Genomic DNA, 113,256 nt, shown 5'->3' with positions numbered 1-113,256 from the left:
CCGAACTCCGCCGGCTCGCCCTGGCGGCCCAGCGGGATCGACGCGATCGCGGCGGCACGGGCCCGGTCGGGGTCGCCGGTGGCGGCGTCGAGCTCGACGAGGCGGTCGGTGGCCACCCGGCCGGGCAGCAGGCCGTTGACCCGCACCCCGCGCGGGCCGAGCTCGTCGGCCAGCGTCTTGGCCACCATGGCCAGCCCCGGTCGCAGCCCGTTGGAGACCGCCATGGAGGCCAGCGGCTGGCGCACGCTGCTGGAGAGCACCATGGCCAGGGCTCCCCCGGCCGGCAGGGCCACGCCGACCTCGCGCGCGAGTCGCACGGCGCCGAGGAAGACCGAGCCGAAGGCGGCGGTCCACTGGGCGTCGTCGATGTCGGTCACCGCGCCCTTCGGCGGCCCGCCGACACTGATGAGCGCGCCGTCGACGCGGCCCCAGGCTGTGCGGGCCGCGTCGAGCAGCCGCGCCGGGGTGTCGGCGTCGGCGTTGTCGGCCGCGACCCCCACCACACGGCCCTCGATGCTCGCGTCGGCGTCGCGCCAGGCGGCCAGGGCGGCGTCGAGGGAGTCCTGGCTGCGACCGGAGACCACGACCCGGGCGCCCTCGGCGAGCAGCACCTCCGCGGTGGCACGACCCAGGCCGCGGGAGCCGCCCGTGACGAGGTGGACGGTGTCGCGCAGACCGAGGTCCATGCTCAGACTCCTGCGGTGTCGGAGGTGGTGTCGTCGACGAACTGGGTGCGGTAGAGGTCGGCGTAGAGCCCGCCCTCCGCCAGCAGCTCGTCGTGGGTGCCGCGGGCGACGATACGACCCTCGTGCAGCACCAGGATGAGGTCGGCCTGACGGATCGTCGAGAGCCGGTGGGCGATGACCAGGGACGTGCGCCCCTCGAGCGCGGCGTCGAGCGCGCGGTGCACGGCCGCCTCCGACTCGCTGTCGAGGTGGGCGGTCGCCTCGTCGAGGACCACCACCGAGGGAGCCTTGAGCAGCAGCCGGGCGATCGCCAGGCGCTGCCGCTCCCCGCCGGAGAGACGGTAGCCGCGGTCGCCGACCACGGTGTCGAGGCCGTCGGGCAGCCGGCGCACGAGCCCGGCGATCTGCGCGGCCTCCAGCGAGGCCCAGATGGCGTCGTCGTCGGCGTCGGGCCGGGCGTAGACCATGTTGGCCCGGATCGTCTCGTGGAAGAGGTGGGCGTCCTGGGTGACGTAGCCGACGACGTCCTCCAGCGACTGGAGGGTCACGTCGCGCACGTCGTGGCCGTCGACGCGCACCGTGCCGGAGTCGACGTCGTAGAGGCGGGCGACGAGGTGGGTGACCGTGGTCTTGCCGGCGCCCGAGGGGCCGACGAGCGCGACCATCCGGCCGGGCTCGGCGGTGAAGCTGAGGTCGTGGAGCACCTGCACCGGGTCGTGCTCCTCGGTGCGGGAGACCGCCTCGAGGGAGCGCAGCGAGATGCGGTCGCCCCCGGGGTAGGTGAAGGAGACCCGGTCGAACTCGACCCGGGACGCCGAGGGCGGCAGCGCGACCGCCCCGGGCCGCTCCTCGATCAGCGACGGCAGGTCGAGCACCTCGAAGACCCGCTCGAAGCTCACCAGCGCGGTCATGACGTCGATGCGCACGTTGGAGAGACCCTGGAGCGGCCCGAGCAGGCGCAGGAGCAGCGTGGCGAGGGCCAGGAGCGTGCCGACGGTGAGCTGGCTGCTGATGGCCAGCTGGCCGCCCACGCCGTAGACCAGGGCGGTGGCGAGCGCGGGCACGAGCATCATCGCCGCCCCGAAGATGCGGGTGATCAGCGAGATCCGCACCCCCAGGTCGCGCACGACGGCGGCCTTCTCGCCGAAGAGCTCGTCCTCCTCGCCGCGGCGCCCGAAGAGCTTGAGCAGCATCGCGCCGCTGACGTTGAAGCGCTCGGTCATCACGTTGCCGAGGCTGGCGTTGCCGTCCATCTGGCGTCGGGTCAGGCCGGCCAGCCGGCTGCTCACCCACCGCGACGCGGCGAAGAGCAGGGGGAACATGGCCAGGCACAGCAGCGTGACCTGCCAGCTGAGGGCGAGCATGGTGATGCCCACGACGACCACGGCGATGGAGTTGGACACCGTGCTCGACAGCGTGGAGGTGAAGGCGCGCTGGGCGCCGATCACGTCGTTGTTGAGCCGCGACACCAGGGCCCCGGTCTGGGTGCGGGTGAAGAAGGCCATCGACTGGCGCTGCACGTGGGCGAAGACCTGGGTGCGCAGGTCGTAGATGAGGCCCTCGCCGATGCGCGAGGAGAGCCAGGCGCTGAGCACGCTCAGCACCGCGCTGAAGACGGCGAAGCCGGCCATGGCCAGCGCCAGCACCGTCACCACCGAGCGGTCGTCGGCGAGGATGCCGTCGTCGACGATGCGCTGCACCAGCAGCGGGGTCACCACGACGGTGGCGGCGTCGATGACGGTGAAGAGCAGGAAGACGCCGATCAGGCGCCGGTGGGGGCGCGCGAAGCCGAGCACGCGGCGCACCGTGCGTCCCTCGATGCGGTTGTCCATCACGCTGCGGTCAGCGCGCAGGTTGCGCCACGAGGCGCCTGCTCCCATCATCCCCGACACGCTCGCCTTCTCTCGTCTCCGTCAGGCCCCTGGGGCCCGGGTCAGGCCCCCGCCAGCGCCGCGAGCTCGCGGAACCGGCGGCCCTGCGCCTCGCGCTCCAGACGACGCTGCTCCTCGAGCGAGGTGCTCGACGCCGAGAGCAGCAGGGCCTTGGTCTCGCGGACCGCCCCGCTCATCGGGGCGACCAGGGCGGCGACGAGGTGTGCGACCGTGTCGTCGAGCTGGTCGGTCGGCACGGCCGCCAGCGCGAGACCGATGCTGACGGCCTCCTCGGCCGGCACCACCCGGGCGGTCGCACAGATCTCCAGCGCCCTCGCGTAGCCAACCGCCTCGACCAGGGGTTTTGTTCCCGTGAGGTCCGGCACCAGGCCCAGGGCGGCCTCCTTCATGCACAGCTGGGCGTCGTCGCCGAGCACGCGCAGGTCGCAGGAGAGGGCGAGCTGGAAGCCGGCACCGATGGCGTGGCCCTGCACCGCCGCGACCGAGACCCAGCGCGGGTCGCGCAGCCAGGTGAAGCCGCGCTGGTAGTCGTCGATGGTCGCCGACATGCCCGCGTCGTCCATGGCCAGCAGGTCGACCACCGACTCCACGCCCGGCGCCGACCGCGTGGGGTCGAGCATCGAGCGGTCGAGGCCGGCGGAGAAGCTCGCGCCCGCACCGCGCAGCACCACGACGCGCACGTCGTCGTCGAGGGAGGCCCCGACCGCGGCCAGCGCCCGCCACGTCGTGGGCGTCTGCGCGTTGCGCGCCTCCGGCCGGTCGAGGGTCACCGTCACGACCGGTCCGGTGCGGTCAACCCGCAGGTGGGCCGCGGCGAGCAGGTCGGGGTCGAGCGGGACTGCGGGGGCGGTGGTCATGACCGGAGTCTAGGAACCCCCGCCGACACCGCGTCGCCGGCCCGGAGGTCAGGCCAGCGACACCAGGTCGGCGTAGCCGTCGTTCCAGAGGTCCTCGTCGCCGTCGGGCAGCAGCAGCACGCGGTCGGGCTCCAGTGCGCGCACCGCGCCCTCGTCGTGGGTGACCAGGATGATCGCGCCCTCGTAGGTGCGGATCGCGGCCAGCACCTCCTCGCGGGAGGCCGGGTCGAGGTTGTTGGTGGGCTCGTCGAGCAGCAGCACGTTGGCGCTGGAGACCACGAGGCTCGCCAGCGCGAGGCGGGTCTTCTCCCCTCCCGAGAGCACCGCTGCGGGCTTGTTGGCGTCGTCGCCCGAGAACAGGAACGAGCCCAGCACGCTGCGGGCCTCGGTGTCGGTGAGCTGCGGGGCCGCGCTCTGCATGTTCTCCAGGACCGTGCGGCTGGTGTCGAGGGTCTCGTGCTCCTGGGCGTAGTAGCCCAGCTTGAGCCCGTGGCCCGGCACGACCTCGCCGGTGTCGGAGCGGTCGACGCCGGCGAGGATCCGCAGCATCGTGGTCTTGCCGGCGCCGTTGAGGCCGAGGATGACCACGCGCGATCCCTTGTCGATGGCCAGGTCGACGCCGGTGAAGACCTCCAGCGACCCGTAGGCCTTGGAGAGGTCCTGACCCGTCAGGGGGGTCTTGCCGCAGGCGGCCGGGGCGGGGAACTGGATGCGGGCCACCTTGTCGGCGGCGCGCTCGCCCTCGATGCCGGCCATCATCTTCTCGGCGCGCTTGAGCATCGACTGCGCGGCCTGGGCCTTGCTGGCCTTGGCCCGCATCTTGTTGGCCTGGTCGGTGAGGGTCTTGGCCTTGTTCTCGGCGTTCATCCGCTCGCGGCGCCGACGCTTCTCGTCGGTCTCGCGCTGGGTGAGGTAGTGGCGCCACCCCATGTTGTAGACGTCGATGACGGCGCGGTTGGCGTCGAGGTGCATGACCTTGTTGACGGTCTCCTCGAGCAGGGCGTTGTCGTGGCTGATCACGATGAAGCCGCCCTTGTGGGCCTTGAGGAAGTCGCGCAGCCACACGATCGAGTCGGCGTCGAGGTGGTTCGTGGGCTCGTCGAGGATGAGCACCTCGGCGCCGGAGAAGAGGATGCGGGCCAGCTCGACGCGGCGGCGCTGACCGCCGGAGAGGGTCTTCAGCGGCTGGGTCATCAGCCGCTCCTCGATGCCGAGGCTCGCGGCGATGGTGGCGGCCTCCGACTCGGCGGCGTAGCCGCCACCGGCGTGCAGCTCGGCGTCGGCGCGGCTCCAGCGGCGCATCGCCTTGTCGGCCACGGCCGGGTCCTCGGAGGCCATCTGCTCCTCCGCGTCGCGCAGCCGCCGCACCACGTCGTCGAGCCCGCGGGCGCTGAGGATCCGGTCGCGCGCCATCACCTCGGGGTCGCCCGTGCGCGGGTCCTGGGGCAGGTAGCCGACGTCTCCGGAGCTGGTGACGCTGCCGGCGGCGGGGAGCGCCTCGCCGGCGAGGATCTTGGTGAGCGTGGTCTTGCCGGCGCCGTTGCGACCGACCAGGCCGACCTTGTCCCCGGCGGCGACGCGGAAGCTCACGTCCTCCATGAGGAGCCGGGCTCCGGCGCGGACCTCGAGCTGGTGGGCGGTGATCATAGGGTCACCAGTCTAGGTCCGCGCGCGGGCCGTCCCGACCACCAGCGCCTCCACCCGGGGTGCGATGCGACACAGGAGCCCCGCCATGCGCTTCAACCCCAAGGCCCGTCTCGATACCGGCCGCACGCGCGACCGCGGCCGCGGTCGTGCGTCCCGCTCCGGTGGACCGCTCGGCGGCGCGCTGGGCGGCGGGGGCGGCGGGGGCAGTGCGCTGCCGGGCGGTCTGGTCGGGGGCGGCGGCATCGGCGCCGTGGTGCTGGTGGTGCTCGTCGTGGTGCTGACCCAGTGCGTCGGCGGCGAGGGCTCCGACCCGGGCGGTGCGGGCTCCTCGGCGTACGACACGAGCCGGATGGACGCCGGCACCGACCGCTACGCCGGGTGCGAGACCGGGGAGGACGCCAACGCCTCCGCCGACTGCGCCCGCGTGGCGGTGGAGAACTCCCTCACCGACTTCTGGGCCGAGGAGCTCGGCTCGCGGTTCCGTGCCGAGCAGGCGCTGGTGACCTTCACCGGGTCGGTCGCGACCGACGGCTGCGGCGAGGCGACCTCGGCCGTGGGGCCGTTCTACTGCCCGCCCGACGAGACGATCTACCTCGACACCGCCTTCTTCGACCAGGTGCTCGAGGACCGGCTCGGCGGACCCGACGGCGGTTTCGTGGAGCCCTACGTGCTGGCCCACGAGTACGGCCACCACGTCCAGAACCTGCTGGGAACGATGGGACGGGTCCGCACCCAGGAGGGCCCGCGGTCGGACTCGGTGCGACTGGAGCTCCAGGCCGACTGCTACGCCGGCATGTGGGCGCACGCCGCCACGACGACCGAGGACTCCTCCGGGCAGGTGCTGGTCGCGGAGCTCACCGACGACGACATCCGCCAGGCCCTCGGCGCGGCCGCCGCGGTCGGCGACGACCGGATCCAGCAGCAGGCCCAGGGCACCGTCGACGAGGAGAGCTGGACCCACGGCTCGTCGGCCTCACGGCAACGCTGGTTCGGGGTCGGCTACGCCGGCGGGACGCTGGAGGACTGCGACACCTTCGCCACCGACGACCTCTGAGGGCCTCCGGCGGCTCCGTGGGCGGCGTCGTCAGTGCTGGAGGAGCGCCTCGACCAGGGGGAACTGGCGCTGGAGGGCGCGCAGGTGGGGTGCGACGGCGGGGTGGCGGTACTTGCCGGCCAGGGCGCCCTCTCCCCCGGCCACGCGCGCCAGCGCCCACTCGGCGCGGCTGAGCGCGGTGAAGACCGCGGTCACCCGAGCACCGAGCGCCGCCTGGTCGCGGGTCGCGACCCCCGCGGGGAGCCCGAGCAGGTAGGCGTCGAGCAGGGGCTCGAACTCCTCGCGCGCCGAGAGCGCGTAGTAGCCGAGGTCGGCGCCGACCGCCCCGCGGCCGAGGCTGCCCCAGTCGATGGCGACCACCTCGTCGCCGGCTCGGCCCGGCAGGTTGGCCGGTGTCGGGTCGCCGTGCTGGGCGACCTGCGGCAGCGCGTCGACGGCGTCGAGGAAGACCACCCGCCGCCGCCACAGGTGGTCGGCCACGTCGGCGACGGTCGTGCGGGCCAGCGTCGGCCAGCCGCCGCGGCGCTCGGTGCGGCGCAGCCGGTCGCGCAGCTGGTCGCGGGCCAGCCACGGCAGGTCGGGGAGGTCGGCCCCGGCGAAGCGGCCCATGGCGTGCGCGGCGAAGAGCCCGTTGACGGCGGCGTCCTCGACCCACTCCCGCACCAGGGTGATGCCGTCGGGGTCCTCCTCCACGTCGCAGACCGCGGGGGGTCGCAGGCCCGGAGCACGGTCCACCACGAGCGCGCCGGCCACGTCGGCGTCGCGGCGCCAGTACGCGAAGTGGTGGGGGTCCGACAGCTCCGGCGGGTCGTCGTCGACGGGTGCGGCGAGCCGCTTCACCACCACCGGCTGGTCGCCGCGGACCGCGCGCCACGCCCCCACGGTGGAGGCGCCGGAGCCTCCGGGGAGCGGGTGCCAGCCGGGCTCGGGCTGCCACATGCTGGGGAGACTAGGGCCTGCGGGGCCAGGAGGACGGCAGATCAGGCGCGGCGCGCGGGTGCACGCGGGGACCGACCCGACGGCACCCGTGGTGGCAGCCGGTGCAGCACGACGTCGTGGACCTCGCCCGCGGCGACGGTGGCGGTCACGTAGGTGCAGTGCGGCTGGCGGCGCCGGTCGGTGGGCGACCCGGGGTTGAGCAACCGCATGCCACCCTCGGTGACGCTGTCCCACGGCACGTGGCTGTGGCCGAAGACCAGCAGGTCGGTGTCGGGGTGGGCCAGGTCGCAGCGCCGCTCCCGGCCGCGCGCGTCTCCGGTCTCGTGCACCACCTCGAGGCGCAGGCCCTCGACCTCGACCCGCGCCACCTCGGGCAGCCGGGCCCGCAGGGCGGGGCCGTCGTTGTTGCCCCAGACGCCCACCAGTCGGGTGCTCCGCTCCTCCAGCTCGTCGAGCAGGCCGACCTCCACCCAGTCGCCGGCGTGCACGACCAGGTCGGCCCGCGCGACCGCGTCCCACAGCTCCTCGGGCAGCGCCCTGGCCCGCTTCGGCAGGTGGGTGTCGGCGAGCAGCAGCAGCCGGGTGCTCATGTCGCCTCCCCCGGCTCGGCGGCCGCGTTGACCACCGTGACCCGCACGGCCGCCGCGTCGCGCGCCGCCTGCTCGAGCACGGCCCGCCGGGGGTCGGGCACCGGCAGCCACGGCTCGACCGGCACGAGTCGACGCAGGCGGGGGTCGGCGAGCACCTCCTCGACCGCCGTGCGGTCGCCGCCACCGACGAGCGGACCGCGCAGGTCGCCGAGCAGCCGGGCCGCGTGGTCGGCGGCGGCCTCGTAGGCCTGACGGGCCTGGTTGTCACGGCGGCGTGCGAAGCGCTGCTGGCTCTGTCCGCCGGCCTTGGTGCGGCCCTGCACGTGCCGCTGACCGACCTTGGAGGCCACCGTGGCCCCGCCGCTCAGCCGGGCCACCGCGAAGCCGCCCTTGCGCACCAGCAGCAGGCCCCAGTCGTCGGGCGTCGTGGCCCCGGCCGCGAAGGCGACCGGGTCGGGCAGGCCGGCGTACGCCGCGTCGAAGGGCAGTCGGGCCGTGAAGGTGGAGGAGTCCTCCGCCGCCCCGCTGAGCGCGCCTCCTGCCACCGCGAGGGCCATCGCGCCGTGGCGGGCGCGGAAGTTGACCACCCAGCGCTCGAGCCGGGAGGGCGGCACCAGGACCGTCTCCGCCCCGGTGCCGCGCGCCGCGGCGCCGCCCGGGCCGCTCACCGGCCGCCGGGGCCGTCGGGCTCGGCCCAGACCACCCGCAGCCGCTCGAGCACCACCGGCATGGAGGGGTCGAAGCCGCGCCCGGGGCCCGCCGTCTCGGCGAAGAAGCGCTCGTGCACCTCGCGCCAGTGGGCGAGGCTGCGGTCGCCCTCGCCCTCGAGGCGGGCGTGCTCGGCGTCGACGCGGTCGAAGGCGACGACCTCCACCGCGGTGGTCTCCACCAGCGCCCGCGGACGAGCGCGACCGTCGAGGAGGATGCCGAGCTGACCCGGTCGGGGCAGCGGCTCCTCGCCGTACTCCTCGGCCGCGCTGGCCGTGGCCGTCTTGGTGCCGTCGAGCACCAGGGCCAGCAGGGCGTCGGCCTGCTCCGGGGTGGACCCGAAGGACCAGGCCGGCGGCGGCACCACCTCCAGGGTGGTGGGGCCGAAGTAGGTCGGCGCGACGTTGAGGCGGGCGTGCACCCGGGCCCGCTCCCAGAAGGCGCGCACCTCGGGGTGGTCGGGCACGAACCCCTCGGCGCTCGGCGGCGGGGCCTCGGGGTCGTCGGTGCCGGTCATGTCCGGAGCCTACGCAGGCGGCCCGTCGGGCACGCGGCCGCGCCGACCGCCGACCGCCGACCGCCGGCAATTGCGCCACTTCAGCAGCCCACGAGCCCCGCACCCACCCCGAACCACGCAAACCCCGCCACCCGACCCCACCGGACCTCAGCAATTGCGCCACTTCAGCAGCCCACGAGCCCCGCACCCGTCCCGGACAGCGCAAACCCCGCCACCCGACCGCAGCGGCCCTCGATGAGGGCGCGGGGTCGAGGGCGGGGCCCCGGTGCTCGGCTCAGACGTTGAAGCCGAGGGCGCGCAGCTGCTCGCGGCCGTCGGGGGTGATCTTGTCGGGGCCCCACGGCGGCATCCAGACCCAGTTGATGGCGACGTCGTTGACCAGGCCCTCGAGGGCGGAGTCGGTCTGGTCGGAGATGACGTCGGTCAGCGGGCAGGCCGCCGAGGTCAGCGTCATGTCGATGACCAGGTTGCTGCGCTCGTCGAGGTGCAGGTCGTAGACCAGGCCGAGGTCGACGACGTTGATGCCGAGCTCGGGGTCGACGACGTCCTTCATCGCCTCGTAGACGTCGTCCTTGCTGACCGTCGAGGTGCCGACGCCGCCGGCGGCGGCCTCCGGCACGTCGGGCAGGTCGGCGTGGTCGGGGGTGGGCGAGGTCTCGGTCATGGGGTCTCCTCCAGGGAACGGGTCGTGGCGTCCTTCCAGGCCATCCACGACAGCAGGGCGCACTTCACGCGCGCGGGGAACTTGGCGACACCGGCGAAGGCGATGCCGTCCTCGAGGACCTCCTCGTCGGGCTCCACGGTGCCCTTGCCCTGCATCAGGGCGAGGAACTCCTCGTGGACCGCCATCGCCTCGGCGACCGGCTTGCCGATGACGAGGTCGGTCATCACCGAGGCCGAGGCCTGCGAGATCGAGCAGCCCACCGAGTCGTAGGAGACGTCGGCGACGACCCCGTCGGCGACGTGCACGCGCAGGGTCACCTCGTCGCCGCAGGTCGGGTTGACGTGGTGGACCTCGGCCTCGTAGGGGTCGCGCAGTCCCTTGTGGTGCGGGTTCTTGTAGTGGTCCAGGATGATCTCCTGGTACAGCGAGTCGAGCTCGGCACTCATCGGGCCGCCTCCCTCCGGGGTCGGTGTGGGGTGATCGGGTCGGGGTCGTGCGGGTGGTGCGGGCTCAGAGCTTGAAGTAGCTGCGCGTGTAGTGCAGCGCCTCCACGAGCGCGTCGATCTCCGTCGGCGTCGTGTAGAGGTACGACGACATGCGCGTGGAGCTCTGCACGCCGAAGCGGGCGTGCGCGGGTCGCGCACAGTGGTGGCCGGCCCGCACGGCGATGCCGCGCACGTCGAGCACCTGCGCGACGTCGTGGGGGTGGACCCCGTCGATCTCGAAGGAGATCGCGCCGCCGCGCTCGCGGGCGTCGAGCGGGCCCAGCACCCGCAGACCGGGCACCGTGGCCAGGCCCTCGAGGGCGTAGCCGGTTAGCGCCTGCTCGTGGGCGTGCACCGCGTCGAGACCTACGGCCGAGAGGTAGTCGACGGCCGCGCCCAGGCCCACGGCCTCGACGATCGGCGGGGTGCCGGCCTCGAACTTGTGCGGGATCCCGGCGTAGGTCGAGGACTCCATGCGCACGGTCTCGATCATCTCGCCACCGCCGAGGAACGGCGGGAGCGCCTCGAGCACCGCGCGGGCACCCCAGAGCACGCCGATCCCGGTGGGCCCGACGACCTTGTGGCCGGTGAAGGCCAGGAAGTCGGGCCGCTCGTCCTCGGGCATGGCGGCGAGGTCGATCGGCAGCTGCGGGGCGGCTTGGGAGGCGTCGACCACGACGAGGGCGCCGACCTCGTGGGCGCGCTTGGTGATCGCCGCGACCGGGTTGACGGTGCCGAGCATGTTCGACACCCAGGTGAGCGAGACGACCTTGGTGCGCTCGGTGATGAGGTCGTCCACGGCCGAGAGGTCGAGGTGGCCCTCGTCGGTCAGCCCGAACCAGCGCAGCGTCGCGCCCGTGCGCTGGGTGAGCAGCTGCCACGGCACGATGTTGGAGTGGTGCTCCATCTCGGTGATGACGATCTCGTCGCCCTCGCCCACCTCGAGCGGGCCACGGGCCCACGCGAGGGTGTTGGCCACCAGGTTGAGCGCCTCGGAGGCGTTCTTGGTGAAGAGCACCTCGTCACGGCTGGGAGCGCCGATGAAGGCCGCCACCTTGTCGCGGGCCGCCTCGAAGGCCTCCGAGGACTCCGCGCCCAGCTGGTGCATGGCGCGGGCGACGTTGGCGTTGTGCCGCTCGAGGTGGTCGACCATCGCGTCGATCACGCACTGCGGCTTCTGCGAGGTGTTGGCGCTGTCGAGGTAGACCAGCGGCTGGCCGTCGGCCAGGGTCCGCGACAGGATCGGGAAGTCGGCGCGGATCACCTCCAGCTCGGGCAGGAGGCCGTCGAGGCGCGCCGTGGTCTGGCTCGACATGGTCAGACCGCCGCCTTGACGTACTTGTCGTAGCCCTCGGCCTCGAGCTGGTCGGCCAGCTCCGGGCCGCCCTGGTCGGCGACCTTGCCGTCGACGAAGACGTGCACGTAGTCGGGGGTGATGTAGCGCAGGATGCGGGTGTAGTGCGTGATCAGCAGCACGCCCTTGCCCTCCTGCTCACGGAAGCGGTTGACGCCCTCCGAGACGATCTTGAGCGCGTCGATGTCGAGGCCGGAGTCGGTCTCGTCGAGCACGGCGACCTTGGGGGCCAGCAGCTCGAGCTGGGCGATCTCGTGGCGCTTCTTCTCGCCGCCGGAGAAGCCCTCGTTGACCGAGCGGGTGCCGAAGGACGGGTCGAGGTTGAGCCGCTCGAGGGCGCCGTTGACGTCCTTCACCCAGGTGCGCAGCTTGGGGGCCTCGCCGTCGATGGCGGTCTTGGCGGTGCGCAGGAAGTTCGACACCGAGACGCCGGGCACCTCCACGGGGTACTGCATGGCCAGGAAGAGTCCGGCGCGGGCGCGCTCGTCGACGCTCATGGCCAGGACGTCCTCGCCGTCGAGGGTCACGGTGCCGCCGGTGACGGTGTACTTGGGGTGCCCGGCGATCGAGTAGGCCAGGGTCGACTTGCCCGAGCCGTTGGGGCCCATGATCGCGTGGGTCTCGTTGTCGCCGATGGTCAGCGTGACGCCCTTGAGGATCTCCTTGGGCCCGTCCTCGGTGTCGACCGAGACGTGCAGGTCCTTGATCTCCAGCGTGCTCATGTGTGGTCCTTCTCCTGGTGGGGTGGCTCGGAGGAGCCGGGTCGGAAGTGGTGGGGTGCCGGCTCAGGCCGGCTTGACGCCGTTCAGCGTCGTCGTGACGTCGACGTGCACCTCACCGTCGCGGACCTCCACGGGGAAGGTCGCGACGGGCTCGGTGGCCGGGAAGCCGGTGGGCTTGCCGGTGCGCAGGTCGAAGCGGGAGCCGTGCAGCCAGCACTCGATCTGGCACTGCCCGCCGGCGCCCGGGGCGACCTCGCCCTCGCTCAGCGCGACGGCGGCGTGGGAGCAGAGGTCCTGCAAGGCGAAGACCTCCTCGCCCTCGCGGGCCAGCGCCACGTCGACACCGTCGACGGTGGCGGCGAAGCCCTCGTCGGTCGGGATCTCGTCGAGCGCGCAGGCGCGGGTGAAGCCCATCAGGACAGCTCCTGCAGGACGTTCTTCGACAGCTCCTCCTCGACGGTGGCGAGGAGCTTCTCCTCCACCGAGGGCACGCCGACCTTGCGGACGAGGTCGTTGAAGAAGCCGTGCACCACCAGGCGGCGCGCCTCCGGCTCGGAGATGCCGCGCGAGCGCAGGTAGAACAGCTGCTCGTCGTCGAAGCGGCCGACGGCCGAGGCGTGGCCCGCGCCCTCGATCTCGCCGGTCTCGATCTCGAGGTTCGGCACGGAGTCGGCCTGGCAGCCGTCGGTGAGCACCAGGTTGCGGTTCTCCTCGTAGGTCTCGATGCCCTCGGCGACCTTGCGGATGAGGACGTTGCCGATCCACACCGCGTGCGCGCCCTCGCCCTGCAGGGCGCCCTTGTAGACCACGTTGCTCTTGGTCTTCGGGGCGTTGTGGTCGGCGAACAGGCGGTGCTCGAGGTGCTGGCCGGCGTCGGCGAAGTAGAGACCGAGCAGCTCGGCGTCGCCGCCGGGGCCGTCGTACTCGACGTTGGCGTGCAGGCGCACCAGGTCGCCGCCGAAGGAGACCGCGGTGTGGCGCACGGTGGCGTCACGACCGACGCGGATGGCGTCGCGGCCGAGGTGGACCGCGTCGTCGTCCCAGTCCTGGAGGGTCAGCACGTTGACCTGGGCGCCCTCGCCCACGAGCACCGACGTGGTGGCGGAGTAGCGCGCGGAGCCGGTGTGGGTGAGCACGACCGTGGCCTTGGCGTAGGCGCCGACGCGGATCACCAGGTGGCCCCAGACCAGCTGGTCGGCCGACTCGCCGTGCAGGTCGATCAGCACGGGTCCGTCGGTCTCCAGCTCGGCCGGCACGTCGACGAGCGTGGCCCCGCCGGCGAGCTCCACGGCCAGCGCCGAGGGCCGGTCGTTGGGCGCCAGCTCACCGAGCGCGCGCGCCTCGGCGGTGCTGATCGTGCTCACGGTGACGCCGTCGGGCAGCGTGGTGTCCCACGTCAGGCGGTCGTCGGAGGGCGTGCCCTCGAGCACCCCGCGCAGCCGCTTGAGCGGCGTGAAGCGCCAGATCTCCTCGCGCCCGGTGGGCACCGGGTGGTCGGCGAGGTCGTAGGACGCGGGCGGGTTGAGGTGGCTGACCACCTGGTCGGCCTCGAGGGCGGATGCCACGCTCTCGCGGGCAGCATCGGTCACAGTCACGAAAAGTGTCTTCCTGGTGCTGGTGGGTACGTCGGTCGCTGCGGCTGCGCAGGGGGCGGGTGGGGCCGGCTCAGCCGACCGCGCCCTCCATCTGCAGCTCGATGAGGCGGTTGAGCTCGAGGGCGTACTCCATCGGCAGCTCCTTGGCGATCGGCTCGACGAAGCCGCGCACGATCATCGCCATGGCCTCGTCCTGCTCCATGCCGCGGCTCATCAGGTAGAAGAGCTGGTCGTCGGAGACCTTGGAGACGCTGGCCTCGTGGCCCATCGAGACGTCGTCCTCGCGGATGTCGACGTAGGGGTAGGTGTCGGAGCGGCTGATCTGGTCGACCAGCAGCGCGTCGCACAGCACGTTGGACTTCGAGCCGTGGGCGCCCTCGTTGACCTGGATCAGGCCGCGGTAGGAGGTGCGGCCGCCGCCGCGGGCCACCGACTTCGACAGGATCGAGGAGGAGGTGTGGGGGGCGGCGTGCACCATCTTGGCGCCGGCGTCCTGGTGCTGGCCCTCGCCGGCGAAGGCGATGGACAGCGTCTCGCCCTTGGCGTGCTCGCCCATGAGGTAGATGGCGGGGTACTTCATCGTCACCTTGGAGCCGATGTTGCCGTCGACCCACTCCATGGTCGCGCCGGCCTCGCAGGTGGCGCGCTTGGTGACGAGGTTGTAGACGTTGTTCGACCAGTTCTGGATGGTCGTGTAGCGGCAGCGGCCGCCCTTCTTGACGATGATCTCCACGACCGCGGAGTGCAGCGAGTCGGAGGAGTAGATCGGCGCGGTGCAGCCCTCGACGTAGTGCACGTAGGCGTCCTCGTCGACGATGATCAGCGTGCGCTCGAACTGGCCCATGTTCTCGGTGTTGATGCGGAAGTAGGCCTGGAGCGGGATGTCCACGTGGACGCCCTTGGGCACGTAGATGAACGAGCCGCCCGACCACACCGAGGTGTTGAGCGCGGCGAACTTGTTGTCACCGACCGGGATCACGGTGCCGAAGTACTCCTGGAAGAGCTCCGGGTGCTCCTTGAGCGCGGTGTCGGTGTCGAGGAAGAGCACGCCCTGCTCCTCGAGGTCCTCGCGGATCGAGTGGTAGACGACCTCCGACTCGTACTGCGCGGCTACGCCGGAGACCAGGCGCTGCTTCTCCGCCTCCGGGATGCCGAGCTTGTCGTAGGTGTTCTTGATGTCCTCGGGGAGGTCGTCCCAGGTCGCGGCCTGCTTCTCCGAGGAGCGCACGAAGTACTTGATGTTGTCGAAGTCGATGCCCGACAGGTCCGAGCCCCAGCTCGGCATCGGCTTGCGGCCGAAGAGCTTGAGGCCCTTGAGGCGCAGGTCAAGCATCCACTGCGGCTCGCTCTTCTTGGAGGAGATGTCGCGCACGACCTCCTCGGAGAGGCCGCGCTTGGCGGTGGCGCCGGCGACGTCGGAGTCGGCCCAGCCGAAGTCGTAGCGGCCGATGCCCTCGAGCTCGGGGTTGCGCTCGTCGATGGTCGTCATGAGCTGACCTGCTCCTTCTTGGTTGCGGACTGCTGGCTGGTGGTGCGCGCGAGGCCGGAGGCCTGCTGCTGGTCTGGGTCCTGCGGGTCGTGCTGCTGCGGGTCGTGCTGCTGCGGGAGGTCGGGGATGCAGGTGGTGCAGACCCCGTCGCCGTGGGCGATGGTGGCCAGGCGTTGCACGTGGCGGTCGAGCACGCGACCGATGGCCGCGGTCTCCGCCTCGCACAGCTGGGGGAACTCGTGGGCCACGTGGCTGACCGGGCAGTGCTGCTGGCACAACTGCTCCCCCACCGGCACGTCGCGCACGGCGGCGGCGTAGCCCTCCTCCGACAGCACCCGGGCGAGCACCTGGGCGGGGGTGAGCTCGGGGTGGGCGGCCTCGACGACGCCGAAGCGCTCCTCGATGAAGCCCACCCGGCGCTCGGCGAACTCGCGCACGGCGTCGTCGCCGCCGGTCTCGGAGAGGAAGCGCAGGGCCTGGACGGCGAGGTCGTCGTACTGCTGGTCGAAGCCCTCGCGGCCCCGCTCGGTCAGCACGAAGGCCCGGGCGGGTCGACCCCGGCCCCGGGTGGCGGTGCGGGCCTCGCGCGACTCCACCGCGCCCTCCTCGACCAGCTGGTCGAGGTGGCGGCGCACGGCGGCCGGCGTCAGGTCGAGCCGCTCCGCGAGCGCCACGGCGGTGGAGGCGCCGTTGACGAGGATCGACCGCGCGACGCGCTGCCGCGTCGTCTGGTCCCCGCCGCGCGGCTGGTCGCCGCTGCGCAGGGAGGTCTCGTCGAATTCCACAACGCCAGTGTGCCGTTAATGCCGGAGGCCGTTCAAGGAAGGCGACCCTTACCTGCCGGGGCGCTCCCCCGGGCGGGTGCGGCGCAGCCACCACAGCCCCACGAACGGCAGCACGAGGGGCAGGAAGCCGTAGCCCTGTCCGAAGTGCGACCAGACCGTCCGGTCGGGGAAGAGGTCGGTGGCGACCAGGCTCAGCGCCCCCACGGCGACGACCCCGGCCGCCTCGACCGAGCAGGCGACGACGGCCACCCGCCACGCGCGGGCGCCGCCCACGACCAGGCAGGTCGTGGCCAGCACGTAGAGCACCGCGGCGAGCAGCGAGAGCGAGTACGCCAGGGGCGCGCGGCCCGGCTCGGTGGCCAGCTGCAGCACCGAGCGCCCCGTGGCGGCGACGGCGAAGACGGCGTAGACCGCGACCAGCACGCGACCGGCGCCGGAGGACAGCGCGGGGTCGCGCACCTCAGGCCCCTGCCCAGATCGAGACCAGGCGGAGCTGGAGGGCGAGCACCGTGAGCACCGTCACCAGCACCACCGCCCCGCCCACGCGGGTCTTGTCGGCCAGGGCCCAGAAGGCCCCGATCGGCAGCGCGAGCAGGTTGGTGACCAGGTAGGCGACGAAGGTGACGCCCTCGACATCACGCTCCGTGCCGGCCAGGGCCACCGACCCGGTGACCAGCTGCACCAGCAGGGCCAGCTCCAGGAGCGCGATCAGGCCGAAGAGCAGGTCGCTGTGGCGCACGGCCACGTCGCGCACCACGAGCACGACGGCCAGGACGGCGACGGCGAGGCCGAGGACGACCACCGCACCGAGGACGAAGGGGTTCACGGACGGCAACGGTAGGGCACCGCCGCACGCACCCCGCCGCGGCGAGGCGACCTCGCCTCGTGGCCACCGGGTGCGGCTTCCTAGACTGGGGGCGTGCCCGCCGCCGATCCGCTCGACGCCCCCGCCGTCGAGGTCGACGGCCTGGTGATGCGCTACGGCGACAAGACCGCCGTCGACTCCCTCTCGCTGCGCGTGCCGCGGGGCTCCGTCAGCGCCGTGCTCGGCCCCAACGGCGCCGGGAAGACGACCACGCTGGAGACCTGCGAGGGCTACCGGCGGCCGCAGGCGGGCACCGTGCGGGTGCTGGGGCTCGACCCGGTGCGCGACCGACGCGAGCTGCTCCCCCGCATCGGGGTCATGCTCCAGGGCGGCGGCGCGTGGAGCGGGGTGCGGGCCATGGAGATGCTGCGCCACGTCGCGGCGCTGCACGCCCACCCGCTCGACCCCGCGCTCCTCTCGGAGCGTCTCGGCCTGGCCGAGTGCGGGCGCACCCCCTACCGCCGCCTCTCGGGCGGTCAGCAGCAGCGCCTCGGCCTCGCGCTGGCCCTCGTCGGTCGGCCCGAGCTGGTCTTCGTCGACGAGCCGACGGCCGGCATGGACCCCGCCGTGCGCCGCACCGTGTGGGAGCTGCTCCAGGAGCTGCGCGGCGACGGCGTGACCGTCGTCCTCACCACCCACTACATGGAGGAGGCCGAGCGGCTCGCCGACCTCGTCCACATCATCGACCACGGCCGCCTCGTCGTCTCCGGCTCCCCGCTGGAGCTCACGCGGGGCGGCACGGTCTCGACGATCCGGCTCGTGGTGACCCGCCCCTTCCCCCCGGGCGCCCCCGAGTCGCTCACCGCCGCACTCGGTCCCGGCACCGAGGTGCGGCTGCTCGACTCCCTCAGCCTCCAGGTGACCGGGCCGGCCGACGCCTCCACGCTGGCCCGGGTGTCACGCTGGTGCGAGGACAACGCGGTGCTGCCGGAGTCGCTGACCCTCGGCACCCGCACGCTCGAGGACGTCTTCCTCGACCTCACCGGACGGGAGCTGACCCCATGAGCGCCACCCAGCGGGCCGTGCCCGCCGCCACGGGCACCTTCGCGCCCCGGCCGGGCGCCGCTCCCCTGGGCCGGCAGGTGCTCGCCCAGGCGCGCATGGAGGCCCGGCTCACGCTGCGCAACGGCGAGCAGCTGCTGCTGGCCGTCGTCATCCCGGTCATCGTGCTGATCGGGGGCGTCCTGGCCGCCGACCGCGTCGGGCTGGACCTCGAGGCCACGCCCGTCGACGTGTTCACCCCCGGGGTGCTGGCGCTGGCCGTCATGTCGACGGCCTTCACCTCGCTGGCCATCGCCACCGGGTTCGAGCGGCGCTACGGCGTGATCAAGCGCCTCGGCACCTCGCCCCTGCCGCGCTCGGGCCTGCTGGCCGGCAAGGTGCTCGCCCTGCTCCTCGTCGAGGTGCTCCAGGTCGCGGTGATCGCCGCGGTCGCCCTGGCCCTCGGCTGGCGCCCCGTGCCCGGCGCCGACGGCTCCGCCCTCGGCGCCGTCACCGGCAGCGTGCTCGCCGTGGTGCTCGGCACCGCGGCCTTCGCCTCCCTCGGCCTCTTCGTGGCCGGGGTGCTGCGGGCGGAGGCGACCCTGGCCGCCGCCAACCTCGTCTACCTGCTCCTCATGGCCGGCGGCGCCGTCGTCCTGCCCGCCTCGGCGTACGGCGGGTTCGGCGAGGTCGTCGGCTGGCTGCCCTCCGGGGCCCTCGGCGGCGCCATGCGCGACGCCCTCATCGACGGCCAGGTCGCCTGGCCGGCCCTCCTGGTGCTCGCGGCGTGGACCGTCGTCGGCACCGTCGCGACCGCAAGGACGTTCACGTGGGAATGACCGAGTCCTCCGCCCGCCCCTCTGCCCGCCCCTCCGGCCTGGGCCGCTACGTGCGACCCCTGGGCTGGGCCTCGCTGGTGGCCAACGCCGTGCTGGTGGTCACCGGCGCGGCCGTGCGGCTGACGGCCTCGGGGCTGGGCTGCCCCACCTGGCCCGAGTGCTTCGAGGGGTCCTACACCCCCCACGGCGAGCTGACGCTGCACGCCGCGATCGAGTTCGGCAACCGGCTGCTGACCTTCGTGCTCGCCGCGATCGCCGTGGCGACCTTCGTGGCCGCCGTGCAGAGCGGCGACCGCCGGCTGCGCACCCTCGCGCTGCTCATGGGCCTGGGCATCCCGCTGCAGGCCGTGATCGGCGGCGTCACCGTGCTGACCGGGCTCAACCCGTGGGTCGTCTCGCTCCACCTGCTGCTGTCGCTGGCCATCGTGTGCCTCTCGGTCCGCTTCCTGCAGGTCGTCGACGGGGTCGGCCCCGCCGTCCGCGGGCCCGTGGTCGCGCTGGCCTGGTCGACCTTCGCCGCGGCCTGGGCCGTGCTCTACGTCGGCACGGTCGTCACCGGGTCCGGGCCCCACGCCGGCGACCTCGAGGCGAAGCGCAACGGCTTGGACCCCGAGTCAGTCAGCCAGCTCCACGCCGACAGCGTCTTCCTGCTCCTCGGCCTCACCATCGGCCTGCTCTTCGCCGTCCACGCCACCGGCGCGCCCCGACGCACCCGCCGTGCGGTGGCGCTGCTGCTCGTGATCGAGCTGGCGCAGGGGCTCATCGGCTTCGTGCAGTACTTCACCGACCTGCCCGTCGTGCTCGTGGCCTTCCACGTGCTCGGCTCGGCCCTCATCGCGGCCTCCGCCACCTGGGCCCTGCTGACCGTGCGCCACCCGCACCCCGTGTCCCTCGGCGCCGACCTCGGCTCCGACGACCTGCGCGAGCCGGTCGGGTCCGGCCGCTGATCCTCGCGCACGACGGCCCGTCCGCCCGCAGCGGCCGTGGCGGTCGACCTCGCCCGTGACGGGACGAGGCGTGGTGCGCGCGACCGGGTGGTGACCGGCGACGTCCGGCCCGCTCGCGGTGACCCCGTCGGCCGCGACCTCGACCTCGGCCCCGGGGGCCGCCCTCCTCCGGTGCGGGGGCGAGGACCTGTGGACAGGCCCCGCGGCGGCCTCCGCGTGCCCGGGGGCCCGCGTCGGCGGCCCCCCGGTCGGGGAGCGCTCAGAAGCTGAGCAGCGGGTCCAGCGCGACGGCCACGAAGAGCAGCGAGAGGTAGAGGTTCGAGGAGTGGAACAGCCGCATGGGCTGGATCACGCTCAGGTCCTCGGTGCCGCGCGTGCGACTCCACATGCGGTGGGCCTCGAGCAGGAAGACCGCGCCGAGCACAGCGGCCGCGGCGGGGTAAAACGGGCCCGTGCCGGCCACGGGCCACAGCAGCAGCGAGGTGGCGACCATGACCCAGCTGTAGAGCACGATCTGGCGGCCGACCTCACGGGCCGGCTTGACCACCGGCAGCATCGGGACGTCGACGTGGGCGTAGTCCTCGCGGTAGCGCAGGGCCAGCGCCCAGGTGTGGGGAGGGGTCCAGAAGAAGACGACCATGAAGAGCACGACCGGCGTCCACGACAGCGACCCGGTCACCGCGGTCCAGCCGATGAGGGTCGGGAAGCACCCCGCGATGCCGCCCCAGACGATGTTCTGGGTCGTGCGCCGCTTGAGCAGCATGGTGTAGCCGAAGACGTAGAACGCGATGGCGGTCACCGACAGCAGCGCCGAGAGCGCGTTGACCCCGAGGTAGAGGATCACGGTCGACAGCACGCCGAGCACGGTGCCGAACACCAGCGCCGAGCGCGGGGTCACGATGTGACGGGGCAGCGCGCGGCGGCGGGTGCGGCGCATCTGCTCGTCGATGTCGCGGTCGTAGACGCAGTTGAACACCGAGGCCGAGCCGGCCGAGAAGGTGCCGCCCAGGACCGTCCAGACGACCAGTCCCAGCTCCGGAACGCCGCGGGCGGCGTAGAACATCACCGGCACGGTGGTCAGCAGCAGCAGCTCGATCACCCGGGGCTTGGTGAGACCGACGTACGCCGCCACCACGTCCCGCCAGGTCGCGCGGCCGTCGGGGGCCGCGCCGCCGGCGGGGTCTGCGCCCTGCTGCCCTGCGGCAGAGGCCGACTGGCCGACATGCGTCACGGAGGTCCTCGGGGTGGGTGGGGGCGCTCGGGGCGGAGGGCCGACGGGCCACGGTCCACCAGCGCTGGTGCCGGTAGGAGTCTACCGCCGGGGGTGAGTAGGCTCGGAATCGCCTGCGCGACCTCGCTGTTGAGGCACGTGTCGACCCGCTCCTCGCGGTGTCGGCGCCCCCGAATCCCGCCGGAAGGACCCTTGTGAGCACTACCCCCGCCCTGGACTGGACCGAGCTGGACGCGAAGGCGGTCGACACCGCGCGCGTGCTGGCGATGGACTCCGTGCAGAAGGTCGGCAACGGCCACCCCGGCACCGCGATGAGCCTCGCGCCGGTGGCCTACCTGCTCTTCCAGAAGGTCATGCGCCACGACCCGGCCGACCCCGAGTGGATCGCCCGCGACCGCTTCGTGCTCTCGTGCGGCCACTCCTCCATCACGCTCTACACGCAGCTCTTCCTCGGCGGCTTCGGCCTGGAGGTCGAGGACCTGAAGGCCCTGCGCACCTGGGGCTCCAAGACCCCCGGCCACCCCGAGCTCGGCCACACCGCCGGCGTCGAGGTCACCACCGGGCCCCTGGGCCAGGGTGTCGCCAACGCCGTCGGCATGGCCATGTCGGCCCGGCGCGTGCACGGCCTGCTCGACGCCGACGCCGCCCCCGGCGAGGGCCTCTTCGACCACCACGTCTACGCGCTGTGCAGCGACGGCGACCTCCAGGAGGGCGTGAGCGGCGAGGCCTCCTCGATCGCCGGCACCCAGGAGCTCGGCAACCTCACGGTCATCTACGACCGCAACCGGATCTCGATCGAGGGCGACACCGACATCGCCTTCACCGAGGACGTCGCGAAGCGCTACGAGGCCTACGGCTGGCACGTGCAGAACGTCGACTGGACCCACGGCGGCGCGGAGTACGCCGAGGACGTGCCGGCCCTGCACGACGCGGTCGTCGCGGCCCGCGAGGTGACCGACAAGCCCTCGCTCATCGTGCTCGACACGATCATCGCCTGGCCGGCCCCGTCGGCCCAGGGCACCGAGAAGGCCCACGGCAGCGCCCTGGGCGACGAGGAGGTCGCGGCCACCAAGAAGGTGCTCGGCTGGGACCCCGAGCAGCGCTTCGAGGTGCCCGCCGACGTGCTCGAGCACACCCGTGGCCTGCGTCAGCGCGGCGCCGCGTGGGGCGAGGAGTGGGACGAGCGCTACCGCGCCTGGGCCGAGGCCCACCCCGAGCGCGCCACCCTGCTGCACCGCCTGAAGTCGCGCAGCCTGCCCGAGGGCCTCGCCGACGCGCTGCCGGTCTTCCCCGCCGACGCCAAGGGTGTCGCCACCCGCTCGGCCTCCGGCAAGGTCATCAACGCCGTCGCGGCGCGCATGCCCGAGCTGTGGGGCGGCTCGGCCGACCTGGCCGGCTCCAACAACACCACCATCGAGGACGCCCCGTCCTTCCTGCCCGTGAGCCGCGACACCGAGGACTGGAAGGCCGACCCCCACCAGGGCCGCGTGCTCCACTTCGGCATCCGCGAGCACGGCATGGGCGCGATCATGAACGGCATCGCCGCCGACAAGCTGACCCGCGTCTTCGGCGGCACGTTCCTCACCTTCTCCGACTACATGCGCGGGGCGGTGCGCGTGGCGGCGCTGAGCAAGCTGCCCGTCACCTACGTGTGGACCCACGACTCCATCGGTCTCGGCGAGGACGGCCCCACCCACCAGCCGATCGAGCACCTGGCCGCGCTGCGGGCCATGCCGGGCCTCGACGTCGTCCGCCCGGCCGACGCCAACGAGACCGCCGCGGCGTGGCTGCACATCCTCGGCCGCACCGACACCCCCGCCGCGCTGGCGCTGACCCGGCAGAACGTGCCGGTCTTCCCCCGCGGGGAGGACGGCTTTGCCGGCGCCGAGGGCGTGACCCGCGGCGGCTACGTGCTGCTCGAGGCCGAGGGCGGCGTGCCCGACGTCGTGCTGATCGGCACCGGCTCGGAGGTCCAGGTCGCGGTCGCGGCGCGCGAGCTCCTCGCCGCCGACGGCATCAAGGCCCGCGTCGTCTCCATGCCCTGCGTGGAGTGGTTCGAGGAGCAGGACGAGGCCTACCGCGAGACCGTCATCCCCACCACGGTCAAGGCCCGCGTCTCCGTCGAGGCCGGCGTGAGGCAGGGCTGGCGCGAGTACGTCGGCGACCACGGTCGCATCGTCTCCATCGACCAGTACGGCGCCTCGGCCGACTACCAGCGCATCTACGACGAGTACGGCATCACCGGCGAGGCCGTGGCCAACGCCGCGCGCGACAGCTTCCGCACCGTCACGGGCTCCTGAGCGCGCGAGCGCCCACCCCGCACCCGACCACCCGGCAGCAGCCGGCCCCACCCGGCGCCACCCGGCACCGCCCAGCACAGGGAGAAACCCATGAGTGATCGTCTGAAGGCCCTCGCCGACGCGGGGGTGTCCATCTGGCTCGACGACCTGTCGCGCGAGCGCATCGAGAGCGGCAACCTGGCCGAGCTCGTCAAGGACAGCTCGGTGGTCGGCGTGACCACCAACCCGACCATCTTCGCCGGCGCCATCGCCGACGGCGAGCGCTACGACGAGCAGGTCGGGCGCCTGGTCGCCGAGGGCCACGACGTCGACAAGGTGATCTTCGAGCTCACGACCGAGGACGTCCGCAACGCCTGCGACGTGCTGGCCCCCGTGGCCGACGGCTCCTCCTCCGACGGCCGGGTCTCGATCGAGGTCGAGCCCGACCTCGCCAACGACACCGCCGGCACCATCGCCTCGGCGCAGGCCCTCTGGGCCGCGGTCGACCGCCCCAACGCGCTCATCAAGATCCCCGCCACGAAGGAGGGCCTGCCGGCCATCACCGCGGCGATCGCCCAGGGCATCAGCGTCAACGTGACCCTGATCTTCGGCGAGCAGCGCTACCGCGAGGTCATGGACGCCTACCTCACCGGCCTCGAGCAGGCCCGCGACGCCGGGCTCGACCTCGCCTCGATCCAGTCGGTGGCGTCGTTCTTCGTCTCCCGCGTCGACTCCGAGGTCGACTCACGCCTGGAGGCGATCGGCTCCGAGGAGGCCCTCGCCCTGCGCGGCGAGGCCGCGGTCGCCAACGCCCGCCTGGCCTACGCCGCCTTCGAGGAGGTGCACGCCAGCGACCGGTGGAAGCAGCTCGCCGACGCCGGCGCCCACGCCCAGCGCCCGCTGTGGGCCTCGACCGGCGTGAAGAACCCGGACTACTCCGACACCCTCTACGTCACCGACCTGGTGGTCGCCGGCACCGTCAACACCATGCCGGAGAAGACCATGCAGGCCTTCGCCGACCACGGCGAGGTCGAGGGCGACAAGGTCAGCGGCCGCAAGGCCGAGGCCGAGCAGGTCTTCGCCTCGCTGGCCTCGGTCGGGATCGACTTCGAGGACGTGCTCGTCGTGCTCGAGCACGAGGGCGTCGACAAGTTCAAGAAGTCGTGGACCGAGCTGGTCGAGACCGTGAAGGGCCAGATGCAGCAGGCCGCGAAGTGACGGCCTGGAGCACCGCCGAGGGCCCCGGCTTCTCCCTGGTCCTCGGCTACCGCGACGAGCGGGCCTACGCCGACCTCGTGCAGCAGCTGGTGACCGACCGGGTCGCCTCCGGCATCGCCGGGCGCGACCGGACCCTGTGGGGCCCGGCCGCCGAGGACGAGGCCGACAAGCGGCTCGCCTGGGTCTCGCTGTCCACCGAGTCGCGGGGCCTGGTCGACGACATCGCCGCGCTCCAGGTCGAGCACCGCGAGGCCGGGCTCTCCCGGGTCGTGCTGTGCGGCATGGGCGGCTCCTCGCTGGCCCCCGAGGTCATCTGCGCCGAGGCGGGCGTCGAGCTGGTCGTCCTGGACTCCTCCGACCCCGACTTCGTGCGCGCCGCCCTCGAGGACCGGCTCGCCGAGACCGTGGTCGTCGTGTCGTCGAAGTCCGGCGGCACGGTGGAGACCGACAGCCAGCGGCGCGCCTTCGAGAAGGCCTTCGCCGACGCCGGGATCGACCCCGCCACGCGGATCGTGGTCGTGACCGACCCCGGCTCGCCCCTGGAGGAGTCGGCGCGCGACGCGGGCTACCGTGTGTTCCTGGCCGACCCCGAGGTCGGCGGGCGCTACTCCGCGCTCACGGCCTTCGGTCTCGTGCCCAGCGGCCTGGCCGGCGCCGACATCGCGCGGTTGCTCGACCAGGCCGAGGCGGTGCGCCCGGCGCTGGAGGCCGACGGGGTCGACAACCCCGGCCTGCGGCTCGGCGCGCTGCTCGGTGCGGCCAACCTCGCGGGGGCCGACAAGCTGGTGCTGGCCGACGCGGGGTCGACGTACCCCGGCTTCGGCGACTGGGCCGAGCAGCTCGTGGCCGAGTCGACGGGCAAGGACGGCAAGGGCATCCTCCCGGTCGTCGTGGGCTCCGTCGCCGCGCCGAACTTCTCCCCCTCGGGCGCCGACGGGGTGCTCGTGACCTTCGGTCCCGACGCCGCGGCGGCCGAGGCCGCCCGACCGGCCTCCGGCTGGGGCGCCCACGTCGACGCCGGTCTCGGCGCACAGATGCTGCTGTGGGAGTACGCCACCGCCGTCGCCGGACGCGTCATCGGCATCAACCCCTTCGACCAGCCCGACGTGGAGAGCGCCAAGGCCGCGGCCCGCGAGATGCTCGACGGCGGGGGGGCCTCCCCCACGCCGGTCTTCGTCGACGGGCCCGTGTCGGTCTACGCCAGCGAGGGCTGGCTGCCCGAGGGCACCACGACCGTGGCGGACGCCGTGGAGGCGCTGCTGGGCCACCTCGACGGCGAGCACGGGTACGTCGCGGTCCAGGCCTACCTCGACCGCCACCGCGACGCCGCCCTCGCCGACGTGCGCGACGCGCTGGCCGAGCGCACCGGCCGGCCGGTGACCTTCGGGTGGGGCCCGCGCTTCCTGCACTCGACCGGGCAGTACCACAAGGGCGGACCCGACACCGGCGTCTACGTCCAGGTCACCGGCGACCCCGTCGCCGACCTGGCGGTGCCGGACCGTCCCTTCACGTTCCACGAGTTCCTCACCGCCCAGGCCGTCGGCGACGGCAGCGTGCTGGCCGACAAGGGGCGCCCGGTGCTGCGCCTGCACGTGACGGGCCCCGGGGAGCTGGGCGCGGTCAGCGAGGCCCTGCGGTGAGCACCGAGCCGCGGGTCGAGGTGCACGACGACCCCCGGGTCCTCGCCACCGCCGTGGCCGGCGAGCTGCTGGGCCGTCTGGCCGACGCCCAGCGTGCCGGCCGGGTCCCGCAGGTCGTGCTGACCGGCGGCACCATCGCCGGGCACGTGCACGAGGCGGTGGCCCAGCTGGCGCCGGCGTCCGAGGTCGACTGGTCCCGGGTCGTGCTGTGGTGGGGCGACGAGCGCTTCGTGGCCCCCGACTCCGAGGAGCGCAACGCGGGAGCCGCACGGCGCGCCTTCGTCGACGCCGTGGGGGTGCCCGAGGAGCAGGTCCACGAGATGCCCTCGACGTCCGACGCCGACGACGTCGAGGCCGCCGCCGAGGCCTACGCCGCGACCTTCGCCGCGCACGGCGCCGACGAGCTCGAGGTGGTCATGCTCGGCATGGGCCCCGACGGGCACGTGGCCTCGCTCTTCCCGGGCCAGGCCGCGCTCGCGGTCGACGACCGCGACGTCGTGGCCGTCCCCGACTCCCCCAAGCCGCCGCCGCAGCGGGTCTCGCTCACCTTCCCGGCCCTGCGCCGCGCCCGCGCGGTGTGGTTCCTGGTGAGCGGCGAGGCCAAGGCCGACGCCGTGGCGCAGGCCCTCGGCGACGCAGCCGTGGAGCAGATCCCCGCCGTCGGGGTCTCCGGACGCGAGGAGACCACCTGGTTCCTCGACCGCGAGGCCGCCTCCGCCGTCTGAGCCGGCGCGTGCGACCGAGGCACGCGACACACGGAAGGCCGGCCGCTCCCCTCGGGAGCGGCCGGCCTCCTGCTCTGCGTGGGCCCGCGGCGCGGGCTCAGAAGATCAGGTCGCCCGACTTGCGACGGCGGCGCAGCAGCGAGAGCGCCTCGTCGAGGATGTCGGCGGCCTCCTGGTCGGAGCGCCGCTCCTTCACGTAGGCCAGGTGGGTCTTGTAGGGCTCGATCTTGGTCGCCGGCGGGGCGTTCTCGGAGTCGCGCCCGGCGGGCAGACCGCACTTGGGGCAGTCCCAGGAGTCGGGCACCGTCGCCTCGACCGAGAAGGTCACGACCGAACTGTGGGCGTGGGAGCAGAAGTACGTCACCGCCTGTCGCGGCGCCGCCTCACCCCGCTCGGCCTCGCCCATCGGGCCGGCGCCGACCCGGCTGCCACGAATAGCGTTCCCTGCTCCAGCCATGTGCGGTCTCCTCAGCTCTCGGGGTCAGGCCTGGTAGGCCAGCAGCAGGCCCAGGGCGATCACGGTGGCGAACCAGATGATGCCGATGCCGACCGTCAGCCGGTCGAGGTTGCGCTCGGCGACCGACGAGCCCCCCAGCGAGCTGGAGACGCCGCCGCCGAACATGTCGGACATGCCGCCTCCGCGGCCCTTGTGCAGCAGGACGAGCAGGATCATCAGCGCGCTCGTGATGACCAGGACGATGGTGAAGACTAGATCCACAGTCGGGAATCCTACGTCACGCGAGCCGGGTCACAGGACCGGCATGTCGGAGAAGCGGCAGATGCCGCTGAACTCGTCGACCTGCAGGCTCGCGCCGCCCACGAGGGCGCCGTCGACGTCGTCCTTGGCCATGATCCCCGCGACGTTGCCGGCCTTGACCGAGCCGCCGTAGAGCACCCGCAGACCGTCGGCCGCGGCGTCGCCGTGGACCTCGCGCACCCGGGCCCGGATCGCCCCGCAGACCTCCTGGGCGTCCTCGGGGGTGGCGACCTCGCCGGTGCCGATGGCCCAGACCGGCTCGTAGGCCACGACCAGCCCGGCGACCTGCTCGGCGGTGAAGCCCGCGAGCGAGCCGTCGACCTGGGCGAGGGTGTGCGCGACGTGCTCCCCGGCGCGACGCACCTCGAGGCCCTCGCCCACGCACACGATCGGGACCATGCCGGCGGCGTGCGCCTTGTGGGCCTTGGTGTTGACCACGGCGTCAGTCTCGCCGTGGTGCTCGCGGCGCTCGGAGTGCCCCACGACGACGTAGGAGCAGCCGAGCTTGGCCAGCATCGCGGCCGAGATCTCACCGGTGAAGGCGCCGGAGTCCTGGGTGGAGACGTCCTGGGCGCCGTAGCGCACGGAGAGGCGGTCGCCGTCGACCAGGGTCTGGACCGAGCGCAGGTCGGTGAAGGGCGGCACCACGACGACCTCGACCTCGCTGAAGTCGTGGCGCTTGTCCTGCAGCGTCCAGGCCAGCTTCTGGACCAGGACCACCGCTTCCTGGTGGTTGAGGTTCATCTTCCAGTTGCCCGCCATGAGCGGGGTGCGTGTCGTGGGCACGGTTCAGTCCTCCAGGACGTCGATGCCGGGGAGCGTCTTGCCCTCGAGGTACTCGAGGCTCGCGCCGCCGCCGGTGGAGATGTGGCCGAAGGCCGACTCGTCGAAGCCGAGCGTGCGCACCGCCGCGGCGGAGTCACCCCCGCCGACCACCGAGAGGCCCTCGACCTCGGTCAGTGCCTGGGCGACCGCGCGTGTGCCGTCGGAGAACTCCGCGACCTCGAAGACGCCCATCGGGCCGTTCCAGAACACGGTGCGCGCCCCGGAGAGCGCCGCCGCGAAGTCGGCCGCCGAGGCGGGGCCGATGTCGAGGCCCAGGCAGTCGGCCGGGATCGCCGTGGCGGCGACCACCCTGGGCTGCGGGGTGGCCTCGCCGGTCGGGAAGGTCGTGTCGACCACGATGTCACCGGGCAGGAGGATCTCCACGCCCGACTCCGCGGCCCGCGCGAGGTACTCCCGGCAGGTGTCGAGCTGGTCCTGCTCCAGCAGGCTCTTGCCGACCTCGTGGCCCTGGGCCGCGAGGAAGGTGAAGACCATGCCGCCGCCGATGAGGAGCTTGTCGGCCTTGCCCAGCAGGTTGTCGATCACCCCGAGCTTGTCGGAGACCTTGGAGCCGCCGAGCACCACGACGTAGGGGCGCTCCGGGGTGTCGGTGAGCCGGCGCAGCACGTCGATCTCGGTGGCGACCAGGTCACCCATGGCGTGGGGCAGCAGCTGGGCGACGTCGTAGACGCTGGCCTGCTTGCGGTGCACCACACCGAACCCGTCGGAGACGAAGGCGTCGGCGAGCCCGGCGAGCTGCTCGGCGAACTCCCGCCGCTCGGCGTCGTCCTTGCTGGTCTCGCCGGCGTTGAACCGCACGTTCTCCAGCAGGGCGACCTCGCCGTCCTCGAGCCCGGCCACGGTGGAGCGGGCGCTCTCACCGACGGTGTCGGTGGCGAAGGCGACCTCGGCGCCGAGCAGCTCGCCGAGCCGCTCGGCCACCGGGGCCAGCGAGTAGCGCTGCTCGGGGGCACCCTTCGGGCGGCCGAGGTGCGCGGTCACCACCACCCGCGCGCCGGCCTCGGCCAGCGAGCGGATGGTGGGGACGCTGGCGCGGATGCGGCCGTCGTCGGTGATGCGCTGCTGGTCGGCGTCGCCCTCGAGCGGGACGTTGAGGTCGGAGCGGACCAGGACCCGCTTGCCCCGCAGGTCACCGAGGGAGGAGAGGTCGCTCACGTCAGAGGGTCTCGCCGATGTAGCCGATGAGGTCGACGAGGCGGTTGGAGTAGCCCCACTCGTTGTCGTACCAGCCGACGACCTTCACCTGGTTGCCGATGACCTTGGTCAGCGGGGCGTCGAAGATGCACGACGCGGGGTCGGTGACGATGTCGCTGGAGACGATCGGGTCGGTGGAGTACTTCAGGAAGCGGCCGTCGGCGGCCTTCTCGATGATCGCGTTGACCTCCTCCACCGTGGTCTCGCGCGAGGCCTCGAAGGTCAGGTCGGTGGCCGAGCCGGTGGGCACGGGCACGCGCAGGGCGTAGCCGTCGAGCTTGCCCTTGAGCTCGGGCAGCACCAGGCCGATCGCCTTGGCCGCACCGGTCGAGGTCGGCACCACGTTGAGGGCCGCGGCGCGGGCGCGACGCAGGTCCTTGTGGATGTTGTCCTGGAGGTTCTGGTCGGCGGTGTAGGCGTGGATGGTCGTCATCAGACCCTTGACGATGCCGAGGTCGTCGTTGAGGGCCTTGGCCATCGGGCCCAGGCAGTTGGTGGTGCACGAGGCGTTGGAGATGACGTGGTGCTGCGCGGCGTCGTAGTCGGTGTGGTTGACGCCCATCACGACAGTGATGTCCTCGTTGGAGGCCGGCGCCGAGATGATGACCTTCTTGGCCCCGGCGTCGAGGTGGCCCTTGGCCTTGGTGGCGTCGGTGAAGAAGCCGGTCGACTCGACCACGACGTCGACGCCGATCTCGCCCCACTTGAGGTCGGCGGGGTTGCGCTCGGCGAAGGCGTGGATCTCGGTGCCTCCGACGACGATCGCGGAGTCGGTGCTGGAGACGTCGGCGTCGAGGCGGCCCAGGATCGAGTCGTACTTCAGCAGGTGGGCGAGCACCGCGTTGTCGGTGAGGTCGTTGACCCCCACGATCTCGATGTCGGCGCCCGAGGCGCGGACGGCGCGGAAGAAGTTGCGGCCGATGCGGCCGAAACCGTTGATGCCTACGCGAACGGTCACGGGTGGAGCTCCTGCTCTGGAGAGGACGGTGTACTCGGGTGGATCAGGGATGGTTCGGCGTGGTGGATCAGCTCTGCGGGCACGTCGGCCGGGACGGCGTGACGGCCGCCGTCGACCCTAGCGGGTGGCGACCCCGGCGGCGCCGAGCGTCCCGTCGTACGTGCCGGTAACCGTGGGGGCGCACGGACGGTGCTGCTCAGCCCTCGTCGGCGAGCATGTCGGGGGTCAGTGAGGCCTCGGTGTCGGGGATGCCGAGCTCCTCGGCCCGCTTGTCGGCCATCGCGAGCAGCCGCCGGATGCGCCCGGCGATGGCGTCCTTGGTGAGCACCGGCTCGTGGAGCTGCCCCAGCTCCTCCAGGGAGGCCTGCTTGTGCTCGAGGCGCAGGGTGCCGGCCATCTTGAGGTGGTCGGGCACCTCGTCGCCGAGGATCTCCATCGCACGGTCGACCCGGGCACCGGCGGCCACGGCCGCACGCGCCGAGCGGCGCAGGTTGGCGTCGTCGAAGTTGGCGAGGCGGTTGGCGGTGGCACGCACCTCCCGGCGCATGCGGCGCTCCTCCCAGGCCATGAGCGACTCGTGGGCGCCCAGGCGGGTCAGCAGCTGCCCGATGGCGTCACCGTCGCGGATCACCACGCGGTCGACGCCGCGCACCTCGCGGGCCTTGGCCTGGATGCCCAGGCGGCGGGCGACGCCGACGAGTGCGAGCGCCGCCTCGGGCCCCGGGCAGGTGACCTCCAGCGACGAGGACCGCCCGGGCTCGGTGAGCGAGCCGTGGGCCAGGAAGGCCCCGCGCCACGAGGCCACGGCGTCGCAGCCGCCACCGGCGACGACCGCCGGGGGCAGACCGCGCACGGGCCGTCCGCGCTGGTCGAGCAGGCCGGTCTGGCGGGCCAGCGACTCGCCGTCGCGCACCACCCGCACGATGTAGCGGCTGCCCTTGCGGATGCCGTTGCCCTGCACCATCACCACGTCGGAGGCGTGGCCGTAGACCTCCGCGATGTCCTTGCGCAGCCGGCGGGCCGCGGCGCCGGTGTCGAGCTCGGCCTCCACGACGATCCGCCCGCTCACGATGTGCAGGCCGCCCGCGAAGCGGAGCATCGAGGCGACCTCGGCCTTGCGGCAGCAGGTCTTGGTGATCTGGGTGCTGGCCAGCTCGGCCTTCACCTGTGCCGTCATCGCCATGGGCCGATCCTCGCACGCGAGTCAATCACCGCGGGCACCGGGACGAGGGCCCCCGACGACTCAGGAGTCGGCCATCACGGTCTCGAAGCAGGCCGCCAGGCGGTCGGGGTCGTGACGTGGGGAACCGTCCTCGTGGGCCACGTCGCCGACCACGAGACGGGCTCCGTGGGCGGCCACCTGCTGCTCGAGGAGCGCCCGCTCGCCGGGCTCGTCGCCCAGCTGGCGGGCGTCGGCCAGCACCGTGTGGATGCGCAGGTCGGGAGCGTGCTCGGCGAGCACCGCCAGGTGGTCCACCGGTCCGAAGCCGCCGGTCTCCCCCGGCTGCTCGGCGAGGTTGAGCACGACCACGACCCGCGCCTCGGTCTCGACGAGCGCCCGCCGCAGGTCGGGCACCATCAGGTGCGGGATGACGGAGGTGAACCACGAGCCGGGGCCAAGCACGACCCAGTCGGCGGCGCGCACGGCGGCGACCGCCTCCGGGCAGGCCTCGGGGGCCGGCGGGTCGAGGTCGACCGCCGTGATGGCACCGGCGGTCGTCGCGACCTCGACCTGGCCGCGCACCGTGGTGAGGGCGTCGGGCGCGCCCGGGTCGAGGCCGCGCACGCGCGCGGTGATGTCCATGGGCGTCAGCGCCATCGGCAGCACGCGCCCGGAGGCGCCGAGCAGCCGACCGACCCAGTCGAGGGCCTGCACGTGGTCGCCGAGCAGCTCCCAGAGGGTCACGATGAGCAGGTTGCCGGTGACGTGGCCGCGCATCTCGCCGTCGCCGGCGTAGCGGTGCTGCAGCACCCTCGACCAGGTCGCACCCCACTCGTCGTCACCGCACAGCGCGGCGAGGGCCATGCGCAGGTCGCCCGGGGGCAGCACGCCGAACTCGCCGCGCAGGCGGCCCGAGGAGCCTCCGTTGTCGGCGACCGTGACCACGGCGGTGAGGTCGTCGACGACCAGCTCCCCCACCAGGCGCCGCAGCGCCTGCAGGGAGGCGAAGAGCCCGTGGCCGCCGCCGAGGGCGACCACCGACTGGGCGCGGTCGTGATCGCGGCGCGACGGGGGCGTCACTCGCGCCCCAGGTCGCGGTGGGTCGCGGTGGCGTCGAGCCCGGCCTCGACCAGGCGCCGGGTGGCCTCCTCCGTCATCGCCACGCTGCGGTGCTTGCCGCCGGTGCACCCGATGGCCACGCGCATGAAGCGCTTGCCCTCGCGCAGGTAGCCCTCGGCCACCCCGGCGAGCAGGGGGACGTAGGCGTCGAGGAACTCCTCGGCCCCGTCGCGGGACAGCACGTAGCCCGCGACCTCGGGGTCGCGCCCCGTGCCCGGACGCAGCTCGGGGATCCAGTGGGGGTTGGGCAGGAAGCGCATGTCGGCGACGAAGTCGGCGTCGACGGGGATGCCGTACTTGAAGCCGAAGCTGATGACCCGGATGCGCAGCGCCGTGGAGTCGGGGGTGCCGAAGGCCTCCGAGATCCGGGCCGTGAGCTGGTGGACGTTGAGCGCGGAGGTGTCGATGAGCAGGTCGGCGTCGCCGCGCAGGTCGGCCAGCACCTCGCGCTCGCGCTGCAGCCCGTCGAGCAGGCGACCCGAGCCCTGCAGCGGGTGGGGGCGGCGCGCGGCCTCCTGACGTCGCACGAGCACCTCGTCGGTGGCCTCGAGGAAGACCAGGGTGGTGCGCCGGCCCACCGAGTCGTGGGCGAGGTTGGCCCGCAGCGAGGCGAAGAACGACCCCGAGCGCACGTCGACCACCACCGCGATCGGCTGGCTGAGGCCCTGGCTGTCGTCGACGAGGCGCACCACCTCGCGCACCAGGCTCGGCGGGAGGTTGTCGACGACGAAGTAGCCGAGGTCCTCCAGCTCCTTGGCCGCGGTGCTGCGGCCTGCCCCCGTCATGCCGGTGACGACCACCAGCTCGCCCCGCTCGGGACCGACCTGCTCCATCACGACTCCTCGATGATCTCGCCCGTGGCGGTGTTGACGCTGTAGGTCGGGCCGGCGCCGGGCGCGGCGGTGCCCCCGCCGCCCCCGTCGCCGACCTTGGTGCCGCCCTTGGCCGACGCCGCGGCCACGGCGTCCTTGATGGCCGCAGCCGTGCGCGGGCCGATGCCCGGCACGGTGGCGATCTCCTCCACCTCGGCCTCGCGCAGCTTCTTCAGCGACCCGAAGTGCTTCATCAGGGTCTTGCGCCGCACCTCCCCCAGCCCGGGCACGTCGTCGAGGGCGCTCTCGACCATGCTCTTGGAGCGTCGGGAGCGGTGGTGGTTGATGGCGAAGCGGTGGGCCTCGTCGCGGATCCGCTGGAGCAGGTAGAGACCCTCGGAGGAGCGGGCCAGGATGACCGGGTCCTCCTGGGCCGGCAGCCAGACCTCCTCCAGCCGCTTGGCCAGGCCGCAGACGGGGATGTCGTCGATCCCGAGCTCGTCGAGGGCCCGCTGGGCGGCCGCCACCTGGGGCGGCCCGCCGTCGACGACGACGAGGCCGGGGGCGTAGGCGAACTTGCGCGGACGGCCGGTCTCGGGGTCGACCAGCATCGGGCCGCTGGAGGGATCGCCCGCGTCGCCGGGACGCACCTCGGAGCGGGCCTGCTCGTCGAGCAGCCGGCGGAAGCGCCGGGTGATGACCTCGTGCATCGAGGCCACGTCGTTCTGGCCGTCGACGCCCTTGATGACGAAGCGGCGGTACTCGCCCTTGCGGCTGAGCCCGTCCTCGAAGACCACCATCGAGGCCACCACCTCGGTGCCCTGGAGGTTGGAGACGTCGTAGCACTCGATGCGCAGCGGCACGTCGTCGAGGTCGAGGGCGTCCTGGATCTCCTCCAGCGCACGGTTGCGGGTGGTGAGGTCGCTGGCGCGCTTGGTCTTGTGCAGCGCCAGCGACTGCCGGGCGTTGCTGGCCACGGTCTCCTGCAGCGTCTTCTTGTCGCCGCGCTGCGGCACCCGGATCTGCACCTTGCCGCCGCGCAGGTCGCCGAGCAGCTCCTCGAAGGTGGCCAGGTCGGGCGGGAGCGCCGGCACCAGGATCTCGCGCGGGATCGCGTCGCCCTGCGCGTCGCGGTCGGCGCCGGCGTAGAGCTGGAGCAGGAAGTCGTCGACCAGCTCGGCGGTGCCGCCCTCGTCGACGCGGTCGGCGACCCAGCCCCGCTGGCCGCGGATCCGGCCGCCGCGCACGTAGAAGACCTGCACCGCCACCTCGAGGGGGTCCTCGGCGAAGGCGATGACGTCGGCGTCGGCGCCGTCGCCCAGCACGACGGCCTGCTTCTCCAGCGCCCGCTGCATCGCCCCGAGGTCGTCGCGCAGCCGAGCCGCCTTCTCGAAGTCCATCGCGTCGGAGGCGGCGTACATCTCCTTCTCGATGCGACGCGTGAAGGGCCGGGTCTGCCCGCCCATGAAGTCGCAGAAGTCGTCGACGATCGCGCGGTGCTCGTCCGCGCTGACCTTGCCCACGCAGGGCGCGGAGCACTTGTCGATGTAGCCCAGCAGGCAGGGGCGCCCGATCTGGGCGGAGCGCTTGAAGACGCCGTTGCTGCACGAGCGCATCGGGAAGACCCGCAGCAGGATGTCGACGGTCTCGCGGATGGCCCAGGCGTGGCTGTAGGGGCCGAAGTACCGCGTGCCGCGTCGCTTGGCGCCGCGCCCGACCATCACCCGGGGGTACTCCTCGCCGACGGTGACGGCCAGCCAGGGGTAGGACTTGTCGTCGCGGTACTTCACGTTGAAGCGCGGGTCGTACTCCTTGATCCAGGAGTACTCCAACTGGAGCGCCTCGACCTCGGTGTTGACCACCGTCCACTCCACCCCGGCGGCGGTGGTGACCATCGTGGCCGTGCGCTGGTGGAGGTTGGCGATGTCCTGGAAGTACGAGGAGAGCCGCGCGCGGAGGTTCTTGGCCTTGCCGACGTAGATCACCCTGCCGGCCGCGTCGCGGAACCGGTAGACCCCCGGCTGGGTGGGGATCGACCCCGGCTCGGGACGGTAGGACAGCGGGCCGCGGGAGGGTCGGGCGGATCGTGACGGCACGCCTCAACCCTACGGTCGCCCACCGACGGTCCACGCCGGCGGGCGCCCCGCGAGGCGACGGGGAGCGCCCGTCAGGCCAGCGTGACCTCGTCGCCCGACACCGTCACCGCGACCGCCGCCAGCGCCTCGGTGGCGGGGCCGTCGGTGGGCTCGCCGGTGTCGAGGGCGAAGACGCTGCCGTGACAGGTGCAGACGATGCCGTCGGCCGAGACCTGGGAGACCAGGCAGCCCTGGTGGGTGCACACCGCGGAGAAGGCCTTGAACTCCCCCTCGGTCGGCTGGGTGACCACGACCTCCTCCTCGGAGAGGATCGCGCCGCCCCCGACCGGCACGTCGGCGGTGGGGGTCAGGCTCGCGCCGGCCGGGAGGTCGGCGGCGGGGTCGCTGGCCGCCTCCTCCTCGCCGCCGCAGGCGGCCAGCACCGGGAGGGCCACCCCGATCCCCGCGACGCCGCCGAGGGCGCGGCGCCGGGTCAGGCCACCGCGGCGGGTGGTCGTGGTGGGGTCGAGGGTGCTCCCGGTGTCGGCGGGGGCGGGCTCGGTGCTGGTCATGGTCGTCGTCCTCTCGTGACGGCGGGTGGTTGAGCGCGAGGGTAGCCAGGCGGTCTGTGGAGCGGCTGAGGACCGACCCAGGGACCGGCGACCGGTGGCCCCGGCCACCGCCGTGGCTCACGACCTCCGGGGCTCCCTACTTCTTGGCGGCCGTCCGCTTGGCGGCCGTCTTTTTGGCGGTCGTCCTCTTGGCGGTGGTCGCCTTGGCCGGCTTCGCGGCCCGGGCGGCGGCACGGTCGTTGGCGACCTGGGAGGCGGCCTGGCGGCGGGTGGCGCGCGCCGGGGCCGGGGCCTCCGACGCGGCGAGGCGACCACGTGGCTGTGTGGCCTCCTTGCCCTCGAGCAGCGGGCGGAGGTAGCGGCCGGTGTGGCTGGCCTCGACCGTCGCGACCTTCTCGGGCGTGCCCTCCGCGACGACCACGCCACCGCGGGACCCGCCCTCGGGGCCCATGTCGACGAGCCAGTCGGCGGTCTTGATGACGTCGAGGTTGTGCTCGATGACCAGGACGGTGTTGCCCTGGTCGACCAGGCGGCCCAGCACCAGCAGCAGCTTGCGGATGTCCTCGAAGTGCAGACCGGTGGTCGGCTCGTCGAGCACGTAGACGGTGCGGCCGGTGGAGCGCTTCTGCAGCTCCGCGGAGAGCTTGACGCGCTGCGCCTCGCCTCCCGAGAGGGTCGTCGCGGGCTGACCGAGGCGGACGTAGCCGAGCCCGACCTCCACGAGGGTCTTCATGTGGCGCGCGATGGCCGGCACGGCGGCGAAGAAGTCGACGGCCTCCTCGATCGGCATGTCGAGGACCTCGGCGATGGTCTTGCCCTTGTAGTGCACCTCGAGCGTCTCGCGGTTGTAGCGGGCCCCGTGGCAGACCTCGCACGGCACGTAGACGTCCGGCAGGAAGTTCATCTCGATCTTGATGGTGCCGTCACCGGAGCACGCCTCGCAGCGCCCGCCCTTGACGTTGAAGGAGAACCGGCCCTGGAGGTAGCCGCGCATCTTGGCCTCCGGGGTGGCGGCGAAGAGCTTGCGCACGTGGTCGAAGACGCCGGTGTAGGTGGCGGGGTTGGAGCGCGGCGTGCGGCCGATGGGCGACTGGTCGACGTGGATGACCTTGTCGACGTGCTCGAGGCCGGTGATCGCGCGGTGGCGGCCCGGGAGGGTGCGCGCGTTGTAGAGCTGCTTGGCCAGCGAGGTGTAGAGGATGTCGTTGACCAGGGTGGACTTGCCCGAGCCCGAGACGCCGGTGACGGCGACGAAGACGCCGAGCGGGAACGTCACGTCGACGTCGCGCAGGTTGTGCTCGCGGGCGCCGAGCACCTTGAGCTCGCGCCCGACCGTGCGCGGGCGACGACGGGCGGGCACCGGGATCTCACGACGACCGGAGAGGTACTGGCCGGTCATCGAGTCGGGGTGGGCGTACAGGTCCTCGACGGTGCCGCTGTGCACCACCTGGCCGCCGTGCTCGCCGGCCCCCGGACCGATGTCGACGACCCAGTCGGCGACCTTGATGGTGTCCTCGTCGTGTTCCACCACGATCAGGGTGTTGCCGAGGTCCTTGAGCCGCACGAGGGTCTCGATGAGGCGCTGGTTGTCGCGCTGGTGGAGCCCGATCGACGGCTCGTCGAGCACGTAGAGGACGCCGACGAGACCGGCGCCGATCTGGGTGGCCAGCCGGATCCGCTGCGCCTCGCCGCCCGAGAGCGACCCGGACGGTCGGTCGAGGGAGAGGTAGTCGAGCCCGACGTCGAGGAGGAACTGCAGGCGCTCCTGGATCTCCTTGAGCACCCGCTCGCCGATCTGGCGCTCGCGCGCGGAGAGCTCGAGGGAGCCGAGGAACTCCGAGGCCTCGTTGATGGGCAGGGCGCAGACGTCGGCGATGTTGCGGCCGCCGAGCAGCACGGCCATGGAGACCGGCTTGAGCCGGCTGCCGCGGCAGGTGGGGCACGGCACCTCGCGCATGAAGCCCTCGAAGCGGTCGCGACTGGTGTCGGACTCCGCCTCGCGGTGGCGGCGCTCGACGTAGCCCCGCACGCCCTCGAAGTCGGCGTAGTAGGCCCGCTCGCGCCCGTAGCGGTTGCGGGTCACGACGTGGACCTTCGTGGCGTGGCCGTCGAGCAGCGCCTTCTGCGAGCGCGCCGAGAGGTCCTCCCACGGGGTGTTGAGGTCGAAGCCGAGCTCGTCGCCCAGGGCGTCCATGAGGCGCAGGAAGTAGTCGGCGACGTGGGCGCCGGCCCAGGGCTGGATGGCGCCCTCGCCGAGGGTCGCCGAGGGGTTGGGCACGACGAGCTCGGCGTCGACCTCCAGCTTGGTGCCCAGGCCGCTGCAGGCCGGGCAGGCCCCGAAGGGCGAGTTGAACGAGAACGACCGCGGCTCGAGGTCGTCGGTGTCGATGGGGTGGTCGTTGGGGCACGCCATCTTCTCGCTGAACTTCATCTCGCGCCCGGGGTCCTTGGCGTCGAGGTCGACGAAGTCGAGCACGACCAGGCCGCCGGCCAGGCCGAGGGCGGTCTCCACGGAGTCGGTGAGGCGCCGCTTGGAGGACTCCTTCACCGCCAGCCGGTCGACGACGACCTCGATGGTGTGCTTCTTCTGCTTGTCGAGCTTCGGTCCGTCGGACAGGACGGTGTCGAGGGAGTGGGTCTCGCCGTCGATGCGGGCGCGCGAGAAGCCCTGGGTCTGCAGCTGGCGGAAGAGCTCGACGTACTCCCCCTTGCGGCCGCGCACGACCGGTGCGAGGACCTGGAAGCGCCGACCCTCCTCCAGGGACAGCACGCGGTCGACGATCTGCTGCGGGGTCTGCCGCTCGATGGGGGCGCCGCAGGTGGGGCAGTGGGGGCGCCCGGCGCGCGCGTAGAGCAGGCGGAGGTAGTCGTAGACCTCGGTGATCGTGCCGACCGTCGAGCGGGGGTTCTTCGAGGTCGACTTCTGGTCGATCGAGACCGCGGGCGAGAGGCCCTCGATGAAGTCGACGTCGGGCTTGTCCATCTGGCCCAGGAACTGGCGGGCGTAGGCCGAGAGCGACTCGACGTAGCGACGCTGGCCCTCGGCGAAGATCGTGTCGAAGGCGAGCGACGACTTGCCCGAGCCCGAGAGGCCGGTGAAGACGATCAGCGAGTCGCGGGGAAGGTCGAGCGACACGTCCTTCAGGTTGTGCTCGCGAGCACCCCGGATGATGAGCTGGTCCTGCACTGGAGTCCCGTCCTGGTGGCGTGAAGGAGTCGAACAGACGTTCGTCATGGTACGTCGGCGTCCGCCGCGGGGGCGGGTCGGCACGTCCGCTCACCATCTCACGCACCACCGACAGCGGGGCCACACCCCGATGGGCAGCGGACCCGCCCGCGCCGGGTGAGCCCGCTCACGGGTCGGACCACCCGCCGGCGCGGCAGGATGGGGACATGACCCCACCGAGCGACACCCCGGCCCCCTCGGACTACGACGGCGACGTCTCCCCCGGCGGCCCCGCCCAGACCCGCGAGCTGGCCCACCTCGTCATCACCAAGGTCGCCGTCGACCCCGAGATGTCCAACAACTGCTACCTGCTGCGCTGCCGCCACACCGGGGAGCAGGTGCTCGTCGACGCCGCCGCCGACGCCGCCACGCTGCTGGGCCTGGTCGGTGAGGCCGGCCTCGACACCGTCGTCACCACCCACCAGCACTGGGACCACCACCGCGCGCTGGCGGAGGTCGTCGCCGCCACCGGGGCCGAGGTCGTCGTCGGCACCCCCGACGCCGACGCCGTCACCGAGCAGACCGGCGTCACCGTGACCCGCCGGGTCTGGGCCGGCGACACCGTCGCGGTCGGCGACTGCACCCTGCAGGTCGTGCCGATCGCCGGCCACACCCCCGGGTCGGTCGCGCTGGTCTACGACGACCGCCCCTCCGGCGGCCGGCCCCACCTGTTCACCGGCGACTCGCTCTTCCCCGGCGGCGTGGGCAACACCTTCGGCGACGAGGCCGCCTTCGCCCAGCTCGTCGACGAGGTCGAGACCAAGCTGTTCGACGCCCTGCCCGACGACACGTGGTTCTACCCCGGCCACGGCGGCGACTCGACCCTCGGCGCCGAGCGCGCGTCGATCCCGGAGTGGCGCGCCCGGGGCTGGTGACCCGCTCGCGGCCCTCACCGCGTGGGTGGACGGTGGGTGGCGGCGTACGACGGGGCGGCAGTCGCCGGACCTGTCGTCTCCCGCGACCTCCGCCCGGTCAGCGGGCTCCAGCCACGCCCCGCACCGCAGTGCCTCCCGCCGCGGGGCCGCGCGCACGAGAAGTGGCGGCGTACGACAGGTCGGCGCCCCCTGGACCGGTCGTCTCCCGCCACTTCTGCCCGGTCGGCCGTCGGCCGGTCACCGGGCTCCAGCCACGCCCCGCGCGGCAGTGACTCCCGCCGCGGGGCGGCGCGCACGAGAAGGGGCGGCGTACGACCGGTCGGCAGCCGCCAGAGGTGTCGTCTCCCGCCGCTTCCCACGCCGATGCCCCGGGCAGCGGCCACAGACCACTCAGGAGGGCCTCCGACGCTGGCCGGCCTGCCCGAGAAGTGGCGGCGTACGACCGGTCGGCAGCCGCTGGACCTGTCGTATCCCGCCACTTCTGCCCGGTCGACCAGCGGGACGTTCACCGGGCTCCAGCCACGTCCGCCCGGCACTGCCTCCCGCCGCGGGGCGGCCCGCCCAGAAGTGGCGGCGTACGACCGGTCGCCAGCTGCCGGACCTGTCGTCTCCCGCCACTTCCGCCCGGTCGGCCACCGGGCGCGGTGAGGTCCCGTTCGGAACCGCGCTGGCCGGTCGCGGAGCAGCGACGCCACCCGGCGTGCCCGCGGCGGCGACCTGACCGCGTGGTGCCCGCCCCGCGGCGGAGCAATCGGGAGGTGCGCGGCCCGGGACCCCGGGCCGTCCGGCTCCCGGGGCGCGCCTAGGCTCGACCCCGTGATCGAGCTGCGCACGCCCACCCAGATCGAGCAGATGCGACCCGCGGGGCGCTTCGTGGCCGAGGTGCTGACCCGCCTGCGCGAGGTCGCCGACGTGGGGGTGAACCTGCTGGAGCTCGACCGGGTCGCGCACGACATGATCCGCGAGCGCGGGGCGGAGTCGTGCTACATCGACTACCACCCGTCGTTCGGCGCCTCGCCCTTCGGCAAGGTGCTCTGCACGTCGGTCAACGACGCCGTGCTCCACGGCCTGCCCCACGACTACACCCTGCGCGACGGTGACCTGCTCAGCGTCGACTTCGCCTGCGCCGTCGACGGCTGGGTCTCCGACTCCGCGCTCAGCGTCGTCGTCGGCACCCCGAGGCCGGAGGACCTGACGCTCATCGAGACCACCGAGCGGGCCCTGGCCGCGGGCATCGACGCCGCCCGCGTCGGCAACCGCGTCGGTGACATCTCGGCCGCGATCGCGGCCGTGGCCCACGAGGCCGGGCTGAGCGTCAACACCCAGTTCGGCGGTCACGGGGTGGGGCGCACCATGCACGGCGAGCCCCACATCGCCAACGACGGCCGCGCCGGTCGCGGTCTGCGGCTCAAGGCCGGTCTAGTCATCGCGATCGAGCCGTGGTTCCTCCACACGACCGACGAGATCGTCACCGACCCCGACGGCTGGACGCTGCGCAGCGCCGACGGGTCGCGCGGCGCGCACTCCGAGCACACCGTGGCCATCACCCCCGACGGGCCCCCGCTCGTGCTCACCGCGCGCGACTGACCCCCACGCCGTGCGCCGCGACCCTCCGGGCCGGCTCGGCAGCCGGGCCGGCGACGGCTCGGCGGCGGCGGCTCAGCGCCCGGGCACGTGGCCGCGCGGTGGGGCCCACTGGCCCTCGGCGCGCAGGTGCTCGTAGATCTCCAGCTCGGGGCGCAGGTGGTCCTCGAGGCGGCGCCGCAGGGCGCGGCTGAGGTCGGGCCGGCTCGTGGAGGTCGACCAGTTCTTCATGGTGACCTCGAGCGGCTCGCCGATCTTCTCGGCGATCCAGCCCTCCCACACGTCGGGGCGCTCGAGGGCGAAGAGGCGGTCGACGGCGATGTCGAGGTCGGCCGAGAGCGCGATGAAGCGGGCCTGGCGCCCCTTGAGCGCGCCCGGCGCGCCGTCGAGGTAGGCGCCCACGAAGGCGTCGAAGCTGACGTCGGCGGTGGAGTTGGCCGCGCGGGAGTTGTCGTCGTCCTGCAGCGCGGGGCGCTGGCGGTAGCGCCACCACGACTCCAGCCACGCCACCGGCTCGCGGAAGAGCGAGACCAGCTCGTAGTCGTCGCGCTGGTAGCCGCCCGTCTGGAGCACCGGCGCCATCCGGTTGGTGAAGGTGCGCGCGTTCATGTGCTTGAGGCGCGGGTTGATCCGCATCATCACCTCGGCGCGACCCATGAGGCTCGTGACGAGGGTGGTGGAGGCGCACTTGGGCATCGAGAGCATCACGAAGCCGTGGCCGGGCAGGGCGATCACGACGACGAACCTAGCCGACCCGGGCCCGCGTCAGCCCAGCCGGCGGTAGGCACCGCGGTGGAAGAGCAGCGGCGGGGCGTCCGCACCGCCGGGCCCCTCGGCGAGGGCCAGCACGCGCCCGACCACCACGTCGTGGTCACCGGCCTCGTGGACCGCGTCGATCGCGCAGTCGACGTGGGCGACCGCGCCGTCGAGTCGGGGCGCCCCGGTCGCGGGCGACGCGGTCCAGCCCACGCCCGCGAACTTGTCCACGCCGCGGCTGGCCATGCGGGTGGACAGCTCCTGCTGATGCTCGGCGAGGACGTTGACGCAGAAGCGGCCCGCCTCGCGGACGCGGGGCCACGCGCGGGAGGACCGGGCCAGCACCACCAGCACCAGCGGCGGGTCGAGGGAGACGCTGGCGAAGGACTGGCAGGTCACGCCCACGGGCCCTTCTGGGGTGGTCGCGGTGACCACGGTGAGCCCGGAGGCGAAGGAGCCGACCACGTCGCGGAAGCGACGGTCGGTGAGCGGGTAGGCCCGCCCATCGAGGTGGTACTCGGGATCGGCGTCGTCGGCGAGCCAGGCCGGGGCTCCCGGCTCCGGCTCCGTGCCTGTGCCGGGCCCGTCGTGGTCGGAGCCGGCGGAGGTCATGGCACCCACGCTAGCCAGCCCCGCGCCCGCCCCCGGCGGGTGGGTCGGGCGGCGGACCACGCGCGGCTATCCCGGCCGGCGGGCGAGCACGTAGAGCCGCTCGGTGGTCTCGCCGTGGTGGAGCAAGGGCCCGCGGTGGTACCACTCGACGTCGACCAGACCCGCGGCCCCGACCGCGGCGAGCACGCGCGCCGGCTCGTGCAGCACCAGGGCGAGGTCGACCTCGCGCTCGAGCCAGGAGTCGGTGCGGCGCACCACGGGACCCGCGGCGGAGGCCGCCTGGAGCGCCAGCACCAGGTGCCCTCCGGGCGCGAGGGGTCGCACCAGGGCGGCGACGGCGTCGTCGAGCTCGGAGGGCGCGAGGTGGATGAGGGAGTACCACGCCAGCACCGCGCCCCACCCGGGCGCCGTCGCGGGCCGCATGAGCCGCCGCAGGTCGCCGACCTCGTAGGCCCCGTCGGGGAAGCGGCGCCGGGCCTCGGCCACCATCGCCGGCGACAGGTCCACCCCCGAGGCGTCCGCGCCCAGCGAGCGCAGCAGGGCGGTGGTGTGGCCGGGCCCGCTGCCGACCTCGACGACCGGTCGGCCGTCGGCGAGCGCGACGACCCGACCCAGCAGCCACGTCTCCAGCCCGAGGGGGCCGTGGGCGCCCTCGGCGTACTCCTCGGCGAAGCGGGCGGCGTAGGGCTCGGCCAGCGCGTCGTAGGAGGCGCGGACCCGCTCGTCGCGAGCCTCGGGGCCGTCGGCGAGCACCGACTCCCGCTCGTCGGGGCCGACGGCGGCCGGCCCACCGCCCGACGTCGCGTCGGCCCCGCCCGGCCCCAGGAGGTGGGTCCACCGGCTGTCGAGCCGGCCGGAGCGCGGGGAGACCTGGCGCACCAGGGGGCGCTCCCGCGCGGCGAGGCGCAGCAGGCAGGCGTCGACGGCGTCGCGGTCGGCGAAGGGGTGGAGCCGCTCGGTGCGGGTGCGCAGCTCGCCGGGGGCCTGCACCCCCCGCAGCAGCAGCACGGTGAGCAGCGCGCGCTCGTCGGGCTCGAGGTCGAGCTCCTCCTCCAGCACCTGGTGGTACCTCAGCGTGCGACGACCGGAGTCGGACCAGACGATCCTCACCAGCCCGCGGTCCTTGAGGCCGCGCGCCACCTGCTCGACCTGCTGCTCGTCGTAGGCCACCACCGGGTCGCGGCTGGAGGTCTGGTTGCAGGCGGTGCGCAGCGCGTTGAGGGAGAGCGGGTACGACGCGGGCACCGTCACCTGCTTCTCCAGCAGCGCGCCGAGCACCCGCTGCTCCTCGGGCGAGAGCGGCTCGGGCATCGGCATGGGCCGACCCTAGCCGCGCACGACGGCCACGCCGGCCGCCCGACGCCGAGGTCGGCCCGAGCGCGGTGGGTACGGTCGGCACATGACCTGGGACGCCCTGCCTGCCGGAGTGCTCATCGACGACCCCGACGTCGTCGCGGGCTACGCCCACGACCAGTCGCGGCTCACCGAGCGCGCCACGCCGTCGGTGGTGCTCGCCCCGCGCAGCACCGCCGAGGTGCAGGCCTGCCTGCGCGCCGCCTCGGCGGCCGGCGTGGCCGTCGTGCCCCGGGGCGCCGGCAGCGGCCTGGTGGGCGGCGCCAACGCGCCGGCCGGGAGCGCCGTGCTGTCGCTGCACCGGATGGACCGCGTGCTGGAGGTCGACCCCGTCGAGCGGCTCGCGGTCGTGCAGCCGGGGGTCGTCACCGGGGACCTTCGCTCCGCCGCGGCCGGGGCCGGCCTCTTCTACCCGCCCGACCCGGGGTCGGTCGCCTTCTGCACGGTCGGCGGCAACGTCGCCACCGACGCCGGCGGCATGTGCTGCGTCAAGTACGGCGTCACCGGCGACTTCGTCGAGGCCCTGGAGGTCGTGCTCGCCGACGGCCGGGTCCTGCGCACCGGCACCCGCACGGTCAAGGGCGTGGCCGGCTACGACCTCACCAGCCTCTTCGTCGGCTCCGAGGGCACCCTGGGCGTGGTCACGGAGGTCACCGTGCGCCTGCTGCCGGCGCCCGCCGCACCGCAGACCCTCGTGGCCTCCTTCGACCGCCTCGCCTCGGCCGGCGACGCGGTGGCCCGGATCGCGGCCGCCGGGCTGACCCCCTCGCTGCTGGAGGTGCTCGACCGCACCACCGTGCGGGCCGTCGACGCCCACGCCGGCATGGGCCTCGGCGACGTCGCCGCCCTGCTGCTGGTGCAGTCCGACGACGCCGGGCCCGGGGCGGCGGCGCTGCTGGAGCAGGTGGAGGCGCACTGCACCGGCGCGGGAGCCGTCGACGTGGCGCGCAGCGACGACGCCGAGGAGGCGGCGATGCTGCTCGAGGCGCGACGCCTCGCCCTGCCCGCGCTCGAGCGCCTGGCCGCCGACCGCGGCGGCGACTGGCTGCTCGACGACGTCTGCGTGCCCCGGGCCCGGGTGGTCGACCTGATCGGCGCGGTCGAGGCCGTCGCCCACGACCTCGGCCTGACCATCGGCGTCTTCGGGCACGCCGGCGACGGCAACCTGCACCCCACGATCGTCTACGACCACACCGACCCCGACGGACGCGCGACCGCCATGCGCGCCTTCGACCGGATCACCGAGGCCGCGCTCGCGCTGGGGGGCACCATCACCGGCGAGCACGGCGTGGGCACGCTGAAGAAGCACTGGCTGACCCGCGAGCTCGACCCCGTCGCCCTCGACGTGCAGCGGGCCCTGCGGCGCGCCTTCGACCCCGCGGGCGTGCTGAGCCCCCACGCGGTGCTCTAGCCGCCCCGGGGCCCGGGCCGCCTGCCCCGGGGCCGACTGTGCGGCGCACCACCCGGGCCGCAGGAATCGTGCGCGCCGCCGACCGGTTGGGCCGGAGTCCCCTCCGGAAAGGCAGTCCCGTGAAGCACGCACTCTCGGCGGTCCGCAGAACCCCGTTCTGGGCCCAGATCGTCCTCGGCCTGGTGCTCGGCGTCGTCCTGGGCCTGGTGGCCCGCACCTGGGACGTGGCCTGGCTGGCCACGACCCTCGACACCATCGGCAGCACCTTCGTCGGCCTGCTCACCGCGGCCGTGCCGCCGCTGGTCTTCGCCGCCATCGTGGTCAGCGTGACCAACCTGCGCGAGGTCTCCAACGCCGCGCGGCTGGCCACGCAGACGCTGGTGTGGTTCGCCATCACGTCGCTGGTGGCCGTCACGATCGGCATCACGCTCGGCCTGCTCACCAACCCCGGCAGCAGCGCCGACGTCTCGGCCGCGGGCGCGACGTACGAGGGCACCAGCGGCTCGTGGCTGGACTTCCTCACCGGCCTGGTGCCGGCCAACGTGCTCGGCCTGGAGATCGAGGAGGGCGCCGCGTCCTTCAACGTGCTGCAGATCGTGGTGGTCGCCCTCGTCGTGGGCGCCGCCTCGCTGAAGGCCGGCGAGAAGGCCGAGCCGTTCCTGGGCTTCATGCGCTCGGCGCTGGCCGTCGTGCAGCAGGTCCTGTGGTGGATCATCAAGCTGGCCCCGCTCGGCACCCTCGGCCTGCTCGGCCGCGCGGTCGCCACCTACGGGTGGGACCTGGTGGCGCCGCTGGCGGTCTTCACCGTCGACGTCTACGTCGGCTGCCTGCTGGTGATGTTCGTGGTCTACCCCGTCATCCTGCGCCTGCACGGCCTGTCGCCGGTGAAGTTCTTCTCCGGCGCCTGGCCCGCGATCCAGCTCGCCTTCGTCTCGCGCTCCTCGGTGGGCACCATGCCGCTGACCCAGCAGGTGACGACGCGCAACCTCGGCGTGCCGCAGGAGTACTCCTCCTTCGCGGTGCCGCTCGGCGCGACCACCAAGATGGACGGCTGCGCGGCCATCTACCCCGCGCTGGCCGCGATCACGGTGGCGCAGATCTTCGGCATCACCCTGGGCGTGCAGGACTACCTGCTCATCGCCTTCGTCTCGGTGGTCGGCTCCGCCGCCACCGCGGGTCTCACCGGCGCCGTCGTGATGCTGACGCTGACCCTCACCACCCTGGGTCTGCCGCTTGAGGGCGTGGCGCTGCTGCTGGCCATCGACCCGATCCTCGACATGATGCGCACCGCCACCAACGTGGCCGGCCAGGCGCTCGTGCCGACCATCGTGGCCCGCCGCGAGGGCATCCTCGACGTCGACGCCTACCACGCGCCGCGTCGCGGAGCCCCCGTCGGCGACACCCCCGAGCCGGTCCGCGAGCCGGAGCCGGCCGGGGTCTGACCAGCACCCCCGGACGGCGGGTCCTCAGCGGGCGAGGTCGGTGACCTCCCCCGCGTCGGGGTCCCAGTGGCGCAGCGACGCCAGCCGCAGCTCGAGGGCCGCGTCGTGGTCGCCCAGGGCCTCCAGGGCCCGGGGCACGTCGGACCGGTCGAGGCCCCGGGCGAGGGTCAGGTGGGGCACCCAGCCGTGGTGGCGGCGCTCGGGCACGTGCACCCGCACCGCCAGCACCCGGCGCACCACGTCGTCGCTCAGCTGCACCGGGCGGGCCAGGGCCACGCGGCCGCCACCGCCGCCGAGGAGCAGGACGCCGCCGACCACGGCCGTCACCGGCAGCAGCGAGCCCAGGCGCGCCGTCGCCACGTCGAGGGCGTCGCTCGACAGCGCGGGGGCCTCCACCACGCTGACGTGGGCGGCGTTGGAGCTGCCGCGGTGGTCGAGCTGGGAGGGCAGGCCGGCGTCGCGCAGGGCCTGCCACTGCCGGCGTACGGCGACCTGGCCCGCCTCGTCGGGCAGCAGCTCGAGGGAGTGCAGCCTCGCCATCAGGCCAGCCACCTCCGGGCGCGCCGGGTGTGGGCGGCCTTGGTCGAGGAGTCCAGGCCGTCGTAGAGGGTGGCGATCATGCGCGAGCGGGGATTGCCGGCGAAGACGTCGTGGTGGTCGCGCACGAAGGTCCAGTAGAGCGCGTCCCAGTCCTCGCGCCACTCCCCCGCCGGCAGGTCCGACATCTTGCGCAGGTAGTTCGACCCCGACACGTAGGGCTTGGTGGTGATCGCCTCGCCCGCGGCGAACTGGCTCATGGCGTAGACGTTGGGCACCATCACCCAGTCGTAGGCGTCGACGAACATCTCCATGAACCACTCGTAGGCGGCGTCGGGCTCGGCGCGCAGCAGGCACATCGCGTTGCCGAGCACCATCAGGCGCTCGATGTGGTGGGCGTAGCCGTGGGCCAGCACCCGCTCCAGCACCAGGTCGACCGGAGCCAGCCCCGTACGCGCGGTCCACCAGCCCTCGGCCAGCGGCCGGGTGTGGGCCAGCCGGTTGCCGCTGCGCATGCGGCGCCCGTGGACGACGTAGGTGGCGCGCATGTACTCGCGCCAGCCGATGAGCTGGCGCACGAAGCCCTCGAGGGAGGCCAGCGGCACCTCCTCGGAGGACCCCACGTCGAGCGCCCGCTCCAGCACGTGGGCCGGGGTGACCAGCCCGATGTTCAGGCCCGGGGTCAGCAGGGCGTGGAACACCCACGGGTGCTCGCGGGAGATCGCGTCCTCGAAGGGCCCGAACTCGGTGAAGCGCTCGGCGAGGAACTCCTCCAGCATCGCCTCCGCCTCGTCGTGCGAGGTCGGCCAGGCGAAGGCCTCCGCGTCGCCGGGGGCGTCGGGGAACTCCTCGCCGACCCAGGCGATGGCGTCGGCCACGGCCGGGTGCCGCTCGGGCCCGCCGTCGGCGCCGGGCCGGGCGACCGCGGGCACGGGGTGCTGCTTGGGCAGCTTCTTGCGGTTGTCGGCGTCGAAGGACCACTGGCCCCCGACGGGCTGGTCGCCCTCGACCAGCACGTCGAGACGGCGGCGCTGCCAGGCGTAGAAGTGCTGCATGCGCGCCGTCCGACCGCCGCTGCCGACCTGCTCGGCGACGTCGGCGCGGGAGGTGAGGAAGCACGGCGTCTCCAGGACGTCCTCGGAGCGCAGCTCGTAGCCGTGGTCGGCCAGGGCGGCGGTGAGGTCGCGCGAGAGCCAGTCGTCGACCACGTCGTAGACGCTCACCCGGTCGGGGCGCAGCCGGTCGAGGCAGCCGACCAGCCGGTCGTGGCTCGTGGCGGAGGCGGAGGTCTCGACGTGCTCGACCTCGAAGCCGGCCTCGCGCAGCCGCTCGGCGAAGCGGACCATCGAGGCGCGGTGGAGCACGAGCTTCTGGGCGTGGAAGCGGTACTGGCGGAAGAGCAGGTCGTGCTCGAGGAGCACGAAGACCGTGCCGGCCGGAGCGTCGAGGTGCTCGGTGAACAGCTGGTGGGGCAGCACGAGGCGCACGTGGCGCGACGGGTCGGAGTCCGGCATGGGCCGACCCTAGGCAGCATCGCGCTGCCCGGGCTCCCCCCTCGGGCCGGACCCTGCGGCGCCGCGTGCCCGTGCCGCCCGGACCGGCGAGGGCCATACTGCCGGCCATGACCCTCCTCGACTCCTGGACCCTCGGCGAGCACGCCGCCGACGGCACGACCCACCCGACCTACCGCAAGGGCAGCGGCCCCGGGGTCGTGGTGATCCACGAGATCCCCGGGCTCACCCCGCAGGTCATCGCCTTCGGCGAGGAGGTGGTGGCCGCCGGCTTCACCGTCGTCATGCCCCACCTCTTCGGCACCCCCGAGGCCCCGGTCGGAGCCCGCTCGGTCGCCGGGGCCTTCCGCCAGGTGTGCGTGAGCCGGGAGTTCACGAAGCTCGCCACCGGGGAGACGACCCCGGTCGCCGGGTGGCTGCGCAGCCTGGCCCGCGACCTGCACGCGGAGCTGGGCGGGCCGGGCGTCGGCGCGCTGGGCATGTGCTTCACCGGGGGCTTCGCCCTGGCCATGATGGTCGACACCTCCGTCGCTGCGCCCGTGGTCTGCCAGCCCTCCGCGCCCTTCCCCGTCGGCCGCCGCCGCGCGGGCGACGTCAACCTCTCCCCCGCCGACCTCGCGGTGGTGCGCGAGCGCGTCGCGGGCGGCTGCCAGGTGCTCGGCGTGCAGTACGACGGTGACGTCGCCACCGGCACCCGATTCGAGACCCTCACCCGCGAGCTGGGCGAGGGCTTCGTGCGCATCGACCTGCCCGGACGCAAGCACGCGACCCTGACGCTGCACCGCGACCAGGGCGCGGTCGACCGCGTGCTGGGCTTCTTCGAGGAGAAGCTGCGGCCGGCCCCCTGACGAGACCCGCCCCGCGTGCGGTTACCGATCGTTAACATCGGGGCCATGCTCTTCCGGCTCCGCCAGCTCCTGACCGCGGCGCTCGTCGCCAACGCGCTGCGCCCGGTGCCGGGCTTCAGGACGGCCGTGCCGGTCTTCCTGGCCGGCTGGGGCACCAGCGAGCTCGCCCCGCACCTGCTCGCGGCCACGGTCGCCGACACCGCCCGTCACGCCCGTCGGCGCGGGCTGAGCCGCACCGGCGCGCTGCTGGCCCTCGCCAACGCCGCCGGCCTGGCCTGGATGCTGCGCACGAGCGCCCAGGCGCGTGGGGTGGCCGACCGCGCCCTGGTCGACGCCCTCGGCGTCGACTACCTCGACGAGATCGACACCGAGGTGCCCCGCGACGTGCGCGTGCCGTGGCGGCGGCTGCTCAACCCCTTCCGCGTGCGCGAGCCCGGGGTGCACGTGGAGCGCGACATCGCCTACGACGACACCCTGGGCCGGCGCGGCCTGCTCGACGTCTACACCGCCGTCGAGCGCCCCGCCGGCCTGCCCGAGGGCGGCGCACCCGTGCTGGTGCAGGTCCACGGCGGCGGCTGGACGCTGGGCGCCAAGGACACCCAGGGCATCCCGCTGATGCAGCACCTCGCCGCCCGCGGCTGGGTCTGCGTCGCCCCCAACTACCGGCTGGCCCCGCAGCACCCGTTCCCGGCGCAGATCGTCGACGTGAAGAAGGTGCTGGCGTGGGTCCACGAGCACGTCGCGGCTTACGGCGGCGACCCGTCGTACGTCGCGATCACGGGGGGCTCGGCCGGCGGCCACCTCGCCGCGCTCGCGGCCCTGACGCCCGGCGACCCCGCCTGGCAGCCCGGCTTCGAGGACGCCGACACCTCCGTGCAGGTCGCGGTGCCGCACTACGGCGTCTACGACCTGGCCGGGGCCACCGGCCTGCGCAGCGCCGTGCAGATGCGCGACCGCTTCCTCGGGCCCCGGATCCTGCGCCGGCGCTGGCGCGAGGACCCCGAGCCCTTCGAGGCCGGGTCCCCGCTGCTGCGGATCGGGCCCGAGGCCCCCGACTTCTTCGTCGTGCACGGACGCCTCGACAGCCTGGTGCAGGTCGACCAGGCCCGGCTCTTCGTCGAGGCGCTGCGCCGGACCTCGCGCCGCTCGGTCGTCTACGCCGAGCTGCCGGGGGCCCAGCACGCCTTCGACGTCCTGCCCTCGGTGCGCTCGGTGGCCGTCGTGCGCGCGGTGGACCGCTTCCTGCACTGGCACTGGGCCCGCCACCGCAGGGCGCTGGCACCGGCCGTGGCGGCGGGCGGGGAGGGCTCCCGACCCGCGTGACCCGTGACACGTCACCGATCGACGGGCACCCGTCTGACCAGGCGTCTTCACGACCTCTTCACGGGTGGCTCGACACTTCGACGTGACGAGTCAGGCGACCGGTGTCATGCTCGTGGCAGGGGGGCGGTCTTCCGCCGTGAAACGTCTGGACGAGGGAGGGCCGGCATGGCCAAGGTGTTGGTGGTCGAGGACGAGAGCGACGTGCGCGAGCTGCTGTCGACGGTGCTCGAGATGAACGGCCACGAGGTCGAGAGCGTGCCGGAGTCGTGGAACGCCATGGTCGAGGTCAGCGCCGGCTCCTTCGACCTGGTCGTGATGGACGTCAGCATGCCCGGCATGAACGGACTGGAGCTGGCCCGGCTGCTCAAGGCGCAGCCCTCGGCGGGCTCGCCGCAGATCCTCATGGTCTCGGCCCGCTCCTCGCGCGACGACATCGCCGCCGGCCTCGCCGCCGGCGCGGACGCCTACGTCACCAAGCCCTTCAGCATCGGCGACCTCAGCCGCCGCGTCGAGGACATGCTCGCCGCGGTGTGAGCCCACCGGCTCCGCGGCCCCACCGGCGCGGCGCTAGCCTCCAGCGGTGCCCACCACCGCGCAGGACCCGACCGGAGCCGACTGGCAGCACCACGCCCGGGCGGCGAAGGGCTTCATGCCGCTCGACGAGGGGCTGCTGCTCCACCGTCGCGCCCTCGAGCGCCTGCCCCACGGGCCGGTGCTCGAGGTCGGCACCTACTGCGGCAAGTCGGCGATCCACCTCGCCGCCGCGGCCCGGGAGGTCGGTGGGCCGCAGGCGGTGGTCTTCACGGTGGACCACCACCGCGGCTCGGAGGAGAACCAGGCCGGCTGGGAGCACCACGACGCGAGCCTGGTCGACGCCGAGACCGGTCGCATGGACACGCTGCCGGTCTTCCGGCGCACCCTGGAGCGCTCCGAGCTCGAGGACCTCGTGGTCGCGGTGGTCGGGGCCAGCACCACGGTCGCGCGCCACTGGCGCACCCCGCTGTCGCTGGTCTTCATCGACGGCGGTCACGCCGAGGAGCACGCCCAGAACGACTACAGCGGCTGGGCGCCGTGGGTCGAGGCCGGCGGGCTCCTGGTGGTGCACGACGTCTTCCCCGACCCCGCCGACGGCGGCCAGGCGCCTTGGCACGTCGTCCAGCGGGCGCTGGCGGGCGGTGCCTTCAGCGAGGTGGAGACCGTCGGCTCGATGCGGGTGCTGCGGCGCGACTCAGGACGGGCGGGAGAGCCGGTCGGCTGAGTCGGGCGACGGGCACCCGCACTCCAGCGCGATCTCGGCGAAGTGCGGGGCCAGCGACGTGCCGCGCATGATCCCCGAGCCCGGGGTGGCGTGCCCGTAGGTCTCCCCCAGCGCATCGACGGCGAGCAGCACGGCGGCCGCGGTGTAGGTGGTCTGCTCACCGGGCCAGTGGACGTCGTCGCCGAACACCCAGCCGGTCCAGTAGCTGCCGTCCTCGTGACGCAGGTGCTGCACGTCGCCCAGCAGCCGCAGCGCGCCCCGGTGGTCGCCGACCGCGTCGAGGGCGAGCACGAGCTCGCACGTCTCGGCGCCCGTGACCCACGGGTTGGTGTCGACGCAGCGGATGCCCAGCCCGGGCACGACGAAGTCGTCCCAGCGCGAGGCGAGCAGCGCCGAGGCGGCCGGCCCGCGCACGGCACCGCCGAGGACGGGGTAGTACCAGTCCATGGAGAAGGTGGACTTGTCCAGGAACAGGTCGCGGTGGTGGCGCACGGCGTGACCGAGCCGGCCGCCGGCCAGCTCCCACTCCGGCTGCGGGTCGTCGAGCAGCTCGGCGAGCGCGACGCCGGCCCGCAGCGACTGGTAGACGCTCGACGACCCGGCCAGCAGCGCCCCCTGGTCGTCGGGGGTCCAGTTGAGCCCGCCGAAGGGCAGCTGCTGGGCCACCACCCAGTCGAGCCCCGCGCGCACGGCCGGCCACAGCGTCGCGACGTACGCCGCGTCGTGCCGCACGAGCCAGTGGTGCCACAGGCCCACCGCGAGGTAGGCGCTCATGTTGACCTCGCCACGGTCGTCCTCGACCTGCCCGGCGACGATCTTCATCGGCCAGGACCCGTCGGTGCGCTGCCAGCGCGGCACCCAGTCGTACGCCGCCTCGGCGGCCTCGACCTCGCCGCCGACGAGCAGCGCCATCGCGGCCTCCACGTGGTTCCACACGTCGACGTGCTCGCCGGTCGTCCACGGGATCGCCCCGTCGGGCTCCTGCATCCGCGCGATGCTGGCCGCGGTCTGCGCCACCTGGCCCGGGCTGAGCACGCCCTCGACGTGCGGCAGCCGCTCAGACATGCGCCGCCGACGGCTTGCGGAAGTAGAGCACCATGCTCTTGCCGATGAGCGGGTCGAGCACCCGGCCGGCCACGCGCAGCGCGCGCGGCTGCTTCATGATCTCCCACACCAGCAGCCGGTGGTAGGCCCTGGCGAGGGGGTGGTCGTCGTTGCGCACGCCCACGGCGCACTTGATCCACCAGTAGGGCGAGTGCAGGCCGTGGGCGTAGTCCTTGCCCTCGAAGGCCAGCCCGGCGTTGTCGAGCTTGCCGATCAGCTCCTTGTCGGAGTAGATGCGGATGTGGCCGCCCGGGACGTTGTGGTAGTCGTCGGAGAGCTTCCAGTTGACGATCTCGGGGAACCACCGCGGCACCGAGACCGCCAGGGTGCCGCCGGGCCGCAGCACGCGCACGAGCTCCTCGATGGCCTGGATGTCGGCCGGGATGTGCTCGAGCACCTCGGCCGCGACGACGCGGTCGAACTCCCCGTCGGCGAAGGGCAGCTGCAGGGCGTCGCCCTCCTTGACGTCGGCCTCGGCGCCCTCGGGCACCTCGCCGGCCTCGCGCATGGCCACGAAGAGCTCGCGCACCCCGGCCAGCTCGTCGGCGTCCTGGTCGAAGGCGACCACGTCGCCGCCGCGGCGGTACATCTCGAAGGCGTGGCGCCCGGCGCCGCAGCCCATGTCGAGCACGCGGTCGCCGGGGCGCAGGCCCAGGCGGTCGAAGTCAACGGTCAGCACGTGCGTTCCTCCTGCTGCGGCGGCCCTTGCGGCCGGTGGACGGCATGGGCCCCTCGGCCCTCCAGGCGGCGACGACCTCGTCGTAGGCCTCGGCCACCGTGGCCGCGACCGCCCGCCAGCTGAACATCTCCTCGACCCGTCGGCGCCCGGCGGCGCCCATCCTCGAGCGGCGCTCGGGGTCGTCGAGCAGCGCGGCCAGGGCGGCCTCGAGCTCCCCGACGTCGCCGGGGGCGACCAGGTCGGCGCACTCGCCGTCGGGTCCCACGACCTCGGGGATGGCGCCGGCCCGCGAGACGACCAGGGGCGTCGCGCACGCCATGAGCTCGGCGGTCGGCAGCGAGAAGCCCTCGTAGAGCGAGGGCACGCACGCGAGCTCGGCGGAGCCCATGAGCCGCACCAGCTCCTCGTCGGAGACGCCGTGGACGAAGGAGACCGCGTCACCGATCGCGAGCCGGTCGATGAGCTGCTCGGTGCGGCCCCCCGGCTGAGGACGCGTCACGAGCACCAGCTCGAGGTCGCGCTCGGTGCGGAGCTTGGCGAAGGCCTCCAGCAGCGTGGCGATGCCCTTCATCGGGGCGTCGGCGCTGGCCATGGCCAGGATCCGGCCCGGCACGCGCGGCTCGGTCGGCGGCACGAAGACGTCGTCGACGCCGAGCAGGATGGTCTGCATGCGGGCGGGGTCGACGCCGAAGTCGGTGGCGATGTCGCGCCGCGAGGTCTCCGAGGGCGTGAGGATCCGGCGGGCGCTGCGGGCCACACGACCCTGCATCCGCAGGAAGCCGTACCAGCGGCGCAGCGTCACCTTGCGCCACGGGTGCGTGGCGCCCTCGAGGTCGATGCGGCGGTCGAAGGTGATCGGGTGGTGCAGCGTGGTGATGAGCGGCATGACCTGCTCGACGTCGAGCATGCCGTAGCCCAGCACCTGGTTGTCGTGGGCGATGTCGAACTCGTCGGCTCGCTCGCGCAGCAGCCGCGCCACCCGCGTGCTGAAGGTCTTGGGCTCGGGGAAGCCCGCGGCGCACATCGTGGCGAACTCCTCCACGTCGACACGGTCGCGGAACTCGCGCAGGTGGGGCACGCGGAAGGGGTCGGGCTCGCGGTAGAGGTCGAGGCTCGGCACCTTCGTCAGCGCCACGCCCGGGTCGAGCTCGGGGTAGGGCTGGCCCGAGAAGACCTCGACGGTGTGCCCCAGGGCCACCAGCTCGCGCGAGAGGTGACGGACGTAGATGCCCTGGCCCCCGCAGTGCGGCTTGGAGCGGTAGGACAGCAAGGCCACCCGCATTCGTGTCCCGACCCTTCTCGACGACGACGCGCGGCCCGGCGGGCTACGCACCGGTAGCCTAGACGGACCCGCGGCCGCCCCTCAGCCGAGGGCGCTGGAGTGGCCGGGGAAGGTCGAGGCGGCCGGGTCGATCACCACCGCCGCGTTGTTGACCGCGGTCGCCGCCTCCCCGAAGCCGGTGGCGATCAGCCGGACCTTACCGGGGTGCTCGGCCACGTCGCCGGCGGCGAAGACACGCGGCAGCGACGTGCGCATGGCCGCGTCGACCACCACGTGGCGCCGCTCGACGTCCAGTCCCCAGCCCTGGAGCGGACCGAGGTCGGCGACGAAGCCGAGCGCCGCCACCACCGCCTGGCACGGCAGCGTCAGCACCTCGCGCGTCCCGGCCCGGGCCTCGCCGCGCGCGACGTCGACCTCGGCCAGCGGCCGGCCGGCCTCCCCCGCCACCGGTCGCAGCGCGACGACCTCGGCGTCGGTCAGCACGCGCGCCGAGGAGGCCCGCACCTGCGCCACGGTGCGCTGGTGGGCGCGGAACGCCGTACGCCGGTGCACGAGGGTGACCGACCGGGCCACGGGCTCCAGGTGCAGCACCCAGTCGAGCGCGCTGTCACCGCCGCCGACGACCACCACGTCGCGCCCGGCGTAGGGCTCGCTGGTCGGCACGAAGAACTCCAGCCCACGCCCCAGCCAGCCCTCACCCGCCGCGAGGGGGCGCGGGGCGAAGCGCCCGATCCCCGCCGTCACCAGCACGGCGCCGGCGTGCACCTGCGTGCCGTCGTCGAGCCCGACCACCACCTCGTCCTCGCCGTGCACCAGGGTCGAGGCCGTGCGCCCGAGCAGGTGCACGGCGTCGGCGCCGGCCGCCTGCTCGACCAGGGCGCTCACCAGGTCGCGTCCGCGCACGGCGGGGAAGCCCGCCACGTCGAGGATGAGCTTCTCGGGGTACATCGCGGTGACCTGGCCGCCGAGCTCGGGCAGGGAGTCGACGAGAGCCACCCGGAGCCCGCGGAAGCCTGCGTAGTAAGTGGCGAAGAGGCCCGTCGGGCCGGCCCCGACGACGACCAGGTCGCAGGTCACGACGGCCCCTGGGGTCGCGGCGGTCCCGTCGGTCGAGGTCACGGTCCGATGGTCCTCCCGTTCGTCGTGCCGCGCCAGCGACCTCGCGCCGGGCCGCACGGATCGGCCGGCTCCCCGGTCGGGCGGGCCTAGGATGACGCGCGTGGATGTCCCCGGGGTCTGGTCGTCGTTCGCCCACGACCCGCGCCTGCCCGAGCACGCGGCCCTGCGCGCCTCCGACCGCGACCGCTCGGTCGTGCAGGACGTGCTCGCGGAGGCCTACGCCGACGGGCGTCTCGACCCGGCCGACCTCGAGGAGCGCTCCGCGAGGGCCTCCGGGCTCCGCACGCTCGGTGAGGTGCCCCCGCTCCTCGCCGACCTCCTGCCGCAGCGGCCCGTCCTGGAGGTCGCGCGGCCGGGCGTCCCCGCCGGGCGCCCCGGCGCACTCACCCCGGCCCAGATCCACGCGCGGGCCGTGGCGGCCTACGACGCGGAGCGCCGCCAGGCGCTGCTGGGCTTCCTCGGCCCGACCCTGGTCTGCTGGGTGGTGTGGGCCTCGCTCGGTCTCGGCGGCCCGGGCTTCGACCCCGCCTTCCCGTGGCCGGCCATCGTGATGGCGGCGACGTTCGTCAACTACGCGCGGGTCCTGCTGACCCGCGAGGAGACGGTCGCCTCGGTGACCCGCAAGCTCGAGCGGAAGCAGGCCCACATCCCGTGAGCCGGGAGCGAGTGACACGGCCGGGCCCGGGCGGCGAGGTGGACCCCGACGACCGACACCGGCTCCGGCCCGTGCTCGGCGACCAGCCGTCGGGGGTGCTCCTCGGCGCCCAGCTCGTGGCGATCCTGGCCTACCCGTTCCTCGACGGCAGCGTCGTGGGACGCGCGCTCATCGGCGTGGTGCAGATCGCCGTCGTCGGCCTGGCGCTGTGGGCCGTGCGCCGCACCCCGGCGCTGAACTGGATCGCCCTGGTGGTGGGCGCCCCGGCGATGGTGTTCACGGTGCTCGAGGCGGCCACGCCCGACACCGCCTGGGTGGTGCTCGTCTCGGCCCTGCTGCACGCGCCGTTCTACTTCTACGTCTCCTACAGCATGATCCGCTACCTCTTCCACGACGACCGGGTGACCCGCGACGAGCTCTTCGCCACCGGCGCGGCCTTCACGGTCGTGGCGTGGGGCTTCGCCTACGTCTACGCGGCCCTCCAGGTGGTGTGGCCGGGGTCGTTCGTCGGCACGGGCCCGGCGCAGGACCGCGCGTGGTTCGAGCTGCTCTACCTGTCGTTCTCGACCCTCACCAGCGTCGGCCTCTCCGACGTCGTGCCCGTGCTGCCCCACGCGCGCTCGTTCGTGATGATCGAGATGCTGGCCGGCGTGCTCTACGTCGCGCTGGTGGTGGCGCGCCTGGTGGGGCTCACCGTCAACCGCGGCGCCCGTCAGGACGGGTCGTAGACGTAGCCCGAGCCGTCGACGGTGCGGATCCAGCTGCGCTTGCTGCCGGCGCGGCGCAGCTTGCGCCGCAGGTTGCCGACGTGGACGTCGACGAGGAAGTCGGACTCGATGAACTCGCCCTGCCACACGGTGCGCACGAGCTCACCACGCGTCCAGGTCTCCCCCGGCCGGCTCGCGAACGCCGCCATCAGGTCGACCTCCGCCGGGGTGAAGGGCAGGGGGGCGCCGTCGAGGGTGGCGGTGTGGGCGCTGGGCAGCAAGGTGAGGCCGCCGCCGGCGTCCATGCTGAGCGGGGGCGCCTCGACCGCCGAGCGCGCCCGACGCAGGAGCGCCGCCACCCGGGCCCGGACCTCCTGGGCCGAGAAGGGCTTGGCCATGTAGTCGTCGGCGCCGACCTCGAGCCCGATGAGCCGGTCGATCTCGTCGCTGCGACCGGTGATCATCATGATGAAGGCGTCGCTGAACTCCCGCAGCCGGCGACACACCTCGGTGCCGTCCATGTCGGGCAGGGTGAGGTCGAGGGTCACCAGGTCGGGCGACAGCTCGCGCACCAGCTCCACGGCCCGCTCGCCGCGGTCGGTGGCGTGGACCTCGAGCCCGGTGCGCTCGAGCACCATCACCAGCGTGGCGCTGATGTCGGGGTCGTCCTCGACGACCACGACGCGCTGACCCTTCGACACGCTCGACCCCCTCGACTCGACGTCGGTGCCACGCTATCGCGTCGCCCGGAGCCGCGTCGCCGCACCCGTGCACCGGGTCGGCGCCCGCGGCGCGAGGGGCGGCCCGGTGGCCGAACGGGGGATGCGGGAGCGGCCGACGACTTCCTAGGTTGTGACACGCGAGGCGCCTGTGACGTGACAGAGTTGGCGCATTCGGGACACAGCCCTGAAAGGGTTCGACACACATGGGGAGCACCACCGCGATGCCGCACGCGCTCGGCGCGGCCCAGGAGGACCGTCGGCAGCGGGCCGTGGAGTCGCTCGGGCTCCAGCTCGACCGCCCCGAGGAGCGCTTCGACCGCATCGCCCGACTGGCCCACCTGGTCTTCGACGTGCCGATGTCCAGCGTCACCGTGCTCGACGGCGACCGTGCCCTCTTCCCCGGCATGTACGGCCTGCCCGGCCGCGAGCTGCCCCGCGTCGACTGCCTGTGCGACGAGACCCACGCCGGCGGCGCGCTGCTGATCGTCGAGGACGCCTCCCTCGACGAGCGCTTCGCCCACCTCCCGGCGGTCACCGACCTCGGGATCCGGTTCTACGCCGCCCAGCCGATCCTCGACCCGGCCGGCAACGTCGTGGGCACGTTCGCCATCTACGACACCCGCCCGCGCCGCCTCGACGCGGAGCGGCTGACCGCCTTCGACGACATGGCCGCCTGGGCCCAGCAGGAGCTCGTGGCCTCCACCGAGATGACCCAGGCGACCTGGGTGCAGTCCTCGATGCTGCCCGCGCGCGCCCTCAGCTCCGACTCCTGGACCATCAACGGGATGTGCCTGCCCTCCCTGGCCGTCGGCGGCGACTTCTACGACTACGGCATCGCCCAGGGCGTGGCCCACCTCGGTCTGGGCGACGTCATGGGCAAGGGCACGGGAGCCGCGCTGGTGGGGGCCGGGGTCCGCTCCGCCCTGCGCGGCACCCACTCCGCCGTCGTCGCGGGCGTCGACCTCGGCGTCACCGTCACCCAGGTCGCGCGCAGCCTGATGGCCGACCTGGAGCGCACGGAGTCCTTCGTGACGCTCTTCGAGGCCGCCATCGACCTCGACGACGGCTACCTGCGCTACGTCGACGCCGGCAGCGGGCTGTGCCTGGTGGTGCGGCCCGACGGCGAGGTCGTGCGCCTCGGCGGCTCCGACGCGCCGATCGGCGTCCTGCCCGACGACCACTGGGGCGAGCTCGACGTGCAGCTCGAGCCCGGCGACCGCGTGCTGATGTTCAGCGACGGCCTGCTCGACCTCGTCGACGAGCAGGTGCGCTGGTGGGAGCCGATCGGCGCCCTCGTCGCCGCCCACGACGACGTCAACTCGCTGCTCGCCGGGATCGCCCTGCTGGCGCGCGAGCGCACCCCCCTCGACGACGTGACCGCGGTCGCCGTCTACTACGCCCCCTCCCCCGCCCCCCTCTCGCCCTCGCAGGAGGACAGCCCATGACCCGCCGGCTGCTGCTGATCCGGTCCATCGTCCTGGTGACGGCCATCCTCGGCCTGAACTACGTCGTGTGGCGGTGGCTGTTCTCGGTGAACTGGGACGCCTGGTGGCTGGCCGTGCCGCTCGTCGTCGCGGAGACCTACAGCCTGGTCGACTCGCTGCTGTTCGGGCTCGGCATGTGGCGGCTCAAGGAGCGCGGCGAGCCCCCGCTGCCCGAGGAGGGTCTGACGGTCGACGTCCTCATCACGACCTACAACGAGCCCATCGACCTCGTCATGGCCACCGCCCGGGCCGCGCTGGACATCCGCTACCCCCACGAGACCTGGATCCTCGACGACGGCAACCGCCCGGAGATGCGCGCGGCGGCCGAGGCCGCCGGCGTCGGCTGGATCACCCGCTCGCAGGACTGGGTCGACATGCCCCGGCACGCCAAGGCGGGCAACCTCAACAACGCCCTCGAGCAGACCGAGGGCGAGTTCCTCCTCATCCTCGACGCCGACCAGGTGCCGGAGCCGCAGGTCCTCGACCGCACCCTGGGCTACTTCCGCGACGAGAAGATGGGGCTGGTCCAGACCAACCAGTTCTTCGTCAACGTGCCCGACGACGACCCGCTCGGCAGCCAGGCGCCGCTGTTCTACGGCCCGATCCAGGCCGGCAAGGACGGCTGGAACGCCGCCTTCTTCTGCGGCTCCAACGCCGTGCTGCGCCGCGACGCCCTCATGCAGATCGGCGTCGTGCGCTACGCCGACGAGATGGCGCTCAAGGTGTGGCGCAACCTGTACTACGGCGAGTCGGTCATCAAGAAGGCACGCCGCCAGACCCCGCGCGAGGAGACCCTCGTGCGCGACGCCCTCGGCGAGGTCGAGCAGGCGGTCAAGGACGCCCGGGAGCGGCTGGGGCGCGGCGAGGCGATGTTCGACGTCACCTACGACTTCCAGCGCACGGTCGAGGAGGTCCGCCGTCGGCTCGTGGCCTCCGACCTCGAGGTGATGGCCGCAGACCTCGAGGCCATCGCCGCCCTGGAGGAGCAGTCCGGCGAGGGCGACGGCAGCCTCGTCGACCCGCAGAGCGTGCTCGAGCGCATGTCGCACCGCGACTGGTCCCCGCTGGGCGCGATCGACTCGGTGCAGGCCCTCGTCGACTCCGTCAACGTGGACCGTCACGGCGAGGCGCAGGCGGTGATGCCCATGGCGACGATCTCGGTCACCGAGGACATGGCCACCTGCATGCGGATGCACGGCCTGGGCTGGAAGTCGGCATACCACGACGAGAACCTCGCCTTCGGCCTCGCCCCGGAGGACCTCGAGACGATGCTGACCCAGCGGCTGCGCTGGGCCCAGGGCACCATGCAGGTGATGATGCGGGAGAACCCGCTCAGCCAGCGGCGCCTGACGTGGGGCCAGCGGCTCATGTACTTCTCCACCATGTGGAGCTACCTGTCGGGCTTCGCCGCGATCATCTACCTTGCGGCCCCGGTGATCTACCTCGTCTTCGGCGTGCTGCCGGTGCAGGCGCTGAGCTCGGACTTCTTCATCCGCCTCGTGCCGTTCCTGGTCGTCAACCAGCTGCTGTTCCTCGTCGTCGCCAACGGCCGCAAGACCTGGCGCGGGCAGCAGTACTCGCTCGCCCTCTTCCCGACCTGGATCCGCGCCTTCACCTCCGCCTTCGGCAACGTGGTGATGGGCCGCTCGCTCGACTTCGCCGTCACCCCCAAGGAGAAGCGCAGCCCGACCGGGCCCGCCTGGCACCTGGTGCGGCCGCAGCTGATCGCGATGGGCGCGCTCGTCGTGGCCAGCGTCGTCGGCGTCGCGCGGCTCGCCGCGGGCCAGGCCGGCGGTGTTGGCACGGTGCTCAACCTGCTGTGGGTCGCCTTCGACCTCGCGATCTTCTCCGTCATCATCAAGGCCGCGCGCTACCGCGGCTTCGAGCCCGTCGACGCGCCGCCGGCGCCCGCCGGCCCGACCGAGCCCACGACCAGCAGCACGCCCACGACCAGCCACACGCCTGACCGGGCCTCCGGGCAGAGCCACGCAGAGGGAGCAGCATGACCGAGTTCCACGTCGACACCACCGCCAGCGGGATCGGTGTCGTCCGCCCCGAGGGACGCCTCAACATGGTGGCCGCCCGCCAGCTCAAGAGCGTGCTGGCCGACCTGGTCGCCGGTGGCACGCACCGCATCGTGGTCGACCTCGCCGACACCAGCTTCATCGACTCCTCCGGCCTCGGCGCGCTGATCGGCGGGGTCAAGTCGACCCGCCAGCAGGGTGGCGACCTGCGCATCGCGCGCCCCACCGAGGCCGTCCTGACGGTGCTCGACCTGACCAACCTGACCAAGATCCTGCGTCCGCGCGACACCGTCGACGGGGCCTTCGATGACTGAGTCCTCGACGCTGCAGGCCCTCCCCGACCGGCTGGAGCTCTCGGCCCCCGCGAGCGAGGAGATGCTCGACCTCGTGCACGTGCTGCTCGAGCACCTGTGGCAGCAGCACGAGGAGGTGCCGGTCGCCGAGCGGATGCGTGTGGAGATGGCGGTGATCGAGATCCTCGCCAACGTCATCGAGCACGCCTTCGAGGTCGACTCGGGACGCCCCGCCGCCGACGAGCGCGGCGACGGCCGGCGGTTCACGATCACCCTGGGCGTGACCGACGCCGAGGTGCTCATCGACCTCGCCGACAACGGCGAGCCCGCGGCGATCGACCTCAGCCGCGTCACGATGCCCGACGAGGACGCCGAGTCGGGTCGTGGGCTGGCGCTCGCGCTGGCCTCGCTGACGGACCTGTCGTTCCACAGCGCCGACGGGCGCAACCACTGGAGCATGCGATGCGACCTGTCGTGACCGCGCTCGCGGGACGTCTCGCAGCGGGCGCCGCGGCCGTCCTGGCCGGCGGACTGCTCGCGACGTCGGTCGTGCCCGCCCACGCCGCCACCGAGCCGGAGCCGCGTGCGCCCTGGTTCGGACCCGACCTCGACTGGCGCACCGACACCGCCGAGGCCTACGTCGACCGGCTGGGCACCGACGTGTCGCTCTTCGGGCGCTCGTTCGTCTACCCCCTCAACGACAGCACCGACGAGGCCGTCTCCGACCTGTCCGACCAGGCCGCCGACGAGGGCGCCGTCGCGGTGGTGACGCTCCAGCCGACCTCCCTCACCGAGCCCGACGCCCAGGACGCCGAGCGCCTCGGTCGGCTGCTCGCCGACCTGGCCGAGGCCGACGGCAGCACGTTCCTGGTGCGCTTCGCGCCGGAGATGAACGGCTCCTGGACCGCTTGGGGCCAGCAGCCGCGCGACTACGTGCGCGCCTTCACCACCGTGGCCGACGGGGTCCACGCGGCCACCGACGAGGCCGCCATGGTGTGGGCGCCGGCCTACGGCGCCGGCTACCCCTTCGACCGCGCGGTCAACTCCACGACGACCTCGGCCGACGCCCCGGCGATCAGTCCCGCGGCGCGTCGGGTGCTCGACACCGACGGCGACGGGCGGGTCACCGAGGCCGACGACCCCTACGGCCCCTACTACCCCGGCGACGACGTCGTGGACTGGGTGGGCCTGACGATGCTGCGCTACGGCGTGACCCAGCAGTTCGGCGCCAACACGGTGCCGGCGCCCGACGAGCTCGACGAGCGCTTCAAGGAGCGCTTCGGCTACGGCGACGACCTGGGGCGCAAGACCTTCTACGTCCGCTTCGCCGGCACCCCCAACCAGCCCTTCCTTCTGACCACGTCGGCGCTGTGGAACCCCCGCGCCGACGGCCCCGACGCCTTGGCCATCCAGCGGCCGTGGTGGCGCCAGGTGCTCGCCGCGACCGAGGAGCGCCCGCGACTCGGCGGGGTGCTCTGGCTGGAGCAGGAGCGCGACGAGCCCGAGATCGGCAACGTGGTCGAGTGGGGCCTCACCGCCAACCCCGCCATCGCCCGGGCCTTCCGCACCGACCTCCTCGACAGCGGCTACGACCTCGGTCCCGTCGCGGGCACCACCAGCGACACCGACCCCGACCGCACCGACCGCGGCGACTCCGACGGGGACGACCGCTCACCCGCGGCCAGCCCCACGTCGGAGTCCGACGACGAGGCCGCCGGGCCCCAGGACAGCGGCGTCCCGCCCTTCGCCCTCGGGGTGTTCTCGGCCGTCGTCGTCCTGCTCGCCGCGGCCATGGTCGCCCTGTCGATCCGCCGACGCCGGATGCGGCCGCCCTGGTTGCGCTGACCTGATCGGACCCCCATGACCCCCCTCCCCCCGAGCGGGCGACGGCCCGCCGCCGCGCTCCGCGCCGTCCTCTCCGCCGTGGCGGTCTGCCTCCTCTCGTGCCTCCTGGCGGGTCTGCTCCTGCCCCGGGCCGCCGGAGCCAGCACGTCGGCCGGGCGCGACGACGACCCCGTGCCCGCCCCGGCTGCGGGAGCACCGTGGTTCGGTCCGACGCTGGACTGGGCCCAGGACCTCCCGGCCGACTACTCCCGCCGTCTCGGCGCGACGCCGTCGCTGTACTCCCAGCGGGTGTCCTACCCGCTGGGGGCCGAGGACACGACGTACCTGCGCCAGTTCGGGGAGCAGGCGGCGACGCAGGGCGCCGTGGCGGTGCTGACCCTGGAGCCCGACGAGGCCCTGGCCGACCTCGGCACCGACGACGCCGCCGACCTGGCCGACGCGCTGGTCGACCTCCACCGCGCCTACGACAGCTACGTGCTCGTGCGCTTCGCCCCGGAGATGAACGGCACCTGGACCCCCTGGGGCCAGCAGCCGACGGCGTACGTCGAGGCCTTCCGCACCGTCGCCGACGCCGTGCACGGGGCCACCGAGCACGCCGCGATGGTCTGGTCGCCCTCCTACGGAGCGGGCTACCCCTTCGGCGCGTCGGCCCGCGCGGTGGACCCCTCGGGGCAGGTCGAGGTCGACGTGCTCGACACCGACGGCGACGGGACCCTCGACGAGGCCGACGACCCCTACGCGCCCTACTACCCCGGCGACGACGCCGTCGACTGGGTCGGGCTGTCGCTGTTCTCCTTCGGCGGCACCGAGACCGAGCCCGCCGGCCCCGACGGGGTCAACGAGGTGCCGGCCGCCGGCTCCTTCGAGGCCCGTCTCGACGAGACGTGGGGCTACGCCGACGACACCTCCCGCGAGTCGTTCTACGACCGCTTCGCCGCGCCCGGCGACACCCCCGTGCTGCTCGACACCGCGGCGCTGTGGGTGCCCGAGGCCGGCGGCGCCGGGTCCCGCGAGGTCAAGCAGGACTGGTGGCGCCAGGTGCTCGCCGCCCTGCCCGAGCGCCCCCTCGTGGCGGCGCTCACCTGGCTGGAGGTCGAGCGCCCCGAGGACGAGGCGGGCGGGCGCACCGTCGACTGGCGCGCCACGGTCGACGGCCTGGGTCGCCCGCTGCGCGAGGACCTGAGCGCCGCCGGCGTCGACCTGGGGCCGGTCACCAACGTGCTCGACCTCGAGACCGCCAACACCGCCAGCGCCCAGGGTCGCGTGCTCGGCACCGACCTGGGCAACGAGCTGGACTGGATCGTGCTGTGCGCCGTGCTGCTGGCGGCGCTGTTCCTCTTCGCCGGGTTCGCCGGCCGCTTCCTCCCGTCGTGGCGCTACCCCGACGAGCACGACCCGCGCGACCGTCGGCTCGACCTGCTGCGCGGCATGATCATCATCACCGTGGTGGTCACCCACATCGAGCTCAGCAGCCCGTACTCGTTCGTGTCGCTCAAGGCCATCGGGGCGATCACCGGCGCCGAGATGTTCGTGCTGCTCTCCGGGGTCGTGCTGGGCATGATCTACGAGCCGACCGTGCGCAAGCTCGGCGAGCGCGCCACGGCGGTCGTCATGCTCAAGCGCGCCCGCAAGCAGTACGTCGTGGCCCTGGTGGTCGTCGTCCTCGTCTACCTGCTCGGCCGCCTCCCCCTGGTCGACGCCTCCGACATCACCACCTTCACCGACCGCGGCACGGGTGAGAACGGCGGCGCCGTCGCCGGGCAGGTCTACGACCTCTACGCGAACTTCCCGCGGCTCTTCGACTACCCGCCGCCCGGCTACGCGATCCGTCAGCTGCTGCTGCTCGAGATGGGGCCGTGGGTCTTCAACATCATGGGCCTCTTCGTCGTGCTCAGCCTGCTGCTGCCGGCGCTGATGTGGCTGATCCGGCGCCGGATGTGGTGGGTGGTCCTCGCGGTGTCGTGGGCGGGCTACGTCTACGCCACCATCGACGACCCGCACTGGCTGCCCTCGCAGTTCGAGGCGGTCTTCCCCCTGCTCATCTGGCAGGTCGCCTTCACCCACGGCCTGGTCGTGGGCTACTACCGGCGCCAGATCACCCGGGTGCTCACGACCCGGCCCGGGAAGCTCGCGACCGCGGCCTTCGTGGTGGGCTACGCCGCCGTGCTGGCCTGGGTCTGGTGGGGCAACGCCCACGGCGGCCTCGCCCCGGCCCCGCTGCCCGCCGACAGCTACGCCTGGCTGCTGGAGAACTTCTACATCCGCGTCTTCCTCCAGCCCGGGCGGCTCATCGACCTGGTGCTCGTGGTGGTCGTGGCCTTCGCGGTGCTCACCACCTGCTGGAAGCCCATCGACAAGGCCATCGGCTGGCTGTGGATCCCGATGGGGCAGGCCAGCCTCTACGTCTTCATCGTCCACGTCTTCTTCGCCCTGGCCGTGGCCAACGTGCCCGGCCTGGACCGCACGGGCTTCTGGCAGGGCACCCTGATCCACACCGTGGTGGTGCTGGCCATCTGGGCCATGGTCAAGCGCCAGGTGCTGTTCTCGGTGATCCCCCGCTGAGCGCCGCCCCCGGGCCCGGACGGCCGCGGTCGGCCCCGCGGGCCGCCGTGCTGGTGCTCGTGGTCACCGCGGCCGTCAGCCTCGGGCTCGGCGCGCTCGGGCTGCCCTCGCCGGTGCTCTTCGGGGCGCTGGTGGGCGGCATGGCGCACGCCCTGACCTCCCCGACCGAGCTGCGGGTGCCGCCGGCTGCCTTCCGCGTCGGGCAGGGCGTCATCGGCGTCACCATCGGGGCCATGGTGAGCGTGGCCGCGCTCCAGCAGGCGGGTCGCGACCTGCTGCCCATCGGCCTGGTCACCCTCGGCACCCTCGCCCTCAGTCTCGGCGCCGGGCGGCTGCTGACGCTGCGGCGCGACGTCTCCCCCGTCACCGGCGCCTTCGCCCTCATCGCCGGCGGCGCGTCGGGCATCGTCGCCGTGGCGCGCGACCTGGGCGCCGACGAGCGCGTGGTGACCGTCGTGCAGTACCTCCGGGTGCTCGTCGTGCTGCTGGCGATGCCGCTGGTCACCAGCGTCGTCTTCGCCCCCGCGGGCGGGGCGGGCGGGCCCGGCGACGCCGGCGTCACGGGTGCCGCGGGCAGCGACGGTGGTGCGCTGGCCACCGAGACCGGCTTCGTGCTGGTGTCGCTCGTGCTCGGGCTGGCCCTGGCCCGCGCGCTGCCCGTGCCGACGGGCGTGCTGCTCTGGCCGATGCTGGTCGCGGCGGTGCTCGCCGCCACCGGGTGGCTCGGCGCTGCCGGCGTACCGGTGGTGGTGCAGTGGGTGGGCTACCTGCTGATCGGCGTGCAGGTCGGGCTGCGCTTCACCCGCGAGAGCCTGCGCTCCATCGCCAGGATGCTGCCGGTCGTGCTGGTGCTCATCGCGGGTCTCGTGGTCTCGACCGCCGCGATGGGCGCGGTGCTGGCACGCGCCACGGAGGTCGACGGGCTCACCGCCTACCTCGCGACCACCCCGGGCGGGCTCTTCGCGGTGCTGGCCACAGCGGCCGACAGCGGCGCCGACGTCACCTACGTCCTGGCCGTGCAGGTGCTGCGGCTCGTGGTGATCCTGCTGCTCACGCCCCTGCTGGCGCGCTGGCTGCGCCCTGACGCCGGCCCGTCGTCGCGGTAGCAGCGCCCTCGCGCCGGGGGCACACGCTCAGTCGGGCGTGGGCACGTCGGCCTCCCAGCGGGCACGTCGCTCGGCGTCGCTCTGCTCCCACCACGGCTCGCCCCGCTCGCCGAGCGCGACCTTGGCGGCCTGGACGCCGGCGCGCGAGCGCTTCTCCTCCGCGGTGCCGCGGGTGCGCCTGACGTCGCGGCGCCACGCCATGAGCACCCGCTGGAGCTCGGCCCGTCGCTCCTCGGGCACCATCGGGTCGGTCGCACGCCAGCGGCGCCCGTCGATGACCACGTGGTGACCGTCGTCGGTCAGCGGCGCCCGCTCCTCGCTCACGGCAGCACCCCGGCCTGGAGGGCCTCGCGGTCGATGACGCGGCGGGCCCGGAGGCGGTAGCGGGTGATCTGCACCAGCCCGAGGCCCCACAGGAGGTACTGCAGCGCCATCGCCCACCGGAAGGCCTCCGGGGTGTAGGAGGTGCTCGCGCCCGGGGTGCGCCAGTCGAGCACCAGACCGATGGCCACGACCAGCAGCAGGCTGGCGAGGAAGCCGCCCACGTTGATGATGCCGGTGGAGCTGGCCAGCCGCTCGGCGGGGTTGGAGGTGCGCCCCACGTCGAAGCCGATCATCGAGGCCGGACCGCCCACCCCGCAGACCAGGGCCAGCACGACCAGCACGCCGAACGGCGCCTCCCCCGGCCAGGCCAGCACGACGGTCCAGGTGGCGGCGATCGCCGTGACTACCACGAGGGCCATGGTCGAGCGGTGCCAGGGGTGGTGACCCACGAGCCAGCCGAGCACCGGCCCGCCGGTGACCACGGCGACGACGAGCAGCGTCAGCAGGACGCCCGCCTCGGTGGGCGTGCGCCCCTCGCCGCGCACGAAGAACGGGTAGCCCCACAGCAGGCTCAGGGTGGTCGCGCTGAACTGGGTCGAGAAGTGGATCCAGAAGCCCAGGCGCGTGCCCGGGTGGGCCCACGAGGCGGCCAGGCTGCGGCGCACGGCGCTCGGCGACAGGGCGGCGCCGCGCAGGTTGCGGGCGTCGGGGGTGTCGCGCAGCACGACCAGGCCGACGAGGGCCAGGATGACGCCCAGCGAGGCCGTGAACAGGTAGGCCCGCGTCCAGCCCACCGTCGAGAGCGCCCAGGTCATGGGCACCGCCGCCCCGATGGCGCCGACCTGGCCGAGGGTGCCGGTCAGCTGGGTGATGAGCGGGATGCGTCGCGGGGCGAACCACATCGCGAGGGTGCGCAGCACGCAGATGAAGGTCATGGCGTCGCCGAGACCGACGAAGAAGCGCGCCAGCAGCGCCAGCGGGTAGGTCTCGGCCAGCGCGAAGCCGGCCTGGGCCGCGGAGAGCACGACGGCGCCGGTCAGCAGCACGCTGCGCGAGCCGAACCGGTCGACGAGCAGCCCGACCGGCACCTGCATCGCGGCGTAGACGAGCAGCTGCAGCATCGTGAAGGTGGCCAGCTGGGCCGCGGAGATGTCGAAGCGCTCGGTCGCGGCCAGGCCGGCGACCGCCAGGGAGGAGCGGTGGAACACCGCCAGCAGGTAGATCAGCAGGCCGACGGTCCACACCGGGAGGGCCGCGCGGAGCGTGGGCTCGACGGTCGGGTTCACTCCCCCATCCTGCTCCCGCGCGACGTCGGCGCCGCACCAGGGGTCGGGCGCCGGACGGACCGGTGCTGGGAAGGGTGGTCGGAGCGGTGGTCGGGGCAGGGGTCGGGGCAGGGGCCGGGCCTCAGTCGAGGCAGAACTCGTTGCCCTCGGGGTCGGCCATCACGATGATGCCCTCGTCGGCGCCGTCGGCCTCCACACGCCGCAGCCGGCTGCCGCCCAGGGCGACCAGGCGCTCGCACTCGGCCTCGAGCGCGGCCATGCGCGCCTCGCCGCTGAGACCCGGCGCGGCCCGCACGTCGAGGTGCACGCGGTTCTTCGTGGCCTTCGTCTCGGGCACCCGCTGGAAGAACAGCCGCGGGCCGCTGCCGGTGGGGTCGTGGACGGCCCAGGCCCGCCCCCGCTCCTCGGGCGGCACGCCCCAGGCCTCCAGGGCCGCCTCCCACGTGTCGAACCCAGCCGGGGGCTCGTCGTCGACGTAGCCCAGCACGGCGCGCCAGAAGCCGGCCAGCCCGCGCGGGTCGGCGGCGTCGAGGGTCACCTGCACCTCGCGCACGACCGCCGCCGCGTCGGGGCCCGCCAGGCTCACTTGGTGGCCTCCATCATCTGCCGCAGCTCCTTCTTGAGGTCGGAGATCTCGTCGCGCATGCGGGCCGCGACCTCGAACTGCAGCTCGGCCGCCGCCGTGCGCATCTGCTCGGTGAGGTCCTGGATGAGCTGGGCGAGGTCGGCGCTGGGCATGCCCGAGACGTCGGGGGCGTGGGTCCCGGCGGCCTTCTCCCCCAGCACCGGGGTGGGCTGACGGACCTTCACACCGCCGGCGCGTCCCTTGGCGGCCGTGCCGGCCCAGGTCTCGAGCAGCGCCTGGGTGTTCTCGTCCTCGCGGGCGAGCATCTCGGTGATGTCGGCGATCTTCTTGCGCAGCGGCATCGGGTCGACGCCGTGGGCCTTGTTGTAGGCGATCTGCTTGTCGCGGCGGCGGTTGGTCTCCTCGATCGCCATCTCCATCGAGGGGGTGATCTTGTCGGCGTACATGTGCACCTGGCCCGACACGTTGCGCGCTGCTCGGCCGATGGTCTGGATGAGCGACTTGTCGGAGCGCAGGAAGCCCTCCTTGTCGGCGTCGAGGATCGAGACGAGCGACACCTCGGGCAGGTCGAGGCCCTCGCGCAGCAGGTTGATGCCGACCAGCACGTCGTAGTCGCCCAGGCGCAGGTCGCGCAGCAGCTCGATGCGCTTGAGGGTGTCGATCTCGGAGTGGAGGTAGCGGGTGCGGATGCCGGCGTCGAGGAGGTAGTCGGTGAGGTCCTCCGACATCTTCTTGGTCAGCGTGGTGACCAGGACCCGCTCGTCCTTCTCCGCCCGCAGCCGGATCTCGTGGATGAGGTCGTCGATCTGGCCCTTCGTGGGCTTGACCACCACCTCGGGGTCGATGAGGCCGGTCGGGCGGATGATCTGCTCGACGGTGTCGCCGCCGACCTTGTCCAGCTCGTAGTCGCCCGGGGTCGCGGAGAGGTAGATCGTCTGACCGATCCGCTCCAGGAACTCCTCCCACCGCAGCGGTCGGTTGTCCATGGCGCTGGGGAGGCGGAAGCCGTGGTCGACGAGGTTGCGCTTGCGCGACATGTCGCCCTCGTACATGCCACCGATCTGCGGCACCGCCACGTGGGACTCGTCGACGACGAGGAGGTAGTCCTCGGGGAAGTAGTCGAGCAGGCAGTTGGGCGCCGAGCCGTGGGTGCGCCCGTCCATGTGCATCGAGTAGTTCTCGATGCCGGAGCAGGAGCCGACCTGGCGCATCATCTCGACGTCGTAGGTCGTGCGCATGCGCAGCCGCTGGGCCTCGAGCAGCTTGCCCTGCTTCTCGAAGGCGGCGAGCTGGTCCTCCAGCTCCAGCTCGATGCCCTTGATGGCCCGCTCCATGCGCTCGGGGCCGGCGACGTAGTGGGTCGCGGGGAAGACGTAGAGCTCGGTGTCCTCGGTGAGCACCTCGCCGGTGACGGCGTGCAGGCTCATGAGCCGCTCGATCTCGTCGCCGAAGAACTCGATGCGGATCGCGTGCTCCTCGTAGACCGGGAAGATCTCGAGGGTGTCGCCGCGCACCCGGAAGGTGCCCCGGGTGAAGGACATGTCGTTGCGGGTGTACTGGATCTCCACCAGCTGGCGCAGGATCGAGTCGCGGTCGCGCTCCTCGCCGACCTTGAGCCGCAGCATGCGGTCGACGTACTCCTGCGGGGTGCCGAGGCCGTAGATGCAGGACACCGTCGAGACCACGATGACGTCGCGTCGGGTCAGCAACGAGTTGGTGGCCGAGTGCCGCAGCCGCTCGACCTCCTCGTTGATCGAGGAGTCCTTCTCGATGTAGGTGTCGGTCTGCGGCACGTAGGCCTCGGGCTGGTAGTAGTCGTAGTAGCTCACGAAGTACTCGACCGCGTTGTCGGGGAAGAGCTGGCGCAGCTCGTTGGCGAACTGCGCGGCCAGCGTCTTGTTGGGCTGGAGCACCAGCATGGGGCGCTGCACCTGCTCGGCCACCCAGGCCACGGTGGCCGTCTTGCCCGTGCCGGTGGCACCGAGGAGGACGACGTCCTCGACCCCGTCGTTGATGCGGCGGGTGATCTCCTTGATGGCGGTCGGCTGGTCTCCGGAGGGCTCGTAGTCGGAGACGACCTTGAAGGGGGCCACGCGGCGCTCGAGATCGGTGACGGGTCGCATGCTGCGAGCCTACGACCGGCCACCGACAGTCCCCACCGTGACGCTAGGTTGTCCCCGTGAGACCGCGACCGCCGAGCGTCGCCGACCGTGTGGTCACCCTGCTGCGCCGGACCCTGCTGAGCGTCTTCGGCGTGCCCCTGGTCATCGCGGTCGCGATGTCGCTGGTCGACTCCTACCGCCGCCGCGGCAAGCACCCCAAGCCCTTCCCGACCACGCCGCCGCGCACGGTGGACATCGGCGACGGCGCGGTGACGACCTACACCTACGGCCAGGACCTCTACGAGGACATGCTCGCGGCCATCGAGGGCGCCGAGCGGCAGATCCTCTTCGAGACCTACATCTGGAAGGGCGACCAGACCGGCGAGCGGTTCAAGCACGCGCTCGTCGCGGCCGCCGACCGCGGCGTCGACGTCTACTGCATCTACGACGGGTTCGCCAACCTGGTCGTCTCCCCCGTCTTCAAGCGCTTCCCCCGCCAGGTCAAGGTGCTGCGCTACCCCGTCTACGCCGCCGGCTGGCGCTTCTTCGACGTCCGCCGCTACGGCCGCGACCACCGCAAGATCCTGGTCGTCGACAGCACGGTCGGCTTCGTGGGCGGCTACAACATCGGCGACGCCTACGAGACCGAGTGGCGCGACACCCACGTGCGGATCACCGGCCCCGGCGTGTGGGACCTGCAGCGCGCCTTCGCCGACTTCTGGAACCTCAACCGCCGTCGCCTCATCGGCGTGAGCGAGCGGCCGCTGCTGCTGGAGACCAGCTCGGTGTGGGAGCCCCGGATCCGGATCCAGCGCAACGTGCCGCGGCTGTGGATGTTCCCCATCCGGTCGATGTACCTTGAGGCCATCAACCGCGCCAGCCGCAACGTGTGGATGACGCAGGCCTACTTCATCCCCGACCAGGACTTCGTCGACGCCCTGCGGGCCGCCGCGCGCCGCGGGGTCGACGTGCGCCTGCTGGTGCCGCTGAAGTCCAACCACATCGTGGCCGACTGGATCTCGCGCGGCTACTTCTCCCAGCTGCTCGACGCCGGGGTGCGCATCTTCCGCTTCCGCGACGCGATGGTGCACGCCAAGACCGCCACCGTCGACGGCACGTGGACCACGGTCGGCACCGCCAACATCGACCGGCTGAGCCTCTCGGGCAACTACGAGGTCAACGTCGAGGTCATCGACGAGTCGCTGGCCAAGACGCTGGAGGAGATCTGGATGGTCGACGAGTCCAACAGCCTCGAGCTCACCCGTGGCGAGTGGGAGGCACGCGACCTGCACCGCAAGTTCACCGAGCTCGTGCTGCGCCCGCTGCGCCCCCTGCTCTGAGGCGCGCCGCTCCGCCGGCTCGACCGCTCGGGACCGGTGCTCCGGGCCGGGCTGCTCCGGACCGGGCTGCTCCGGACCGGGCTGGTCGGGCCTCAGCGCCGGGCGCGCTGCGGGGCGGCCCTCGGGAAGTCGATGGCCCCGGCGAGCTGCAGCGCCTTGGCCCGGTCGCCGCGGACCTTCAGCTGGCCGCGGAGCACTCCGGTCATGACGCTGAGCTGGCCCGTGGCCAGGCGCAGGAAGTCGTGGGCCTCGCACACGATGGTGGCGTCCCGACCGTCCCGACCGTCGTCGCCGGTCTCGGTGCGCTCCACGGTGGTGTGCCCGCGGTCGATGCGCACCAGGTAGCGGTCGGCCGGGAGGTCGCCGCTGGCCGCCAGGCGGAAGCCGACGGCGACGCGCAGCCGCGAGGAGCGGCGGGCGTCGACGAAGTCGGGCAGGCGGCGGAAGACCTCGTCGAGCACGACCGGTCGGAAGCCGCCGGCCATGACCGAGCGCAGGTGGTCGGTGCTCGCCTCCGCGACCGCCGTGGCGACCTCGACCGGGTCGAGGGCGGTGGGGTCGACGGCCACCTCGTCGTGGCCGGGCACCCGGAACAGGCCACCCACGCCCAGCGCCAGCATCGCGTCGCCCTCGACCTCGAGGTGGCCCGCGAGGTAGTCGAGGGCCGCGTTGCCCTGGCCGGTGACGAGCCGGGCGAAGCGCAGCAGGGTGCTGCGCAGGACGACGTCGGCCCCCGCGGGGTCCGCCCCGAGGGCGGACGCCTCCACGAGGGGCTCGATGACCCCGTCGGCGAAGGCCAGGCCCCGCGTCTCGACCCCGCCGTCGCTGGTGGCCAGCTCGAAGCGGACCGAGCCCTTGAGGTCGGCCAGCCGCGCGGGGTCGGCGTACTCGTCGAGGCGTCGCAGGATGCCGGTGACGGCGGCGGCGCGGACCTGGGGGCGCCCGAGGAGCTCGACGAGCCGGTCGTCGGGCGTCGCGGCGACCGCGGCGACCAGACCCTCGGCGGGGGCCGCGGCGAAGAAGGCGGCGGCGGACTCGCGGTCGGCGGTGCGCAGCAGGTCGAGGTCGGTGCTCATCGGTCCTCCGGCAGGTGTGACTCGGCTCACGTGAGTGTGACACGAAGTCGCAGCAACCGTCCTGGGACCCCGCGGACCGGCGCGTCGGGCCCCCGGGGCCAGGCGCCGGCGAGCGGGAGTGGCGTACCTCATCCGGCGTCCGCTCGCCTCGACCCCCCGTCGTGTCCGATCATGTGGTGACGTGCCCGACTCCCTGCCTCTCGGAGGATCCGTGACCCCGCTCGACCCCGGCCCCACCACACCGGACGACCTCGGCGCCGTCGCGGCCCTGCTTCCCCTGATGACCGAGGTCGTCGTGGAGCGCGGCGCCACGCTGTTCGCCCAGGGCGACCGGCACGAGACGATGTACCTCGTGCGCGAGGGCGCGCTGAAGGTCACCCGCGCCAACCGCGACGAGCGCCCGACCATCCTGGCGGTGGTGGGCCCCGGCGAGATGCTGGGCGAGATGGCCCTGCTCGACGGCCGCGAGCGCGGCGCCACGGTCACCGCCATCACCCGCGCACACCTGCTGGAGCTGGAGCGGGACGTCTTCGACCGCGAGCTCGAGCGCGACCCGGCGATCGCGGTGGCGCTGCTGCAGGACCTCGCCCGCCGGCTGCGCCGCTCCAACGACACCGTCTCCGACCTCGCCTTCGCCGACGTGCCGAGCCGCGTGGCTCGCACCGTGCGCCACCTGGCCTCGAAGTTCGGCACCACCACCGACGAGGGCCACCTCAGGGTCGAGCACCAGCTCACCCAGGAGGAGCTCGCCCAGCTCGTGGGCTCGGCGCGCGAGACGGTCAACAAGGCCCTGGCCTCGCTCTCGCGTCGCGGCGTCATCGAGGTGCGCCAGCGCACCATCACCGTCATCGACCGGGACGCGCTGGAGCGCCTGGCCGGCTGACCTCTCCGCCCGCCGCGGCGGCACACCCCACCGCTCAGGGGCGGGTGACGCGGGAGGGCAGGTGGGTGCGCGGCGCCATCTTCGCGCCGCGGCGCGGCCGGTGGAGGCCGGCCGCCCCCAGCAGCATCGGCACCCGCCCCCGGTGGGGACGCCACGGCTCGAGGTAGGCCGCCATCGCCTCGTCGTCGAACGGCTCGCCCGTCAGCGCCCACCCGACGTCCTTGGCCACGTGGTAGTCCCCGAAGGAGACGGCGTCGGGATCGCCGTGGGCGCGCTGGCGGACCTCCGCGCTCGTCCACACCCCGATGCCGGGCAAGGTCCGGAGCCGCCGGTCGGCCTCCTCGGGGGCGAGGGTGGCCGTGCGCTCGAGGGCGTCGGCCACGCGCGCGGCCGTGACCAGGGTGCGCGAGCGCTGGGGATCGACGTGCAGCTGGAGCCACTCCCACGAGGCGATGGTGCGCAGCCGCTCCGGTGGCGGCTGCACCCACAGCCGCAGCTGCTCCCCCGGACCCGGCGCGCGCTCACCGAAGCGGTGGACGAGCATCCGGAAGCCCGCGAACGCCTCCTGGCCGGTGACCTTCTGCTCCAGGATCGCCGGCACCAGCGCCTCCATGACCAGGCCGGTGCGGCCCAGGCGCAGGTCGGGGTGGAGGCGGCGGGCCTCGGCCACGACGGGGTGGCGGGGCTCGAAACCGGACCAGTCGTCGTCGGCGCCCAGCATCGCCGGCACCGACTCCAGGGCCCAGGACGCCCCGGGCCCCCACGCCTCGGCGTGCACCTCGCCCAGGCCCGGGCGGGGGTGCACCAGCAGGGTGGCGGGCCCCTCCGGGGTGCGGATGCCGCGCCAGTGCCGCTCACCGTCGATGCGGTAGGTCGGGTCGCCGCCGCCGCGCTTGTGCAGCCGCAGCACCCGCGCCGCCGGACAGGCCCACGCCGGGCGCCACACCCTGACCTGCCCGCCGCTGGTCGCCGACGACTCGCTCACGGGCACGACGCTACGCCAGGGCGCCGACGGTGCACCCCCGGACCGAGGGACGTCGACCCGCGGGCCCTCGTCGGGGTGAGGCGGTGTCGGTGGGGGTCGCCACAATGGGGGGATGCTGCTCGCCGACGTCGTCGCCACCTCCGAGGCGGTGGCCGCGACCCGCTCCCGCAAGGCGAAGGTCGAGGCCCTGGCCGCACTCCTGCGCCGGCTCGACCACGCCCGGCCCGACGAGGTCGACGTCGTGGTCACCTACCTCGCCGGCTCCCTGCGCCAGCGTCGCACCGGTCTCGGGTGGCGGTCGGTCGCCGACCTGCCGCCGCCCGCCGAGACGGCGGGGCTCGACGTGGTCGAGGTCGACCGGGCCTTCACGGCGCTGTCGGCGCTCGCGGGCCCGGGCTCGCAGTCGGCTCGCGCCGCCGCCGTGGCCGACCTCTTCGGGCGCGCCGACGCCGCCGAGCAGGCCTGGCTGCGCGGGGCCGTCACCGGCGAGGTGCGACAGGGCGCGCTCGACGCCGTCGTGCAGGAGGCCGTGGCCGCCGTGGCTCAGGTGCCGGTCGCCGACGTGCGCCGCGCGGCGATGCTGGCGGGCTCGACCGTGGCCGCCGGGGTGGCCGCCCTCACCGGGGGCGCCGACGCGTTGGCCGGATTCGGGCTCGAGGTGGGGCGGCCGGTGCTGCCCATGCTCGCCTCCTCGGCGCCGGACGTGGCGGCGGGCCTGGTCAAGGCCGGAGCCGTGGGTGGTGGCGTGGTCGTCGACACCAAGCTCGACGGCATCCGGGTGCAGGTGCACCGCCGCGGCGAGGAGGTCGTCATCGCGACCCGCTCCCTCGACGACATCACCCACCGGCTGCCCGAGGTCGTCGCCGTGACCCTCGCCCTCGACGCCGAGAGCGTGGTCCTCGACGGCGAGGCCCTCTCCCTCGACGAGCACGGTCGACCGCGCGCCTTCCAGGACACCGCCTCGCGCACGGCGCAGGGCGCCAGCGACGACGGGCTCCACGTCACCCCGTACTTCTTCGACATCCTCCACCTCGACGGCCGCGACCTGCTCGACGAGCCCCTCGAGACCCGCCTCGCCGCGCTCGACGCGCTCGTGCCCGCCGAGCACCGGGTGGCCCGTCTCGCGGGCCCGTCCGAGCGGCAGGCCCAGGACTTCGCCGCCGAGGTCGTCGCCGCCGGCCACGAGGGGGTGGTGGTGAAGTCGCTGTCGTCCTCCTACGACGCGGGCCGCCGCGGCGCGGGCTGGGTCAAGGTCAAGCCGGTGCACACCCTCGACCTCGTCGTGCTCGCCGCGGAGTGGGGCTCGGGTCGCCGCACGGGCCTGCTGTCGAACATCCACCTCGGCGCCGCCGACGGCGCCGGCGGTTTCGTGATGCTGGGCAAGACGTTCAAGGGCATGACCGACGAGACGCTGGCCTGGCAGACCGAGCGGTTCCTGGGCCTCGAGACCCACCGCGAGGGCCACGTGGTCCACGTGCGCCCCGAGCAGGTCGTCGAGATCGCGCTCGACGGCGTGCAGCGCTCGACCCGCTACCCCGGTGGGCTGGCGCTGCGCTTCGCCCGGGTCGTGCGCTACCGCGACGACAAGGGCCCCGAGCAGGCCGACACGATCGCCGCCGTGCGGGCGCACTTCCGAGAGGAGCGCACACCATGAGGATGCCGCCCATCGTGGTGGCGGCGGGCCTCGTCGGCGCCGTCGTCCTGAGCGGCGGGTGCACGGCGCCCGCCGGGGGCGGGGCGGACCGGGACCCGACCGAGGTCGAGGAGGTCACCACGACTGCCACGGTCGGGGCCGACGAGCTCCGCTCGGCGTCCGGCGGCGACGCGGGCCGCTACTCCTGGACCGACCTGAGGGTGACCAACGACCAGTCGCTCGGGTACTTCACGGGCTCGATCCGCGTCACGAACGACGGCGAGGACGCGGCCGACGTCCGCGTCGAGGTCACGGCCGTCGGTGGGCAGCAGAGGCTGGGCACGCTGACCGGCCTGTCCCTGGTGGAGTCCGGAGCGGCGACGACGATCGGCCTCACCTCGCTGGACGAGTTCGCGAGGGCCACGACCTTCGAGGTCGAGCTCTCCACCGCCCCCTGACCCGGCGACGCGCGAGGAAGTAGCCCCGACCCCCACCGAGCCCGGCACACCACCGTGTCGGCCTCCTCCGCTGACCACGAGGCGTCCACAGCCGCGGTCGTGGCGTCGATGCTCCCCAGGTGCACCCACCATTGGCCCCCGCGGACGGCGTGGACGGTTGGCTGTGGCCATGTCCATGACCGCCCTCACCTCGGCCGCGACGCGGCCACCCGAGACCCTCGCCGCGCGAGCACGGGCCGCCCTCGGCGCCCTGGCCGACGCGCCCTGGGACGTGCTCGGCGACGACGACCTACTGGCGAGCGCCCTCGACCTCGTCGCGGCCCGGTCGGCACTGCGGGCCGCCGAGGCGCGGGCCCTCGTGGAGATCGATCGTCGCGACCTCGCCCGCCGCAGCCTGGGCTGGGGCTCCACCGCCGACTGGCTGACCCACGTCGCCGGACTCCGGGTCTCCCAGGGTCGCCAGGCCGTCGCCCACGCCCACGAGCTGGTCGGCGACCGGGCGGCCACGCTGGCCGCCCTCGTCGCCGGCACCGTCAGCCCCGAGCAGGCCGCCCTCGTGATCGACGCGGTCGAGGAGCTGCCCGCCGAGACCGCCCTGCGCACGCGGGCCGAGACCTCGCTGCTGGAGAAGGCCGACCACCTCCACGCGACCGACCTCGCGCGGGCCGCCGTACGCGTGGTCGACGAGGTGGACCCCGGGCGCGCCGCGCGGGAGCGCGAGCGCCAGCGCGACCGTCTGGCCCGCGCGTCCCACCGCCGTCGGTTCCTGTCGATCAGCGACGACGGCGCGGGCGGGGTCAGGGTCCGCGGGCGCGGCAGCGCCGAGGACGCCGCGGTCCTGCGCCAGGCGCTGCTGCCGCTCACCGCCCCCGCCCCGTCGGTCGACCCGCAGACCGGTGAGCGGCTTAGCGACCCCCGGGACCACGGCGCCCGCACCTGGGACGCCCTGGTGCAGGTGGCGCAGCACGCGCTCGACACCGACGCGGTGCCCGGATCGCACGGCGAGCGCACCCGCGTGAGCGTCACGATCCCCTGGGAGCAACTGCGGGACGCCGTCGGCGCCACGCGCGGCGGGGAGACCGACGACGGCCTCACGCTGAGCGCCGGCACGGTGCGGCGGATGGCGTGCGACGCCACCGTCATCCCCGCCGTCCTCGGCGCGGAGTCCGCCGTGCTCGACCTGGGCCGCGAGGCGCGCGTGGTCTCAGCCTCGCTGTGGCGCGCCCTGGTGGCTCGCGACACCCACTGCACCTTCCCCGGCTGCGGACGTCCCCCGGTGATGTGCCACGCCCACCACGTCGAGCACTGGGCCGACGGCGGCCCCACCGCCCTGGGCAACCTGGCGCTGCTCTGCGGGCACCACCACCGCACCATCCACGACACACCGTGGCAGGTGCGGACGGGCTCGGACGGCCGACCGGAGTTCCTCCCACCGACAGGTCTGTCGGAGACCGGCTCGCGCGCATGCTCCACGCCCGGCGACGCGCTGGGCCCGCACGACGCCTCGGAGGACCGGTCCGACGCACACGCCACGCCCTCAGGCTGGGGCAGGACCCGCCGCCGTGCCACGGCTGCCCGACCAGATCCGGACCCACCGCACGACGAGAACTGACGGTCCCGTCACAGCCGTGCAACTGAGAGTTGCACCAGTCGTACGATACGGGGATGGTCACTGCCTCAGAGACGGACGGACGGCGATCCGCCGCGGCTGCGCGCCGGCGCGCCCGCGAGAAGGAGATCATCGCGGCGACGCGCGCGCTCTTCGACCAGCGCGGGGTGCGCGACGCCCAGATCGAGGACATCGCCAAGGCCGTCGGCATCAACCGAGCGATCGTCTACCGCCACTTCACCGGCAAGGAGGAGCTCTTCGCCCTCACGCTGGTGGGCTACCTCGAGGAGCTCCACGCCGCGCTCCAGGCCGCCGCTGCCTCGGCCGAGGAGCCGCGGGAGCGTCTGCAGCTGATCGTCGGCGCCTTCGTCGACTACGGGCTGGCCCACCCGGCCTTCGTCGACTGCGCCCAGGCCCTCATGCGGCGCTCCGGCCCCGAGCTCCTCGACGAGATCTCCGAGGGTGCCCTCTTCCGCCTCGGCCGGGGCATCTCGACGTGCCTGGCCGTGCTCTCCACGGTCCTGGAGGACGGCACCAGACGCGGGGCCTTCGGTGTCGGCGACCCGACCCTGCTGGCCAACACGCTGTACGCCAGCGGCCTCGGCGCCCTGCAGCTCGCGCGGGTCGGGATCCTTGTCAAGGAGGCGGCGCCGGGCATCCCCACCGTCGGTGAGATCTCACCGGAGCAGGTGCGTCAGTACCTCGTCGCCTCCGCGCTGGCCATGGCGTCGCTCGGCGTCTAGGTCGCGGGACCCCCACAGCACCAGGCCCGCCCGACGTTCGTCGGACGGGCCTGGTGGGTGTGCGGTGGAGACTCAGGGGCGCTCGAGGATCGCGGTGACGCCCTGACCGCCGGCAGCGCAGACCGAGATGACTCCCCGACCGCTGCCCTTCTCCGCGAGCAGCTTGGCGAGGACGTTGACGATCCGTCCGCCGGTGGCGGCGAACGGGTGCCCCGCGGCGAGCGAGGACCCGTTGACGTTGAGCTTGGAGCGGTCGATCGAGCCGAGCGGGGCGTCGAGACCCAGGCGCTCCTTGCAGAAGACCGGGTCCTCCCAGGCCTTGAGGGTCGAGAGCACCTGCGAGGCGAACGCCTCGTGGATCTCGTAGAAGTCGAAGTCCTGCAGGCTCAGGCCCTCGCGCTGCAGCATGCGCGCCATCGCGTAGGCGGGGGCCATCAACAGACCCTCGCCGCCGTGCACGTAGTCGACCGCGGCGGTCTCGTAGGCCGTGAGGTAGGCCAGCACGGGCAGGCCCCTCTCCTCGGCCCACTCCTCCGAGGCGAGCAGCACCACCGAGGCGCCGTCGGTGAGCGGGGTGGAGTTGCCCGCGGTCATCGTCGCGGCCTCGCCCTTGCCGAAGACCGGCTTGAGCTTGGCCAGCTTCTCCACCGAGGAGTCGGGGCGCAGGTTCTGGTCGCGCTCGAGCCCGCGGAAGGGGGTGATCTGGTCGTCGAGGAAGCCGGCCTCGTAGGCCTTGGCGAGGTTCTGGTGGGAGGTCGCGGCGAGGGCGTCCTGCTCCTCACGACCCACATGCCACTCCAGCGCGGTGAGCGCGGCGTGGTCACCCATGGCCAGCCCGGTGCGGGGTTCGCCGTTCTGGGGGATGCTCGGCACGAGGTCGCCGGGACGCACCTTGGCCAGGGCCGCGAGGCGACCCTTGAGGTCCTTGGCCCGGTTGGCCTCGAGGAGGATCTTGCGCAGTCCCTCCCCCACGGCGATCGGTGCGTCGGAGGTGGTGTCCGAGCCACCGGCGATACCGACCTCGATCTGGCCCAGGGCGATCTTGTTCGCGACCTGGATCGCCGCCTGGAGACCGGTGCCGCAGGCCTGCTGGATGTCGGTGGCGGGGGTCTCGGGTGAGAGCTTGGAGCCCAGCACCGCCTCGCGGGTGAGGTTGAAGTCACGGCTGTGCTTGAGCACCGCTCCGGCCACGACCTCGCCGAGGCGCTCGCCCTCGAGGCCGAAGCGGGTCACGAGGCCGTCGATGGCGGCGGTGAGCATGTCCTGGTTCGACGCGTCGGAGTAGACCGTGTTGGACCGGGCGAAGGGGATGCGGTTGCCGCCGATGACGGCGACGCGACGAGTGGTGGGTTGCATAGGGTCATCCTTGCGTCGACAGGCCTCGCAGTGAAGCCTGTGAGGGGCACGTCACGATGTGTGGACGCTGAGTTACACATCGGGTTACATGACCGTGCCCCACGATCTCCCACCACCACACGGAGGACCACCCGCATGAGCGACAAGTACCAGAGCTTCTCGCAGTCCCCGCTCGGAAAGCTGCTGGTCAAGAACCTCGGCCTCCCCGCCCCCATGAGCCTCGAGCGGTACGCCGAGGGCGCTCCGCTCGTCGACGGCATCGTCGCCGTCGGGGGACGCGGCCGCCTCGCCGAGTCGCTCGGCGGCATCCTCTCCCAGCTCGGCGTCGAGAGCACCGACGCCCCGGCCGAGGGATCCAGGCTCAAGGGCCTGGTCTTCGACGCCACCGGCCTCACGTCCTCCGACCAGCTCGTCGCCCTGCGCGACTTCTTCACCCCGCTCATGCGCAGCCTCGCGACCTGCCCGCGCGTCGTCGTGCTCGGCACCCCGCCGGAGCTCCTCGAGGGGGGCGAGCGCGTCGCGCAGCGCGCCCTGGAGGGCTTCACCCGCAGCCTGGGCAAGGAGATCGGTCGCGGCGGCACGGTGCAGTTGGTCTACGTCGCCGAGGGCGCCGAGGCGTCGGTCGCCAGCACGCTGGGCTTCCTGCTCTCCCCGAAGTCGGCCTACGTGTCGGGCCAGGTCGTGCGCATCGGCGCCACCGGCTCGACCGACGCGCCCGCGGTCACCGACTGGACCCGCCCGCTCGCCGGCAAGGTGGCCCTCGTGACCGGCGCCAGCCGCGGGATCGGCGAGCAGATCGCGCGGGTCCTGCACCGCGACGGCGCCACCGTCGTGGGCGTCGACGTGCCCCAGGCCGCCGACGGCCTGGTGAAGCTCATGAACGAGCTCGACGGTGACTGGCTGACCCTCGACATCACCGCGAAGGACGCCCCGCAGCGGATCGCCCAGCACCTCAAGGACAAGCACGGCGGCGTCGACGTGGTGGTCCACAACGCCGGCATCACCCGCGACAAGAAGCTCGCCAACATGTCGGAGGACCGCTGGGAGTCGGTCATCGCCGTCAACCTCACCGCCCCGGAGCGCATCAGCCGCGAGCTGCTCGACCAGGGCGTCGTCAACGCCCACGGCTCGATCGTCGGCGTGGCGAGCATCGCCGGCATCGCGGGCAACGTCGGCCAGACCAACTACGCCGCCTCCAAGGCCGGCGTCATCGGCCTCGTCGACTCCCTCAAGGGCGAGCTCACCGACGGCATCACCGTCAACGCCGTGGCGCCGGGCTTCATCATCACGCAGATGACCGCAGCGGTGCCGTTCGCGACCCGCGAGGTCGGTCAACGCCTCAACGCGATGTCGCAGGGCGGTCTGCCCGTCGACGTCGCCGAGACCGTGGCCTGGTACGCCGACCCCGCGTCGAGCGCCGTCAACGGCAACGTGGTCCGCGTGTGCGGCCAGATGATGCTGGGGGCCTGACGTGTCCGGCACCGGGGCGCCGCAGTCCCCCCGCCTGGTCACCCCCGGCTCCGGGGCCGTGCCCACGCTGCTCAAGGCCGCCCTCCCGTCGATCCCCGTCGTCGGCTCCCTGCCCGGTGTGAGGAAGGGGCCGGCGTCGTCCTTCTCCGGCCTCACCTTCACGCGGCCGCCGGTGACCGTCGAGCGCGCCCACGTCGAGGCCTACGCCGAGGTCTGCGGCTTCCCGAGCAAGGACACCGCGCCGCTGACCTACCCCCACATGCTCGCCTTCCCGCTGCACATGGCGATCATGACCGAGCCGTCGTTCCCCGCACCCGCCATCGGCACGGTGCACCTGGAGAACGCGGTGACCGGCCACCGGCCGGTCGCGGTGGGCGAGAGCCTGACCGTGACGACCAGCGTGGGAGCCCCCCGCCCCCATCCCAAGGGCACGGTCTACGAGTTCGTGGCCGAGGCACGGGTGGGCGAGGAGCTGGTCTGGGAGAGCACCTCGACCTACCTGCGCCGCGGACGCGGCGACGCCGACGCACCGAGCGGGTCCTCCTTCCCCGACACCTCGCCCAACGGCACCGTGTGGCGCCTGCCCGGCGACCTGGGCCGCCGCTACGCCGCCGTCTCGGGCGACCACAACCCGATCCACCTGTACCCGTGGACGGCCAAGGCCCTGGGCTTCCCGCGCCAGATCGCCCACGGCATGTGGAGCCTGGCGCGCTGCGTGGCCGCGATCGAGAACCGGCTGCCCGACGCGGTGCGCGTCGACGCGGCCTTCAAGAAGCCGATCCTGCTGCCGGGCTCGGTCGAGCTCGGCACCCGGGTGCTCGACGACGGCATCGCGTTCGCGCTGACCAACCCGCGGTCCGGCGCCCCGCACGTGGTGGGACGCAGCACCGCGCTCTGAGCCCGCCCGCCAGGTGACGACTTCCGGTCACCACGCCCGGTCACCAGGCCCGGTCACCACGCCCGGTCACCACGCCCGGTCGCGGCGTCCGATCGCGCCCTCCTCGCCCCGGCGAGGAGGGCGCGCTCACGTCCGGGGCCGCCCCAGGACGGCGATGGCGGCGGCACCGAGCACGGTGAGCGAGGCCGACACGACGACGGCGACGTTCCAGCCCGCCACCAGCGCGGCCGGTGCCGTGTTGCCCGACCCGGCGTGCGCCGCGAGGGTCACGGTGAGGGTGATGCCACAGGCGGCGCCGAGGTAGCGGGCGGTGTTGTTGGCACCCGAGCCCATGGCGGCGCGCTCCGGCGGCACGCTGGCGACCGCCTCGCGTCCGAGCAGTGCGTTGAGCACCCCGGTGCCCAGACCGGAGACCACCATGGCGAGCGCCACCCGGGTCACCGCGGATCCCTCGTCGAGCCCGAAGCCGATCATCTGCCCACCGGCCACGACGAGCAGCACCAACGCCACGGGCCTGCCGCCCTCGAGCGGGTGACGCACGAGGCGCACCAGCAGCGAGGCCACGACGCTCGCCGCGGCCCAGGCCACGACGAGCAGGCTGCCGACCCACAGGCTCTCCCCCAGCCCGGCCTGCGCCAGTGTCGGCACGTACGACGAGATGCCGATCATCCCGAGGCCGAGCACCAGCGATCCCCCGGTCGCCGCCCGGAACCGCGGGTGCGCCAGCAGCGCGGGCTCCACCAGCGGCTCGCGTACGCGGCGCTCGACGACGACCATGGCCGCCAGCGCGAGGACCCCACCCACGACGAGGCCGACCACCGGGCCATCGACGCCGTCACGCCCCTCCGTCAGCGCCGCGACCAGGCACGACATGCCGAGCACCAGCAGGGCGAGCCCGGGCAGGTCGACCCGCCGCGCCGCGGGCGTGGAGACGGGCAGCGCCCGCACCGAGGGCAGCAGCAGCAGCGCGGCCAGCGCTGCGGTGACGACGTAGGTCTCGCGCCATCCCGACCCGAGGTCGAGTGCGGCGGCGAGGAGGGCGCCGGTGGCGATGCCCAGCCCGACGCTGGCGCCCCACACCGACGTCGCATGGGCCCGCGCGGGCCCCGGGGCGTGGGTGTGGGCGAGCAGGGCCAGCCCGCAGGCCAGCACGGCGGCGCCGCCCACGCCCTGCACGACGCGGGCCCCGATCAGCAGGAGCGGCTCCTGGGCGATCGCGCACACGAGGGCACCGGCACCGACCGCCGCCAGGCCGGCGAGGTAGACGCGGCGTCGACCGAGGGCGTCGCCGAGCACGCCGGTGGCGAGGAGGGCTCCGGCGAGGCCGACGCTCATCGAGCTCAGCACCCACGCCTGCGCGGCGGGACCGGCACCCAGGTCGGCGGCCGCGGCGGGCAGCGTGGCCATCGGGGTGACGTAGGTGACCAGGACCAGGGCCGTGCCCAGCGCGACGACGGGCAGCGCCCGCGCCCCCGCCTCCCGGCCCGTGCTGACGCGACCGGAAGAGGGTTTGACATTCAAACTCACACCGCAGGACAGTACACAGGTGAGGACCTCCTGGACACCCCGTCGCACGCCTCGGCGCGCCCGGCCGGCCGTCGCCGAGGGCAGGGACCGGGACCGGTGAACGAGTCTCTGATCTCCGCACCGGTCCCCCCGTCGGCCGCGACCCTCGACGCGACCCCCGACTCGACCCCTGCAACGACCCACGTCGCGCTCGACTCGCTGCCGGGGCGCCCCTGCCCGGCCGCGGCGGCGCTCGAGGTGGTCGGCGAGCGGTGGTCGCTGCTGGTCGTGCGCGAGCTGGCGATGGGCAGCGGGCGCTTCACCGACATCGTGCGGGGCACCGGGGCGCCCCGCGACCGGGTGGCCGCGCGCCTGCGCTCGCTCGAGGCGGCCGGCGTCGTGCGACGCACCTCCGACACCGCGGGCGACGCAGCGGGCAACACGGCGGGCGCGCGGGGCGGCTACGCGCTCACCCCCGCGGGACGCGACCTGCTGCCGGTGCTGGACGCGCTCCTCGCGTGGGGGCGGACCCACGCCGTCGCCCCCGACGACCCCCGACGCAGGAGTGACTACCCCCGCCTCGCCGCCGACTGACAGTCCCGCCACCGACAGCACGCCGACCGACGGCACCCCGGCCGGCCCGACCCTGGTCCAGGCCCGGCCTGGCGCGCCGGGCCAGCCCTCAGCGCGCCCGGCCGAACCTCAGGTCCTGCACCGTGGCCCGAGCGGCCGTGGGCGAGGTCGCCCGACGCTCGGAGAAGGTCGCGGTGGCGGGGTCCCAGACGCCGACGTCGGTGCGCAGGTTGCCGTCCCAGTCGCCCACCACGGGCAGGTCGCCGGGCTCGCCGAAGACCACGTCGGCGGTCCAGGCCAGCCCGTCGTCGTCGACGCGGCGCAGCGTGAAGGTCGCGGTGGCCTGGTCGTAGACGCCGAGGTCGGTGGTGCCGTTGCCGTCCCAGTCGCCGGTGACCGGGACGTCGTCGGCGTCGCCCAGGACGGCGGTCGACACCGTGCCGTCGGCGGCCCGCATCCGGAACTGCGCGGTCTTGGCGCGCCACACGCCGACCTCCCACAGGCCGTCGCCGTCCCAGTCGCCGGCGACGGGCTCGTCGGTGGCGTTGCCGAGCACGACCGTGGTGAGCCCGGCCCCGGTCTTCAGCGTGAAGGTCTTGGTCGACGGCGTGCGCACGCCCGGGTTGGTGAGTCCGTCGCCGTCCCAGTCACCGACCACGGGGTCGTCGGTCGACGTGCCCAGCCGCACGACGCGGGGCTTGGCACGGGGGCGCTGGATCCGGAACTCCGAGGTGTCCGCGCGCCGGTAGACCGCCAGCTCCGCGGGTGCGTCGCCGGCGAAGTTGCCGGCCAACGGCACGTCCACGCAGTTCTGCGAGTCGACCGTGCTGCCGTAGACGAAGGGGGCGCCGTGGAACCACGCCTCGATCACCGAGCGGTCCTGGCGCTCCTCGAAGTGCAGGTGGGGGCCGGTGGAGTTGCCCGTCGAGCCCAGGGTGCCGATCTGAGCGCCCTGGTCGACGCTCTGACCGGTCACGACGACGACGTCGTTGAGGTGGGCGTAGAGGGTGCTCTCCCCGCCGCCGTGGTCGATGACCACGTAGTGGCCGTAGCCGGAGGTGCCGGTGGGCGCCGCCGTGGTGACGACGCCGGGCGCGGCGGCGACGACGGGGTCGTCGACGTCGTCGGTGCGGTTCCAGTCGATCGCCCGCGAGCTGGGGCTGTGGCTGGACCGTGTCGTGCCGGTCCAGGTCTGGCCGCACGGGAACGGCACCTCGTACGCCGTGTCCGGCGCCGCACCCGCCGGCGCGGCGAGCACGAGGGTGGGGCACACCAGGGCCAGTCCGGTGGCGCCCAGCACGACGCGGATGGACCAGGGGCGGCCACGGACGGCACGGGGCTCGGACGGGAGGGGGGACCAGGGGGGCATGGTGAGGACGTCCTCGAGGTGGGCGCGCGGAGGACGTCGCGACCACCGGACACGACGAGGCACGTCGCTGTGCCTCGCGCTCATCAGCCCCAGGAGTCGTCAACCGTCACACGAGTAGACACACGAAACCACGCTCTCGGCGTGTCTGTCACGAACTACAGCGATGTAATGGTAAGGCCCTCTGGACCAGCGCCGTGCGCGGGTCAGCCACAGGTCAGCCGCGGGGCGGCCGGATCAGGCCCTCCTGGGCCACCGTGGCGACCAGGAGGCCGTCCTGGGTGAAGACCCTGCCGATGGCCAGACCCCGCGCGCCGTGGGCCGACGGCGACCACTGGTCGTAGAGCCACCACTCGTCGGCCCGGAAGGGCCGGTGGAACCACACCGTGTGGTCGAGCGAGGCCATCTGCACCCCGGCCGGACGGTCGTGGGCGGCCAGCGTGGCGCCCAGCAGGCTCATATCGCTGGCCCAGGTGAAGGCGGCCAGGTGGAGGTGCGGGTCGTCGGGCAGCGCCGCCGCCATCCGGAACCACAGCTGGGCGCGAGCGGGGTGCAGCGGGTCGTCGGCCAGTCCGTGGCCGGAGGTGCCGATCGAGCGGGCCTCGACCGCACCCCACTCGCGGGCCAGCTTGGGTCCCTCGCCGTCGCCGCGCGAGGCCATCTGCGAGAGCAGGTCGACACCCTGCTCGGGCGCGGGGACCTCCGGCATCGCGTCCTGGTGGTCGAAGCCCTCCTCGGCGCGGTGGAAGTTGGCGGTGAGGTAGTAGATGGGGCGCCCGTGCTGGCGGGCGGCCACGCGGCGGGTCAGGAAGGAGCGGCCGTCGCGGATGCGCTCGACGTCGAAGACGATCGGCACGTGCGGGTCGCCCGGCAGCAGGAAGTAGGAGTGCAGCGAGTGCACCTCGAAGCCCTCGGGCACGGTGTGGATGCCCGCGATGAGCGCCTGCGCGGCGACCTGGCCGCCGAAGACCCGCGGGCGGCCGTAGTCGACGGTGGCGCCGCGGTAGCGGTCGTCGTCGAGCCGCTCCAGGTCGAGCAGGCCCAGCAGGTGGGCGACCGCGGCCTCCGGGTCGGGGACGAGCCCGCTGGTCATGTCGTCTCCTTCTCCACCGGGCGCAGCAGCGCCTCCTGGGCCACCGACGCCACGAGTGTGCCGTCGGGGGTGAACACCTGGGCGTTGACCAGTCCCCGTCCGCCCTGGGCGGCCGGCGAGACCTGGTCGTAGAGCCACCACTGGTCGGCGCGGAAGGGCCGGTGGAACCACACGGCGTGGTCGAGGGAGGCCACCAGCGTGCCGCGCGACCCCAGCCGCAGGCCGTGGGGGCTGAGCGCGGCGCCCATCAGGCTCATGTCGGAGAGGTAGGTGAAGGCCGCGACGTGCAGGAAAGGGTCCTCCGGCAGCTGCTCGCGCACCCGCAGCCACAGCCGCTGGCGGCCCGGGTGCTCGGGGTCGGGCGGCAGCAGGTCGTGGGAGCTGCCGACGTAGCGCAGGTCGGCCACCTCGAACTCCTCCCAGGAGCGGTCGCCCTCGCGCAGCATCGTGGTGGGGTCGAGGCACTCCTGCGGCGGCGGCGCGTCGGGCATCCGGGACTGGTGCTCGCGGCCGGGCTCGGGGCGGTGGAAGTCGGCGGTCAGCGCGAAGATCGGCCGGCCGTGCTGGCGCGCCAGCACGCGGCGGGTGGCGAAGGAGCGACCGTCGCGCAGCGGCTCGGCGTCGTAGATGATCGGCGTCGTGGTGTCGCCGGGCTGCAGGAAGTAGGCGTGCAGCGAGTGCACGGCGTAGGCCGGGTCGACGGTGCGCTGGGCGGCCACGAGGGCCTGCGCGGCGACCTGGCCCCCGAAGACCCGCGGCAGCCTCGACTCCTGGACCGCGCCGCGGAAGAGGTTGTCGTCGATGGTCTCGAGGTCGAGGAGCGCCACCAGCTCCCGGGCGTCGCGCGGCACGCTCAGTCCCGCCCGGTGGTGTCGGGCCCCGCCACGTCGGGGCCCTGGTCGTCGGGCTCCTCCAGACCGGCCAGGAACTGCTCGAACTGCTGTCCGATCTCCTCACCCGTCGGCAGCGGCTCGTCGGGGGCCAGCAGGTTGCCGCCCGACTCCTCGGCGCGCTCGAAGGCGTCGTACTGCCGCTCGAGGGCCTGCACGACGTCGTCGACCTCCGCGTTGTCGGCGAGGTAGGCGGTGATCTCCTCCTCGCGCTGCTCGGCCTCCGCGTGCAGCACCGACAGGTCGAGGGTGAGGCGCCCGGCCAGCTCGACCTGCTCGAGCAGGGCCGCCGAGGCACGGGGATAGTCGAGCTGGGCGAGGTAGTGCGGGATGTGGGCCACGAAGCCCTGCGCGGGGTGGCCCCACTCCCCCAGCCTGACCTCGAGCAGCGCCTGGGCGCTGCTCGGCACACGCAGCTCGCCGCGCCACGGGCTCGTGGCTCCCAGCAGCAGCTCGGGGTCGTTGGCGTGGTGGGTCAGCGCCACGGGTCGGGTGTGGGGCACGGCCATCGGCACCGAGCCCATCGAGACCACCCGGGTCACCCCGAAGCGCTCGACGACCTCGCGCACGGCACGGGCGAAGGCCTCCCACCGGTTGTCGGGCTCGGGTCCCTGGAGCAGCAGGTACGGCGTCCCGCCGCTGTCGCGCAGCAGCCGCACCACGAGGCGCGGGGCGTCGTACGAGGCGTAGTGGTCGCGCACGAAGGAGATCGCGGGGCGACGGGCGCGGTAGTCGTGCAGCTGGTCGACGTCGAAGGTCGCGACCACCCGGCTCGACGAGGGCACGGCCGGGGGGCCGAGGAGGCTGTCCTCCTCGAGGTCCACGAGGTGGCGCGCGGCGCGGGCGGCGGCGTTGCCGGCGTCGAGGAAGCCGTCGAGCACCAGCACCATGGTCAGGTGCTCGGGCGAGCCGTCGAGCTCGGGCACGTCGTCGACGATGTGCACCAGGCGGGGTTCGGCAGGCACGGCGTCCTCTCGGCACGGTCTGCGACGGGCGCAGAGGCGGAGGCCCGCCGGGCAGGCGGGCCGGGTGTCGGTGGCCCGAGCACCGTAGCGGACCACGGTATTCCCCCCGCCGACCGCTCGTCGCGACAGCCCGTGCGGCGGACCGCCCGCAGGTGACGCCACCCACAGCCCGCTCGTCCGGCGGCCCGGCTCAGCGCGACCCCAGCAGGGCGCGACCCGGAGGTCCGGCCCACAGCGCGGCGACGTGGGAGACGTCGGTGCCGCAGCAGCCGCCGAGCACCCGCAGCGCCGGGAGCCGCTGCCGGAGGTGCTCGGTGCGGTCCACGAGCAGGTCGAGGTCTCCCTCGTCGAGGCTCTCGGCGGCGTCGAGCTCGGCGTGGCTCAGCGTCGAGGCGTTCGGGCGGAGGCCGAGGATGCGGGAGCGCCAGCCGCTGTCGTCACCGCTGTCGTGGCCGCTGTCGTGGCCGCTGTCGTGGCCGTTGTCGCCGCCGCCGCCGTCGAGGGCCCGCGCCACGTGGTCGGGGTGGGCGCAGTTGACGAGGTAGCCGTCGGCGGGCGCCTCGCGCTCCAGGCGGCGGACCGCGTCGGCCAGGGCGGTGCCGTCGGGCAGGGTGCCGTCGGTCTCGACGGTGAAGGACACCGCCACCGGCACGCCGACCGAGCGCGCCGCGCGCACGACGCCGACCGCCTCGGCGGCCCCGGTCATGGTGTACGCCGTCACCGCGTCGACGCCGGCCCCCGCCAGGGCGGCCACCTGCGGTAGGTGACGGCTGGCCGCGTCGTCGGGATCGAGTCGCTCGCCGGCGACGTAGCCGTCGCCCAGCGGCCCGATCGTGCCGATGACCCGCACGACGAGCAGGTCGGTCAGTCGCCCACGCAGGGCGTGCACCAGGTCCACGGCCCGGTGGTTGAGGCCCGCCGCGGCGTGCACGTCGTGGCCGAGCGACGCGGCCCACTCCGCGCCGGCGCGCCACGTCGGGGTCTCGAGCAGCAGCCCCGCCCCGACCCGGCGGGCCACGTCGGCGTACCCGAGGTAGTAGTGCTCGAGGAGCCCGCGTCCGCGTTCGTCGTCGACCAGCGGGAAGGCGGCGAAGGCGGGCAGGTCGACGCCGTGGTGGAAGATCAGGTCCGTCTCGAGCCCACCGTCGGTGACCCACGCGGCCGCGTCGTCCCACGGTGGCGGTGTGCCGGCCACGGCTGGTCCTCCGTCCCGGGACGTCCGGGCGCCCCGGTGGACGTCCTACCCGCCGAGCCGGACCCGGGCCAGGGTCGGAGGTCCTCCCCTGGCTGCGGTCAGTCGCGCGCCGCGGCGCCGGCCTCGGCGCGGCCGAGCTTGGCGTGGCTGCGGCCGTAGACGAAGTAGAGGGCGAAGCCGAGCGCCATCCACACCAGGAAGCGCAGCCAGGTCTCCGCGCTCAGGTTGAGCATCAGGTAGAAGCAGATCAGCGCCGAGAGCACCGGCAGCACCGGCGAGAGCGGCACCCGGAAGGAGCGCTCGAGGTCGGGGCGGCTGCGCCGCAGCACCGGCACGGCCAGCGAGACCAGGAGGAAGGCGGTCAGCGTGCCGATGTTGACCATCTCCTCCAGCTTGCCGATCGGCGTGAGGGAGGCCACCAGGGCCACCACGACGACGATGCCGATGGTGATGGTGAGCGGCGTGCCGGTGCGGCGGTCGACACGGGCGAGCTTGACCGGCAGCAGGCCGTCGCGGGCCATCGCGAAGAAGACGCGCACGGCACCGATCATCAGCGTCATGACCACGGTGGTGAGACCAGCCACGGCGCCGGCCGAGATCAGCGTGCCGATGCCGTCCTGGCCGCGGTCGATGAAGGCCCGGGCGAGCGCGGCCTCGGGGTCGATGTCGCGGTAGTTGACCATGCCCACGATGACCAGGGCGACGGCGATGTAGAGCACCGTGCAGATCGCCAGCGAGCCCAGGATGCCGCGCGGCAGGTCGCGCTGCGGGTTGCGGGCCTCCTCGGCGGTGGTGGCGACGACGTCGAAGCCGATGTAGGCGAAGAAGACGACCGAGGCCGCCGACACGACGCCCAGGACGCCGTAGACCTGCGGCTCGATGCCGAAGAGCAGCTGCACGAGCGGGGCGGTCAGCCAGGTGCCACCGGTCTCGGCCGTGCCGGCGGCGTCGGGCACGAAGGGGGTGTAGTTGCTGCCGTCGATGTAGAACAGGCCGGCCACGATGACGAAGAGCACCACGAAGAGCTTGACCGCGACGAGCACCAGGTTGACGCGCAGGCTCTCCTTGATGCCGAAGGCGATGAGGGCGCCGAGCACGGCCACCAGCAGGAAGGCGGCGAGGTTGAACGTGGCGTCGGGGCCGAGTGAGGCGGGCCAGGTGACGCCCAGCTGGTCGAGCAGCGTGACGAAGTAGGTACTCCACCCCTGGGCCACCACGCTCGCTCCGAGCATCAACTCGAGGAGCAGGTCCCAGCCGATGATCCACGCCACCAGCTCGCCGAGCGTGGCGTAGGAGAACGTGTAGGCCGAGCCCGACATCGGCAGCGTCGAGGCGAACTCCGCGTAGCAGAGCGCGGCCAGCGCGCAGCAGATCGCGGCGATGCCGAAGGAGAACACCACCCCGGGCCCGGCGTAGTCGGCGGCGACCCGGCCGGTGAGGGTGAAGATCCCGGCGCCGATCACGACGCCGACGCCGAAGACCGTGAGGTCGAGGGCGGTGAGGTTCTTCTTCAGCGCGAACTCGGGGTCGTCCCCCGAGGCCAGCGACTGCTCGATCGACTTGGTGCGCAGGAGACCGGTGCGTGTGCGACTCACCCGGAGACCGTAGAGCACCACCCGCGCTCGTCGCGAGCGTCCCCCGGGCGGGTCGCGCGGTGGATCCGCGACCACCACCGCCGCCACCGGGCTGTCCCTACCCCCCGGAGAGGGTCGGACCGCTGCACGCCACCGCTACCGCGAGCCCTCGGCGCTGCGCTCGACGGGCTCGACGGGCTCGACGGGCTCGACGGGCTCGACGGGCTCCGCAGCGGACGCGGGGCCGTCGAGGGCGGAGATCCGCTCCACGATCCCCAGCGCCAGGGTCTGCGGGGTCAGGCCGATGCGCTCGAGGATCACCCCGCGCTTGGCGTGGTCGAGGAACTCCTGGGGCACGCCGTGCAGCTGCACGGGGGTGGTCACACCGGCCTCGTTGAGGGTCTGCAGCAGCACGGCGCCGCAGCCGCCCACCACGCCGTTGTCCTCGATGCTGACCACGAGGCGGTGCTCGCGGGCCAGGTCGACGATCGCGGGGTCGACGGGCTTGACCCAGCGGGGGTCGACGACGGTGACGCCGATGCCCTGGGCGGTGAGCCGCTCGGCCACCTGCACCGCGGTCGTCGCCATCGAGCCCACGCCGACGACGAGCACGTCGCGGGCACCGGAGCGCACGAGCACGTCGGCGCCCCCCGCCCGGTCGACGGCCTCGACGTCCTCGGGCGGCGGACCCTTGGGGAAGCGCACCACCGTGGGGGCGTCGTCGACCTCCACGGCCTCGTTGAGCAGCTCGCGCAGCCGGGTCGCGTCACGGGGCGCGGCCAGCCGCAGCCCCGGCACCAGCTGGAGCATCGACATGTCCCACATGCCGTTGTGGCTGGCGCCGTCGTCGCCGGTGACCCCGGAGCGGTCGAGCACGAAGGTGACGCCGCAGCGGTGCAGCGCGACGTCCATCAGCACCTGGTCGAAGGCGCGGTTGAGGAAGGTGGCGTAGACGGCGAAGACCGGGTGCAGCCCGCCCATCGCCAGGCCGGCGGCCGACGTGGCGGCGTGCTGCTCGGCGATGCCGACGTCGAAGGTGCGCTCGGGGAAGCGCGCCTGGAAGTGGTGGAGGCCCACGGGGTGCATCATCGCCGCGGTGATGCCGACGACGTCCTTGCGGCGCTGGCCGATGTGGACGATCTCGTCGGCGAAGACGTCGGTCCAGATGCGGCCCTTGGGGTTCTCCTCGCCGGTGTCGACGTCGAAGGGCCCCGGGGAGTGGAACTGGTCGGCCTCGTGGCGCTCCGCGGCGTCGTAGCCGAAGCCCTTGCGGGTGAGCGCGTGCACGATGACCGGGCCGCCGAAGCGCTTGGCCTGGGCCAGTGCGTGCTCCATGGCCGCGCGGTCGTGGCCGTCGACGGGGCCGACGTACTTCAGGCCGAGGTCCTCGAAGAGGCCCTGGGGCGCGAGGGCGTCCTTGAGGCCCTTCTTCACCGCGTGGAGGGCGTCGTAGGCCGCGCCGCCGACCGCCGGCACGGAGTTGAGCCGCTTCTTGACCTGGTCGAGCAGCTGCTCGTAGCGCGGGTTGGTGCGCAGCGACGTCAGCGCGGTGGCCAGGCCGCCGATCGTGGGGGTGTAGGAGCGGCCGTTGTCGTTGACCACGATGACCAGCCGGCTGTCCTGGGCGACGGCGATGTTGTTGAGCGCCTCCCAGGCCATGCCGCCGGTGAGCGCGCCGTCGCCGATGACCGCGACGACGTGGCGGTCCTCGCCCCGGATGGCGTAGGCCTTGGCCAGCCCGTCGGCGTAGGACAGCGCGGTGGAGGCGTGGGAGTTCTCGACGATGTCGTGGGGCGACTCGGCCTGGCTGGGGTAGCCCGAGAGGCGACCCTCCTGGCGCAGGCCGTCGAAGTCCCCGGCGCGACCGGTGAGCAGCTTGTGCACGTAGGACTGGTGGCCGGTGTCGAGCACGACGCGGTCGTGGGGGCTGTCGAAGACCCGGTGCACGGCCAGGGTCAGCTCCACCACGCCGAGGTTGGGGCCGAGGTGGCCCCCGGTGCGCGCACACGTCGCGACGAGCACGTCACGGATCTCGGAGGCCAGGGCGTCGAGCTCGTCGTCGGCCAGGTCGCGCAGGTCGCGGGGTCCGGTGATCTGCTCGAGGAGTCCCATGGGCCCGAGTTTACGACCTCACAGGTCGACCACCGCGATCGCCGACTCGTGCAGGCTCCCCAGCCACACCCGGCCCTCGTGCTCCCGCACGCCGGTCACCATGTGGTAGCCGCCCGCGTCGCCGTCGACGTCGTGCACGAGCCGGCCCGCGTCGTCGTAGGCCTGCACCCGCAGCGTGCGGGCTGGCTTGGGCTGCAGCGGGGCGGGCAGCCGGGTGGCGGCGCGCTGCAGCCAGGCGGGGCCCTGCTGGAGCCGGGTGACGACGGGGTCGGTGGGGCTGGCGATCGTGACCCAGACCAGCCCGTCGCTGCCGCGGGCGATGTTGTCGGGGTAGCCCGGCAGGTCGGTGGCCAGGTGGTCGCGGCTGCCGGCACGGGGGCCGGTGAGCCACAGCCGCACCACGGTGCGCGCGGCGGTCTCGGCGACCGCGACGTAGGACCCGTCGGCGGCGAGCGCCACGCCGTTGGCGAAGGCCAGCCCGTCGAGGGCCACGGTGACCGAGCCGTCGGGGTCGAGGCGCAGCAGCCGCCCCGTGCGGGTGTCCTGCACCAGGTCGTCCTTCCACCGCTCGATGCCGAAGCGGGTGGAGGAGTCGCTGAGCCAGACGGTGCCGTCGTCGCCGATCGCGGCGTTGTTGCAGAAGACCATGCGCCGTCCGCCGACCTCGGCCAGCAGCGGCTCGACGGTGCCGGTGGCGGGGTCGACCCGCAGCAGGCCGCGGTGGGCGTCGCAGACCAGCAGCCGGCCCTCGGGGTCGACCTCGAGGCCGAGGGGCCGTCCGCCGGTGCGGGCCACGCGCTCGAGGTGCGAGCCGTCGTGGGACACCCGCCACAGGGCACCGTCGGCGGTGCCGGTGTAGACCGAGCCCTCGTGCCGGCCGCCGGTCGCCACCACGACGTCCTCGGCTCCCGGCCCGGGCACGGCGTGCACCCGGGGCACGGGGGCGCCGGCGCCCCCGCCGCGGGCGGCGCTCACCACCACACCCCCGCGCCGAGCTCGCGGTAGAGCGCGGAGTCGAGCAGCTCGGGCACCGCGATGCTCGCGCTCCCCCCGAGGTCGAGGCGCCGGGCCTGCTCGGGCTCGACGAACACGATCCGGCGCCCCTCCCCCAGCACGACGTCGTCGTCGGTGAGGTCGGTGGCGGCCACGAAGACCGCGACGGGGTCGGTGGTGCCGTAGGCCGCGTGGTGCACCTGCAGCTCCCGCAGCAGGCGCAGCTCCTCGGGCGCCACCACGATGCCGGTCTCCTCGGCCAGCTCGCGCGCCGCGCCCTCGGCCCAGCCCTCACCGGGCTCGAGGTGCCCCCCGCACAGGCCCCACTTCTCGGGGTCGATGCGCGGGCGCTCGTCGCGCTCCTGGAGCAGCAGCCACCCCCGCCGGTCGACCAGCACCACGCACCCGAACCGCTTCGCGTCCTCGCTCACCCCGCCAACCTAGACCGCGCGGGGACCGGCTCGTGGGAGCCTGGGGCGGTGCACCGACCCGTCGCCCGCGCCACACCCGTCCTGACCGCGCTCCTCGCGCTCCTGCTCCCGCTGACCCTCGCGGCGCCGGCCCCCGCGGCGGAGCCCGCGGCCCCCACCGCGGACGACCCCGGCCTGGTGGTCACGGGGTACGCCGTGGGCAGCGCCTCGGACCGTCTCGTCGCACGCAACGCCGCGGGCCTGGACACGCTCACCGTGGCCGGTGTCGGCCTCCACGCCGACGGCGACGGGGTGGGGCGTCCGACCGCGGACATGACCCGGCTCCTGCGCACCGCCCACGCCGAGGGCCTGCGCGCGGAGCTGGTGCTCAGCAACTACAGCAACCGCCTCGGCGGCTTCGACACCCGCGCCGTGGGCCGGCTGCTCCTCGAGCCGGCGCACGTGCGCCACGTGGCGCGGGTCGTCGCGCGCGTGGTGACCGACCAGGGCTGGGACGGTGTCAACGTCGACCTCGAGTCGATGCGCCGTCGCCACGGCCGGGGGCTCGTCTCGCTGCTGGAGGCGTTGCGCGCCCGCCTGCCGCAGGCCGCGGCGCTGTCGGTCGACGTCTCCGCGCGCACGTCGCGGGAGGGCTACCTCGAGGGTGGCTACCGCCTCGGGGAGGTCGCCGACGTCGTCGACCTCGTGCAGCTGATGACCTACGACCAGCACGGACCCACCTGGTCGGGGCCGGGGCCGGTCGGCGGACTGGACTGGCAGCGCCGCAGCGTGACCGCGGCGCTCGAGCAGGTGCCCGCCGCGATGCTCGACCTGGGTGTCGCCGGCTACGGCTACACCTGGCCGCGGCGCGGCACCGGCCACACCGTGCTGGTGCGACGGGCGCGCCAGCTGGTCGAGGCCGACGGCGCCACGGCGCGCTGGCGGGCCGCGGAGGGCGAGTGGACCGCGCGGCTCTCCGACGGCACCCGGCTCTGGTGGTCCGACGCCCGGTCCTACGCCGTGCGTCGCGCCCTGGCCGCCGAGCTGGGCCTGCACGGCCTCGCCGTGTGGCGCGTCGGCTCCGCCGACACCCTGCCCGCGCCGGGCTGAGGCGACCCGGGGGCGCCGCGCCGGACGGTCAGTTCAGCGGGCGCATCGACGACGGCACGCCGCCGCCGCGGTGGACCTCCTCGACCAGCTCCTGGAGCGCGGTGAGGGCGACCCGCTGCGACATCGGGCCGTAGGACACGCGCGCGACGCCGAGCTCCTCCAGGCGCGCCAGGGAGGGGGTGCCGGGCAGGCCGATGGTGGTGAGGCGCTGCGGGCCGAAGGCCTCGACCAGGGTCGTCACCTGCCTCTCGGTGAGCGGGCCGGGCACGAAGACCAGCGGGGCGCCGGCGTCGAGGTAGGCCCGGCCGCGCTCGACGGCGTCGCGCAGGACCTCCTCGGGGTCGCGGTCGCCGCCGAGCACGAAGGCGTCGGTGCGGGCGTTGAGCACGAAGTCGGGCACGCCCTCGGCGCGGGCGGCCTCCATCACGGCGGCGACCTGCGCGGCCGCCTCGTCGAGGGGACGCAGCTGATCCTCGAGGTTGGCGCCCACCACGCCCACGCCGATCGCGCGGCGGACGGTGGCGGCGGCGTCGCCGTACCCTCCCTCGAGGTCGGCGGTGACGGGCAGGTCGGTGGTGGCGACGATGCGCCCGACCGCCTCCAGCATGAGGTCGAGCGGGATGTTCTCGCCGTCCTCGTAGCCCCACGAGGCCGCGATCGAGTGACTCGCGGTGGCGAGCGCCTGCGTGCCGGGGGTGTCGGCGACGACGCGGGCGCTGATGGCGTCCCACACGTTGACGACCGTGAGCAGCGCGGGGTCGCGGTGCAGCTGGAGGAGTCGGGTGGCCTGGTCAGGGGTGCTGGTCATGGTCTCGACGCTAGCCACGCCCCCCGCCGCGCGTCCTCACCCGTCGGTGGGCCGGCGGGAGCGCCGCCGCGGACCGACCGGGCGGCTCACTCCCAGAAGACGCGGTCCACCACCGAGCGCGAGATCCGGGTCTGGCGCAGGTGGTCGTTGAGCATCTCCTCCGAGCCGCTCGGCGGGTAGCCCAGGATGCTCGCCACGGCGGCGCGCTCGCGGGGGTCGCGCGGCAGCTGGTCGCTGGGGCCGCCACGCACCAGGGTGATGGCGTTGCGGATCCGGCTGACCCGGCGCCAGCCCTCGGTGAGCGCCTCGGCGTCGTCCTCGGAGACCAGCCCGGCGTCGCGCGCCGCGGCGAGCGCGGGCAGCGTGCGCGAGGTGCGCAGCCCGGGCACGGTGCCGGCCCAGCGCATCTGCAGCAGCTGGACGGTCCACTCGATGTCGGCCAGCCCGCCGCGACCGAGCTTGAGGTGGGTGGCGGGGTCGGCGCCGCGGGGCAGGCGCTCCTGGTCGACGCGGGCCTTGATCCGCCGCACCTCGACCACGTCGTCCTCGGAGAGACCGTCCGCGGGGTAGCGCAGCGGGTCGACGAGCTCCTCGAAGCGCCGGCGCACGCCCTCGTCGCCGACCACCGCGTCGGCGCGCAGCAGCGCCTGGAACTCCCACACCGCCGACCACTTGGCGTAGTAGGCGGCGTAGGAGTCGAGGGTCCGCACCAGCGGGCCCTGCTTGCCCTCCGGGCGCAGGTCGGCGTCGACGACCAGGGCGGGGTCGTGGCCGGGGGCCGCCAGCAGCCGGCGCACCTCGTTGGCCACGGCCTGGGCGTAGGTCGAGGCGACGTGGGGGTCGGCGCCGGGCTCGGGCTCGTGGACGAACATCACGTCGGCGTCGCTGCCGTAGGACAGCTCGAAGCCGCCGTAGCGCCCCATCGCCACGATCGCCAGCCGGGTGGGCGCCGCGTCGAGCCGGCGCTGGCGGCGTACGGCGGCGCCGGCGACCGCCAGCGTGGCCTCCAGGGTGGCGTCGGTGAGGCGGGAGAGCCCGGCCCCGACCTTGGTGACGTCGGTGAGGCCGAGCAGGTCGCCGGCGGCGATGCGGAAGAGCTCGCGGCGCCGGATGGCCCGCACGGCCCGCACGGCCTTGTCGGGGTCCTCGCGGCGCGCGGCTCCGGAGAGCATCTCCTCGCTGAGCGCCTCGGCGGCCAGGGGGGCCAGCGACTCCCCCAGCATCCGCACCCCCTGCGGCTCGCGCTCGAGCAGGGCGGTGGCGTAGCGCGACGTGGCGAGCACGTGGGCGAGCCGCTCGGCGACCTGGCCCTCGTCGCGCAGGGTCTGGAGGTACCACGGCGACCCGCCCAGGCTCTCGCTGATGCGACGGAAGCCGAAGAGCCCGGCGTCGGGGTCGGGGCCCTCGGCGAACCACTGCAGCATCACCGGGAGCAGCGTGCGCTGGATGTTGGCGGCGCGCGAGACCCCGCCCGTGAGCGCCTCGAGGTGGCGCAGCGCGGCCTCGGGGTCGAGGTAGCCCAGGGCGGCGAGGCGGGCGCGGGCGGCCTCGGGCGAGAGCCGGGCCTCCTCGCCCGGCAGCAGGGCCACGGCGCCGAGCAGCGGGCGGTAGAACAGCTTCTGGTGCAGCCGGCGCACCTCACGGCGGTGGTGCTGCCACTCCTTGTCGAGAGCGGTGGCGGAGTCGCGCAGGTAGCCCATGCTGCGCCCGAGCCGGCGCATCGAGGCCTCGTCGGCCGGCACGACGTGCAGCCGGCGCAGCTGGTGCAGCTGCATCCGGTGCTCCAGGGTGCGCAGGAAGGCGTAGGCCTCGTGCAGCGCCTCGCCGTCCTCGCGGCCGATGTAGCCGCCGCGGGTCAGACGTGCCAGCGCGCTCAGGGTCGTGGGCGGTCGGATCGAGGGGTCGGCACGACCGTGCACCATCTGCAGCAGCTGCACCGCGAACTCCACGTCGCGCAGGCCCCCCGAGCCGAGCTTGAGCTGGCGCTCGGCCTCGCGGCTGGGGATGTGGTCGACGACGCGGCGGCGCATCGCCTGGGTCTCCTCCACGAAGCCCTCCCGCTCGACCGCGGTCCACACCAGCGGGCCCATGGTGTCGACGTAGGCGCGCCCGAGCGCGCGGTCGCCGGCCACCGGGCGGGCCTTGAGCAGCGCCTGGAACTCCCAGGTCTTGGCCCAGCGCTGGTAGTAGCCCTCGTGGCTGGCCAGGGTGCGCACCAGCGGGCCCGACTTGCCCTCGGGGCGCAGGTTGGCGTCGACGGGCCAGATCTCACCCTCGCCGGTGGGGTCGGAGCAGATGCGCATCAGGTGGGCGGCCAGCTGGGTCGCGGCGCGGTTGGCGGCGTTGTCGGAGGCGCCCTCGACGGCCTCGTAGACGAAGACCACGTCGACGTCGGAGACGTAGTTGAGCTCGTGGCCCCCGCACTTGCCCATCGCGATGACGGCGAGCCGGGCCAGGCCCGCGCCCTCCCCCACGCGCTGGCGGGCGACGGCGAGGGCGGCCTCCAGGGTGGCGGCGGCGAGGTCGGAGAGCTCGGCGGCGACGTCGTCGACGCCGAGGTGGTGGGAGAGGTCGCGCGCGGCCAGGCGCAGCAGGACCCGGCGGTACTCCACGCGCAGCGCGTCGACGGCCACCGGGTCGACCACGGTGGCGGTCGGCGTGGGGTCCGCGGGGTCAGCGCCCACCACGCGCAGCATGTCCTCGCGCAGGGCGTACGCCGCGGGACGCGTGCACCCGATCGCGGGGTCGGTCAGCTCGGTCCAGTGCTCCGGGTGGCGCGCGAGGTGCTCGGCCAGGGCGGTGCTGGCGCCGAGCACGCTGAGCAGGCGCATCGCGGTGCCCTCGTCGTCGGCGATCTCGCGCAGCATCGCAGCAGGGTCGTCGAGGCCCTCGACGAGGCGCACCAGCCCGGCGAGGGCCTGGTCGGGGTCGGCCGTGCCGGCCACGATGGCCAGCAGCGGCTCGGCGGCCTCCCCCAGCGCGGTGAGCCCCTCGCGGGCGGCCTGCGGGTCGAGGAAGCCCAGCCGGGAGAGGTTCTGCGGGGCGGGTGCCGCCGGCGGGCCGCTCACCGCTGTCGCGCCGCCTCGCGGTCGCCCGCCGCGACGTCGGCGAATGCCTGCGCGAGCGGGCGCCAGGCCGCGTCGAGCTCGGCCCGCGCGGCGTCGACCTCGGCGATCACCGCGGCCTGGTCGACCCCGCGGGCGGCGTGGCGCTCGGCGTCGCCGACGGCCCACGCGCGCACCACCGCGGCGTCGACCTCGGGGTGCAGCTGCACCCCCCACGCCCCGGGGGCGTGGCGCACGACCTGCGCCTCCCCCGCCGGCGTCTCGGCGAGCACGACCGCGCCGGGCGGCAGCTCGACCACGAGGTCGTCGTTCCAGTGCACCCCGCGGCGGGCGCCGGGGGCGACCGGGCCGACCAGGGCGTCGTCGGCCGCGGCGGCGGTCCAGCCGGTCTCCAGCAGGCCGACCTGCTGGCCGCGGGGGTTGCGGTCCACGCGGCCGCCGAGCGCCCGGCCCACCAGCTGGTGGCCCAGGCACACCCCGAGCACGGGCGTCTCGGCGCGGGTCGCCGTACGGACCAGCTGCTTGGTGGGGGCCAGCCACGGGTGGTCGGCGTCGTCGTCGGCCCCCATCGACCCCCCGAGCACCAGCAGCGCGTCGTGCGCGGCGACGTCGGCGGGCAGCGCGTCGCCGCGGTAGGGGTGGCGCACGTCGAGCTCGGCGCCGGCCTCCTCCAGCCAGCGACCGACCAGGGCCGGCGGGCAGTCCTCCTGGTGCTGCACCACGAGCACCCGGGGCCGCCGGCGCGCGCCGGGGGGCGCGGTGTCAGGAGCGGTGTCAGGAGCGGTGCCAGGAGCGGGATCGGTCGCGCGGGACATCGGGAGTCCTCTCCGTCGGTCGGGCGGTGCGGGTGGAGCCGGCGGTCGGGTCGGGCTCAGATGACCGGCAGCATCCGGTCGCGCTCGAAGGCCGAGACCTGGCCGCGGTACTCGTCCCACTCGGCGCGCTTGTTGCGCAGGAAGAAGTCGAAGACGCTCTCGCCGAGGGTGTCGGCCAGCAGCTCGGAGTCCTCGGCGATCGAGATCGCGTCGTTGAGGTTCTTCGGCAGCGGCGCGATCCCCAGGCTGGTGCGCTCGCGCTCGGTGAGCGACCAGACGTCGTCCTCGGCCTCGCGGGGCAGCTCGTAGTCGTGCTCGATGCCCTTCATGCCGGCGGCCAGCACCACGGCGTAGGCGAGGTAGGGGTTGCAGGCGGCGTCGATGGTGCGCAGCTCGATGCGGGTCGACTGGCCCTTGTTGGGCTTGTACATCGGCACCCGGATCATCGCCGAGCGGTTGTTGTGGCCCCAGCAGATGTAGGAGGGGGCCTCGCCGCCGAACATCATCCGCTTGTAGGAGTTGACCCACTGGTTGGTGATCACGGAGATCTCGGGGGCGTGGCGCAGGATGCCGGCGATGAACTGACGTCCGGTGCGCGAGAGGGAGTACTGCGAGCCGGCCTCGTAGAAGGCGTTCTCGTCGCCCTCGAAGAGCGAGACGTGGGTGTGCATGCCCGAGCCGGGGTGGGTCGTGTAGGGCTTGGGCATGAAGCTGGCCCAGATGCCCTGGCTCAGCGCCACCTCCCGGATCACGGTGCGGAAGGTCATGATGTTGTCGGCGGTGGAGAGCGCGTCGGCGTAGCGGAGGTCGATCTCCTGCTGGCCGGGGCCGGCCTCGTGGTGGCTGAACTCCACCGAGATGCCCATCGACTCCAGCATCGTGATCGCCTCGCGGCGGAAGTCGGCGCCCTCGGACTGCGCGGTGTGGTCGAAGTAGCCGCTGCGGTCCACCGGCACCGGCTCCTCGCCGCGACCGGGCATGTCCTTGAAGAGGTAGAACTCGATCTCGGGGTGGGTGTAGAAGGTGAACCCCTTCTCGGCCGCCTTCGACAGGGTCCGCTTGAGCACGAAGCGCGGGTCGGCGTACGACGGGGAGTCGTCGGGCATGAGGATGTCGCAGAACATCCGCGCCGTGGCCGGCCCGTCGCCGCTGCGCCACGGCAGGATCTGGAAGGTCGACGGGTCGGGCTTGGCCAGCATGTCGGCCTCGTAGACGCGCGCGAAGCCCTCGATGGCCGAGCCGTCGAAGCCGATGCCCTCGCTGAAGGCGCCCTCGAGCTCGGCCGGCGCGACCGCCACGGACTTCAGCGAGCCCAGCACGTCGGTGAACCACAGCCGCACGAAGCGGACGTCGCGCTCCTCGAGCGCCCGGAGTACGAAGTCCTCTTGCTTGCCCATGCGGCGCAGCCTAGTGCCGCCGCGGGGCTCCGAGCAGGTGGGGCTCGGCAGGCGGTGCTCAGCCCGCGTCGGCCTGCGACGGCAGGGTCTTGCGCTCGATCTCGGCCACCGTCGGCACACCGGCGTTGCAGAAGACCTCGACCTCGATCGAGCGGGCGCCGCTGGTGAAGATCGCGTCGACGTCGTCGTCCGGACCGGTCTCGTAGCTCACGGTCGTCCACCCCCGGGCCGGGCGGGGCTCGACGCCGATGGCGGTGAAGCCCTGGCACTCCACGACGAAGCCGCCGAACTCGTCGCGCACGACCGTGCGGATGCTCTCGCCCTGCGGGTCGTAGGGGGCGTCGTCGTCCTGCTCGGCGTTGCGGATCAGCTCGTTGCTGCCCAGCGGCCCGCGGCCGCGGATGCTGTCGCCCAGCGAGGTCACCGCGAGCACGCCGATGGTCACGGCGAGCGCGGCGGCCAGGCCCCAGGCGAGGGCGTAGCCCACCACCCGGCGCCAGTCGCCCGTGCGCACCCCTGTGTCCACGCCTCCATGGTCGCGGATCCGGGCGCCGCCTGTCCCCAGGGGCACCCCAAGCGAGGGTTAAGGCCAGGCTAAGGCGCGCCGCGACCACGGTCCGGCGGGGTGAGCGCCGCCCGGGGCCCGATGGCCTAGGTTCGGCGGTGTGGCGCAGGTGCTGATCATCGAGGACGACGCGCGCATCCGCCCGCTGCTGATGCGCTCGCTGGGCGAGCGCGGCTACGCCGTCTCCTCCGCGCCCACCGGCATGCAGGGCCTCAGCATGGCCGTGGAGACCCGCCCCGACCTGGTGATCCTCGACCTCGGGCTGCCCGACGTCGACGGCACGCAGGTGCTCTCGATGCTGCGCTCGGTCAGCGACGTGCCCGTGATCGTGGCCAGCGCCCGCGACGACGACCCCACGCTGGTGAGCTGCCTCGACGCCGGTGCCGACGACTACGTCGTCAAGCCCTACACGACCGCCCAGCTCGAGGCCCGCATCCGCGCGGTCATGCGACGCGTCGGCTTCGGCGCGCGCGCACCACGCACCTCGCTGGTGGTGGGTGGGCTGGAGATCGACGTCGCCGCCCGTCGCACCACCCTCGACGGCGCCCCGGTCGACCTGAGCCCGCGCGAGTTCGACCTGCTGCGCCACCTCGCCGAGCGCGAGGGCGAGGTGGTCACCAAGAAGGAGCTCCTCACCGACGTGTGGAACCAGGCCTGGGGCGGCTCCGACAAGACCGTCGACGTGCACCTGTCCTGGCTGCGCCGCAAGCTCGGCGAGTCGGCCTCGCAGCCGCGCTACCTCCACACCGTGCGCGGGGTCGGGGTGCGCCTCGCCGCCCCCGAGGACACACCCCGGGCCGTGACCGGCACCGACACCGGCACCGACACCGGCGACGTCTGAGCCGATGCGCCGGAGCCTGACCCTCACCGTCGCCGCCGCGGTGTCGATGGTGCTGCTCGCCATGCTCGTGCCGATGGGACTGCTGCTGCGCAGCTACGCCCTCGAGGACCGGCTCTCCCGCGCCGCGCTGGAGGTGCAGGCCACCGAGACGGTGGTCGCGGGGCAGGACCCGGGCGCCGTGAGCGTCTACCTCGGCCTGGTCAACCGCGGCACCGGCACCACCACGACCGTGTTCTACCCACCCGACGCCGACCACCCCGAGGGCTACTCGGTGCCCGAGTCGGGCGCGGCCACGCGACGCGTCGTGGCCACCCGCAACACCGGCCTGGCCCGCGTCGACGACGTCGCGGGCGGCGCGGAGTTCCTGGTGCCGGTCTCGCTCAGCGGCAACACCGCCGCTCCCGGCAACACCCCGGTCATCCGGGTCCGCGTGGAGGCCCCCGGCCTGGAGTCGGGCATCCTGCGCATCTACCTCGCGCTGGTGGCCCTCGGGCTGGTCCTGCTGCTGGCCGCGCTCGCCCTGGCCGACCGGATCGGACGCGGCTTCGTGCAGCCCGTCCGCGCGCTCGCGGCGTACGCCGGGCAGCTGGGCGACCGCCGGCGGCCCGACCCGGTGACCCCGAGCGGGCCACTCGAGGTGCGCGAGCTCGCAGGCGCGATGAACCGGCTGGTCGGTCGCATCGAGGTGCTGCTCGCCCGCGAGCGCGACTCGGTCGCCGACGTGTCGCACCGGCTGCGGACGCCCATGACGGCGCTGCGCCTGCGTGTCGACTCCCTGGCCGACCCCGGCGACCGCGAGCGGCTCGGCGCCGACCTCGACGAGCTCGACGCCACGGTCGACCACGTGGTGCGCGAGGCCCGCCGCTCGCAGCGCGAGGGCCTGGTGCCCGAGGCCGACGCGGTCGCGGTGGTCACCGACCGCACGGACTTCTGGGAGGCGCTGGCCGAGGACCAGGGCCGCGCCCTCGCACTGGTCGTCCACCCCGACCTCGGTCCCGGTGGCGCCGTGCCGGCGCGGGTGCGAGCGGCCGAGGAGGACCTGCAGGCGCTCGTGGACGTGCTGCTCGACAACGTCTTCTCCCACACCCCCGACGGCGCCGACCTGCGCGTCGAGCTGGCCCCGCGTCCCGGCGGTGGGGTCCTGCTCCTCGTCGACGACGCCGGGAGCGGCTTCCCCGACGGCGTCGACGTCACCGCCCGCGGCACCTCGGGCGCGGGGTCCACGGGCCTGGGGCTGGCCATCGCCGTGCGCACCGCGGAGGAGTCGGGCGGCTCGCTGGCCCTGGAGCGCTCCCCCGCCGGCGGCGGTCGGGTGCGGGTCGAGCTCGGTCCGCCGACCTAGGGACGCTCGGAGGGCACGAGCGGCGCGGGCAGCACGACGACGGGGCCGCTCCCGGAGGAGCGGCCCCGTCGGGTGGTGCCGTGCGCGGTGCCACGCGCGGGGTGCCGTCAGGTCAGAGGGTGACCTTGGTGGAGCAGGTGGGGCTGCCGCCGACGCGGGTGGCGATGAAGCGGAAGGTGTCCTTGCCGGCGGTGTTGGGACGGGTGCGCTCGACGTCGATGTCGCCCTCGTTGTCGGCGCGGCGGGTGTCCTTGAAGATGACCTTGCCGTCCTGCTTGAGCACGAGCTTCCAGCGGGAGCCGGCCTTGACGTTGTCGAGGTCGCCCTGGATCTCGTACTGGCCGTCGTCGGTCTCGACGTCGAGGGAGAAGCGGCCGTCGCCGCAGACCCCGCCGCGCTCGACGGCGTGGGCGGGAGCCGCCACGAGGGTGGTGGCCGGGACGGCGACGAGGGCGGTCGTGGCGAGCAGGGCGGCGGTGCGCTTGATCATGGTGGGTCCTCCTGGGACGGGTGGTGCGGGGATGGGTGGATGGGTCCAGCGGGTGGAGCGGTTCGAGCCGGGTGGAGCGGGTCGAGCCGGGTGGAGCGGCTCGAGCGGGTGGAGCGGTGTGGAGCCGTGGTGGCGGCAGAGCCGTGGCCTCAGTCGAGGTCGACGGTGCAGGCCCCGCCGCCCTGGGGCGTGGCGACGACGCTGAAGACGGCGTCGGCGTCCTCGTCGCCGAGCACGTCGACGTCGAGCTCGGCGTCCTCGTCGGTGGTGCGCTCGCCGGAGAACAGCGCGGTGCCGTCCTGCTCGACGACGACCTCCCAGGCCTCGCCGGCGCTGGCCGACTGGAGCTCGAAGTTCACCTCGAGGTTGTCGTCGTCGTCCTCGGCGCTGAGCTCGTAGGTCGCGTTGCCGCAGGTGCCTCGGGTCTGCAGGTCGGTGCCGCCGCCGAGCATCGCCCAGGCGCCGCCTCCGACGAGCACGACCACGACGACCGCCGCGACGACCAGCAGGGCCTTCTTCATGTCTGTGTCTCCTCGTCTCGTGCTGACGAGGAAGAGACTGTCGCGACCAGCGCTAACCGCGAACCATGGATCCGCTAAGGCCGGGCTAAGGTCGCAGCGCCGGCGCCCGGCGCTGCTGACGGGCCGCTCAGCGGGGGACGTGCGCCTCGATCTCGGCCAGCCACGCGGCGGCCGAGGCGTCGGAGGGCATGCGCCAGTCGCCGCGCGGCGACATCGTGCCGCCGGCACTGACCTTGGGCCCGTTGGGCAGCGCGGAGCGCTTGAACTGGCTGGCGAAGAAGCGGGTCACGAAGACCTCCAGCCAGTGCCGCACGGCGGGCAGGTCGTACGCCGCCCGCCGCTCGACCGGGTGCCCGGCGGGCCACTGGCCGGCGTCGGCGTCGCGCCAGGCGTGCCACGCGAGGAACGCCACCCGGCTGGGACGCATGCCCAGGCGCAGCACGTGGTGGAGGGTGAAGTCCTGGAGCGGGTAGGGCCCCACGGTGTCCTCGGTGGCCTGCGGGCGCTCGCCCTCGGTGGTCGGCACGAGCTCGGGGGTGATCTCCTGCAGCACGATCTCGCGCAGCAGGGCGTTGGTCTCCTCGTCGAACTGGTCGCTGTCGGCGACCCAGCGGATGAGGTGCTGCACGAGGGTCTTGGGCACCCCGGCGTTGACGTTGTAGTGCGACATCTGGTCGCCCACGCCGTAGGTGCACCAGCCCAGCGCGAGCTCGGAGAGGTCGCCGGTGCCGACGACGATGCCGCGGCGGTGGTTGGCCAGGCGGAAGAGGTAGTCGTAGCGCAGCCCGGCCTGGACGTTCTCGAAGGTCACGTCGTAGGCGGGCGCGCCGTCGCTGAAGGGGTGGTCGAGGTCGCGCAGCATCTGCTCGGCGGCCGGGCGGATGTCGAGCTCCTCGAAGGTGACGCCGAGGGAGGCGGCCAGCCGGGTGGCGTAGGACTTCGTGACGTCGCCGGTGGCGAAGCCCGGCATGGTGAAGGCGTGGATGTCGCTGCGCGGTCGCCCGAGGCGGTCCATGGCGCGCGCGGCCACGATGAGGGCGTGGGTGGAGTCGAGGCCGCCGCTGACGCCGATGACGGCCTTGGGCTGGCCGATCGCGGTGAGGCGCTGCTCGAGGCCGAAGACCTGGATGGCGTAGGCCTCGTAGCAGTCCTGCGCGAGGCGCGCCGGGTCGTTGGGCACGAAGGGGAAGCGGTCGACGGCGCGGCGCAGCCCGACGTCGCCGGTGGGCGGGTCGAGGGTGAAGGAGACGGTGCGGAAGGCCTCGACCCGCTCGGCGTGGGTGCGGCGGTTGTCGTCGAAGGTGCCCTGGCGCAGCCGCTCCTGGCGCAGCCGGTGGAGGTCGACGTCGGCCACGGTGCGCACGGGGCCCCGGGCGAAGCGCTCGCCCTCGGCCAGCAGGTCGCCGCACTCGTGCACGAGGGTCTGGCCGTCCCAGGACAGGTCGGTGCTCGACTCGCCCTGGCCGGCGGCGGCGTAGACGTAGGCCGCGGAGCAGCGCGCGCTGGCGCTGCGCACCAGCAAGTGGCGGTCCTCGGCACGGGCGACCGTGATCGGGCTGCCGGAGAGGTTGGCCAGGACCGTGGCACCGGCGAGGGCGGCCTCCGCGCTGGGCGGCACGGGCACCCACATGTCCTCGCAGACCTCGACGTGGAGGGTCAGCCCGCGCACGTCCTCGGCCGTGAAGAGCAGGTCGGGACCCAGCGGCACGTCGTGGCCGCCGAGGCGGAGGGTGGCTCCGCGCCGGTCGTCGCCGGGGGCGAAGTGGCGTCGCTCGTAGAACTCCCGGTAGGTCGGCAGGTGCGACTTGGGTGCCACGCCCAGCACCCGGCCGCGGTGGATCACCACGGCGCAGTTGAGCACGCGCGTGCCGTGCACCAGCGGGGCCCCGACCACGAGCACCGGCAGCAGGTCGACCGACCCGGCGCGCACGGTCTCGATCGCGTCCTCGACGGCCTCGAGGAGCACGTCCTGCAGCAGGAGGTCCTCGATGGAGTAGCCCGAGAGGCACAGCTCGGGGAAGACGGCCACGGCCACGGCGTCGTCGTGGCAGGCCCGGGCCTGCTCGAGCACCCGCGCGGCGTTGGTCGCCGGGTCGGCGATCGCGACGGGCACCGTGCAGGCCGCGACCCGAGCGAAGCCCTGGGCGTAGGCCGAGTAGAAGTCCACGGCGCCCATCCTAGGGATGCCCGCGCCGGGGACCTCCCCGGCCGGACCGCTCAGCGCCGGGTGCCGTCGGGGAAGCCGTGCGGGTTGCGCGACTGCCAGTACCAGGTGTCGGCGCACATCTCGTCGACGGTGCGGGTGGCCTCCCAGCCCAGCTCCTCGCGGGCCCGGGTGGCGTCGGCCCACATGCGGGGCAGGTCGCCGGGGCGCCGGCCGACCACCTCGTAGGGCAGCTCGCGGCCCACGGCCCGCTCGAAGGCGTGGAAGAGCTCCATCACGCTGGTGCCGTGCCCGGTGCCGAGGTTGAAGGCGCGCGCGGGCTCGGCCATGTCGTCGAGGTGCTCCAGGGCGGCGACGTGGCCGGCGGCGAGGTCCATGACGTGGATGTAGTCGCGCTCGCAGGTGCCGTCGTCGGTGGGGTAGTCGTCGCCGAAGACCGAGAGCCGCTCGCGCCGGCCCACCGCGACCTGGGCGATGAACGGCATGAGGTTGTTCGGGATGCCCTGCGGGTCCTCGCCGAGGTCGCCCGAGGGATGGGCGCCCACGGGGTTGAAGTAGCGCAGCAGCGCCGTGCGCTGGCCCGGGGTCGCGGCCGCGACGTCGGAGAGCACGTGCTCGATCATCACCTTGGAGCGGCCGTAGGGGCTCAGGGCGCTGAGGTCGGCGTAGTCCTCGTGGAAGGGCAGGGGGGCCTTGTCGCCGTAGACGGTGGCCGAGGAGGAGAAGACGAGGCGGTGCACGTCGTGGCGGCGCATGGCCTCGACGAGGGAGAAGGTGGAATCGAGGTTGTTGCGGTAGTACTCCAGCGGCTTCGCGACGCTCTCCCCCACGGCCTTGAAGCCGGCGAAGTGGATCACCGCGTCGATCTCCTCCACCGCGAAGAGGTGGGAGGTCTTGTCGACGTCGGTGAGGTCGATGGCGTGCAGCGGCACGTGGCGCCCGGAGAGCGCCTCGAGGCGGGCCACGACCGTGGGCTTGCTGTTGGAGAAGTCGTCGACCACCACGACGTCGTGGCCGGCCTCGATGAGGGCGAGGACGGTGTGGGACCCGATGTAGCCGGCACCGCCGGAGACCAAGACGCGCATGGGGAGGAACCTACCGAGGCCGGCGCCGATGACTTCCCCGCCCCGCCGTGGTCTGCCCCCGCATGAGCCTCAGCACAGGAGACAGGCCCGCCGGCAGCATCACCCCCTGCCTGTGGTTCGACCACGAGCTGGAGGAGGCGGCGTCCTTCTACACCGCGATCTTCCCCCGGTCCTCGGTCGGCCACCTGTCGCGGTACGGCGAGGGCGCCCCGATGCCCGCGGGCACGGTGATGGCCGGGGAGTTCACCCTCGACGGCCTCACCTTCCGCGCGATCAACGGCGGACCGCTCCACGCCGGCTTCACGCCGACGGTCTCCTTCAGCATCGCCTGCCGCGACCAGGCCGAGGTCGACCACTACTGGCGGCGCCTCGGCGACGGCGGGGAGGAGTCGCGGTGCGGGTGGCTGACCGACCGCTTCGGACTGTCCTGGCAGGTGGTGCCCGACCGGCTCGGCGAGCTGCTCTCCGACCCCGACCCCGCACGGGCCGGAGCCGCGATGCAGGCCATGCTCGGCATGCGGCGCATCGTCGTGGCCGAGCTCGAGGCCGCGGCCGACGCGGCCGGCCGGCCCGTCACCTGACGTCGGGCGGCGTCGGTGTGAGCACCACCACCCGCTCGCGCACCTGCCGCCCGGCCACCTCGCGCCCCTAGCCTGGGAGCAGTCCGTGGACTCCATCCGGGAGCCGCGAGATCGCAGCCGAAGGAGCTCGTCATGAGCACGCCCAGCCCCGGTTCGCCCGGGTCGCCCGACCCGTCCGTGCCGTCGTCCGCCGCACCCGAGGAGCCCGCGCCCTACGGCACCGGCCCGGCCGCCCCCACCGCGCCCACCGCAGCCGCCGCACCCGCCCCGGCACGACGCGTGCGCACCCACCACCTGCGCGAGATGAAGCAGCGCGGGGAGCGGATCACGATGCTCACCGCCTACGACCAGTACTCCGCGCAGACCTTCGACGAGGCCGGCATCGACGTCCTGCTCATCGGCGACTCCGCCTCCAACAACGTGCTCGGCAACGAGACCTCGCTGCCGGTCACCGTCGACGAGCTGCTGCCGCTCACCCGCGCCGTGGCCCGCTCGGCGCGGCGCGCGATGGTGCTCGGCGACCT

105 protein-coding genes (2 of these 105 only partly in view) are annotated in these 113,256 nt (G+C 73.7%); 39 read left to right on the top strand and 66 right to left on the bottom strand.

Annotated features, from left to right (window positions below):
- The 4 genes in view from ASF50_RS08140 to ASF50_RS08125 are tightly spaced (at most 50 nt apart) and all read right to left on the bottom strand, a layout consistent with a single transcriptional unit that may run on beyond the window.
- Window positions 1–686 carry the 5' portion of an SDR family oxidoreductase gene (locus ASF50_RS08140; protein ID WP_056904008.1) on the bottom strand. It extends 91 nt beyond the left edge of the window, so 686 of the gene's 777 nt are visible here — the first part of the coding sequence; its start codon is at window positions 684–686; the stop codon falls past the left edge of the window.
- A gap of 2 nt (window positions 687–688) precedes the next feature.
- Entirely contained in the window at window positions 689–2,569 is a 1,881-nt protein-coding gene (locus ASF50_RS08135) for an ABC transporter ATP-binding protein (RefSeq protein WP_056904007.1), read from the bottom strand.
- A 50-nt stretch (window positions 2,570–2,619) separates the two neighbouring features.
- Window positions 2,620–3,435 carry an enoyl-CoA hydratase/isomerase family protein gene (locus ASF50_RS08130; protein WP_056904006.1) on the bottom strand — a complete coding sequence of 272 codons (816 nt, stop codon included), beginning with the start codon at window positions 3,433–3,435 and terminating at the stop codon, window positions 2,620–2,622.
- 48 nt (window positions 3,436–3,483) lie between these two features.
- Window positions 3,484–5,082 (bottom strand): ABC-F family ATP-binding cassette domain-containing protein, encoded by a 1,599-nt coding sequence (locus ASF50_RS08125; RefSeq protein WP_056904005.1) that lies wholly within the window; start codon window positions 5,080–5,082, stop codon window positions 3,484–3,486.
- Window positions 5,083–5,167: 85 nt separating this feature from the next.
- Between ASF50_RS08125 and ASF50_RS08120 the strand changes: the two genes are divergently transcribed.
- Window positions 5,168–6,136 carry a neutral zinc metallopeptidase gene (locus ASF50_RS08120; protein WP_056904004.1) on the top strand — a complete coding sequence of 323 codons (969 nt, stop codon included), beginning with the start codon at window positions 5,168–5,170 and terminating at the stop codon, window positions 6,134–6,136.
- Window positions 6,137–6,166: 30 nt separating this feature from the next.
- Here the strand turns inward: ASF50_RS08120 and ASF50_RS08115 are convergent, their stop codons facing one another.
- The 14 genes from ASF50_RS08115 to ASF50_RS08050 form a co-directional block, all read right to left on the bottom strand.
- Complete coding sequence (locus ASF50_RS08115; RefSeq protein WP_056904003.1) at window positions 6,167–7,075, bottom strand: hypothetical protein; 909 nt, start codon at window positions 7,073–7,075, stop codon at window positions 6,167–6,169.
- A gap of 41 nt (window positions 7,076–7,116) precedes the next feature.
- Window positions 7,117–7,665, bottom strand: a complete 549-nt coding sequence (locus ASF50_RS08110; RefSeq protein WP_056904002.1) for a metallophosphoesterase family protein — start codon at window positions 7,663–7,665, stop codon at window positions 7,117–7,119.
- The gene (locus ASF50_RS08105) at window positions 7,662–8,279 is read right to left on the bottom strand and encodes an acVLRF1 family peptidyl-tRNA hydrolase (protein WP_235557590.1); all 618 of its coding nucleotides are present in this window, start codon (window positions 8,277–8,279) and stop codon (window positions 7,662–7,664) included. The genes ASF50_RS08110 and ASF50_RS08105 overlap by 4 nt, the downstream gene beginning before the upstream one ends.
- Window positions 8,280–8,329: 50 nt before the next feature.
- Window positions 8,330–8,890, bottom strand: a complete 561-nt coding sequence (locus ASF50_RS08100) for an ASCH domain-containing protein (protein WP_082502877.1) — start codon at window positions 8,888–8,890, stop codon at window positions 8,330–8,332.
- A 274-nt stretch (window positions 8,891–9,164) separates the two neighbouring features.
- On the bottom strand, window positions 9,165–9,554 hold the full coding sequence (locus ASF50_RS08095) for a metal-sulfur cluster assembly factor (protein WP_056864354.1): 390 nt from the start codon (window positions 9,552–9,554) through the stop codon (window positions 9,165–9,167).
- Entirely contained in the window at window positions 9,551–10,000 is a 450-nt protein-coding gene (sufU, locus tag ASF50_RS08090; RefSeq protein WP_056864353.1) for a Fe-S cluster assembly sulfur transfer protein SufU, read from the bottom strand. The genes ASF50_RS08095 and sufU overlap by 4 nt, the downstream gene beginning before the upstream one ends.
- 64 nt (window positions 10,001–10,064) lie before the next feature.
- Complete coding sequence (locus tag ASF50_RS08085; protein ID WP_056864352.1) at window positions 10,065–11,354, bottom strand: cysteine desulfurase; 1,290 nt, start codon at window positions 11,352–11,354, stop codon at window positions 10,065–10,067.
- Window positions 11,355–11,356: 2 nt separating this feature from the next.
- Window positions 11,357–12,115: a Fe-S cluster assembly ATPase SufC gene (sufC, locus tag ASF50_RS08080; protein WP_056864351.1), complete on the bottom strand. Its 759-nt coding sequence runs from the start codon at window positions 12,113–12,115 to the stop codon at window positions 11,357–11,359.
- Window positions 12,116–12,178: 63 nt separating this feature from the next.
- Window positions 12,179–12,529, bottom strand: coding sequence for a non-heme iron oxygenase ferredoxin subunit (locus tag ASF50_RS08075; protein WP_056864350.1), 351 nt, complete (start codon window positions 12,527–12,529; stop codon window positions 12,179–12,181).
- Window positions 12,529–13,710, bottom strand: a complete 1,182-nt coding sequence (gene sufD, locus ASF50_RS08070) for a Fe-S cluster assembly protein SufD (protein WP_056864349.1) — start codon at window positions 13,708–13,710, stop codon at window positions 12,529–12,531. The genes ASF50_RS08075 and sufD overlap by 1 nt, the downstream gene beginning before the upstream one ends.
- A 70-nt stretch (window positions 13,711–13,780) precedes the next feature.
- The gene (gene sufB / locus ASF50_RS08065; RefSeq protein ID WP_056864348.1) at window positions 13,781–15,199 is read right to left on the bottom strand and encodes a Fe-S cluster assembly protein SufB; all 1,419 of its coding nucleotides are present in this window, start codon (window positions 15,197–15,199) and stop codon (window positions 13,781–13,783) included.
- The gene (locus tag ASF50_RS08060) at window positions 15,196–15,984 is read right to left on the bottom strand and encodes a helix-turn-helix transcriptional regulator (RefSeq protein ID WP_056904000.1); all 789 of its coding nucleotides are present in this window, start codon (window positions 15,982–15,984) and stop codon (window positions 15,196–15,198) included. Before ASF50_RS08060 ends, sufB begins: the two co-directional genes overlap by 4 nt.
- A 48-nt stretch (window positions 15,985–16,032) precedes the next feature.
- Entirely contained in the window at window positions 16,033–16,443 is a 411-nt protein-coding gene (locus ASF50_RS08055) for a hypothetical protein (protein WP_056903999.1), read from the bottom strand.
- Window position 16,444: 1 nt separating this feature from the next.
- On the bottom strand, window positions 16,445–16,810 hold the full coding sequence (locus ASF50_RS08050) for a hypothetical protein (RefSeq protein ID WP_056864345.1): 366 nt from the start codon (window positions 16,808–16,810) through the stop codon (window positions 16,445–16,447).
- Between the two features lie 147 nt (window positions 16,811–16,957).
- On the opposite strand from ASF50_RS08050, the gene ASF50_RS08045 reads away from it, so the two are divergent.
- Genes ASF50_RS08045 through ASF50_RS08035 form a run of 3 tightly spaced genes read left to right on the top strand, consistent with a single transcriptional unit; the run spans window position 16,958 to window position 19,616 of the window.
- Window positions 16,958–17,854, top strand: a complete 897-nt coding sequence (locus ASF50_RS08045) for an ABC transporter ATP-binding protein (protein ID WP_056904297.1) — start codon at window positions 16,958–16,960, stop codon at window positions 17,852–17,854.
- Window positions 17,851–18,669: an ABC transporter permease gene (locus tag ASF50_RS08040; RefSeq protein ID WP_056864344.1), complete on the top strand. Its 819-nt coding sequence runs from the start codon at window positions 17,851–17,853 to the stop codon at window positions 18,667–18,669. Before ASF50_RS08045 ends, ASF50_RS08040 begins: the two co-directional genes overlap by 4 nt.
- On the top strand, window positions 18,666–19,616 hold the full coding sequence (locus tag ASF50_RS08035) for a COX15/CtaA family protein (protein ID WP_156718148.1): 951 nt from the start codon (window positions 18,666–18,668) through the stop codon (window positions 19,614–19,616). The genes ASF50_RS08040 and ASF50_RS08035 overlap by 4 nt, the downstream gene beginning before the upstream one ends.
- A 259-nt stretch (window positions 19,617–19,875) precedes the next feature.
- Here ASF50_RS08035 and ASF50_RS08030 read toward each other — a convergent pair whose 3' ends face one another.
- Window positions 19,876–20,847 carry a heme o synthase gene (locus ASF50_RS08030; RefSeq protein WP_056903998.1) on the bottom strand — a complete coding sequence of 324 codons (972 nt, stop codon included), beginning with the start codon at window positions 20,845–20,847 and terminating at the stop codon, window positions 19,876–19,878.
- A 194-nt stretch (window positions 20,848–21,041) separates the two neighbouring features.
- On the opposite strand from ASF50_RS08030, the gene tkt reads away from it, so the two are divergent.
- From tkt to pgl, 4 genes are all read left to right on the top strand, one after another.
- Window positions 21,042–23,147: a transketolase gene (gene tkt / locus ASF50_RS08025; protein WP_056903997.1), complete on the top strand. Its 2,106-nt coding sequence runs from the start codon at window positions 21,042–21,044 to the stop codon at window positions 23,145–23,147.
- 90 nt (window positions 23,148–23,237) lie between these two features.
- Complete coding sequence (gene tal, locus ASF50_RS08020; protein WP_056864341.1) at window positions 23,238–24,344, top strand: transaldolase; 1,107 nt, start codon at window positions 23,238–23,240, stop codon at window positions 24,342–24,344.
- Complete coding sequence (locus ASF50_RS08015) at window positions 24,341–25,984, top strand: glucose-6-phosphate isomerase (protein ID WP_235557588.1); 1,644 nt, start codon at window positions 24,341–24,343, stop codon at window positions 25,982–25,984. Before tal ends, ASF50_RS08015 begins: the two co-directional genes overlap by 4 nt.
- Complete coding sequence (pgl, locus tag ASF50_RS08010) at window positions 25,981–26,709, top strand: 6-phosphogluconolactonase (RefSeq protein ID WP_056903996.1); 729 nt, start codon at window positions 25,981–25,983, stop codon at window positions 26,707–26,709. Before ASF50_RS08015 ends, pgl begins: the two co-directional genes overlap by 4 nt.
- Before the next feature lie 97 nt (window positions 26,710–26,806).
- Here pgl and ASF50_RS08005 read toward each other — a convergent pair whose 3' ends face one another.
- From ASF50_RS08005 to uvrA, 11 genes are all read right to left on the bottom strand, one after another.
- Entirely contained in the window at window positions 26,807–27,166 is a 360-nt protein-coding gene (locus ASF50_RS08005) for an RNA polymerase-binding protein RbpA (protein ID WP_056864339.1), read from the bottom strand.
- Between the two features lie 24 nt (window positions 27,167–27,190).
- Window positions 27,191–27,427 (bottom strand): preprotein translocase subunit SecG, encoded by a 237-nt coding sequence (secG, locus tag ASF50_RS08000; protein ID WP_056864338.1) that lies wholly within the window; start codon window positions 27,425–27,427, stop codon window positions 27,191–27,193.
- Between the two features lie 30 nt (window positions 27,428–27,457).
- Entirely contained in the window at window positions 27,458–28,228 is a 771-nt protein-coding gene (gene tpiA / locus ASF50_RS07995; RefSeq protein ID WP_056903995.1) for a triose-phosphate isomerase, read from the bottom strand.
- Between the two features lie 27 nt (window positions 28,229–28,255).
- Window positions 28,256–29,467, bottom strand: a complete 1,212-nt coding sequence (locus ASF50_RS07990; protein ID WP_056903994.1) for a phosphoglycerate kinase — start codon at window positions 29,465–29,467, stop codon at window positions 28,256–28,258.
- 1 nt (window position 29,468) lies between these two features.
- Window positions 29,469–30,464, bottom strand: a complete 996-nt coding sequence (gene gap / locus ASF50_RS07985; RefSeq protein WP_056864335.1) for a type I glyceraldehyde-3-phosphate dehydrogenase — start codon at window positions 30,462–30,464, stop codon at window positions 29,469–29,471.
- Between the two features lie 196 nt (window positions 30,465–30,660).
- Window positions 30,661–31,647 (bottom strand): DNA-binding protein WhiA, encoded by a 987-nt coding sequence (gene whiA / locus ASF50_RS07980; RefSeq protein ID WP_056864334.1) that lies wholly within the window; start codon window positions 31,645–31,647, stop codon window positions 30,661–30,663.
- Between the two features lie 60 nt (window positions 31,648–31,707).
- Window positions 31,708–32,706 (bottom strand): gluconeogenesis factor YvcK family protein, encoded by a 999-nt coding sequence (locus ASF50_RS07975; RefSeq protein ID WP_056903993.1) that lies wholly within the window; start codon window positions 32,704–32,706, stop codon window positions 31,708–31,710.
- Window positions 32,703–33,578, bottom strand: a complete 876-nt coding sequence (gene rapZ / locus ASF50_RS07970) for an RNase adapter RapZ (protein ID WP_056903992.1) — start codon at window positions 33,576–33,578, stop codon at window positions 32,703–32,705. Before rapZ ends, ASF50_RS07975 begins: the two co-directional genes overlap by 4 nt.
- Window positions 33,578–35,653: an excinuclease ABC subunit UvrC gene (uvrC, locus tag ASF50_RS07965; RefSeq protein WP_082502872.1), complete on the bottom strand. Its 2,076-nt coding sequence runs from the start codon at window positions 35,651–35,653 to the stop codon at window positions 33,578–33,580. The genes rapZ and uvrC overlap by 1 nt, the downstream gene beginning before the upstream one ends.
- A 71-nt stretch (window positions 35,654–35,724) precedes the next feature.
- Entirely contained in the window at window positions 35,725–36,204 is a 480-nt protein-coding gene (locus ASF50_RS07960; RefSeq protein WP_082502870.1) for a Rieske (2Fe-2S) protein, read from the bottom strand.
- A 136-nt stretch (window positions 36,205–36,340) separates the two neighbouring features.
- Window positions 36,341–39,391, bottom strand: coding sequence for an excinuclease ABC subunit UvrA (gene uvrA / locus ASF50_RS07955; protein ID WP_056864331.1), 3,051 nt, complete (start codon window positions 39,389–39,391; stop codon window positions 36,341–36,343).
- A gap of 206 nt (window positions 39,392–39,597) precedes the next feature.
- Here uvrA and ASF50_RS07950 point away from each other — a divergent pair, with 206 nt between their 5' ends.
- Window positions 39,598–40,305, top strand: a complete 708-nt coding sequence (locus tag ASF50_RS07950) for an MBL fold metallo-hydrolase (protein ID WP_056903991.1) — start codon at window positions 39,598–39,600, stop codon at window positions 40,303–40,305.
- Between the two features lie 816 nt (window positions 40,306–41,121).
- A complete protein-coding gene (map, locus tag ASF50_RS07945) occupies window positions 41,122–41,892 on the top strand; it encodes a type I methionyl aminopeptidase (RefSeq protein WP_056903990.1) in 771 nt (256 codons plus the stop codon).
- Window positions 41,893–41,964: 72 nt separating this feature from the next.
- Here the strand turns inward: map and ASF50_RS07940 are convergent, their stop codons facing one another.
- The 3 genes from ASF50_RS07940 to ASF50_RS07930 form a co-directional block, all read right to left on the bottom strand.
- Window positions 41,965–42,624 carry a hypothetical protein gene (locus ASF50_RS07940; protein ID WP_056864328.1) on the bottom strand — a complete coding sequence of 220 codons (660 nt, stop codon included), beginning with the start codon at window positions 42,622–42,624 and terminating at the stop codon, window positions 41,965–41,967.
- A 30-nt stretch (window positions 42,625–42,654) separates the two neighbouring features.
- Window positions 42,655–43,257, bottom strand: coding sequence for a flavin reductase family protein (locus ASF50_RS07935; protein WP_082500263.1), 603 nt, complete (start codon window positions 43,255–43,257; stop codon window positions 42,655–42,657).
- Window positions 43,258–43,323: 66 nt separating this feature from the next.
- A complete protein-coding gene (locus ASF50_RS07930; RefSeq protein WP_056903989.1) occupies window positions 43,324–44,574 on the bottom strand; it encodes a DUF480 domain-containing protein in 1,251 nt (416 codons plus the stop codon).
- Window positions 44,575–44,656: 82 nt separating this feature from the next.
- Here ASF50_RS07930 and ASF50_RS07925 point away from each other — a divergent pair, with 82 nt between their 5' ends.
- Window positions 44,657–46,021 carry an FAD-binding oxidoreductase gene (locus tag ASF50_RS07925; RefSeq protein ID WP_056903988.1) on the top strand — a complete coding sequence of 455 codons (1,365 nt, stop codon included), beginning with the start codon at window positions 44,657–44,659 and terminating at the stop codon, window positions 46,019–46,021.
- Window positions 46,022–46,140: 119 nt separating this feature from the next.
- Window positions 46,141–47,463 carry a dicarboxylate/amino acid:cation symporter gene (locus tag ASF50_RS07920; protein ID WP_056864325.1) on the top strand — a complete coding sequence of 441 codons (1,323 nt, stop codon included), beginning with the start codon at window positions 46,141–46,143 and terminating at the stop codon, window positions 47,461–47,463.
- 24 nt (window positions 47,464–47,487) lie between these two features.
- Here ASF50_RS07920 and ASF50_RS07915 read toward each other — a convergent pair whose 3' ends face one another.
- Both ASF50_RS07915 and ASF50_RS07910 read right to left on the bottom strand, forming a co-directional pair.
- Window positions 47,488–48,003 (bottom strand): 2'-5' RNA ligase family protein, encoded by a 516-nt coding sequence (locus ASF50_RS07915; RefSeq protein WP_056903987.1) that lies wholly within the window; start codon window positions 48,001–48,003, stop codon window positions 47,488–47,490.
- Window positions 48,003–49,514 (bottom strand): cryptochrome/photolyase family protein, encoded by a 1,512-nt coding sequence (locus ASF50_RS07910; protein WP_056903986.1) that lies wholly within the window; start codon window positions 49,512–49,514, stop codon window positions 48,003–48,005. Before ASF50_RS07910 ends, ASF50_RS07915 begins: the two co-directional genes overlap by 1 nt.
- Before the next feature lie 107 nt (window positions 49,515–49,621).
- Between ASF50_RS07910 and ASF50_RS07905 the strand changes: the two genes are divergently transcribed.
- The 4 genes from ASF50_RS07905 to ASF50_RS07890 all read left to right on the top strand — a co-directional run bounded on the left by ASF50_RS07905 (window position 49,622) and on the right by ASF50_RS07890 (window position 52,940).
- Complete coding sequence (locus tag ASF50_RS07905; RefSeq protein WP_056903985.1) at window positions 49,622–50,359, top strand: dienelactone hydrolase family protein; 738 nt, start codon at window positions 49,622–49,624, stop codon at window positions 50,357–50,359.
- 45 nt (window positions 50,360–50,404) lie between these two features.
- Window positions 50,405–51,682: an alpha/beta hydrolase gene (locus ASF50_RS07900; RefSeq protein WP_056903984.1), complete on the top strand. Its 1,278-nt coding sequence runs from the start codon at window positions 50,405–50,407 to the stop codon at window positions 51,680–51,682.
- Between the two features lie 165 nt (window positions 51,683–51,847).
- Window positions 51,848–52,216: a response regulator gene (locus ASF50_RS07895; RefSeq protein WP_056864320.1), complete on the top strand. Its 369-nt coding sequence runs from the start codon at window positions 51,848–51,850 to the stop codon at window positions 52,214–52,216.
- Between the two features lie 46 nt (window positions 52,217–52,262).
- On the top strand, window positions 52,263–52,940 hold the full coding sequence (locus ASF50_RS07890; protein WP_056903983.1) for a class I SAM-dependent methyltransferase: 678 nt from the start codon (window positions 52,263–52,265) through the stop codon (window positions 52,938–52,940).
- Here the strand turns inward: ASF50_RS07890 and ASF50_RS07885 are convergent.
- The 4 genes from ASF50_RS07885 to ASF50_RS07870 all read right to left on the bottom strand — a co-directional run bounded on the left by ASF50_RS07885 (window position 52,911) and on the right by ASF50_RS07870 (window position 57,124).
- A complete protein-coding gene (locus ASF50_RS07885; protein WP_056903982.1) occupies window positions 52,911–54,005 on the bottom strand; it encodes a prenyltransferase in 1,095 nt (364 codons plus the stop codon). The two genes, ASF50_RS07890 and ASF50_RS07885, sit on opposite strands and share 30 nt — an antisense overlap.
- Window positions 53,998–54,723 (bottom strand): class I SAM-dependent methyltransferase, encoded by a 726-nt coding sequence (locus tag ASF50_RS07880; RefSeq protein ID WP_082503059.1) that lies wholly within the window; start codon window positions 54,721–54,723, stop codon window positions 53,998–54,000. Before ASF50_RS07880 ends, ASF50_RS07885 begins: the two co-directional genes overlap by 8 nt.
- The gene (locus tag ASF50_RS07875) at window positions 54,710–56,005 is read right to left on the bottom strand and encodes a glycosyltransferase family 4 protein (RefSeq protein WP_082502868.1); all 1,296 of its coding nucleotides are present in this window, start codon (window positions 56,003–56,005) and stop codon (window positions 54,710–54,712) included. Before ASF50_RS07875 ends, ASF50_RS07880 begins: the two co-directional genes overlap by 14 nt.
- A gap of 81 nt (window positions 56,006–56,086) precedes the next feature.
- Entirely contained in the window at window positions 56,087–57,124 is a 1,038-nt protein-coding gene (locus ASF50_RS07870; RefSeq protein WP_082502866.1) for an NAD(P)/FAD-dependent oxidoreductase, read from the bottom strand.
- Window positions 57,125–57,224: 100 nt separating this feature from the next.
- Between ASF50_RS07870 and ASF50_RS19440 the strand changes: the two genes are divergently transcribed.
- Together ASF50_RS19440 and ASF50_RS07860 are read left to right on the top strand one after the other, a co-directional pair.
- A complete protein-coding gene (locus tag ASF50_RS19440; RefSeq protein ID WP_056903981.1) occupies window positions 57,225–57,779 on the top strand; it encodes a DUF1707 domain-containing protein in 555 nt (184 codons plus the stop codon).
- A gap of 71 nt (window positions 57,780–57,850) precedes the next feature.
- A complete protein-coding gene (locus ASF50_RS07860) occupies window positions 57,851–58,507 on the top strand; it encodes a potassium channel family protein (protein WP_200920049.1) in 657 nt (218 codons plus the stop codon).
- On the opposite strand, the gene ASF50_RS07855 is transcribed toward ASF50_RS07860, so the two are convergent.
- Window positions 58,492–59,187, bottom strand: coding sequence for a response regulator transcription factor (locus ASF50_RS07855; RefSeq protein ID WP_056903979.1), 696 nt, complete (start codon window positions 59,185–59,187; stop codon window positions 58,492–58,494). The two genes, ASF50_RS07860 and ASF50_RS07855, sit on opposite strands and share 16 nt — an antisense overlap.
- Before the next feature lie 224 nt (window positions 59,188–59,411).
- On the opposite strand from ASF50_RS07855, the gene ASF50_RS07850 reads away from it, so the two are divergent.
- Genes ASF50_RS07850 through ASF50_RS07820 form a run of 7 tightly spaced genes read left to right on the top strand, consistent with a single transcriptional unit; the run spans window position 59,412 to window position 68,522 of the window.
- Entirely contained in the window at window positions 59,412–60,653 is a 1,242-nt protein-coding gene (locus ASF50_RS07850; protein ID WP_056903978.1) for a PP2C family protein-serine/threonine phosphatase, read from the top strand.
- Window positions 60,650–62,698: a glycosyltransferase gene (locus tag ASF50_RS07845; RefSeq protein WP_056903977.1), complete on the top strand. Its 2,049-nt coding sequence runs from the start codon at window positions 60,650–60,652 to the stop codon at window positions 62,696–62,698. Before ASF50_RS07850 ends, ASF50_RS07845 begins: the two co-directional genes overlap by 4 nt.
- The gene (locus ASF50_RS07840) at window positions 62,695–63,030 is read left to right on the top strand and encodes an STAS domain-containing protein (RefSeq protein WP_056864314.1); all 336 of its coding nucleotides are present in this window, start codon (window positions 62,695–62,697) and stop codon (window positions 63,028–63,030) included. Before ASF50_RS07845 ends, ASF50_RS07840 begins: the two co-directional genes overlap by 4 nt.
- Window positions 63,023–63,487, top strand: coding sequence for an ATP-binding protein (locus ASF50_RS07835; protein ID WP_056864313.1), 465 nt, complete (start codon window positions 63,023–63,025; stop codon window positions 63,485–63,487). The genes ASF50_RS07840 and ASF50_RS07835 overlap by 8 nt, the downstream gene beginning before the upstream one ends.
- The gene (locus ASF50_RS07830) at window positions 63,472–64,854 is read left to right on the top strand and encodes a hypothetical protein (protein ID WP_156718147.1); all 1,383 of its coding nucleotides are present in this window, start codon (window positions 63,472–63,474) and stop codon (window positions 64,852–64,854) included. Before ASF50_RS07835 ends, ASF50_RS07830 begins: the two co-directional genes overlap by 16 nt.
- Before the next feature lie 15 nt (window positions 64,855–64,869).
- The gene (gene opgC / locus ASF50_RS07825; protein WP_056903975.1) at window positions 64,870–67,416 is read left to right on the top strand and encodes an OpgC domain-containing protein; all 2,547 of its coding nucleotides are present in this window, start codon (window positions 64,870–64,872) and stop codon (window positions 67,414–67,416) included.
- A gap of 47 nt (window positions 67,417–67,463) precedes the next feature.
- Window positions 67,464–68,522: an AbrB family transcriptional regulator gene (locus ASF50_RS07820; protein WP_200920048.1), complete on the top strand. Its 1,059-nt coding sequence runs from the start codon at window positions 67,464–67,466 to the stop codon at window positions 68,520–68,522.
- Window positions 68,523–68,549: 27 nt separating this feature from the next.
- On the opposite strand, the gene ASF50_RS07815 is transcribed toward ASF50_RS07820, so the two are convergent.
- From ASF50_RS07815 to uvrB, 4 genes are all read right to left on the bottom strand, one after another.
- Complete coding sequence (locus tag ASF50_RS07815) at window positions 68,550–68,846, bottom strand: hypothetical protein (RefSeq protein WP_056864310.1); 297 nt, start codon at window positions 68,844–68,846, stop codon at window positions 68,550–68,552.
- A complete protein-coding gene (locus ASF50_RS07810; protein ID WP_235557587.1) occupies window positions 68,843–70,132 on the bottom strand; it encodes an MFS transporter in 1,290 nt (429 codons plus the stop codon). The genes ASF50_RS07815 and ASF50_RS07810 overlap by 4 nt, the downstream gene beginning before the upstream one ends.
- A 121-nt stretch (window positions 70,133–70,253) precedes the next feature.
- The gene (locus tag ASF50_RS07805; protein WP_235557586.1) at window positions 70,254–70,718 is read right to left on the bottom strand and encodes a VOC family protein; all 465 of its coding nucleotides are present in this window, start codon (window positions 70,716–70,718) and stop codon (window positions 70,254–70,256) included.
- Complete coding sequence (gene uvrB / locus ASF50_RS07800; RefSeq protein ID WP_056864309.1) at window positions 70,715–72,841, bottom strand: excinuclease ABC subunit UvrB; 2,127 nt, start codon at window positions 72,839–72,841, stop codon at window positions 70,715–70,717. Before uvrB ends, ASF50_RS07805 begins: the two co-directional genes overlap by 4 nt.
- A gap of 56 nt (window positions 72,842–72,897) precedes the next feature.
- Between uvrB and ASF50_RS07795 the strand changes: the two genes are divergently transcribed.
- Entirely contained in the window at window positions 72,898–74,160 is a 1,263-nt protein-coding gene (locus tag ASF50_RS07795) for a phospholipase D-like domain-containing protein (protein WP_156697880.1), read from the top strand.
- A 92-nt stretch (window positions 74,161–74,252) separates the two neighbouring features.
- Here ASF50_RS07795 and ASF50_RS07790 read toward each other — a convergent pair whose 3' ends face one another.
- Window positions 74,253–75,236, bottom strand: coding sequence for an SCP2 sterol-binding domain-containing protein (locus ASF50_RS07790; protein ID WP_056903974.1), 984 nt, complete (start codon window positions 75,234–75,236; stop codon window positions 74,253–74,255).
- 211 nt (window positions 75,237–75,447) lie between these two features.
- Here ASF50_RS07790 and ASF50_RS07785 point away from each other — a divergent pair, with 211 nt between their 5' ends.
- Complete coding sequence (locus tag ASF50_RS07785; protein ID WP_056903973.1) at window positions 75,448–76,119, top strand: Crp/Fnr family transcriptional regulator; 672 nt, start codon at window positions 75,448–75,450, stop codon at window positions 76,117–76,119.
- Between the two features lie 34 nt (window positions 76,120–76,153).
- Here ASF50_RS07785 and ASF50_RS07780 read toward each other — a convergent pair whose 3' ends face one another.
- On the bottom strand, window positions 76,154–77,104 hold the full coding sequence (locus tag ASF50_RS07780; protein ID WP_228942088.1) for a DNA-3-methyladenine glycosylase family protein: 951 nt from the start codon (window positions 77,102–77,104) through the stop codon (window positions 76,154–76,156).
- Between the two features lie 112 nt (window positions 77,105–77,216).
- On the opposite strand from ASF50_RS07780, the gene ASF50_RS07775 reads away from it, so the two are divergent.
- The 4 genes from ASF50_RS07775 to ASF50_RS07760 all read left to right on the top strand — a co-directional run bounded on the left by ASF50_RS07775 (window position 77,217) and on the right by ASF50_RS07760 (window position 81,547).
- Entirely contained in the window at window positions 77,217–78,758 is a 1,542-nt protein-coding gene (locus ASF50_RS07775) for an ATP-dependent DNA ligase (RefSeq protein ID WP_056903972.1), read from the top strand.
- On the top strand, window positions 78,755–79,195 hold the full coding sequence (locus ASF50_RS07770; RefSeq protein ID WP_156718146.1) for a hypothetical protein: 441 nt from the start codon (window positions 78,755–78,757) through the stop codon (window positions 79,193–79,195). The genes ASF50_RS07775 and ASF50_RS07770 overlap by 4 nt, the downstream gene beginning before the upstream one ends.
- 169 nt (window positions 79,196–79,364) lie before the next feature.
- On the top strand, window positions 79,365–80,807 hold the full coding sequence (locus tag ASF50_RS07765) for an HNH endonuclease signature motif containing protein (RefSeq protein WP_156718145.1): 1,443 nt from the start codon (window positions 79,365–79,367) through the stop codon (window positions 80,805–80,807).
- 53 nt (window positions 80,808–80,860) lie between these two features.
- A complete protein-coding gene (locus tag ASF50_RS07760; protein ID WP_056864302.1) occupies window positions 80,861–81,547 on the top strand; it encodes a TetR/AcrR family transcriptional regulator in 687 nt (228 codons plus the stop codon).
- Between the two features lie 72 nt (window positions 81,548–81,619).
- On the opposite strand, the gene ASF50_RS07755 is transcribed toward ASF50_RS07760, so the two are convergent.
- Window positions 81,620–82,903 carry an acetyl-CoA C-acetyltransferase gene (locus ASF50_RS07755; protein ID WP_056903969.1) on the bottom strand — a complete coding sequence of 428 codons (1,284 nt, stop codon included), beginning with the start codon at window positions 82,901–82,903 and terminating at the stop codon, window positions 81,620–81,622.
- A gap of 135 nt (window positions 82,904–83,038) precedes the next feature.
- On the opposite strand from ASF50_RS07755, the gene ASF50_RS07750 reads away from it, so the two are divergent.
- Both ASF50_RS07750 and ASF50_RS07745 read left to right on the top strand, forming a co-directional pair.
- Window positions 83,039–84,373 (top strand): 3-oxoacyl-ACP reductase, encoded by a 1,335-nt coding sequence (locus tag ASF50_RS07750; RefSeq protein WP_056903968.1) that lies wholly within the window; start codon window positions 83,039–83,041, stop codon window positions 84,371–84,373.
- A gap of 1 nt (window position 84,374) precedes the next feature.
- Window positions 84,375–85,271, top strand: a complete 897-nt coding sequence (locus tag ASF50_RS07745; protein ID WP_235557585.1) for a MaoC/PaaZ C-terminal domain-containing protein — start codon at window positions 84,375–84,377, stop codon at window positions 85,269–85,271.
- Between the two features lie 126 nt (window positions 85,272–85,397).
- On the opposite strand, the gene ASF50_RS07740 is transcribed toward ASF50_RS07745, so the two are convergent.
- Window positions 85,398–86,798, bottom strand: a complete 1,401-nt coding sequence (locus ASF50_RS07740) for an MFS transporter (RefSeq protein WP_156718144.1) — start codon at window positions 86,796–86,798, stop codon at window positions 85,398–85,400.
- A 96-nt stretch (window positions 86,799–86,894) separates the two neighbouring features.
- Here ASF50_RS07740 and ASF50_RS07735 point away from each other — a divergent pair, with 96 nt between their 5' ends.
- Window positions 86,895–87,371, top strand: a complete 477-nt coding sequence (locus tag ASF50_RS07735) for a winged helix-turn-helix transcriptional regulator (RefSeq protein ID WP_200920047.1) — start codon at window positions 86,895–86,897, stop codon at window positions 87,369–87,371.
- 88 nt (window positions 87,372–87,459) lie between these two features.
- On the opposite strand, the gene ASF50_RS20010 is transcribed toward ASF50_RS07735, so the two are convergent.
- From ASF50_RS20010 to ASF50_RS07690, 9 genes are all read right to left on the bottom strand, one after another.
- Window positions 87,460–88,650: a M23 family metallopeptidase gene (locus tag ASF50_RS20010; protein ID WP_308196124.1), complete on the bottom strand. Its 1,191-nt coding sequence runs from the start codon at window positions 88,648–88,650 to the stop codon at window positions 87,460–87,462.
- Window positions 88,651–88,933: 283 nt separating this feature from the next.
- On the bottom strand, window positions 88,934–89,809 hold the full coding sequence (locus ASF50_RS07725) for an acyl-CoA thioesterase (protein ID WP_056903965.1): 876 nt from the start codon (window positions 89,807–89,809) through the stop codon (window positions 88,934–88,936).
- Window positions 89,806–90,660 (bottom strand): acyl-CoA thioesterase, encoded by an 855-nt coding sequence (locus tag ASF50_RS07720; protein ID WP_200920046.1) that lies wholly within the window; start codon window positions 90,658–90,660, stop codon window positions 89,806–89,808. Before ASF50_RS07720 ends, ASF50_RS07725 begins: the two co-directional genes overlap by 4 nt.
- Before the next feature lie 2 nt (window positions 90,661–90,662).
- Window positions 90,663–91,664 carry a PAC2 family protein gene (locus ASF50_RS07715; protein WP_056864295.1) on the bottom strand — a complete coding sequence of 334 codons (1,002 nt, stop codon included), beginning with the start codon at window positions 91,662–91,664 and terminating at the stop codon, window positions 90,663–90,665.
- A 190-nt stretch (window positions 91,665–91,854) separates the two neighbouring features.
- Complete coding sequence (locus ASF50_RS07710) at window positions 91,855–92,859, bottom strand: homocysteine S-methyltransferase family protein (RefSeq protein WP_056903963.1); 1,005 nt, start codon at window positions 92,857–92,859, stop codon at window positions 91,855–91,857.
- A gap of 98 nt (window positions 92,860–92,957) precedes the next feature.
- Entirely contained in the window at window positions 92,958–94,454 is a 1,497-nt protein-coding gene (locus ASF50_RS07705; RefSeq protein WP_056904288.1) for an amino acid permease, read from the bottom strand.
- 135 nt (window positions 94,455–94,589) lie between these two features.
- Window positions 94,590–96,545, bottom strand: a complete 1,956-nt coding sequence (gene dxs, locus ASF50_RS07700) for a 1-deoxy-D-xylulose-5-phosphate synthase (RefSeq protein WP_082502860.1) — start codon at window positions 96,543–96,545, stop codon at window positions 94,590–94,592.
- Between the two features lie 18 nt (window positions 96,546–96,563).
- Window positions 96,564–97,520: an SMP-30/gluconolactonase/LRE family protein gene (locus ASF50_RS07695; RefSeq protein WP_228942101.1), complete on the bottom strand. Its 957-nt coding sequence runs from the start codon at window positions 97,518–97,520 to the stop codon at window positions 96,564–96,566.
- The gene (locus ASF50_RS07690) at window positions 97,517–97,969 is read right to left on the bottom strand and encodes an NUDIX domain-containing protein (RefSeq protein WP_056903962.1); all 453 of its coding nucleotides are present in this window, start codon (window positions 97,967–97,969) and stop codon (window positions 97,517–97,519) included. Before ASF50_RS07690 ends, ASF50_RS07695 begins: the two co-directional genes overlap by 4 nt.
- 48 nt (window positions 97,970–98,017) lie before the next feature.
- Between ASF50_RS07690 and ASF50_RS07685 the strand changes: the two genes are divergently transcribed.
- Window positions 98,018–99,058, top strand: coding sequence for a glycosyl hydrolase family 18 protein (locus ASF50_RS07685; protein ID WP_056903961.1), 1,041 nt, complete (start codon window positions 98,018–98,020; stop codon window positions 99,056–99,058).
- A 28-nt stretch (window positions 99,059–99,086) separates the two neighbouring features.
- Here ASF50_RS07685 and ASF50_RS07680 read toward each other — a convergent pair whose 3' ends face one another.
- The 5 genes from ASF50_RS07680 to ASF50_RS07660 form a co-directional block, all read right to left on the bottom strand.
- Window positions 99,087–99,866: an isocitrate lyase/PEP mutase family protein gene (locus ASF50_RS07680; protein ID WP_056903960.1), complete on the bottom strand. Its 780-nt coding sequence runs from the start codon at window positions 99,864–99,866 to the stop codon at window positions 99,087–99,089.
- Between the two features lie 86 nt (window positions 99,867–99,952).
- Window positions 99,953–102,934: a bifunctional [glutamine synthetase] adenylyltransferase/[glutamine synthetase]-adenylyl-L-tyrosine phosphorylase gene (locus ASF50_RS07675; protein WP_082502858.1), complete on the bottom strand. Its 2,982-nt coding sequence runs from the start codon at window positions 102,932–102,934 to the stop codon at window positions 99,953–99,955.
- Window positions 102,931–103,746 (bottom strand): type 1 glutamine amidotransferase, encoded by an 816-nt coding sequence (locus ASF50_RS07670; RefSeq protein WP_082502856.1) that lies wholly within the window; start codon window positions 103,744–103,746, stop codon window positions 102,931–102,933. The genes ASF50_RS07675 and ASF50_RS07670 overlap by 4 nt, the downstream gene beginning before the upstream one ends.
- A gap of 56 nt (window positions 103,747–103,802) precedes the next feature.
- Window positions 103,803–105,143: a glutamine synthetase family protein gene (locus ASF50_RS07665; protein ID WP_056903958.1), complete on the bottom strand. Its 1,341-nt coding sequence runs from the start codon at window positions 105,141–105,143 to the stop codon at window positions 103,803–103,805.
- A gap of 58 nt (window positions 105,144–105,201) precedes the next feature.
- Complete coding sequence (locus tag ASF50_RS07660) at window positions 105,202–105,669, bottom strand: hypothetical protein (RefSeq protein ID WP_156718142.1); 468 nt, start codon at window positions 105,667–105,669, stop codon at window positions 105,202–105,204.
- Window positions 105,670–105,808: 139 nt separating this feature from the next.
- Here ASF50_RS07660 and ASF50_RS07655 point away from each other — a divergent pair, with 139 nt between their 5' ends.
- Together ASF50_RS07655 and ASF50_RS07650 are read left to right on the top strand one after the other, a co-directional pair.
- A complete protein-coding gene (locus ASF50_RS07655; protein ID WP_056903956.1) occupies window positions 105,809–106,549 on the top strand; it encodes a response regulator transcription factor in 741 nt (246 codons plus the stop codon).
- Window positions 106,550–106,553: 4 nt separating this feature from the next.
- Window positions 106,554–107,891 carry a sensor histidine kinase gene (locus ASF50_RS07650; protein ID WP_056903955.1) on the top strand — a complete coding sequence of 446 codons (1,338 nt, stop codon included), beginning with the start codon at window positions 106,554–106,556 and terminating at the stop codon, window positions 107,889–107,891.
- A 112-nt stretch (window positions 107,892–108,003) separates the two neighbouring features.
- Here ASF50_RS07650 and ASF50_RS07645 read toward each other — a convergent pair whose 3' ends face one another.
- The 4 genes from ASF50_RS07645 to galE all read right to left on the bottom strand — a co-directional run bounded on the left by ASF50_RS07645 (window position 108,004) and on the right by galE (window position 112,151).
- Window positions 108,004–108,381 carry a hypothetical protein gene (locus ASF50_RS07645; RefSeq protein WP_056864285.1) on the bottom strand — a complete coding sequence of 126 codons (378 nt, stop codon included), beginning with the start codon at window positions 108,379–108,381 and terminating at the stop codon, window positions 108,004–108,006.
- A gap of 149 nt (window positions 108,382–108,530) precedes the next feature.
- Window positions 108,531–108,902 (bottom strand): hypothetical protein, encoded by a 372-nt coding sequence (locus ASF50_RS07640; protein ID WP_056903954.1) that lies wholly within the window; start codon window positions 108,900–108,902, stop codon window positions 108,531–108,533.
- Between the two features lie 127 nt (window positions 108,903–109,029).
- Window positions 109,030–111,078, bottom strand: coding sequence for an NAD(+) synthase (locus tag ASF50_RS07635; RefSeq protein ID WP_200920045.1), 2,049 nt, complete (start codon window positions 111,076–111,078; stop codon window positions 109,030–109,032).
- A gap of 41 nt (window positions 111,079–111,119) precedes the next feature.
- On the bottom strand, window positions 111,120–112,151 hold the full coding sequence (gene galE, locus ASF50_RS07630) for a UDP-glucose 4-epimerase GalE (protein WP_056864283.1): 1,032 nt from the start codon (window positions 112,149–112,151) through the stop codon (window positions 111,120–111,122).
- 62 nt (window positions 112,152–112,213) lie between these two features.
- Here galE and ASF50_RS07625 point away from each other — a divergent pair, with 62 nt between their 5' ends.
- Both ASF50_RS07625 and panB read left to right on the top strand, forming a co-directional pair.
- Window positions 112,214–112,732, top strand: a complete 519-nt coding sequence (locus ASF50_RS07625; protein WP_056903952.1) for a VOC family protein — start codon at window positions 112,214–112,216, stop codon at window positions 112,730–112,732.
- Window positions 112,733–112,864: 132 nt separating this feature from the next.
- Window positions 112,865–113,256, top strand: partial view of a 3-methyl-2-oxobutanoate hydroxymethyltransferase gene (gene panB, locus ASF50_RS07620; RefSeq protein WP_056903951.1) — the start only. It continues 541 nt past the right edge of the window; only the first 392 of its 933 coding nucleotides appear in the window; the start codon lies at window positions 112,865–112,867; its stop codon lies off the right edge, out of view.

This window comes from Nocardioides sp. Leaf307 (assembly GCF_001423135.1).
Taxonomy (GTDB): Bacteria; Actinomycetota; Actinomycetes; order Propionibacteriales; family Nocardioidaceae; genus Nocardioides; species Nocardioides kribbensis.
Note: the sequence above shows the minus strand (reverse complement) of the source record. Positions and strands in the feature narration are given on the sequence as shown.

Coding starts and splice junctions, on each gene's coding strand:
- ASF50_RS08135 (WP_056904007.1), bottom strand. CDS start 2,569: ATGATGGGAGCAGGCGCCTCGTGGCGCAACCTGCGCGCTGACCGCAGC.
- ASF50_RS08130 (WP_056904006.1), bottom strand. CDS start 3,435: ATGACCACCGCCCCCGCAGTCCCGCTCGACCCCGACCTGCTCGCCGCG.
- ASF50_RS08125 (WP_056904005.1), bottom strand. CDS start 5,082: ATGATCACCGCCCACCAGCTCGAGGTCCGCGCCGGAGCCCGGCTCCTC.
- ASF50_RS08120 (WP_056904004.1), top strand. CDS start 5,168: ATGCGCTTCAACCCCAAGGCCCGTCTCGATACCGGCCGCACGCGCGAC.
- ASF50_RS08115 (WP_056904003.1), bottom strand. CDS start 7,075: ATGTGGCAGCCCGAGCCCGGCTGGCACCCGCTCCCCGGAGGCTCCGGC.
- ASF50_RS08110 (WP_056904002.1), bottom strand. CDS start 7,665: ATGAGCACCCGGCTGCTGCTGCTCGCCGACACCCACCTGCCGAAGCGG.
- ASF50_RS08100 (WP_082502877.1), bottom strand. CDS start 8,890: ATGACCGGCACCGACGACCCCGAGGCCCCGCCGCCGAGCGCCGAGGGG.
- ASF50_RS08095 (WP_056864354.1), bottom strand. CDS start 9,554: ATGACCGAGACCTCGCCCACCCCCGACCACGCCGACCTGCCCGACGTG.
- sufU (WP_056864353.1), bottom strand. CDS start 10,000: ATGAGTGCCGAGCTCGACTCGCTGTACCAGGAGATCATCCTGGACCAC.
- ASF50_RS08085 (WP_056864352.1), bottom strand. CDS start 11,354: ATGTCGAGCCAGACCACGGCGCGCCTCGACGGCCTCCTGCCCGAGCTG.
- sufC (WP_056864351.1), bottom strand. CDS start 12,115: ATGAGCACGCTGGAGATCAAGGACCTGCACGTCTCGGTCGACACCGAG.
- ASF50_RS08075 (WP_056864350.1), bottom strand. CDS start 12,529: ATGGGCTTCACCCGCGCCTGCGCGCTCGACGAGATCCCGACCGACGAG.
- sufB (WP_056864348.1), bottom strand. CDS start 15,199: ATGACGACCATCGACGAGCGCAACCCCGAGCTCGAGGGCATCGGCCGC.
- ASF50_RS08045 (WP_056904297.1), top strand. CDS start 16,958: ATGCGCTACGGCGACAAGACCGCCGTCGACTCCCTCTCGCTGCGCGTG.
- ASF50_RS08040 (WP_056864344.1), top strand. CDS start 17,851: ATGAGCGCCACCCAGCGGGCCGTGCCCGCCGCCACGGGCACCTTCGCG.
- ASF50_RS08035 (WP_156718148.1), top strand. CDS start 18,666: ATGACCGAGTCCTCCGCCCGCCCCTCTGCCCGCCCCTCCGGCCTGGGC.
- tal (WP_056864341.1), top strand. CDS start 23,238: ATGAGTGATCGTCTGAAGGCCCTCGCCGACGCGGGGGTGTCCATCTGG.
- ASF50_RS08005 (WP_056864339.1), bottom strand. CDS start 27,166: ATGGCTGGAGCAGGGAACGCTATTCGTGGCAGCCGGGTCGGCGCCGGC.
- tpiA (WP_056903995.1), bottom strand. CDS start 28,228: ATGGCGGGCAACTGGAAGATGAACCTCAACCACCAGGAAGCGGTGGTC.
- whiA (WP_056864334.1), bottom strand. CDS start 31,647: ATGGCGATGACGGCACAGGTGAAGGCCGAGCTGGCCAGCACCCAGATC.
- rapZ (WP_056903992.1), bottom strand. CDS start 33,578: ATGGAGCAGGTCGGTCCCGAGCGGGGCGAGCTGGTGGTCGTCACCGGC.
- ASF50_RS07960 (WP_082502870.1), bottom strand. CDS start 36,204: ATGACCAGCACCGAGCCCGCCCCCGCCGACACCGGGAGCACCCTCGAC.
- ASF50_RS07950 (WP_056903991.1), top strand. CDS start 39,598: ATGACCCCACCGAGCGACACCCCGGCCCCCTCGGACTACGACGGCGAC.
- ASF50_RS07935 (WP_082500263.1), bottom strand. CDS start 43,257: ATGACCTCCGCCGGCTCCGACCACGACGGGCCCGGCACAGGCACGGAG.
- ASF50_RS07930 (WP_056903989.1), bottom strand. CDS start 44,574: ATGCCGATGCCCGAGCCGCTCTCGCCCGAGGAGCAGCGGGTGCTCGGC.
- ASF50_RS07925 (WP_056903988.1), top strand. CDS start 44,657: ATGACCTGGGACGCCCTGCCTGCCGGAGTGCTCATCGACGACCCCGAC.
- ASF50_RS07915 (WP_056903987.1), bottom strand. CDS start 48,003: ATGGCGAGGCTGCACTCCCTCGAGCTGCTGCCCGACGAGGCGGGCCAG.
- ASF50_RS07910 (WP_056903986.1), bottom strand. CDS start 49,514: ATGCCGGACTCCGACCCGTCGCGCCACGTGCGCCTCGTGCTGCCCCAC.
- ASF50_RS07905 (WP_056903985.1), top strand. CDS start 49,622: ATGACCCTCCTCGACTCCTGGACCCTCGGCGAGCACGCCGCCGACGGC.
- ASF50_RS07900 (WP_056903984.1), top strand. CDS start 50,405: ATGCTCTTCCGGCTCCGCCAGCTCCTGACCGCGGCGCTCGTCGCCAAC.
- ASF50_RS07895 (WP_056864320.1), top strand. CDS start 51,848: ATGGCCAAGGTGTTGGTGGTCGAGGACGAGAGCGACGTGCGCGAGCTG.
- ASF50_RS07885 (WP_056903982.1), bottom strand. CDS start 54,005: ATGTCTGAGCGGCTGCCGCACGTCGAGGGCGTGCTCAGCCCGGGCCAG.
- ASF50_RS07875 (WP_082502868.1), bottom strand. CDS start 56,005: ATGCGGGTGGCCTTGCTGTCCTACCGCTCCAAGCCGCACTGCGGGGGC.
- ASF50_RS07850 (WP_056903978.1), top strand. CDS start 59,412: ATGGGGAGCACCACCGCGATGCCGCACGCGCTCGGCGCGGCCCAGGAG.
- ASF50_RS07845 (WP_056903977.1), top strand. CDS start 60,650: ATGACCCGCCGGCTGCTGCTGATCCGGTCCATCGTCCTGGTGACGGCC.
- ASF50_RS07840 (WP_056864314.1), top strand. CDS start 62,695: ATGACCGAGTTCCACGTCGACACCACCGCCAGCGGGATCGGTGTCGTC.
- ASF50_RS07835 (WP_056864313.1), top strand. CDS start 63,023: ATGACTGAGTCCTCGACGCTGCAGGCCCTCCCCGACCGGCTGGAGCTC.
- ASF50_RS07830 (WP_156718147.1), top strand. CDS start 63,472: ATGCGACCTGTCGTGACCGCGCTCGCGGGACGTCTCGCAGCGGGCGCC.
- opgC (WP_056903975.1), top strand. CDS start 64,870: ATGACCCCCCTCCCCCCGAGCGGGCGACGGCCCGCCGCCGCGCTCCGC.
- uvrB (WP_056864309.1), bottom strand. CDS start 72,841: ATGCGACCCGTCACCGATCTCGAGCGCCGCGTGGCCCCCTTCAAGGTC.
- ASF50_RS07790 (WP_056903974.1), bottom strand. CDS start 75,236: ATGAGCACCGACCTCGACCTGCTGCGCACCGCCGACCGCGAGTCCGCC.
- ASF50_RS07775 (WP_056903972.1), top strand. CDS start 77,217: ATGCTGCTCGCCGACGTCGTCGCCACCTCCGAGGCGGTGGCCGCGACC.
- ASF50_RS07770 (WP_156718146.1), top strand. CDS start 78,755: ATGAGGATGCCGCCCATCGTGGTGGCGGCGGGCCTCGTCGGCGCCGTC.
- ASF50_RS07765 (WP_156718145.1), top strand. CDS start 79,365: ATGTCCATGACCGCCCTCACCTCGGCCGCGACGCGGCCACCCGAGACC.
- ASF50_RS07760 (WP_056864302.1), top strand. CDS start 80,861: ATGGTCACTGCCTCAGAGACGGACGGACGGCGATCCGCCGCGGCTGCG.
- ASF50_RS07755 (WP_056903969.1), bottom strand. CDS start 82,903: ATGCAACCCACCACTCGTCGCGTCGCCGTCATCGGCGGCAACCGCATC.
- ASF50_RS07750 (WP_056903968.1), top strand. CDS start 83,039: ATGAGCGACAAGTACCAGAGCTTCTCGCAGTCCCCGCTCGGAAAGCTG.
- ASF50_RS07725 (WP_056903965.1), bottom strand. CDS start 89,809: ATGACCAGCGGGCTCGTCCCCGACCCGGAGGCCGCGGTCGCCCACCTG.
- dxs (WP_082502860.1), bottom strand. CDS start 96,545: ATGGGACTCCTCGAGCAGATCACCGGACCCCGCGACCTGCGCGACCTG.
- ASF50_RS07680 (WP_056903960.1), bottom strand. CDS start 99,866: ATGACCAGCACCCCTGACCAGGCCACCCGACTCCTCCAGCTGCACCGC.
- ASF50_RS07670 (WP_082502856.1), bottom strand. CDS start 103,746: ATGTCCCGCGCGACCGATCCCGCTCCTGGCACCGCTCCTGACACCGCT.
- ASF50_RS07665 (WP_056903958.1), bottom strand. CDS start 105,143: ATGGGCAAGCAAGAGGACTTCGTACTCCGGGCGCTCGAGGAGCGCGAC.
- ASF50_RS07650 (WP_056903955.1), top strand. CDS start 106,554: ATGCGCCGGAGCCTGACCCTCACCGTCGCCGCCGCGGTGTCGATGGTG.
- ASF50_RS07645 (WP_056864285.1), bottom strand. CDS start 108,381: ATGATCAAGCGCACCGCCGCCCTGCTCGCCACGACCGCCCTCGTCGCC.
- ASF50_RS07640 (WP_056903954.1), bottom strand. CDS start 108,902: ATGAAGAAGGCCCTGCTGGTCGTCGCGGCGGTCGTCGTGGTCGTGCTC.
- ASF50_RS07635 (WP_200920045.1), bottom strand. CDS start 111,078: ATGGGCGCCGTGGACTTCTACTCGGCCTACGCCCAGGGCTTCGCTCGG.
- galE (WP_056864283.1), bottom strand. CDS start 112,151: ATGCGCGTCTTGGTCTCCGGCGGTGCCGGCTACATCGGGTCCCACACC.
- ASF50_RS07625 (WP_056903952.1), top strand. CDS start 112,214: ATGAGCCTCAGCACAGGAGACAGGCCCGCCGGCAGCATCACCCCCTGC.